Raw genomic sequence first — 115,343 nt, 5'->3', positions numbered from 1 at the left:
TTGCTGGTAAATTTGTTGAAGATTTAGAAAAACAACTTGAAAATAAAAAAATAAAAATTACAATAACTGCTAAAGCAAAAAATCAGTTAGCAGAACTAGGGTATGATAAAGCAATGGGTGCAAGACCACTTACTAGAGTTATTTCTGATAAAATTAAAAATGTATTAACAGATGAGATTTTATTTGGAAAACTTAAAAAAGGTGGTAATGTTAAGATAGATTTTGTTAAAGATGAGTTTAAATTTACATATACACCATTAGATAAGTAAATTTTATACATTAAAATTAATTATAAACTCTTTTTTAACTAAAAAAAAGTAAAATTTTGACTTATTTTACTTAAGGGATTAGTATGAAAAAAATTTTGTTAAGTTCAGTTGTTGCTGTTATGATTTTCACAGGATGTGGAGAAGAGAAAACTAGCGAACCAAAAACAGAAGTTGCACCTGCTGTTACTACTGAAAACAAAACTGCTGAAGAGAAACTTGTAGATCAAGTTAAACAATCAACTTCAGAGGTTGCTTCAAAAATATCTGAAGAATCAAAAAAAGTTGTTGATGCTAGTAAAGATGCAGTTGAAAGTGTAAAAGAAAAAGTTACTAAAACTACAGAAGATGTAGTTGAAAAAACACAAGAAGTAACTAAAGAGGTTGTTGATACTGCTAATAAAACAAAAGATAAAATTGAAGAGAGTATTAACACAATAGTTGCTGCTAAAACAAATACAAATGATTCTACTAACTTATTAGAAAAGGGTAAAGGTATTTATCTTAAATGTGCTGGCTGTCATGGTGCAAGTGCAGAAAAGCCAGCTTTAGGAAAATCTCAAGTTATAAAAGGTTGGGATAAAGATAAAATTGTTTCATCATTAAATGGGTATAAAGATGGAACTTATGGTGGTGTTATGAAAGGTGTTATGAAAAGTCAAGTATCTAACATGACACAAGAGGATATAGAAGCTGTTGCAGAATATATTGCAACATTCTAATCCTATTCTTATTTGATGATTGGGCTTATATTTTCCCAATCATCCATTAACTCTTTTTTCAATATAAATCTATCATTTTCATTTGCATTTTTATCATACTCTTTTGGTGTTACAACCATAAGTCCACCTTTTAATATACTTGTAAAAGTATTAGTCTCTATTTTAGTACCTGAAAAAATTGAAAATTTTAATTTAAAACCACTGATATCATAGAAGTTAGAGTTTTTTCTAATGATATTTGTGTATTTGTTATATATTAGACAATCTAATATAACTCTTGAAGCATCACTACTTAGATCCACTTTATTTATTTTCCCTATTTGAACATTTTTATAGTATATTGGTGAATCAACTGCTGCACTAGTTGCATGTAATGATTCTACTTTAAAAATTTTGCCTTTATTTGAATCTGCAATATCAGAAATTGAATCATATCCATTAAATAAAGTTTGAACTTTTTTACCATCACCTTTTACAACACCAATATTAACTGCAAAAACTGCTGATGAAAGGTTTTTAACCTCTTGCAGTGAGATTTTGGATTTTTTTAAATAGTATTTATTGCCTTGTTTTGCAAACTCTTCATAGTTTTTATTGATTTGTACTTTTAAAACTATTTTTTGATTTTTACTTAATGAAATATCAATTACTTTTCCTATATCTATCCCTTTGTAAACTAGTTTTGAGGATTGTTCTATTATGCCATCTATATTATCAAACACTATATTTATAGTATTTGTTGAGTTTTTCATTGTATCAAGAGATTCATATATTTGATACCCATTTATCTCTTTTCTTGAACTATTATCAAGTGAAATTGAGCCATATAGTAAGGAAGAGATATCTCCAATTTCAAATAAAATACCATTTAAACTAGCATCAACTTTTACAGGACTTTTTTTATAAAATTTAGAGTGTTTAGTTATATATTTTTTGTATTTATTATAAATAAACAGTTCAGCTTTTGAATAATGTTCTTCAAAATCTATTTTATTTACAAATCCAATCTCATAGTTTTGGTAGTATATTGGCATATCCTCTTCTAATCTAAAATTGTTTTCAAAAGCAGTTTTTAGAGTAAAACCTTTATTTCTCATTTTCTTTATTTTATATGCCTCTTGATGACTTTTTAAAATTTTAAATCTATTTTTTGTGAGTTTTGATTTTTTTTCATCTTTTATAACTGCTATTGCACCTTTTAATAAAGGGTTTATCCCTGAATAGTTCACATTTAGATTTAAATTCTTTATATCAATAAGTTTTGAACTCATATCATAAAATAAACTGTCATTTGTGATGATTTTTTTGTATTTACCATATATTTGGATTTTTATAATCACTTCATTAAAGTTTTTAGATAAAGAGATATTGTTTATCTTTCCTATCTCTATATCTTTGTAATATATTTTTGATTTATTAGTAATTGAACCTAAACTTTCAGCTTTTAGTGTTAGTTCAAGGTCATCTGCATTTATTTGGCTATTTAGTAGTTTTTTATCTTTGAAATATGTTTTATATTCACCTTTTTTATAGTTTAAAGTAATATATTTACCTGTAAATACTGTTCCTATATTTTTAATTCCATCAAGTGAAATCTCTGCTGAGTTTATTTCAAACTCACTATTATTAGTTAATAGATATTTATATTTTTTATAAATAAAAGCTTGGGCATTTACACTGTTTGTATTTAAAGATATATTTGAAACTTTACCTATAGTAATCCCTTTATACATAATTGGTGTATCTTCACCTATATCTTCAGCATCTAAGAACTCTATATTTATAATCACTTTTTCTTCTAGATTATCATCACTTGTATATAAAAGATATTGTTTATCATCAGTGATTTTTTTTGCATCTAAATCAGAGGTTGTTACATTTATACCTCCAACTAGTGCAGAATATAAAGAACTAACTTTTAAATTAAAGCCTCCTGCTCCAAAATTTACTTTTACAGCATCATTTAGTATAAAAGAAGAGCTTTCATTTACTAAGTTTTCATATTTTTTGTATATGTGTGCTTTCATATATACATTGTTTTCATATAACTCTTTTGATACTATCTCTCCAACTTGAATACTATTATAAAATAAAGGCATACCAATATTGGCTGAATCTCCGTCTCTTAGTAATAAAGTTACATAATATCCATCTTTAATATATTCAAAATTTGGTTGAGAATCTAAACCTGTAAATTCTGTTTGGGATTTCAGATCTTTATTTTTGTTGTATTTTGGCATAACTTCAATCTCATAACCAGAGATTAAAGTATCAAGGCCTGAAATTTTTGTAAGGGTTACTGTTGGTTTTTTTATCCAAAATTTAGAACCTTCCACTGCAACATAATCAGAGGCATCTTTTTTAACTAGGATATTTACTTCAACTCTTTCTAAATCTTTTATTACAATTTTTGTAACTTTTCCTAATTCTAAACCTCTATATTTTAAAGGTGTTATTCCCTCTTTTAAACCCTCGGCACTATTAAATACAACTTGTATATTTGTTCCTTTTTTACTATAACTTTCATAAAGTGTCCAAATCAATACAGATAATATAATAAGAGGTAAAATCCATATAAAAGATATAGATTTTCTTTTTTCAACTAAGGGTTCATTTATTTCAGTTTGCATTATTTTCCTTTTTATCCCAAATAATTCTAGTATCAAAACTGTTTGCAGCAATCATTGTCAAAATAACTACCAAAGTAAAAGATGTAGCTGCTAATCCACCTTTTATATTAAATATTTCACCAACTTGAACTATAGATGAGAGTAGGGCTACAACGTAAATATCTACCATAGACCATTTCCCTATAAATTCTATTGTATTAAAAATGTTTAATTTTAATTTATTATCCATATTATTGTTAACAAGTAAAGATAAAAAAATCAAAAACAATCCAATCAATTTTATTAAAGGAATAATTACACTAGCTACAAGTATAACAATAGCTATAAAATAATCCTTATAATTTAAAAAGCTAATAATCCCTTCTATTATAGTACTTTTATTATCAACTCCAAGCTGAGTAATATTCATAATAGGATATATCATAGCAGGTATATAAAGTAACATGGCTGATATAACCAAAGCGAAAGAGATTTGAAGTGAAAATTTTCTTCTTTTTGTAACTTTACAATGACATCTATCACAGATAAATTCATTTGAATTTTCTTTTTCAAATACTTTATGGCAATTTTTACAAGATATTAAAATCATATTAATCTTTAAATACTGTTTTTATTTCAAAATTTTTATTGGCCATAAAAAATAGAAATATATAAAATAAAATAAGATAAAATCCTATATCAAATCTTGCTGTTGATACCATACCTATAAGTTTGATGTAGGTTACAATAATACTTAAAATAAACACATCTATAAAGCCCCAACTTTTAAAAAATTGAAAAAGATTATAAACATAACGGTTTGGAAATATTTTAAATTTTGTATGATTATGTAAAAAAGAATAAATAATAATTACAAGACTGACAAGGGGAGATAAAATTATTGTAAAAAAAACAATAAGTGAAACAAAATAAAAATTTTGTTGAAAAAGTACAATAACTGTATCTATTAATGTTGCTTGTAAATCTCTTTCGTTTATTGAAAGTGAAATTAATGGATATATATTCAGAAGTATAAAAACTAAAAATGCTGAGATTGAGTAGTATAAAGCATTAAAATTGTGTTTTTTATATTGTGAAATTTTCATTTTACATCTAGGACATTTATATTTGTACTCTTTTTTAGTTTCATATAACTTTATAAAAAGCCCACAATATTCACATTCTATAATATTTTTTATATCAATATCTTTCATCTACCAACCATGAGAGTAATAATAGTTATTATAGAGTATATAGTATAAATAGTAAAATTCATGTAAAAAATGGTTTAAAATATAGTATATAAAAAAATATAGATTTCAAATTTACAAAAATAAAAATAGATATATAAATAAATATTATAATAATGCTATTTTTTACTAAAAGTATATAAATAGAGCTAAATTATAAGAAAATATAAAGTTAATAGTTGTAAAATTCCCCAAAAACTAGGAATAGCTATGATAAAGAAAATTGATATTGAAAGTGATGAGTTCCAAACAGAACTTGAACTTACAAAACAGTTTACTGATAAAGTTTGCGAAGAGTATAACTTTTTTTATAATCCTGAAGATGATGTAAATGAATCAATCCAAATGGGTTTAACAAGAAACAAAATGATATATGGGAAAAGATATTGTCCCTGTTTTATGGTTGTAGGTGAAACACAAGAGGAGAGAGATAAAGAGGACAATAGATTATGTCCATGTACTCCTGCTTTAGAAAAAGAGATACCTTCAATGGGACATTGTCACTGTGCAATATTTTGTACAGAAGATTATGTAAAATCAACAGAAAATGAAACAGTAACAGCGCAAGAGAATAATCATTCTCAAGGCTTAACTAAAGAGCAGTGTGAAGAACTTCTAAAACAACAAGAGGTAAATGCAAGTGAAGTTGAAGCTTTAATTGAAGCAAGAGAACTTGGTTTCGTAGATTTTCTTTTAGTTGATACTAGAGAATGGATGGAATGGGTTGGAGGAAGAATTAAAGGTACTGATTATTTAGTTCCTACAACATCTTTTTATCAATCACTAGAACAAATTCAAGATAAGAAAGATATACCAATTATACTTTACTGTCACAGTGGTAGTAGAAGTGCCTACTGTCAAAGAATACTTTTAAGTTCAGGATATAAACAAGTATTAAATTATGATTATGGAATTATGACATATCAAGGGGATATTATCTCAGGAGAAGAATAGGATTATTTCCTATTCTCCATTGTTTGTTCAAAACTATAAAAATCATCACTAAACTTTTTTAATAGTTGTAAAAGTGATATAAAAAATGTAACCATTGCAGGTCCAATAATCATACCCCAAAACCCAAATGTAGAAAGTCCGGCAACAATTGCAAAGAAAATCAATAATTCATTTACTTTTGTTGGTGTTTTTACTACCCTTTGGTTTATATATTTAATTATAATTGGTTTTATAAAAGTATCTGCAATAATTGATATTACTACAATAGAATAAACAGCGATTGCAATGGCATTTGTTGTACTACCTGCAAAGATTTCATAAATAGCTACAGGAAGCCACATAATCAATCCTCCTACTACTGGAACTAAAGAAGCAAAACCATAAAGAACCCCTAATAGTATTCCATCATAATTAAAAAATGAAACAAATACTCCAAAAAGAAATCCCTCTAAAATAGCAGTTGCTAAAATAGAATAAAGTACTACACTCATTACATTTGATGATTCATAAAATAAAGCATTTGAATCTTCACTTTTTAAAGGTAAGGCTTCTTTAAAATAGTGTGCTAAGTTGTTACTGTAGAATGTAAAGAAAAAGAAGAATACTAAAATCATAATCATATCAATAATAAATTTAGCAGAGTTTTTTCCTAAAAATGCACCTACAGAAAAAAGATTTTGTATAAACTCAGGAATATCAACTTTTTCTAATATTTTTATTAATTGTTCTTTAAAAAATATAAAATCATTAGGTATGTTTTCTACCCAGTGTCTAGCAACCTCAAACATCTCTATTAAAGCTTTTTGATCAATTTTATTAATTAATGTAGCAAAAGAGAAAATACAATATAACAAAGGAACAAAGAATATTGCTGTTAAAAGTATAGTCATTAGCATTGTAGATAGAAATGTACTTGAGATATGGTGTTTAAAATACACATTCAAAGAATTTGTTGCCACAGCTAAAAGTAGGGCAACAATTAAAGGTTTTAAAAATGGCTCAAATAGTTGTAACATAAAAAATATTGTTACAACAGTTAAGGCAATTAAAAAGTAGTGTGGTTTCAAAAAAGAGTTCCTTCATCTTCTAATTTAGAACTTCCAGGATATGAGAGTCTAAATAATTCATAGGTTTTAACCGATGCAACCCTACCTCTAGCTGTTCTTTCAATAAATCCATTAGCTAATAAATAAGGCTCAATAGCATCTTCAATTGTACCTTCATCTTCACTAAGAGCAGCAGCAATTGTAGAAAGTCCCATAGGTTTACCTTTATTTGATACTAAAAGTTCAAGAAGGTTTATATCCATTTCATCAAAACCAGAATCATTTACGCCAAGTTCATCAAGGGCATATTGACATCTTTTTAGATGAATAGTATTTTCGTTTTCAACTTCTGAGAAGTCTCTTACTCTTCTTAATAATCTAAGGGCAACCCTTGGAGTACCACGGCTTCTTTTTGAGATTTCAAGTGCTGCATCATCTTCACAAATTTTATTTAGTTTTACAGAAGCTATTTGAATGATTTTAGCTAACTCTTCATGGGTATAAAACTGCATTCTAAAGTGCATTCCAAATCTTTCCCTTAAAGGGTTTGATAACATACCAGCTCTTGTAGTTGCTCCAATTAAAGTAAATCTAGGTAGATCAATCTTCACAGTTTGTGCAGCAGGTCCAGAACCAATAATAATATCTAATCTGTAATCTTCCATTGCTGGATATAATATCTCTTCAACAGCAGGACTTAATCTATGTATCTCATCAATAAATAAAATATCTCCCTCTTCAAGGTTAGTTAAAATAGCAGCTAAATCTCCACTTTTTTCAATCATTGGACCAGCTGTAACTTTAATGTTTGAGTTCATCTCACTAGAGATTAAATATGATAAAGTAGTTTTCCCAAGTCCTGGAGGTCCATAAAATAAAATATGGTCTAAAGCTTCATTTCTTTTTTTAGAAGCTTCAATAAATACTTTTAGATTTTTTTTGATTTTCTCTTGTCCAATATAGTCATCCCAAGATGAAGGACGTAAATTAACCTCTGAATTCTCTTCTTCAAAAGAGATTTGTTCTACTTCAACAACTCTTTCCATTTTTAATACTCTTCATTTTTTGAAGGAAAAGTTCCATTTTGAACTTCACTTCTATATTGTTCCACAGATTCTTTAACAAGCTGGGCACCGTTTAAATAGTGTTTTACAAATTTTGGTTTAAACTCTTCAAAGAAACCTAACATATCAGACCAAACTAATACTTGACCATCTGTATCTTTTCCTGCTCCAATACCAATAGTAGGTATATTTACCTCTTGAGATATTTTTTTTGCTGCATCTGACATAACCCCTTCAATTACAAGGGAAAATGCTCCAGCTTTTTCAATAGCTTTTGCATCTTTTATTAGTTGTTCTATATCCTCATCAGTTTTACCTCTAACTTTGTATCCACCTTCACTTCTTACATATTGTGGCATTAAACCTATGTGTCCCATAACGGCAATAGAGTTTTTTGTTAGATGCTCGACGATAAAAGCTCTATCTTCTCCACCTTCAATTTTTATAGCAGCTGCATTTGTTTGGGCATAAACTTTTATTGCATTTTCTAAAGCTTGGTCTTTGTTTATGTAAGTACCAAAAGGCATATCTGTAATTACAAAAGCATCTTTTGCTCCATTGCAAACGGCATTTGTATGGTAAATCATCTGCTCTAAACTTGCAGATAAAGTGTCATTTTTCCCTGCAAAACTCATATTTAAGCTATCTCCAACTAAAATCATATCTGCAATTTCACTAAAAAGTTTAGCAAATAACGCATCATAAGCTGTAATAACTGTTAATTTTTTTGTGTTTTTAGCTTTTTTGATTTTTGTAATACTCATTTTTTCAAAATTATTTTTAATTATACTCATTAAAAAATTCCCTAATACTTTATAATTTTAGTAAATATTGTATCAAATTTATCCTTTTTATTGGAAAATTTTATTACAGATTAATATATTATGTTTTTATACTCATATCTATTCAAGATAAAATTAGATAAAATGAACAATAATTAAAAAATATTAGGATTTTATTTTGAAAAAATTAGTAGGTTATATTACATCTTCGATTCCAGATAATAATTTTACAATAGATTTAGCACTTAGTATGAAAGAAGCTGGAGTTGACACCTTAGAACTTGGAGTTCCTTTTTCTGATCCAGTGGCAGATGGTCCTGTTATTGAAAAAGCAAATCATATAGCATTAGAAAGTGGGTTTGGTTTAAATGATTTATTTGAAGTAAGTTCACAAATAGCTCCTAAAATGGATATGTTATGGATGGGATATATGAATCCATTTTTTCATTATGGTTTAGAAAACTTTTTAAAAAAAGCACAAGAATATGATGTAGGTGGGATGATTATTCCTGATTTACCTTTTGAAGAGTCACAATTAGTTAATTCTTTATTTGAGAAATATGATAAAGCAAATATCTCTTTTGTTGCACCAACACATAGTGAAGAGAGAATAAAAAAAGTTGTCGAAAATTCAAAAAAATTTATATATATGGTAGCTTATGCAGGTATCACAGGAAGTGGAAAAGCTGAAGATTTAAGTAATATAATATCTATGGTTAAAAAATATTCTGATACTCCTTTATATATTGGATTTGGAGTTGATGAAAATACTTGTAAAGAGAAATCTATAGGTGTTGATGGGGTTATTGTAGGTAGTGCATTTGTAAAACATCTTGTTGATGAAACCTTGTCAAATAATGAAAAAATTGCTAAGATTAGTTCTATAGCAAAAGAGATAAAAGAGAAAATAAACGAATAATTATGCATATATTAGAACACGATGTAGAGTTTGTAGAAGAAAACAGAGAATGCTCATATTTTGATGATGAAATATCTGATATAAGATATAGATATATTCATAAGTGCACTAAAGATGACTATCAAAATATGTTAGAGCATGGATGGAGACGTTTTGGTAAAATGCACTTTGTCCCTGAATGTAAAGATTGTACAAAATGTGTTTCTATGAGAATTGATGTTGCAAATTATAAATTCTCGAAATCGGAAAAAAGAGTTTTTAAGAAGAATCTTGATACTAAACTTTATATTCAGCCTCCTTCTTTAACTTTAGACCATTTAAGATTATATGATAAATATCATCATCATATGAATAAAAAGAAAAATTGGGTTTATAATCCCATTGAACCATCAGAGTATGATAGGTCTTATGTTCAAGGTAAAGATGAATATACAAAAGAGTTTTTGTATGTAAGAGATAACAAATTAATAGGAGTTGCTTTAGTTGATATTCTTTCAGAATCTATTTCTTCAATTTATTGTTATTATGACCATGATTATGAAGATTTATCAATTGGAAAATTCTCAATTTTAGCACAAATTAAAATTGCAAAAGAGTTAAATATTCCATATATATATTTAGGTTATTGGATAAAAGATCATTTTTCAATGGGATATAAAGAAGCTTATAATCCTTTTGAAGTTCTTGTTAATAGATCTAGCTTAAAAGAAGAAGCTATATGGGAAAAATATGATGAAAATAAAAAGTGAGTTAAAATGAAAAAACTATTATGCTCCTTGTTGTTTATTTCAACAATTGGATTTAGTGAGACTTTTGATGAGAGTCCTAAATATAGTGCTGATTGTTTAATTTTACAAGATGAAAATTCTATTATATGTAAATATGAACATGAAAGATTAGAGACAGATATTGAAATAAAAGTTCAATGGATTAATCCCCAAGGTGAAATTTCAAGGGAAAGAACTATTTTAATACCAGCAGGTCATGGGTCAGTATACGATTTTAGATATATCGAAGGTCGAATGAAAGGTGATTGGCAATTTAAAGTAATAGAGGGTGAGAACGAAATTGTTACAAACTTTAGTGTAGAATAGTTTTATTCTACACTAAAAGATATCTTGCTATTTGGTATGTTATAAAAGATAACACCCAAGCTGTTGCTGTTGTAAACACAAATAGATAAAATAGATATTTCCATCCACCAGCTTCTTTAGTAAATACCATTGATGCTGCTAAACAAGGTAAATAAATCATTACAAATACTATAAATGCCAATGCTGAAGCCATTGGTATATTATTTCTTATTTTTTCCAATAATCCTTGATTATTCTCATCTAATTCTTCACCTAAACCATATAAAATTCCTAAAGTAGAAACTACAATCTCTTTTGCTGCAAGTCCTGTTTCTAGGGCAACAGTCATTTTCCAGTCAAATCCTAAAGGTGCAAATAAAGGTTCAGAAAACTTACCAACTTTTCCTAAATAAGAGTTCTCAAGATTATATTGAGAGATTTTGTTTTGTAATTCATACCTTTCTTCTTCTGAACTTGCTAACTCAATTTTTTCACTCATCATCTCTTCATATTCAGGATATTTTGGATAATTTGAAGCAAACCAAATTAAAATAGAAGCTGCTAATATATATGTACCTGCTTTTTTCATATACATTAAAGCTTGATTCGAAACTGTATGCCAAATTAGTTTAAGTGAAGGTAATCTATATTTTGGCATCTCCATAACAAATGGTTCATCTTCACTTTTAAAAACTATTGCTTTTAAAACTTTTGCAGCTATAAGTCCTAATATTGCCCCAGAAATATATATAAGAAACAAAATATTTCCTGCATTTTTTTCTGAGAAGAATGCTCCTGTAAAAAGTACATATATAGGAAGTCTAGCTCCACATGACATAAATCCTATAATAAATAGAGTTAAAAGCCTATCTCTAGGGTTTTTAAGAGTTCTTGCAGCCATATAAGCAGGAACTGAGCATCCAAAACCTGTAACAAGAGGGATAAAAGATTTACCATGAAGTCCAAATTTATGGAAAAAACCATCTAAAAGAAAAGCAACTCTACTCATATATCCAGTAGTTTCAAGTAAAGCTATACCCAAAAATAGTATTACAATATTTGGTAAAAATAGAATAACTGCACCAACTCCGGCAATTGCACCATCGGCAATAACTGAAGAGAGTTGAGTATCTCCTAATATATATTTTGTTTTTTCAATTAATGAAGCAAAAAAAGCATCAATTAAATCCATTGGAATATTTCCAATTTCAAAAGTAAGTTGGAAAAGTCCCCACATAAGAAAAAGAAAAATTGGTAGACCTAAAAATTTATTAATTAGTATTGAATCTATCTTATCTGTGATTGTTAGGTGTTGTTCCTCAACTTTTTTTGTTTTAACTGTTTCAGTTACCGCACCTCTTGCAAAAGCGAATTTTTCATCTTCAAAGATTTCATTTAAGTCTTTAGTTCCATAATGTAAATATATATGTTCAAAAGATTCACTTAATAAAGGTTGTAGTTCAATCCATATTGGTTCATCATGAAATTTTAAAAAAGTATTCTTGTCCTCTTTTAAAAGTTTTATAGCAATCTCTCTATAGTGTATATCGCTTCTATATTTTTTTTCAAATAATAAAGCTTTTATATTTGCAATCTCTTCTTCAATTACATCTGAAAATATAAGTTTAGATTCAAATTTTGAAGACTCAAATTTTGTTACAAGTGCTTCAATAAGCTCTTCAATTCCTAATTTTGTTTTTGCAGATGTTTTTACACAAGGTTTTCCAATAATCTTACTTAATTGCTTCTCATCAATTGATATTCCCTCTTCTTGTGCTTCATCTGTCATATTTAAAGCAAGTACCATTTTCTTATCAAGTGCTAAGAGTTCATTTGTTAAATATAGATTTCTCTCTAAGTTTGTAGAGTCTAATACATTTAAAATAATATCATAATCATTTTTTTCTAAATAATTTTTTGTAACTTTTTCTTCAATTGTATATTCTGTTAAAGAGTAAGAACCCGGTAAATCAGTAATCTCAAATATATAATCTTTGTATTCAAAAATAATTTGGGTTTTTTCTACTGTTACTCCTGAAAAGTTTCCTACTTTCAATCTAGAGTTTGAAATAGAATTAATAAGCATTGATTTACCAACATTTGGTTGTCCAACCAATGCAATTTTTATTGATTTTTTTTCTTTAAAACTTAACATTCTATTTTTTCCACTTTTATTGTTTGAGCTTCAGATACTCTTATAGCAATTTTACTATTTTGGATTTTTATTTCTATTGTATTCTTTGAAAGAGTTTGTTCTATAATTGTAATAGTTGAACCTTTTACAATTCCAAAAGAACTAAATCTTGATTTTAGTAGTGGGTTAGAGTCAATTGCAACTATCTTACCACATTCTCCTTTTATTAATTCACTTAATAACATAAACTACCCTCTATTTATACTGATAATAATTATCGTATTCTATTGAAAGTTACCTTAAATTACGAAATTAATATATTAAATAGATAATTAATTTAAAAATGATAACAAAAATAGTTAAGATTCCATTATTTTAAGTAATTTTGATGATAATTTCGCAATAATATTGTAATAGTTTACATTAAGGTATATATATGGCGAATAGTGAAGAAGTAATTGATGAACTAAAAAGAATAGTAAAACAAAAAGGGCTTAAATATACAGAACAAAGAGAAATTGTTTTAAATATATTATTAGAAGCTAATGAACACTTAACTGCGGAAGAAGTATATAATTTAATAAAAGAAAAAAAACCAGATTCTAATATAGGTATAGCCACTGTATATAGAGCTTTAGGTTTTCTTGAAGATGTTAATTTAATCACTTCAATAACTTTTGGTACTGATGGTAAAAAATATGAAAGTAATTTTAAAGATCATCATGACCACTTAATCTGCACGCAATGTGGTAAAATTGTTGAGTTTATGGATGATGAAATAGAAAAAAGACAAGATAAAATAGCTAAAAAAAATAAATTTAGAGTAACTAGTCATTCAATGCAACTTTATGGAGTATGTGCATCTTGTCAAGAAAAGTAAAACCTTAGGTTTTACTTCTTTTTAAATATTAATACTCTGCATTGAAGGTATTTTATGAGATATATTTTTATATTAATATTTGTAGTAATTTTTTTAAATGCTTCAAATATCACTCCCATTCCTGATAAGATAAAGTTTGATTATAAAAAAGCATTATTAGGAAAAAAACTTTTTTTTGAAAATAAACTATCTATAAATAATACGATTTCTTGTGCTACCTGTCATGATTTAAAAAATGGCGGAGATGATGGATTAAAAACATCATTTGGAGTAGAAGGAAGATTAGGTGATGTAAATGCACCAACAGTATTAAATTCAGTATTTAATTTCTCTCAATTTTGGGATGGAAGAGCAAAAGATTTAAAAGAACAAGCTTCTGGTCCAATTGAAAACCCTATAGAAATGGCACATAACTTCGATGATTTAGTAAAAAATTTAAATGACACAGAATATAAAAAAGATTTTGAAATAATTTATGATGATGGAATAACAAAAGAAAATATAGTTGATGCAATTGCAGAGTTTGAAAAAACATTAATAACACCTAATTCAAGATTTGATAAGTTTTTAAAAGGTGATGAAAATGCAATTACCCAGTATGAAAAAGAGGGATATGAAATATTTAAAAATAAAGGTTGCATCGCTTGTCATCATGGTATAAATATTGGGGGAAACCATTACAATAAATTTGGAGCATTTTCTCATATTCAAAGTATAAATTTAGGGAGATACAATGTCACAAAAGATGAAGAGGATAAATACTATTTTAAAGTCCCAACTTTAAGAAACATTGAATTAACAGCTCCATATTTTCATGATGGTAGAGAAGAAGATTTGAAAGATGCTGTAAAAACAATGGCTTTTGTACAATTAGGCAGACCAATAACTAATGAAGAGATTAATAAAATAGTTGCCTTTTTAAAGACATTGACTGGTGATTTAGAGATTATAAAGTAGTATAAATGAACAAAGTTAGAGATTATTTTAGTTTTAAATTATTATTTTTTGCATTTATTCTTAGTTTTATATTTATATATCTATTAAAAATAGAAAAAACAAAAGAATCATATAATAAATACAAAAACTATATTGATACGATGATAATTACAAATTTAAAACTTGATAACTTTTTTTCTCAACGAGAAAAATTTTTTAATTTTGATATTATTGTAAAAGAGATATCAGTATTTAAAGATTCTTTAGTAAGTATTGATAAAAAAGAGATTAAAAACGAATTTGGAATAGAAATCTATAATGAGTTATATAAGATAAAAGATCAGTTTAACAAAAAAGAGATACTTATTGAAAAGTTTAAATCTTTTCATGCTTCAAGTTTGAATTCTGCACATTTTATTTATGATTTAAATCAATTTTTATTAAATGATGATTCTTTAGATGAAGAGTTAAAATTGGTTATAAACAGTACTCTTTTTATGATAATGCAAGAGTTTATAAATATTAATCATAATGAAAAAGCAATTTTAAATAATTTATCTAAAATTGAGAACTATACAAACGAGGTTGATAAGCCACAACTAAAACTTATGCTTAGTCATGTTAGAAATATTTTAAAAAATGTAAAAAAAATTGTTGAAATAAAAAACAATACAGAAAAATTGAATCTTGACAATAAATTAAAACAATTAAATAATAATTTGATTTCTAGATATAATGAAAAACTATTTTATCAATTAATTATCTCTATTTTCTTTTTTATAATAATATTAGTGTCTTTTATTATGATTTATCTAGAACATAGAAAATCTCAAAAAGTTAAAAAAGAATTGGCAGCATTTAAATATGCAGTTGAGAATAGTGATAATTCAATTATTTTAACTGATAAAGAGAAAAATATTTTATATGTTAATGATATTTTTGAAAAAACAACCGGTTATAAGAAAAGTGAAGCCTTTGGAAGTAAACCAGAGATACTAAAATCTGGTGAAACTCCACAAGAAACATATAACAAGTTAAATAAAAGTCTTGAGTTAGGTGAAAAATGGGAAGGTGAGTTTGTAAATAAGAAAAAAGATGGAACACTGTTTTATGAGAAAGCCTCAATTGTTCCTGTATTTTTAGATAATGAAATAGCAAATTTTCTTGCTATTAAACTTGATATTACAGAATACATCTTACAAAACGAAAGTTTAAAACTCTCTGCTGCAGTTTTTGATAATATTCAAGAGGGGATTTTAGTTTTTAATACAAATAAAGAGATTATAACTATCAATAAAGCTTTTGAATCTATGACTGGTTATAAAAAAGAGGAAATAATAGGACAAACATCTGATTTTATGCGTTCTGAATACCATGATGCATTATTTTTTAAAAAAATTGAAGATGAAGTACTTGAAAAAGGTTCATGGAAAGGTAAATTTACTTTTAAAAGAAAAGATGGGAACACAATACCATTTTGGACAAATGTTTCAACATTAAAAAATAAAAATGGGGATATAAGTAAATTTATTGCAGTTTGTACAAGTTTAAAAGATATTATTGAAACTCAGAAAAAAGCAGATTTTTTAGCATACCATGATAGTTTAACAAAATTACCAAATAGAGTAAAACTTGAAAATGATTTAAACTTTTCATTAAAATTAGCAAAAAGAAAAGAGCAACATCTTTATGTTTTATTTATAGATTTAGACAGATTTAAAATGATTAATGATTCTTTAGGTCATTCAATAGGGGATGAACTATTAAAAATAATTGCATCTAGAATTAAAAAAGTGTTAAGAGATTCAGATATCATATCTAGAATGGGTGGAGATGAATTTATAGTTGTATTAGATTCATCAAGAGATAAAAAATCTGCTAGTTATGTTTGTCAAAGAATTTTAAATGTAATAAAAGAATCAATTACAATAGAAAATAATATTTTAAATACAAGTGCTAGTATTGGTATAGCTATATATCCAGATGATGGAAATGATTTTACAACACTTATAAAAAATGCAGATACGGCTATGTATCATGCAAAAAATATGGGTAAAAACAACTATCAATATTATAATAAACAACTTTCACTAAATGTTAGTGAGTTACTTAAAATTGAACAGGCATTAAAAGAAGCAATTCCTAATAATGAATTATATTTAAACTATCAACCTCAATATGATTTGATTTCTAAAGAGATAATTGCATTTGAAGCTTTAGTAAGATGGGAAAATAAAGAGTTGGGATTTATCTCTCCTGCTAAATTTATACCAATAGCCGAAGATACTGGTTTGATAATAGAAATAGGAAAATTTATATTTGAAACAGCTTGTAAAGATTATGTAGAACTAAAAAAAGCAAATCAAAGATTAAAACATATTGCAATTAATATCTCATCTATTCAATTTAAAGATGAAAATTTTGTAAATGATATATTAGAAATAGTAAATAGATATAATATTCAACCTTCAGAAATAGAGCTTGAAGTTACTGAAAGATATATTATGGAGTATTCAAGAGATAATATAAATTCGATTCAAAAGTTTAGAGATTTAGGATTTAGATTCTCTATAGATGACTTTGGTACAGGTTACTCTTCTATGAGTTATCTAACTAAGTTTCCTATTGATGTAATTAAAGTTGATAAAGCGTTTATTGATGGAACTCCAGAAGATAACAACAATGTTCAAATATCAAAAGCAATTATAGCTCTTTCTAAAAGTTTAAATTATAAAGTAGTTGCAGAAGGGATTGAGTATTCAACTCAAGAGGATTTCTTATCTTCAATTAGTTGTGATTATGGACAAGGATATTTCTTTTCAAAACCTTTAAGCATAGAAAATGCTTTAAAGATTTTAAAGGGTTAAACTATTTTTTCTTATTGTCTGGCATATATTTAAAAAATAGATAAAGTATTGCAAGCATTGCAATAACCGTTGCAACAGATAAGAAATTTAATTCAACTTCAGCTGTTACACCTCTTTGATAATTTTTGGGCATAAACAAAAACATACTAGACAATAACATAAATGATGCAGTTATTATTGCAATTAGATGTGCAAAAATACTATGAAATTTTGTTATATAAAAGTCTTTTACCATCTTCCATGTTAAAAATGATGCTAATAAAACTATAATTAATACAATAATTTTTTCATATTCTGGTACCATAAGTCTCCTTTTATTTAGTATTATATTGTAATAAAATTATCTTAAAATACAGCAATACAATTTTTTTTAATAAAAAATTTGCTAATGTATATTGAATATACATATAAAATTTATACTATTGATTATAAAATGATACAATAAATTATGAAAACAGTAATATTTACAGATTTGGATGGAACTTTTTTAAATCATGATAATTATTCTTTTGCTGAGGCAGAAGAATCAATTGAGCTTTTAAAAAGTAAAAAGATTCCTATTGTGTTTACTACAAGTAAAACTAGAGTTGAGGTTGAAAAACTTCAAGAAAAAGTGGGAATTACCGAACCTTTTATTATAGAAAATGGTGCTGCAATATTTTTCCCAAAAAACTATCAAAACTTTAATCTATCTTTTTTAGACCAATTAGACGACTATTATCTTTATCAATTAGGTTTAACATATGGCAAAATTTTAGAGTTTTATAATAAGTATAAAAAAGAGTTTGGAATGTTAGGTTTTAGTGAAATGAGTATTGATGAGCTTATAAAATATACAGGACTTGACAAGCAAAGCGCTATTTTGTCTAAAAAAAGAGATTTTACCGAGCCTTTTTTAATTGAAGATGATTCACTGATTGAAAAATTACAAAATATAGCTTCAAATTATGACATTAAGATAACAAAAGGTGGACGTTTTTACCATCTAATTGGAAAATATCAAGATAAAGGTTTAGCTGTAAAAAAGGCAATAGAAATTTTTGAAGATTTGTATGGTGTAAAAATTGATTCAATTGGCTTAGGTGATGGTCAAAATGATATTGCAATGTTTGAAAATGTAAAAAAAGCAGTTATAATAAAAAATCATAAAAATGATTATGTAGAATATTTTGGAAATAATCAGCAAAAATCGACTTATCAAGGTTCGAAAGGCTGGAATGAGATGGTACTAAAAAATGTATAAAGAAGAATTAGAAAAAATATATTATAAGGCTTTAAAAAAAGTACAAGCAGATTCTATTATTCAAGATAATATCTCTTTAAAAAAAGATATATTAAAAGTTGTAGATGAAACTGTTAACTTAAAAAAAATAGATAATTTGTATATCTTTGGGGTTGGAAAAGCAGCATATGCAATGGCTAAAGAGTGTGAAAAGATTATTGGTGAAAAAATTTCAGGGGGAGTAGTTGTTTCTACTACAAAAGGGAAATTAAAACATCTAACACATTTTACTTCAACTCATCCAGAAGTAACTAAAAAAAGTGAAAAGGCTGCAAATCTTTTATTTGAAAAAAGTTCACAATTAAATAAAAATGATTATTTTATATTTTTATTATCAGGTGGTGCTTCTGCGATGATAGAAAAACCAATTGAGGGTTTATCTTTAGAAGATTTTATAAAAGGTTCATCTGCTTTATTAACTTCGGGTATTGATATAAAAGCATTAAATACTATAAGAAAATCTATTTCACAAATAAAAGGTGGAAAGTTAGCTAATAATTTTAAAGCTAAAGGGAAAGTCTTAGTTTTAAGTGATGTAATAGGTGATGATTTAAATATAATTGGCTCAGCTCCAATGAATAATGGAAAGTTTAAACATCATTTAGTTGGAAACAATAAAATTGCATTAAAAGAAGCAAAAAAATATTGTAAAAATTCATTTGAAAAAGTTGATATTATTACAACAACTTTAGCAAAAGACTCAGAAAAAGCATGTTCTTATATAAGTAAAAAAATCAAAGAATATGATAAAAAATATAAAAAATTTGTGCTTTTATTTGGGGGAGAAACTACAACTACAGTTAAATCAAAAAATGGATACGGAGGAAGAAATCAAGAACTTGCTTTAAGACTTTTTATAAATGATAGCATAGATAAAAATATTTCTATTTTAAGTGCTGGAAGTGATGGTATTGATGGTCGTTCAGATGCAACTGGAGCATTTGTAGATTTTGAACTTCATAAAAAAATTAAAAAATTAAATCTAAATCCAAATGAGTTTTTAGATAATAGTGATAGTAATACCTTCTTTAAAAAAGTGGGATATGATTTTGTCACAGGAATAACAGGCACAAATGTAATGGATTTTATTATAGTACTAAAAAAAGGAGAAGAGTAGAATGTCAGATTTTTTTCAAAATGGAGTTATAACAACACTTCAAAATGTTGGTAATAGAAGTTTAGAGGATATAGAAAAAGAACTTGAAGAGTTTAGCGAAAGAAGAAAAATGGTACTTCTTTTACCTGCATTATATTCAGAATTTGAAACTCCTGCTATGCATAAAATAATAGAAGAGTTAAAAGAGGTAAAATATCTTTATAAAATTATTTTAGGCCTAGATAAAGCTACAAAAGAACAATTTGAAGAGGTTAAAGAGCTTATGTCTGTGCTTCCTTGTAAAGTTGATGTTTTATGGAATGATGGTCCAAGAATAAAAGAACTTTATAAAGATATGACTGTTGAAGGATTCCCAGGTCTTGATACTCCGGGGAAAGGAAGAAACGTATGGACAATGATGGGTTATGGTTTAGCAGACAAAGATGCATATGCTTTTGCTTTACATGATTGTGATATTGTAAATTATAGTAGAGAAATACCTGCAAGATTATTTTATCCAATTGTACACCCTGCATTAGATTTTGAATTTAACAAAGGTTATTATTCAAGAGTAACAAATAAACTACATGGTAGAGCAACAAGATTACTATATACTCCGCTTATCAATTCTTTGGCAAAAGTTTATGGTTCAAATAGGTATTTAGAATATATGGAAAGTTTCAGATATGCCTTATCTGGTGAGTTTTCATTTATAAGATCACTTGGAAGAGGTATTGGTATCTCACCAACTTGGGGACTTGAAGTATCAACTTTAAGTGAGGTTTATAAAAATACTTCAAACAGAAGAATTTGTCAAACTCAGATTTTAGAATCATATGAACATAAACATCAAGAGTTGGGAAGTCAAGAAACAGGTGGTGGAATATATAAAATGGCGAATGATATTGCAAAAACTTTATTTAGAGTTTTAGCTCAAGAGGGCGTTGTTTTTTCACAAAGTTCTTTTAAAACACTACTTGCAACATATTTCCAAGAATCTAGATTTGAAATATCAAAATATAACGCACTTAGTAAACTAAATGGCTTAGAATATAACAGAGAAAAAGAGATAAAAGCAGTAGAAGCTTTCCAAGTTGCTATTAAAGAAGCTGCACAAGAGTTTTATGAAGACCCTATGGGTATCCCTTCATTATCTTCTTGGACAACTGTTAGATCTGTTATGTCTGACTTTTCATACAAATTTAACGAGTATGTTAGAAAGGATAATGAATAAATGAAACACATATCAGACCCAGATCATACAATAAATAAAAGGATTTATAAACTTTATCCCCCAGATATTGCCGAAAGAGCAGTTAATAGTATTATTGATTTAATATTTAAATATAAACAAAGAATTATTTCAAAAGAGTATCACTTAAGTGAGAAAGATATTATTCTTATCACTTATGGGGATCAAGTTAATAGACATCATGAAGCTTCAATTCAAACTTTAAAAGAGTTTATGGATAAACATTTAAAAGGTGTTATTAATTCAATTCATATATTACCTTTTTATCCATCTTCATCTGATGATGGGTTTTCAGTTGTAAGTTATAATGCAGTTGATCCACATATGGGATCATGGAGAGAAATTGAGAGTATTTCAGGGGATTACAGACTTATGGTTGATGGGGTTATTAATCATGTGTCGCAATTTTCTGATTGGTTTAAAGCTTATTTATCAGGAGATAAATATTTTCAAGATTATTTTATAGAAGTTGATCCCTCAATTGATTTAAGTGAAGTTACAAGACCAAGAGCAAGCCCTCTTTTAAGTGAATTTACAGATGACGAAGGAAGAATCAGACATATCTGGACAACTTTTAGTAAAGACCAAGTTGATTTAAATTATAAAAGTCACAGAGTATTAAGAAATGTACTTGACTGTCTTTTTTATTATATTGAAAAAGGGGCAACACTAATTAGACTGGATGCTATTGCTTTTATTTGGAAAGAGTTAGGCACACCTTGCGTACATTTACCACAAACTCATGAGTTAATACAACTTATGAGAGAGGTTCTACACGAAGTTGCACCTGAAGTAATCATTATTACTGAAACAAATGTTCCTCACCATGAAAATGTTTCTTATTTTGGTAGTGGGGATGATGAAGCACAAATGGTTTATAATTTCGCTTTACCACCATTGTTAGTTCATTCACTATTAAATGGTAATACTAAAACTTTAACTTCATGGGCTAAGACTTTAACTCTTCCAAGTGATAAAGTATGTTTCTTTAACTTTACAGCAAGTCATGATGGTATCGGGTTAAGACCTATAAAAGGTATTTTAGAAGATGAAGAAGTTGATTATTTAGTTAAAAGAGTAAAAGAGCATGGAGGATTAGTTTCATATAGAGCAGAGCCAGATGGAAGTAAATCTCCATATGAATTAAATTGTAGTTATATAGATGCTTTAACTCATCCTGATGAAGATGATAATACAAGATTTAAAAGAATGTTAGTTTCTCAAGCAACAGTATTGGTTATGCCAGGAGTACCAGGGATATATTTCCATTCTCTTGTGGGTTCTAGAAATTACCATGAAGGTGTTAAGCATTCAGGTATAAATAGAGCAATTAACAGAGAAAAATACAATATGGATTGGTTGGAAAATGAGATAACAACACAAGGAACTTTGGCAAAAAGAATGTTAGATTCATATAAAAGATTGATTTCTATTAGAATAAATGAAAAAGCATTTAACCCTTTTGGTAAATTTGAATTTTTAGATTTAGATGAAAGAGTTTTTGCCGTTGATCAACATTGTAAAGATGGTGTTGAGAGAATTTTAGCAATACATAATTTTTCAAATGAAACAGTATCGTGTACAATTCCAGATAATATTGAAGGTTCATTATGTGATATATTAACTTCAAATTGTACTATTTCAAATACTAAAGAATATAAAGAAACAAAAGAGATTACACTTGGGCCATATCAGATTATGTGGCTTAAAGGTAGACTTTAAAATTAAGGAGAAGTGAAAATGATAAAAAAATGTTTATTCCCAGCAGCAGGTTATGGCACAAGGTTTTTACCAGCAACAAAAGCAATGCCAAAAGAGATGTTACCAATTTTAACTAAACCATTAATTCAGTATGGTGTTGAAGAAGCTATGGAAGCAGGTTGTGATGTTATGTCAGTAATTACTGGACGTGGAAAAAGAGCAATCACAGACCATTTTGATATATCATATGAACTTGAACATCAGATTCAAGGTTCTTCAAAAGAGAAAATGTTAGCTGATATTAGAAATATTATTGATAAGTGTACCTTTACATATACTAGACAAAATGAGATGAAAGGTTTAGGTGATGCTATTTATAAAGGAAAAGTATTAGTTGGTGATAATAATCCTTTTGCTGTAATTTTAGCAGATGACCTATGTGTAAATCCAAAAGGTGATGGAATATTAACTCAAATGGTAAAACTATATGAAAAATATAAATGTTGTATTGTTGCTTGTATGGAAGTTCCAAAAGAGGATGTTCATAAATATGGTGTTATTGAAGGTAGACCTATGGAAGATGGAGTTTATATGGTTTCTAATATGGTTGAAAAGCCAGATAATGATAAAGCCCCTTCAAACCTAGCTGTTATTGGAAGATATATTTTAACTCCTGATATTTTTGAAGTGATAGAAAAAACTAAACCTGGTAAAAATGGGGAATTACAAATTACTGATTCCTTATGTGATCAAGCAAAAAAAGGTATGGTTTTAGCATATAAATTCAAAGGACAAAGGTTTGACTGTGGTTCTGTTGAAGGTTTTGTTGAAGCCACAAACTATTTTTATGATTTAGAGAAAAAAGCAGAAAAAAAATAATCAAAATGTAACTTTTATTCTTTATAATCAGTTAAATATAAAAAAGTGAAAAATTATGAGTACAAAAAACAATTTATGCGATTTCGTTCTGTTTGGTGGTCATGGAGATTTGGCGTTTAGGAAACTAATGCCAGCTCTTTATCACTTATGTAAAGATGGTTATTTAGCTGAAAAAAGTAGAATAATTACAGTTTCGAGAGGTTCTTTATCAAAGGATGAACATATCTCTTTAGTAAAAGAGAAACTAATTGAGTTTTTACCTTCAAATAGTTATACCCAAGAGGATTTTTCTAGATTTGAGAAAAAGCTTTTTTATGTAAGTGTTGATTTTTCTACTAATGAAGGGTATGAAAATTTACAAACACTATTAGATGAACATGCTGAAAGAGATAGGGTAAATTATCTTTCAACTTCTCCTAAATATTTTGCAGGAATTTGTCAATCTTTATCAAAGTGTAATCTTATTAAAGAGAATTCAAGAGTAGTTCTTGAAAAACCTTTAGGTAAAGATTTAAAATCCTCACAAGAGATAAATCAAAAAGTTCTAGAGTATTTTAATGAAGACCAAATATATAGAATTGACCATTATTTAGGAAAAGATACAGTTCAAAATATTATGGCCCTAAGATTTTCAAATAGACTATTTGTACATCTTTGGAGTTCTAATCATATTGACCATGTTCAAATCACTGTTGCTGAAAGTGTTGGTGCAGAGGGAAGATGGGGATACTATAATGAATATGGTGCAATGAGAGATATGATACAAAATCATCTTCTTCAACTTCTTTGTCTAATGGCGATGGAACCACCTTGTTCTTTAGATGCAAATGATATTAGAGATGAAAAAGTTAAAGTTTTAAAAACTTTAAGACCAATTTTACCTGCACAAATAGCTTCAAGAACTGTAAGAGGTCAATATACAGCAGGTTCATCTATGGGAGAATCAGTTCCTGGATATAATGATGGACAAGAAACTCAAAGTAATACAGAAACTTTTGCAGCAATTAGAGTAGATATAGATAACTGGAGATGGAATGGTGTTCCATTTTATATTAGAAGTGGAAAAAGGATGCAACAAAGAAATTCAGAAGTTGTAATTCAGTTTAAAACAATGCCTCACTCAATTTTTGCAGAAGATAATGCAAACTCAATTGTTGATAATAAATTAGTAATAAAACTTCAACCAGAAGAGAGTATTGAGCTTAGACTTATGAACAAAATTCCTGGTTTAAGTGAAACTATGAAACTTCAAGAGGTAAACTTAGAACTAAATGCACCCCATACAGATAAAAGAAAACCAGATGCATATGAAAGACTTATTTTAGATGTTATAAGAGCTAATCCAACACTTTTTATGAGACTAGATGAGGTAGAAGCTGCATGGAGATGGGCTGATCCTATTATTGAGAGTTGGGAAAACAATCTTGTTCCTATGAAGAAGTATACAGCAGGAACTGATGGTCCAACTGCATCAATTCAACTTATAGCACAAGATGGAAGAAGCTGGAACGATGAATAGTTTTAAATCTTTTCTTTCAAAGGAACAATTATTAGATGAATTAAGTTCTCATATAATTCAAATATTAGAAGAGGGGATTGAGGAAAATGGAACTGCTACACTTTTAGTTTCAGGGGGTAGCACTCCAAAACCTTTATTTCAAAAACTCTCAAATATGGATATTGCTTGGGAAAAAGTTACTGTAGCTTTAGTGGATGAAAGATGGATAGATAGTACAAATAAAGATAGCAATGAGCTTCTAGTAAAAGAAAACCTTTTACAAAATAAAGCTTCAAAAGCTAAATTTCTTGGAATGTATATAGAAAATAAAGATGTAAATGAAGCCCAAAATGAGGTTTCAAAAATATATAAAACTATTTATCCTTTTGATATTGTAGTTTTAGGTATGGGAAATGATTCCCACACAGCATCTCTTTTTCCTAATAATAAAAAGTTAGAAGAAGCATATAATTTAGAAAATGAAAATTTATGTATATCAATAGTTCCCGATACAGCGCCATACGATAGAATGAGTTTAACTTTAGGTGGAATTTTATCAGCAAAAAACATCATTCTTCATATAGAAGGAAAAGAGAAGTTAAAAGTATATGAAGAGACTTTAAGCTCAAATGATATTTATAAAAATCCAATTAGTGCTGTGTTAAACAATGAAAAATCCGAAGTGGAGGTTTATCACGCATGAACAATATAATAGAAAACGTAACAAACAATATAATAGAACGTTCTAAAACAAGTAGAGAAATATATTTAAATAGAATACAAATAGCAAAAGAGAGTGGAGCAAATAGAAAAAGTGTAAGTTGTAGCAATCTTGCCCATGCAATTGCACCTTTGAGTAAAGATGAAAAAAACTCTATGACTTCAACTCAAAATCCTAATATGGCAATAATTACAGCCTACAATGATATGCTTTCAGCCCATGAGCCATTTAGTGTTTATCCTTCACTATTAAAAAGAACACTTCTTCTTAATGGTGCAACAGCACAAGTTGCAGGAGGAGTTCCAGCTATGTGTGATGGAGTTACTCAATCACAGCCTGGAATGGAATTATCATTATTTAGTAGAGATAATATTGCTATGGGTACTGCTATTGGTCTTTCACACAATGTTTATGATGGTGCTTTTTATTTAGGTGTATGTGATAAGATTGTTCCAGGACTTTTAATAGGAGCTCTAACTTTTGGTCATTTACCTTCAATTTTTGTACCAGCTGGCCCAATGCCATCAGGTATTTCAAATGCACAAAAAGCAAAAATAAGACAAGAATATGCTTTAGGAAAAGTTGGCAAAGATAAACTTTTGGAAGCAGAGTCATCATCTTATCATAGTAGTGGAACTTGTACATTTTATGGTACAGCAAACTCAAATCAAATGTTGCTTGAGATGATGGGATTACAGCTACCAAATAGTTCATTTGTAAATACAAATACACCTTTAAGAGACGCTCTTACACAAGAAGCAGCAAACACACTTTTAAAACTTACAAAAGATAAACTAAGTATTGGTGAGATGGTTACAGAAAAGAGTTTTGTAAATGCCATAATTGGTCTTATGACAACAGGTGGTTCTAGTAATCATACAATCCATCTAATTGCCATGGCAAAAGCTGCAGGGATAGTTTTAACTTGGGAAGACTTTGATGCCCTTTCAAAAGTGATACCACTTTTATGTAAAATGTATCCAAACGGTAGTGCTGATGTAAACCACTTTAGAGATGCTGGTGGAATGAGTGTTGTTATATCTGAGTTATTAAATGAAGGATTAGTACACAATGATATTAATACTGTAGTTGGATTTGGTTTAGAAAACTTTATCGTAGAACCAAGTTTAGAAGATAAAAAATTAGTATTTAAAGAGGGTGCAAAAATATCAAGGGATATTGATGTAATCTCAAGTGTTAAAAAACCATTTTCAAGCGAGGGTGGACTTAAACTTCTAAAAGGAAATATTGGAAGAAGTGTTATAAAAACTTCTGCACTAAAAGAGACACAAATGTTTATAGAAGCTCCTGCTATAGTTTTTAACTCTCAAGAAGAACTTCAAAGTGAGTTTAAAGCGGGGAATCTAAATAAAGACTTTATAGCTGTTGTTAGATATCAAGGACCAAGTGCGAATGGGATGCCTGAACTTCACGGCTTAATGCCACCTCTTGGAGCTTTACAAGATAAAGGATTTAAAGTAGCTATTTTAACAGATGGACGTATGTCAGGTGCTTCAGGAAAAGTTCCTTCCGCTATTCATTTAACCCCTGAAGCAAAAAAAGGTGGAGTAATAGCAAAAATACAAACAGGTGATAAAATAAAATTTGATATAAATAATGGAGAAGTTTCATTATTGATTTCCAATGAAGAGTTAGAGAAAAGAGAAATATACACTCCTAATTTATTGGGAAATACTCACGGAATAGGAAGAGAACTGTTTAGTACCATTAGAGATAATGTAAATAGTGCAGAAGAGGGTGGTACAATTTTTGATTTAGTAGGAGAGGAGAGATCATGAATGCAAAAGATATAATGGGGATATCTCCTATTGTTCCAGTTATAGCAATAGATGATGAAAAAGATGCTTTACCTTTAGCAAAAGCACTGCAAGCAGGTGGTGTAAATATTATGGAAATCACCCTAAGAACAGAAGCAGGACTAAAAGCTATTAAACTTATATCTGAACAAATGCCTAGTATAAATGTAGGAGCTGGTACAGTATGTAATGAAGAGGAATTACTCCAAGCAAAAGAAGCAGGCTCAAAATTTGTATTTTCTCCTGGTATTTCACAAGAGTTAATTGATGCTTCATTAAAACATAATATAACACTTATCCCTGGAGTTGCAACAGCAAGTGAAGTTATGCTTGCTCAAAATAATAATATATTCTATTGTAAATTATTTCCTGCAACATTAAGTGGTGGTGTAGATATTTTAAAAGCATTTTCAGGACCCTTTGCAAAAATGAATTTTTGCCCTACAGGAGGGGTAAATTTAAATAATTTAAATGATTTTTTAATATTAAAAAATGTACTATGCGTAGGTGGAACTTGGTTTGTTCCTAAAGATGCAATTGAGAATAATGAATTTGATAAAATTACGCAGCTTTGTAAAGAAGCTATATCTAGTATTGGCATAGATTAAAAGAAGGGGAATAAATGTTATTTTTTGAACATAAGTTTGATGCAAAGCTTGGGAAAAAAGCCAAGCAAAATATTGATGAAGTTTTTACTGCAATGAAAAAAGAGAGAAGTTCTGGAAAAATTGGTTATTACAATTTACCAGAAAATGGATTTGATTTAGTAGATAAAGTTGAAGAATACAAAAAAAAGAATTCATTGTTAGCTGATGGTTCAATAAGAGATGTGGTTGTTATAGGAATAGGTGGCTCATCTTTAGGTACTAAAGCTGTTTATGATTTACTAAGAGATCAAGTAAAAACAAAAAAAAGATTATACTTTTTAGAAAATGTAGACCCTCTAGATATTACTAGAACATTAAAAAAGATTGATAAAGACAAAGCTCTTTTTATCGTTATCTCAAAATCAGGTTCAACTATTGAAACAACTTCAATATTTAAATATATTCTTGAAAAATATAAATTGTCATTTAAAAATAAAGAAGATAAAAAAAGATTTATAGCAATTACAGATGAGGGTTCTTCTTTATCAATGCTAGCTGATAAAAATGGAATTAAGCAATTTAATATTCCTTTAAATGTAGGTGGTAGATTTTCAGTTCTATCAGCTGTTGGAATTGTACCTTTATGTTTAGTTGATTTTGATGTAAAGAGTTTATTAAAAGGTGCAAAGGATTATGTGGATTCTTTTTTTGATAAAAAAGAAAATATGTTATTAGAAAAAGCTTTCTTTTATTCAAAATCAGCAAAAAACTTCCCTATAAATGTTATGTTCACATATTCAACTCTATTTACATATTTTAATCAATGGTATGTACAATTATGGGCAGAGTCTTTAGGAAAAATTGATAAACTTGGAAATAGTGTAGGACTTACGCCAATTCATTTAGTTGGTTCAGTTGATCAACACTCATTTTTACAATTAATTATTCAAGGACCAAAAAATAAAACAGTTACAGTTATAAAAATAGATGATTTTAAAAAACCAATAAAAATACCAAAAATTAGTTTAGATTATTTGGATAAAGTTGATTATATAAATGGTCACAAATTTAATAAACTTATTAATGAAGAGTGCAATGCTACATATGAAACAATTATTGATGAAAATATACCAGCTGATTCTATTGTTTTAGACAAAATATCATCTGAAAATGTAGGAGCACTAATTCTTTATTATGAATTATTAACTTCTGCTGTTGGACAGTTTTTAGAGATAAATACTTATGACCAACCAGGTGTAGAGTTTGGTAAAATTAAATTAGTTAAGAAGTTTACTAAATAGAAGGAAATATATAGATTATTAATCTTATTTTATAAATTAATATATAAAGATCATTTAATTAAGTCTAAATTAATAAATAATGTACCATTATTATATAAGTAATTTTTAAGGACAAATATATGGATAGAATTTTGGTTACATTTTTAATTATTATAGTTTCAATGATTGCTTTACTTGGAATAATAGAATGGTCTTCTCTTCAGGAAAATAATTTAAAAAACGATGCTGCTTCTACAGTTTCTTCTACTGTAAATACAATAAAGTAAATATAAAAATTCTAAAATAATCTAATTTTATTGATATCATGATCAGAAATTAGATTTTATAAAAAATAAATTCTTATATGTAGTATTTGTGTCAATACTAAATAATTAATAACAAAAAAATAGTTTTTGAAAATTAAAAATTATTTTGGATTTGGTGGGGTGTCCGGATTAAAGTTTACCTAATTTTGGTATATTTAAGATATTAAATTTAAATAACCCCTTATAAAACCCCTTAAATTAATTTCATTAAAGAATTATCAATCTAGAAATAAAATAAATTTAGTTATAATATGTTGGTTAGAAAATAATTTAGAATATGAGTTCGTATTCGATTTTATGTCAATTACACATTTAGGTATTTTCTAACCTCTCTTCTATAGGAAATAAGTATGTATAAAATTCAATTTAATTTATTAACTGATGAAGAATCTATAGCTAAAAATATGCATATACATGGCTTTAAATTAGTTGACTTAATTACAGGTAAAACTGATGACTTTTATGAGAAATTACTAATCCCTAAACATAGCTTTAAAAATAATGGGCATAGACTTGTTTATAAACCAAATTATAGAATAGAAGGCTTTCACAAAGATTTATTGATGCAGATAAATTATAATTCAGATGGTTTAGTTCATGAATGTTCACATGGATTTGTTAAAGGTAAAAGCATATTAACTAATGCTAATGCTCACTTAGATAAGAAGTATTTATTACAAATGGATATTAAATCATTCTTTTCTTCGGTTTCAAAAGAAAAAGTAAGATATGTTTTTGAAAAGCTTGGCTGTAATAATTATATTGCCGAGATATTCTCTGATGTATGTACAATTGATGGTTTTTTAGCTGAAGGACTAAATACAAGTCCAGCAATTGCAAATATTTATTTTTATCATATTGATGAAATATTAGTTAGATTAGCAGATAACTATTCTTGTATATATACAAGATATGCAGATGACTTAACCTTTTCATCTAATATAATTTTTGATTATAAGAAGTTAACTGAAGATATAGAAAAAGTTTTAAATAAAGAAGGATTAGAACTTAATAAGAATAAAACTCGTTTTAATAGACAAGGACAGGCTCAATATGTTACCGGATTAAGTATCTCAAACGATATTAGGCCAAGAATTCCTAAAAAAATAAAAAGAAGATTAAGACAAGAACTTTATTTTATAAAGAAATATGGTTTTGAAGAACATTTTGATTATAATGGAGAAAATCTAGATAAGGGATATAATAGATTAAATGGTTGGCTTCTTTATTCAAGAAGTGTTGAGCCTGAATACTTTAAAAAATTAAATTTTGAATATAAGAAGTTAAAATAAATTGGAAACATTAAATATTTACATTGATGAAACAAAGTTTGAAAAAGATGGGAAAAACTATTTGGCACTCTGTCTAGTGATAATAAAAAATGATGAAAATATTTCTGAAATAAAAGAGCACTTGGAAAAATTATATAGAGAATTATCTACTGATCAATTTTTAGGACATGATGAAGATGACAGATTATTCCATTTTACTGAAGATAGTATGGAGATTAAACCAAGATTAATTGAATTAATAAGAACTTTTCAAATAAAAGGTTACATTGCATATGATGTTTTAACTGATAGTACAGAGTTTAAAAAAACTTATTTGAAAATCTTTTTTAAACTTTTATTTCATAGAGTCAGTAAAAATAATAATTGTGATATTCATGTATTTTATGAAGAACAATCCGAAATAAAAGAACCTAATATTAAATCTATTATTGATAAGATTAAAATAGAATTCACTAATTTAAAATTATCTGTAACAAAAACTACAAAAAAAAATATATTAATTTGTCTACCTGATTATTTATTAGGAGTTTTTAGAGATACTACAAAAACCCCATTACAAGACTATATGAGAAGAAATTATTATAAACTAAATACTAAGGTTAGATTAATTCATGATATTGAAAAAGATATTTTTTATAGTACCAGAAATCCGTATACTTTTTAAAATTGCATAATAATTTAATAAGATAGTTAAAAAAACTATCTTATTATTTTACGTTAGCTCTGAATCCAAATATTCTCCAATATCCTCAACAACATAAGTATCTTCAATAATTTCATCTACTGAAGTCTCTCTTTTATCATCATCAATTGTAGATATTAATTTAGTATCTGTCTTTTCTAAAAAGTCTTTCATTTGTTCTAACATTGTATCTCCTTTTTCCATTCATTAATACTATCTTCATCCCAAACTGTAATTCTAGGACTTAACTTAATAGGTTTAGGAAACTTCTCTTCCTTAACCCACAACCAAATTGTACTTTTTGCTATACCTGTCATTTTCATAACTTCTGTTATTCTCAAAAAATTACTCATTATTAAGCTCCTTAAAGTTTATCTGTTTAAGGGAGGAATCCTTCGTCATCCTCAACTATCTGTATATTCTTTTTAAAAAAGAATCAAAAATCTTGAATAGGTATTGACTCTATTCTAAAATTCTCACTTCTTGAATATACTAACTCATCACCATCTAAAATCTCCATGATTTTGTCTCTATTATCAGCTCTAACAAATATGCTAAAGTCTTTATTTCTTACTTTCATTGTAAGTTCTTGTAATGTATATCTATGATAAAGCAGTCTATATAAAGATAATGGAGCTAATGTTCTACTAGAATTAAATCTAATAACTCTGTTCATTGAATACCAAGCATTTAAATACTTCTCTTTTTCAGTAAGTTTACTTTGTTTTGAAAGAGGTAAAGTCTTATTTATATACTTCATAATATAAGCACTTGCATTTCTAATTTTGGTTTCAATCTTGTTAGTTTTAGGATTAAACAATCTATTAAAAGCTTTTACAACTCTATTAACAATAGATTTAGGAATAAACATAAGTATATGAGTATGTGGTGTTCCATCTTTATGTGGCTCATTAACTCTATAATATATTCTTTCATCTTTTGAAAGTTCTTTTAAACTTCTATCATGTCTTAACTTTGCAAACATTTTAGTTAATTCTTTTGTAGCAGCTCTTGGAGTTACTCCATTGTACAAAGGATTATAAATAAGCTTTTGAGTAATCTTATTAGTTTTCATTTTATGATATTCACTTGGAAGTGTAATTGTCATAAAAATTGGAACTAATTTTTTAGACTCTGCATCATTAACTAAAGTGTTGATTCTATTTTGAATCTCTGCATAGTATCTATGTGCATTATGATTAGCTGACATTGTAATGTCTGCTAATGGAATATACTGCTCTGTAATCTTGTCATAAAGACAAGTTTTATCTAGATACTCTTTTTGTTTTTGTCTATGCATATTGACTATATGAAAGTCGTATTCACTTAAACCATAATATTTAATATCACTAAGATATTCTATCTCCTGATGATTTTCAGATATGTCCACAACTTTTTTATAAATAGTCAAGGGATGCTCAGAATCAGAGAAAAAATGCGTGCCGCACTTTTGTCTCTTCTCTTCGCAGTCCTTTAGCATTTCATCAAAGTTAAGCTCATCTATTGTAAAATCCATAAATATATCCTTCTAGGGGTATTCGTCTTTGGAAAGTCACGACCAAATAACTTTCCTTAGACAACTTTGTACTATATTGCACTAAGTGATATAGAACTTTTTGAATAAAGACTACAAGGAACTTCAATTAGTTGACCTTTTTTATCTTTATACTTAGACACACTATTAGCATCAATTTTTACATCATAAATCTCTGATTTAACAGCACCATTTTTAATGTTTCATCTACTATTAGCTGAAGACCAAAAACAGTTTCACCTTGTACGCCCGTTTCTTTGTTTACGAAAGGTACTCTTTCATAAGTGTTGTGCAGTTTACCTTTTACATAAAGTTGCATTTTTTCTCCTTTTTTGTTAAAATGTACCCATAAATTAAAAAAGGGTATATATTAAACTTTAGTAGTTACTAAATATGTACCTTTTAAAATATTTATGTGTACCCTAATATTAAAACAACTAAACTTAAAGTTTACTAAAGTCTAAAGAGGTGTATTATGAATGAAAATAATAATGTAGGTAGACCCAAAGAGGAAAACCCTAGAAATATCCAATTAAAAATTAAATTAACAGAAGAAGAAAATAAAACTTTAGAAGATTTAGCAGAAAAATTTAAAATGAATAAGTCTAGATTAGTAAGAAATTTACTTTTTGGCAATATTGAGGATTTGAAATTTTTAGATAAAATTAAATTTTTACCTTTAATTCAAAATGCACTTGCTTTTAAAGATAAATTACAAGGTTTTGATTATTGGGAAGAAATAAAATATGAAACTAAAGAAGATTATGAAAAAGCTATGAAAGAGAAAAAGGATTAGTTTTTATTTATAAAACTATAATAGTATAAGAATTGAGTTAATCCTATTTTGTATCTTTCTATATAAGTTTGGTCTGTAATTTTTTCTTGATATTTTCCATTTAAAATTCTAATACTTTTAGATTCTTTTGAATCAAATTTTATAAGAGCATAAAATTTATAAGTGTCATCAAATTCTTTTTTCTTTAAATCACACTGTTCATATGCAACACCGACTAAATAATTATCTACATTAGTATAAAAATCATGTTTTTTAGGTTCTTTTAACCAATGAACAACTTTTTTGCATTTGTATGGATTTGTATTAATATTTGATGTATCTATTACATCATGACTTAAAAGAGTTGTTGAAATTAAAATTATCATTATTAGATATTTCATATTTAAACCTTTATATATAATATAAAAGATTATAGTATCAATATAATTATATTTTACTTTGTATTATCTAAATAGTCAGCATACCATTCAATTAAATTTCTCATACTATCTTTATATGAGGCTCTATTATATGCATCTTTGATTTTATTTTTTTCTTTGTGTGCAAGTAAAGCTTCGATAACTTCTCCAGTAAATTTGTGTCCAGCTTCATGATTTGCATTTTCATATGCAATTGTTGAAAACATACTTCTAAAACTATGTGGTACAAATTCTTCTTTTGAATAACCCATTCTTCTAAGAGCAGATATCAAAGTATTATCACTCATAGGTCTATTCTTGTCTCTGAAACTTGGGAAAACATATTTACAATCTCCTGAAAACTGTTTTACTTCATTTAACAGTTCTATAACTTGATTAGGTAAAGGAAGTATAAATTCTGTTTTTGTTTTCATTTTATTTGCTGGAATAATCCATTCTTTTTTTTCAAAATCTATTTCACACCATTCCATATGTCTTATATTGTAACTTCTTACAAAAACATAAGGCATAATTTTTAAAGCCATCTTTGTAGTATAATCTCCTGAGTATTCATCAATAGCTAAAAGTAAACCTTTTATATCTTTTTCTTTTGTTAGAGTAGGGTAGTGTTTTTTTTCAACTTTTCCTATGATAGTATTTTGGTCTATATCTGTAATTATATTATGAGGGATATATTCTAAAACAACTGCATATTTAAAAATTTTGTTAAGTAGCATATATACTCTATTTGCAGTTTCATTTATTTGTCTATTTTTTAAATCTTGCAATATTTCAATAATATTTAATCTTTTAATATCTTCCATTGGAATATTTTTTATAAATGGATAAACATAGTTTTCTAATGCTTTTTCTAATTTTGTATGATAATTTTCTGATACTTGGTCTTTATAATATTCAAGCCATTTTTGAGAAATGATATAAAATGTATTAAGATTTTTTGTTTCTTTTTGAATCGCTACTAATTTTTTTTCTTTTTTTAATTCATTTATATCTATGCCATCTGCAATAAGTGTTTTTAATTCTTCTCGTATTTCTCTTGCTCTTGCTAGTGTAATAGTTGGGTAAGTGCCTATTGCATATTCTTTTTCTTTATTTAGATATCTATATTTTAATATCCATCTTTTACTTCCATTAGGTAAGATTAATAAATTTAATCCCCCTCCATCACTAAGTTTGTACTTCTTTTCTTTTGGTTTTGAATTGTTAATTTCTTTAACTGTTAGCGGTGTAGTAAGCCTTGCCATAAAAAACCCCTTATATATAGGGGGTTAATTTTTTTCTTTTTAGGGGTTTATAAAATAGACCCCTTAAATAACACCCTATAATTTTTAGATAGTTATAATTTTAATTATATTCTAATAGATTAATAAAGTCAATAGGAGTTTGATTTCATAGGAGTTTATTATAGTTTTTTGGATGGTTATATATTGTGTGATGGTGGAGGTGTCCGGGATTGAACCGGAGTCTTAAAACACCTACTACCAGCGTCTACATGCTTAGAAAGGTTGAAAAATTTCACTTAATTGCAACTCAACCTGCAAGGCAACAAATAAGCTAAGATTTAAAATGTCTCTAAAAAGGGCAATCAATCCTTTAAAGATAATCTATCTGGGTGAATCCACTATAATCTGTATAGATAGAATCTACAGAGTGAATCTCCGAGGCCTCAACCCGTTAGGGGAGTCCTAAAGTAAGTTAAACTTACGCAGCTTTTGCGTAAGCTGGAGCGTAATTTGTATTATTTGCGTCTAAAAAAAATGAGCCGCGTAACGGCATGCTCAGGCCGACATGCAACTGATCCTCAGTGCTCTAATCGATACCAAGTCACCCCCAAGTGAACTAGGAAGCGAATTATATCAAAACCCTAATTGTTTTGCAAGTATTTTTGATATTTTTTAACAATAATCACAAAAATAATTATAATAAATAAATATAGGCATACTAGTGTCTAAATTTTAACACTTCTTTACGAAAGTAATCATATAATTGTGAATATTTTTAATGGAGAATTTAATGGATAAAAAAGGTATTTTAATCATAGGTGCGGGTGGAGTAAGTAGAGTTGCTACTGTTAAGTGTGCTATGAATATTGATACATTTGAAAAAATTACTTTAGCTTCAAGAACATTATCAAAATGTGAAGCTATGGCAGAAGATATTAAAAAAAATCAAAATGTTGATATTGATGTAGCACAAGTTGATGCAGATAGTGTTGATGAACTTGTAGCTTTAATAGAAAAAGTTAATCCAAAAGTTGTTTTAAATGTAGCATTGCCATATCAAGATTTAACAATCATGGACGCTTGTACAAAAACTGGTGTTGATTATGTAGATACTGCAAATTATGAACATCCAGATGAAGCAAAATTTGAGTATAAAGAACAATGGGCTAGAGATGGTCAATTTAAAGATGCTGGAATAATGGGACTTTTAGGTTCAGGTTTTGACCCAGGTGTTACAGGTGTATTTTGTGCCTATGCACAACAAAATTTATTTGATGAAATTCATTATATAGATATTATGGATTGTAATGCAGGTGATCACGGTTACCCTTTTGCAACAAACTTTAATCCAGAAATTAACCTAAGAGAAGTGTCTGCAAATGGAAGATACTGGGAAGATGGAAAATGGATTGAAACAAAGCCTTTAGAGATAAGAGTTGAACATGATTATCCAGAAGTTGGAGTAAAACCATCTTATCTTTTATACCATGAAGAGTTAGAATCTCTATCTAAAAATATCAAAGGTTTAAAAAGAATCAGATTCTTTATGACTTTTGGAGATGCTTATATTCAACATATGAATTGTTTACAAAATGTTGGTATGTTAGGAATTGAACCTGTAATGCATAAAGGTGTAGAGATTATTCCTATTGAGTTTTTAACTACACTTTTACCAGACCCTGCAAGCTTAGGACCAAGAACTGTTGGTAAAACAAATATTGGTTGTATTATTGAAGGAATCAAAGATGGTAAAAAGAAAAAAGTTTACATCTACAATGTATGTGACCACCAAGAGTGTTTCAAAGAAACAGGAGCACAAGCTGTAAGTTATACTACAGGAGTTCCTGCGATGATTGGAACAAAAATGCTTTATAAAGGAATTTGGAAAGCAAAAGGTGTATTCAATATAGAAGAGTTTGATGCAAAACCTTTTATGGATGAGTTGATGACTCAAGGTTTACCTTGGAAAATTCTAGAATTAGAGTAAGATATTAAAAGCAACTCGTTGCTTTCTTTAGGGTTTGCTTCTTTAAAGAGGATTTATTCCTCTTGTCAAAAGAAGTTAAAATAGAAAAGGTTCCTTAAAAAATGGGAACCATTTTTTAAGGAGATTATTATGCAAAAATATATTTGTACTGTATGTGATTATATTTATGATCCAGCTTTAGGAGATGAAGATACTGGTATTGAGCCAGGAACTGCATTTGAAGATTTACCAGAAGATTGGGAATGTCCTGACTGTGGAGTTGGTAAAGAGGATTTTGAGCCATACAATGAAGACTAATATTGTAACAAGTATAAATGAACTTCCAAGTCCTGCTTTTGTATGTGAAGAGGAACTTCTTATTAAGAACCTTGAACTTCTAAAAAGAGTTCAAGATGAAGCAGATGTAAATATCCTTTTAGCACTAAAAGGTTTTGCTCTTTGGTCAACATTTGACTTATGTAGAAAATACTTAAAAGGGTGTTGTGCTAGTGGTTTACATGAAGCAATTTTAGCAAAAGAAGAGTTTGGACGAGAAGTTCATACTTTTTCACCTGCATTTAAAGACGAAGAGATTGATGAGATTATTGATATCTCAAATCATGTAGTGTTTAATTCTTTTACTCAATTTGATAGATATAAAGAAAAAGCTAAAGGAAAAACCTCTATAGGCCTTAGAGTTAATCCTGAGTATTCATCTGTTGAAGTAGATTTATATAATCCTTGCGGAGCATTTTCTAGATTAGGAATTACACGAAAAAACTTTCAAGAAGATAATCTTGAAGGTGTTGATGGACTTCATTTTCATGCTTTATGTGAACAAAATGTTGACGCTTTAGAGGGTGCTTTAAAAAATTTTGAAGAAAGATTTTCAGAGTTTCTTCCTCAAATGAAGTGGGTAAATTTTGGTGGAGGACATCATATTACTAGAAAAGATTATGATGTTGAAGGTCTTATAAAACTTTTAAAAGATTTTAAAAATAGATATCCCCATTTAGAAGTATATTTAGAGCCAGGTGAAGCAGTAGGTTGGCAGACAGGTTACCTTATGGCAACTGTCCTAGATATTGTTGAAAATGGAATGCAAATAGCCATTTTAGATAGTTCAGCAGAAGCTCATATGCCAGATACTTTAGCTATGCCATATAGAGCAGATATAAGAAATTCTGATTTACCAAATGTAAAAAAATATACATATAGGTTTGGTGGAAATACTTGTTTAGCTGGTGATATTATCGGAGATTATTCATTTGATGAGCCTTTAAAAGTAGGTGATAAAATTATTCTTGAAGATATGATACACTATACTATGGTTAAAACAACTACATTTAATGGAATTAAGTTACCATCAATTGTATTAAAAAAGAACAATGAGTGTTACCAAATTGTAAATAATTTTGGATATAATGAGTATAAATCTAGACTTTCTTAAAGGTAAATGATGGGTGAAGATAGACAAATAATTAATGAAGAGTTTAAAGACGAAGAAGAGATAGACACTCATGAGGACTTAAAACACAAATCAAACAATTATCAAAGAGAGAGAAAAATTCTCCAAGAAAAAGGTAAAAAAGTACAGATTTGGGTTAAAAAAGAGACTTTAGAGTATGAAAAAGAGTTAACTAGACTCCAAATTGAATTATTGAAATTTCAAAACCATGTCAAAGAAAAAGGCTTAAAAGTTTTAATGCTTTTTGAAGGTAGAGATGCAGCTGGTAAAGGTGGTACAATCAAAAGAATCACTGAGCACCTAAATCCAAGGGGAGCTCGAGTAGTAGCTTTAGAAAAACCAAGTGATGTTGAAAAGTCACAATGGTATTTTCAAAGATATACTAAACATTTGCCAAGTGCTGGAGAGATTGTTCTTTTTGACAGATCTTGGTACAACAGAGCAGGTGTTGAACCTGTTATGGGATTTTGTACTCCTGAAGAGCACCATGAATTTTTAAGAGAAGTGCCAGAGTTTGAAAATATGCTTGTAAAATCTGGAATTATTCTTTTAAAGTATTATTTCTCTGTATCAAAAAAAGAGCAAGCAAGAAGATTTAAGAAAAGAGAAGTTGATCCTTTAAAACAGTATAAACTTTCTCCTGTAGATAAAGAATCTCAAAAACTTTGGGATAAATATACTATAGCTAAATTTTCTATGTTGATGTCATCAAATACTGATTTGTCACCTTGGACAGTAATAAAAAGTGATAATAAAAAGAAAGCTAGAATAAATTGTATCAAACATATTTTATCGCAAGTAGATTATCCAAGTAAAGTTGATAGAAAAGATATTGAAATTGATAAGGATATTCTAATTAGTGGTACAGAAGAATTAGAAGTTATGGAACAAGAAAATAAATTTGCAAAGGCCTAATAAAAAATGAATTTAAGTGATTTTGAAAAGACAAGTTATAGTGGTTTATATATATCAAAAGCTGCCCATCCAGCTTTTGGAAAAAAATATATTGCTAGATTTCAATATGATAAAAAAAGATATGTAAAAGTTTTAGGATATACAAAAAAAGATAATCTTACAAAAAAAGCGGCACTTACTTTAATGCAAAAATTTAAAGATTCTATTGTAAATCAAAAAGAGGAAAAAGTATTATCTAAAACTAGAACTTTAGACAAAGCTTCTCTTGACAAATACCAAGAACTAATGGATGAAAACAAAGCCTTAAAAGCTATACTTGGAGATTTTAAAGATCTTGATCCACAAATTTTAAGAGATGGTATTCAAAAAATTTATGATTTAGAAGAATTAAAGCAATATCAAATTGAATTGATTAAATTGCAAAACTATTTAGAAGCTGAAAATAAAAGAATGATTATTCTTTTTGAAGGTAGAGATGCTTCTGGAAAAGGTGGAGCGATTAGACGAATCACAAGATATATGAACAACAAACACTATAGAGTTGTTGCTTTAGGTAAACCAACAGATACTCAAAAAAACCAATGGTTTTTCCAAAGATATATCCAACATTTCCCAACTGGTGGAGAGATGGTATTATTTGATAGATCTTGGTACAACAGAGCTATGGTTGAACCTATTTTTGGATTTTGTACAAAAGAAGAGTATGAAATTTTTATGGAAGATGTAGTTAATTTTGAGCAAGATTTAGTAAGACAAGGTATGATTCTTATTAAACTATATTTCTCTGTATCTAAAGATGAGCAAAAAAGAAGATTTGATAGAAGAATCAACGACCCTCTAAGACAATGGAAATTTTCAGAAGTTGATATGCAAGCTCAAGACTTGTGGTCAGAATTTTCTGAAAAAAAATATGAGATGCTTAGACGAACTTCATCTAGAGCTGCACCTTGGCATGTTGTAAGAAGTGATGATAAACATTTAGCAAGACTTGAAGCTATGAAAATTATTTTAAATTCTGTTGATTATGATGGACGAAATTATGCTTTAGATTTTGAACCAAATGAAAACATAAATATTTCGGTTCAAAAAGAGTTAATGCAGATGAGAAAATCTGCAAACTACTAATATACTATTACCAAGGAGTTGAAGTATTATCTTCATTCTTGGTTTTAACTCTTTTCAATAAAACTGGAGTTTTATCTTTTTGTAATTGTTCTAACCATTTTTTCTCTTCTAAATCAGAGATTTCATTTTCTTTTATCTCTTGATTTTTTATTTCTTGTTTTTCATTTTGATTATCTTTATTTTGTTGATTGTTCTTTTTGTTTTCAGAGTTTTCTTCTTCTTTATTTTTTTGCTGATTTTTTGATTCTTCTTGTTCTTTGTCCTGTTGTTGTTTATCTTGCTTTTGTTTATTTTCTTGTTCTTTATTTTTATCTTGATTATTTTCTTTATTCTTTTGCTTCTTATCTTTATCTTTGTCTTGATTATTTTGTTGCTTATTATCTTTATTTTGTTGTTTATTATCTTTGTTTTTTAAAAGTTTTTCAACAATCTCTAGGTTTTCTCTTGTTTGTTTATCTTCTTTTATTTTCAATGCATTTTCATACATTTTTTTTGCATTTTGCAAATCTTGTAGTTTTACATAAGTATTGCCAAGATTGTGAAGTTTTCTAAACTCTAAATCTTTATTTGAACTAACTACATTTTTATAAGCATCTTGGGCTTTTTTATACTCTTTATTTTTGTAGTATGAGTTTGCAAGATTATAATTTGCTTCAGGTGTTTTAGCAATTTTTTTATACTCTAAAGAGGCTTCTTTGTATTTTCCTTCATTATAATATTCATCAGCTTTTTCAATATTTTCAAAATCAAACTCTAATGCTTTTAAATTATTTGTACTAAATATAAATAATACTCCAAGTAAAATTAGTTGAGTAGATTTTCTTTTTAAACTTGGTAAAGATGAAAAAGCTATCAATAGTAAAAAAATACTAGCAGCCAATGGGTAATAAAATAGTTCAGTATAAGTTTTGAATTTTTTTGATTCTAATTCTTTTTTTGATGATTTGGCATCAATATCTTTTAGAATTTGTTCAATATCTTCATTTGAATTAGAATATTGAATATATCCGCCATTTGTATTTAAACTAAGATTTTTTATATTTTCATTTAATGAAACAGTTACAATATTACCATCTTTTTTAGTCATAAAGTCTCCATTTTCCAGCTTAATTGGTGCAGCTTTGTTTGTAGCGGTTGCGATTGTGTAGATATTTATTTTATTTTCATTTGCATATTCAATCTCTTTTTCATAGGAATCATTATTTCCTCCATCTGTAAGGATAATCAAATTTTTATTTTCATAACCTTTTAATAGTTTGTTTGTAGTTTCAAGTGTAGAAAATATATTTGAACCATTGTCAAAATTTATTCCTGGATTTAAATTCTCAACTAAAATTTTTAATGAATTAAAATCTTGTGTTACAGGTGAAAGTATAAAAGAAGATTTTGCAAAAAGTATTACTGCAATTGCATTTTTCTTTGATAAATCTATTAGATTAAGAAGTTTTTGTTTAGCAAAAACAAGTCTATTTGGGTAAAGATCTGTTGCTAACATAGATTTTGATACATCTATTGCTACAACTATACTTGCTACCTCTTGTTTAAAGCTTTGTACTTTTTCATTTGCCACAGGTCTAGCTAAAGCTATAATCATCAAAATCAATGAAATAAACAAAAGAATATTTCTTGTTGTTTTGTTCATATAGGTGTTTTTTATAGATAATTTTTCTATAACTTCTTTTGAAAAATATTTCTGAAATGTGTCTTTATTTGTAAGAATTAAGAACATCAACAAAAAAACTGGAATTAACATTAAAAATAGTACATTATGGTATAGAAATTGCAATGTGTTTTACTCTCTTATTTTGTATAATGGGTATTTTATTAAAATTAAGATAAAATCACGACTAAAATTAAAAAAATCGGAGTAAAGTTAATGGAATTTAACGCAAAAAGAGTTGATGAGGCAAATGCCGTTATTACTTCAACAGTATCTGCAGATACAGTAGAAAAAAACATAGAAAAAATTGCTAAACAAGCTGCTAAGACACTTGATGTTCAAGGTTTTAGAAAAGGTAAAGTACCTGTAGCTGTTGTTAAGCAAAGATATGGAAGCAAACTAAGAGAAGATGCAGAGAGTGATGCTTTAAGAGCTGTTTTAAGTGATGGTTTAAAAGAACTTGATATTAAAAATGAAGATTTAGTTGGTGAGCCAGGTATTTCTAAATTTGATAAAAAAGATGATGGTTCTATCGAAGTAGAGATTAAAGTTGCTTGCAAACCAGCAGTTGAATTAGGTGATTATAAAGCATTATTACCAGAAGTTGAAGAGAAAAAAGCTGATGCTAAAGAGATTGATGAGAGAATAGAAAATATTGCTAAACAATCTGCACCATTAGAAAAAATTAAAAGAAAAAGAATGGTTAGAGAAGGTGACTTCGCTGTAATCGATTTTGAAGGATTTGTTGACGGTGTTGCTTTTGAAGGTGGAAAAGCAGAGCAATATACACTAGAAATTGGTTCTGGTTCTTTTATTCCAGGATTTGAAGATCAAGTAATTGGTATGAAGTATGAAGAAGAGAAAGATGTTGTTGTAACTTTCCCAGCAGAATACCAATCAAAAGACCTTGCAGGAAAAGAAGCTACTTTTAAAGTAAAACTTCATGAGATTCAAGAAAAAGCTGCTCCAGAAATCAATGATGATTTAGCTAAAAAAATGTTACCAGGTGAAGAAGAAGCTACACTTGATACATTAAAAGAGAAAATTGAAGAGCAATTAACTGCTGAAGCTAAAGGTGTTTACTACAGAGATGAGTTAAAACCAGCTTATTTAGATAAACTAGTAAGTGAGTTAAATTTTGCATTACCAGCAGCTGTAGTTGACCAAGAGATTAACTTTGCATTAAACAACAAAGTAAGAACAATGTCAGAAGATGAGATTAAAGAATTACAAGAAGATGCATCAAAAGTTGAAGCTATTAGAGATGAATTAAAAGCTGATGCAGAAAAATCTGTAAAAGCTACATTTATTGTAGATGCTTTAGCAAAAGCAGAAGGTGTAGAGGTAAATGACCAAGAAGTTACTCAAGTAATTTATTATGAAGCGATGCAAACTGGTCAAAATCCACAAGAGGTATTAAAAAAATATCAAGAAGCTGGATACTTACCTGCTATTAAAATGTCAATGATTGAAGATAAAGTAATTACTAAATTATTAGACGAAAAATTAGGAAAATAAATCTTAGGATAAAAAATGAGTTATATACCATATGTAGTTGAAAAAAGCGGAAGAGGGGAAAGAAGTTACGACATCTATTCTAGACTTCTAAAAGATAGAATTATTATGTTAAGTGGAGAAGTAAATGATGCAGTGGCATCATCTATAGTTGCTCAGTTATTGTTTTTAGAGGCTGAAGATCCAGATAAAGACATCTATTTATATATCAACTCTCCAGGTGGAGTAATTACAAGTGGTATGTCAATTTATGATACAATGAATTATATTAAACCAGATGTTTGTACTATTTGTATAGGTCAAGCAGCTTCAATGGGTGCATTTTTATTATCTTCTGGAGTAAAAGGTAAGAGATACTCTTTACCACACTCAAGAATTATGATTCACCAACCATTAGGTGGAGCACAAGGACAAGCTACTGATATTCAAATTCAGGCAAAAGAGATTCAAAGAATGAAAGATACTTTAAATCATATTTTATCTGAGCAAACAGGACAACCTTTAGAAGTTATTGAAAAAGATACAGATAGAGATAACTTTATGAGTGCAGATCAAGCTTGCACTTACGGTTTAATTGATGAAGTTATAACAAGCCATAAATAAAGAGAAAAATGATTAGAGAAGTAATAACATATCCAAATAAACTACTTAGAACTAAATCTAAGGATGTAGAGAAGTTTGATGAAGAGCTTCACACACTATTAGATGATATGTATGAAACTATGATAAACCAAAATGGAGTTGGACTTGCTGCAATTCAAGTTGCAATTCCATTAAATGTGTTAGTTATAAATCTTCCAAATGAAGAGGATATACAGGATAAAGCTGATTTAATTGAAGCAATTAATCCTGTAATCACTCATAAAGATGGAGTTCAAGTTTTTATTGAAGGGTGTCTTAGTGTACCAGGTTTTAACGAAGAGGTAAAAAGAGCACAACATATTATAGTTGAGTATTATAATAGATTTGGTGAAAAACAAACTATGGAGTGTGAAGATTTTTTAGCTGTTGCATGGCAACATGAAATGGAACATCTAGAAGGACACTTATTTATAGAAAACTTATCTATTATAAAAAGAAAAAAATTTGAAAAAGAGTGGAAGAAGAAGTTAAAAAACAATAACTAATTCTTCTTTTCTCTTTCCCCTTCCTTCCTTTTAAATTAATTTGTATAAATCAAAAAAATAAATAAAATCATTATATTAATACAACTTAATATATAATATAAAAAATTATATAAAGTAATGATATGAAAATTATAAAATCTGCAACTTTAAATGAATTAGAAGCTAGTGAAGTTTTTGTTGAAGCAACTTTTACAAAAGGTCTACCAAGTTTTACTATTGTTGGCATGGTTTCAACAGCTATAAATGAATCAAAAGATAGAGTAAAGTCTGCATTACTTACAAATGAATATAAATTTCCACCTAAAAAAGTAACAGTAAATTTAGCTCCAAGTGAGATTAAGAAAACTGGTACTCACTTTGATTTATCAATTGCTTTGTTAATATCACTTTATGAAGAAAAAATAAAAGATTTAGAGCAGTTTCATGTGTTTGGGGAGTTATCCTTAAATGGTATTATTAAAGATAGTATCTCTATTTTTCCTATTATTCTATCACTAACTAAAAAAAATATGATACAAAATGTTTTAGTTTGTGAAGAGAGTGCCAAAAAGATATCAAAAATACCAAATATAAAAATCTATAGTGTAAAAAATTTATTAGAAGCAATTGATTTTTTTAAAAGTGAAGATAAGAGTAGATTTTTATACAAAAAACAATCCCTAGAATACAATAGATTAAAAATCAAAGAGAAAGAATACTATTTTGTAACAGAATATGAACAAGATTTTTTAGATATAAAAGGGCAAGAATATGCCAAAAGAGCAGCACTAATAAGTGCAGCAGGAAATCATAATATTATATTAGAAGGAAGTCCTGGTTGTGGTAAAACTATGATATCAAGGCGTTTACCTTTTATAATGCCACCTATGAGCTTAGAGGAGATATTAGAGGTTGCCAAGCTTGAAGCTTTGAATCTAAAAGAACCATCTTTTAAACCCTTAAGAGTACAACGTTCTCCCCACTGTACTAGTACAAAAGCATCAATATTAGGTGGAAACAGTTTAGGTGAGGTTGCTTTGGCTAACAATGGTTTGCTTTTTTTTGATGAGTTACCTCATTTTAGTCAATCTATATTAGAAGCCCTAAGAGAACCTTTACAAGACCATAAATTGCTTGTAAGTCGTTCTAACTCAAAAATTATATATGATACAAAATTTTTATTTGTAGCTGCTATGAATCCTTGTCCTTGTGGTAATCTTTTATTAAAAGATAACAATTGTAGATGCAATGAGTTAGAGATAAAAAGATATAAATCAAAATTATCAGAGCCTTTTTTAGACAGAATTGATTTATATGTAATAATGAATGAGTCAAATATAAATGACAAAAGCTCAATAAATTCAAGAAAAATGCACAACGATGTAATCGAAGCTTTTAAGATACAAAAATTAAGGGGACAAAAAGAGCTAAATGGAAAATTATCAGATGAAGAGATAAAAAAGTATTGTGTTTTAGATGAAAACTCAAATGAAGTTTTAGAAAAAGCATCAATAAACTTTAATCTATCATTTAGAAGTATAAATAAAATATTAAAGGTATCAAGAACAATTGCTGATTTAGATAGTTCAGAAAATATAAAATATAAGCATTTACTTGAGGCTTTAAGTTATAGAAGAAGATAAGTAGTTATATTTTGATATAATAGCTTTTTAAAATAATTAGAAGGAAATTGATGAGTAAATGTGGATATGTATCAGTTGTAGGTAGACCAAATGCAGGTAAGAGTTCTTTATTAAATTGGTTAGTAGGTGAAAAAATTGCTATGGTCTCACACAAAGCAAATGCAACAAGAAAAAGATCAAATATAATTGTTATGCATAATGATGACCAAATTGTATTTGTAGATACACCAGGACTTCACGAAACAGAAAAACTTTTAAATCAGTTTATGTTAGATGAGGCATTAAAAGCTATTGGTGATTGTGATTTGATTTTATTTTTAGCACCAGTTACTGATAAACTTACACATTATGAAGATTTTTTAGAAAAAAACAAAAAAAATACAAAACATATTTTACTTTTAACAAAAATAGATAATGTTACAAACAATGAGGTTTTAGAAAAGATAAATGAATATGAAAAATATTCACAAAATTATGAAGCGATTATTCCTGTATCAATTAAAAAACAAACAAAACATTCAGATATTTTAGATGATGTTGTAAAGCATTTACCTGAGCATCCTTATCTTTATGACCCAGAGATTATGACAACTGAGCATTTAAGAGACATCTTTAAAGAGTTTATTAGAGAATCAATATTTGAAAATATAAGTGATGAAATTCCTTATGAAACAGATGTATTGATAAATAAGGTTGAAGAAAAAAAGGACATAGACGTAATAAAAGCCACTATTATTGTTCAAAAAGGTACTCAAAAAGGTATGATAATAGGAAAAGGTGCAACTGCTATTAAAAGAATAGGGAAAGATGCCAGACTTAAAATAGAAAAATTAACAGGTAGAAAGTGTTATTTAGAACTATTTGTATCTATCAAAAAAGGCTGGACTAAAAATAAACAAGGTCTAAAAGAGTTAGGTTACGACATAACTTTTTAATTAATAATAAAAAAATACATTTATTTAAACCTTTTAAAATATAATTAATAATAAAATACCTTATTAGTAAAAAATAAGGTGTTTATTATAGAACTATTAGAGATAAATTCCACAGAAAAAATATTAGAACATCAAGTAAAAAACTTTTTACTTACAAATTTAAAGTTAAAAGGTATAGAGTTTTCTAGAAAAACTAGATATATATACTCTTATGTTGAATCTTTATGTTTATACCAAGTTATAGTTTTTGAAGATGATATTCCAGAATTTTTATTTTTTAAAAGTTCAAAAAACAATGAAATATATCTTTATAAAGATTATGCAGTTGTTTACAAAGACATGCAGTTTTATTATTGTCAAAGATTGGAAAATACGATAACTATAAATGAAGTAATTGATTTCTTACAAAAAAGTTTAAATCTAAATAATGTATATGTTATAGAAGATGTAAAAATTGATAAGAATAAAAAACTAGATTTTCATAAACCAATTAAATCAAATATTTTAAAATATTTTTTAGTCTATTTTCTTATTTTACTATCTGTTTTTTATTTTTATGAATTTAATACTTATAATAAGAGTTTTGAATTAAAAGATATAATCTCTAATACAAAAAACATAAAAGATGAGATTAAATTTACAAGTATTAGTAAAGTTGTTGAAGAATTGTTTGATCAAGCTAATAAAAACAAAGTACATATTATGTCTGTAGTTTTAAAAGATTCAAAATTGGGTTTAAAGTTGGAATCAGATACAAAAGATGCTATATATAGTTTTTTTAATAATATAAAAAAAGATAGTTTAGAAGATATTACTTTTGATACTGAAAGTAAAAGGTTTATTGGTAATGTCACTATTAAGATCCATAGAAGATAAGTTTGAATCTTTATCTTTAAGATTAAAAATAGAGATATTTCTTTTCCCCTTAATTATTATACTATTGTTAAGTTATCTTTTTTATGACACAAATAATGAGTCTACAACAATTGTAAAACTTGATAAAAAGATAATTGATGTTAAAATGAAAGATTCTTATATCAAGCTATTAAAACAAATAGAAGAGTTTTCATTAAAGAATAATATTACAATTAATTTTATAAAAAGAGATTATCGAAATATAAAATTGTCACTTATATCAAATCCTAAAAATTTATTTTTATTCCTTGACTTTATCGAAAGATTTAATAATTTTTCAAAAATTGAGACTATGAGTCTGTCTGAAAACAAATTATCTTTAGATATAAGTTTTAAAAAGTTTTATCAAAAGAAACCTTATACAGCCCTAACAAGTAAAAATTTAAAGATAAAAAAACAAAATAGTTTTGTACTAAAAGCTATAGTTGGTAATGAAGTTCTTATAAATAATATATGGATAAAAAAAGATGATTTTATAGAAGGGTATAAATTAGTCGACATATTTAAAAATAAAGTATTTTTAAAAAATGATAATGAGAAAATTTTTCTAAAGTTGCACAAAGATGAAAAAATTTGATTTTATTATCGATTATAGTTTTTTAGCTAATTACAATATTGATACGTTAAAAGAAAATCTTATTATTCCTTTAAAAAAAGAGGGAATATATTTTGATTGTCTGTATTGTGATGAATCTGTAAGGGAGTAAAAGAAAAGTTAGCACTATTTCAAAAGGCGTTTTTTTAATTTAAGCCCTATATATCGTCTTTGTAGCAGTTGTAGGGCTGTGAAATTAAAAAAGTAAGTGCCTCTCTTTTTTCCCAAATCTTCCTTTTATTCATTTTTTATATAAAAATCTTGGAAATTAATCATCTCATATTAATAGCATACTTGCGTTAGAATCGTTAGTTGTAAGTAAAATGTAGTATGGAAAGGATTAGGAAAAAAAATCGTTTATTTTTAAGTTATGATTGGTTGTAAAGTTGTTGTAATGTACCCTTACTAATATACCCAATGTATATAATTATTTGCTAATAAAATGTAACTAGGGTATATTTATTTATAATATATATTTATTTAAATTCGTCTGGAACATGAGGTATAGAAACCACTTTATTGTTTTTTATAGGAAACAATACACTTTTTGTTGAACCATCAAATCCAACATATACATAAATGTATTGTTCTATATGTTCACCATTTATTTGACTAGTTGTAATCCTATAAGGTTTTGTATGCATTTTTTTTGCAAGAATTTCTTTTGAATCACCAATTTTAACACTTCTCACATCGTTCCATTTAAAACTTTTACCTGCACATGCAGATAATAAAATTGCTATTAGCAATAATATCACTACTTTTATATTTTTCATCTTGCTATCCTTATCTTTGAATACTTAATACTTTTATTCCCATTACTTTAAATGGTAGCTGGTTTTCTTGTGGATTGAATATCTCTTTTTCATATTTTTGATTGTCACTTATAATTAGAATACTTCCATCTATTTTAAATTGAAGTCTTTTTATAAGTATTTGTCCACCATACTGAATAGCATAAATACCATTAGTACCAAAAGTAATATTTTCATCTATTAAGACATAGTCGCCATGTCTTAAAGTTGGCTCCATACTGTCTCCATCCACTTGTATGCCTTTTACCTTATTTGTATTTATAGGTGTTCTAAAAAAACTTTTATCCAGGGAAATAGTATCAACTGTTTCTATAACATAATTATATATACCTTCTCCAGCTCCAGCTCTTACATTTAATAGATCTATTTGGTAGTTGTTACTACTTGGTTCATATTTAGGTTTAGGTTCTGCAACTAGACTATTATTTTCACTACTTTCATTTTCTAAAAGTATTTTTCCTGTACCAGTTAATAGCCAATTAGAGTTAATATTAAACATATTTGTTAATTTTGATACAAATTCCATTGAAGGTTTTGTCTTATTTTTTTCATATCTCGCTAAAGATTGAGCGGCTAAATCTAATTTTTCAGAAAATTTTGATTGATTATAACCTAAGTATTCTCGGGCTTTTACAAGTCTTTCACCAAAGTTCATATTTAATTCCTTAACAAATTTGTTTATTAAAGCTTGACAATCTAAACATATTTGATTATAATTTCACAAGCTAACGAAGCAGTTAGGAAATTATAACGAAAAAGATTAAAAAATCAAGAAGGTTATAGTTTTTTGTTTTGTTGGTGTGTTATTTAAAAACTCAGCTTGGAGTCACTTATACGAATAGAGTCTAGATTGATGCTATGTGCCAAGTAATAATAAAAATCCTTAAATCATTAAGTAGTAGGACTGTGACAATATAATGATTAGGTTGGTAAGTACAGTGTACCAAAACAAGAAACCACTGGAATAAAGTATTTATTCTTAAGTCCTTTATTGTCTAAAACTGGAATGTCATTTCTCCTTGGCTACAGTGATTGCATGCGAACAAACTAAACTTAAAGGTAATAGAGGGCTTAACTTTAAATATAGAAAGGATAGTTATGAAAAAAAGTGAAAAAGCATTGATAAAAAAATGGAATAAAGCTTTAAAAAAAGGTAAGGAACCTAAATTTAAAAGCCTCTATGAAAGATTAGTTTTTGCTTTCCATTTCAAGAGTCATTGTTAACAGACTCTTTATCTTTTATGTCTGCAGGATGATCTTTGTCATATCTTGCATACATTTTGTCATCACAAAGTCTATTAAATTTGTCAATTTGTTCTGGCGTTAGTTCAAGGATTTCAAATAATGATTCAAATGATTCACTTATTAGTTTAGCTTGAATTTTCATCATATGTATGACTTCTTCTTTACTTATATTGCTCATATTTAAGTCCTTTTTGCTGTTTTTTGAATTGAGTACTCAATACTAGCAAACAAGGGCTTAACTGTGGATAACTAAAGTAATTATAAAAGGGAAATAAAATGATTGTTAGATGTGGTAATTGGGATTTAAATACAGAGAAAAAAACTATGTATGGACATATATATTTTTTGGCTAGACAAAGAGAAGTTAGGAGGTTAGGATGAGTGGGGTAGTAAATAAAAACTTCATAAAGATAAAAGCTAAAAATCTTAGAACTGAGAAAATTGAAGAGATGACTGAAATATTCAATAGGTTTCAAAAAAGAGGATTTGCGGTAACAGCGTATGCGAAAGCTTATGGTGTAGGTCATGCAATTGTATCGCAGGTTCTTGATGGTGCATTTATTGGAAGTAAAAATAACAAAAGTGGACCAACTAGAAAAATAATAGCTCAACTTAAAGTTGATGGAGTGTGGATAGGTTCACTTCCATGGGAGAACTAGGATGGAATATACAATTAAAGATTTAGTAGAGATATTAGATATAAAACCTAATAACATTTTAAAAGCTCTAAAAAAAACGCCTTACACTCTTAAAAAGGTTGAAGGCTCAGCAAAGCCTGTAAAACACTATAATCTTGAAGACTTGCCACAAAGGTATAAAGAAAAAATCAAACCAAAAAAAAATGAACCTGATACTAACATTTCAAAAGCGAAACTTTCAAACAAGTATCTTTTAGCATCGCCTGAGAAAAAAAGAGCTGCTATTCTTAGATGTAGGCTCATTGAGTTTTATATGAAAAGGTCAAATGAACTATCAGCTGCAAGATGGCTTGATGAAGTGATATCAAATGACATACAGTTTGATGAGATACTTCCAATAACACAAAAACAGCTGTTTGATTGGCTTAAAAAATTTAATGATGCTAGAGCAAAAGGAATAAATGTAGTAGAGGCTTTTATTGATAAAAGAGGAGCAAAAAAGGGTGTAAAAGCTTTAAGTGACAAACAAAAGGAAGCTGCACAAAGATACTTTTTGAAAACCTCAAGACCACGTATATCTGAGATATATAGAAATATGTGTTTTATGTTTGGTGACAGTATGCCAAGTAGAGACACTTTGTATGCCTATTTTGAGGAATGGAAGAGAAAAAACCCATTGCTTTTTGAGTTTTCAAAGTCTCCTGATAGTGCTAAGAATAAGTATTTAGTTGCATATGGTGATGAGAGTGCAAAAGCTAAGTATAAAAACCACTATTGGGAACTAGATTCAACTCCAGCTGATGTTATTTGTGATGATGGTAAGAGATATAGTGTGATAGCTGCTATTGATGTATTTAGTAGAAGAGCTGTATTTCATGTGTGTGAGAGTTCATCTGCATATTCCATTTCTCAGTTACTTAGAAAAGCAATATTAAAGCTTGGTATTCCTGAAAATGTAGTGATTGACAATGGTCGTGACTATACTTCAAACCACTTTGAAACTATATGTTTAAACTTAGGTATTAATATGAATATTGTACCACCTTTTAGTGGTGAGTGTAAGCCGTTTGTAGAAAGGTTGTTTGGAACTTTATCAAGAGAGCTTTTTGAGCAAATACCAGGATATATTGGTCACGATGTAGCTCAAAGAAAAGAGCTTCAAGCTAGACAGTCTTTTGCAGACAAAATAAGAGCTCAAGAAAAATGGAGAGAACAACAAAAATTAAAAACTGAGGAGGAAAAGAAACTTTGGAGTGATGCATGGAAAATCAAAAAAGAAAATATAGGACTTGAATTATCAGTTCTTACAAGCCCTGATGAACTTCAAATGTGGATAGATAACTGGACTGATAAAATGTATGAACAAAGAGTTCACTCTACATTGAAAACTAAACCTATTTTAAAATGGAATAGGGACACTACACCAGTTCAAAGTATACCTGATGAGAGAATGCTTTGTATGCTTCTTGGAGAATCAATCACAAGAAAAGTTGGTAAAAGAGGGATTGCTTATGATGGATGTGATTATGTTGCTTTAGAGTTAGTTGAACTTACAGGACATTATGTTTATGTGATGGCATCGCAAGATTTGGGTGTGATTTATGTGTTTGATGAGAATATGCAGTTTATTTGTATAGCTGAAGATAGATCAGTCTTAGGACAAGATAGATATCTAGTCCGGAAAGCTAAGAAAAAATCTCAAGCTCTTATGAAACAAATGGACAAAATAGTAAAAGAAGCACAATCAATAAATGATCCAACAATCCTAGATAGGATTGAAGCAGTAAGTGATGAGATAAAAGGTAAGACCACAGCAGTAACAAAGAGAACCAATACCGTTGATGCACTTTTAAGAGAATCACCAAAAATCGAAGCAAAAGACAAAGAAGAGTTGGAAAAATCAAACAGATATGACTTTAAAAATAAAGATGAGGATGGAAAACCACAAAAGGTTTTACCAAGTGGTAGACCAGCATTTACAAGTTTTGTGGAAAGGTTTATTTGGGATTTAGAAAATAATATGGTTGATGAATCTACAAATAATCTAGCGAATGAATATCCAGAACTATGGGAAATGGCAAAGAAACAAGCAAAGGTTGGATAGACAAGTGAAGGGTTTACCTCTTTCACTTGTTGTTCGAGTCTTTGGCAGAGACTTAAAACTAACATAGGAGTAATAATGAAAGAGGATTTTATAGAAACAAAGAATTATAACAAAATGTATGAGGGTTTTCAAAATTTGAAAAGATTGCCTAGAACTGCTCCCAAGATGGGTTTGGGTTTTGGGAATTTTGGTTTAGGAAAAACATTTTCTCTTGAAAAGATTGCAGCATTGGAAAATGCAGTTTTATTAAGAGCAGTTCAGACATGGACTAAAAGTTCACTTTTGGCTGAGCTTTGTATGGAGTTGAATTTAGATGCATCTGGACAAGCCGCAACAAAATATAAAAGAGTTAAAGAATCTTTGATAGCTGAACCTCAGATAATAATAATTGATGAGATTGATGCCTTATTAAAATCAACCAAATATGAGGTTCTTGAGACCTTAAGAGACTTACATGATGAGACAGGAATAGTGTTATTTTTAGTAGGTATGGAAGAGGCAAATAGAAAGCTAAAAAAGCATAGACACTTTTATTCAAGGATTGTTTCTTTTGTAGAGTTTCAATCCATTTGTTTTGATGATATAGAAAAGCTAACAAAACTTAGCGAGATAACTATTGAAGATGATTTGATTGAGTATTTTTATCACAAGACACCAAATCTAAGACAAGTAAAAGTTCAACTTATAAGGCTTGAGCAATTTTGCAAGATGAATAGTATCAAAAGTGTAAATCAAAAAATATTTAAATCAAGTGGAGCAGAATATGGGGACAACAAATAATAGAGTTGAATACAAAAAGAAAATAAGTATTAGACAAAAGATGTGGAACTATATGAGAAGGAGTAGAAGTTTTAGGCTAGGGGATGTGTTGATTATCTGTGAACCATCACTTTTGTACTTGCAAAAATACCTAGCTACTTTGTTAAATGCTGGTTATATAAAGCTTGTAAGCAAAAAGAAACCATTAACTGACAGGGTTTATGTACTTGTTAAAAATACAGGAGTTCTTGCTCCTGTTGCTGATGATTTCGGATTATTTGATTATAACACTAGAGAAGAGATAAGAACAAAAAATTCAAAAACAAAAGCAAAACAGCAAAATTATGTACCTGAAGTTATTGTAAAACTTTTAAAGGTTTTACAAAATGAAGATGAAGTGACTAGAGCTTATTTAATAGAAAAATCTGAAACGACAATTGCTGGCTTGACAAAATGGTGGAAAAGACTTCAAAAGTTTGGAGTGATAGATTCTACACCAATAATGGCAGATAAATCTAACATGAAAAAGTGGAGAGCTGATCGTATAGGAAACTATAAAAGGGATTCTAAAAGAAGACGGTTTTATAAGGTTGATAAAAAAAGAGCAGCATATATACTAAAAGAGATTCAAGAAAATGGTGCATATACAAAGTTAGATACGGAAATGAGGCACTTATGGATAAAGCCTTAGAAATATTAAGACAGCAAATTAATGAGAAGTCAATCGGCAAAGTTGCAAAAGAGTTGGGTGTCTCTAAAGCTACTATTAGCTTGGTAAAAAGAGGAAAGTATCCAAATCCATACAAAATATATGCAAAGGTCAGAGAAACTTATGGGGAGTTGCAAACGGAAATTATAGGTGTAGAAAATACAAAAAGTATTGATGAATTAGGAAAGGAGTTAGGATGTATTTAGATGATGTGCAAGTGATGGTTGCTGTAATTGTTCTCGTGATGTTAGGAGTTGTATTTAACGAAATAGTACGTTGGTTAGTAACTAAACCTAATAGTAAAAAAATAGGTTTTGACAATAAGCTGGAGAGGGTTAAGAAATGAGTGATGCAATTAGTATAAAAAAGATAAATCAAAAAGACAAACCTCTTTTTGTGCTAAAAGTTGGAACGGTTGGGATACAAGTAAATAGAGCCAAAGCTGAGTTTATATGTAGGCTTTTAGCTACTTATTTGGGTCTCGAAGTTGTTGAGAGTAGATTGAAAAGGTTAGATGATGAGTGAGAAGGAGATTAAACCTAATGCTGAATATGTGGAGCCCAAACAGTTGAACCTTGCTTGTAAAAGAATGTATGAGAGGTGGGCTAGTTTATATGGAAGTGAAAAATGAGTTTTCATAGAGTCTTCACCCTTGGGGTGAAGATTTTATTGAGTACTCAACAATTTAATTTAAGGAGATTTATATGTCAAAAAGAACAATTGAGGTATCAGAGTCAGAGTATGCAGCTTTGATGATGAGTAGGAGATTAATGAAAGTAGTTGAAGGTGCAAAAGAAACACCAAAAATAAAAGAGTTAACAAAGAGACTTGAAAAATTAAAAGGTAGAAAAAAAGAGTTACATCATTTTCTATCATTTTTAACTAATCATGACAATCATGATGTACATATTCATAGTTATTCAAACCAAAAAATACCAAAAGGTGAGAGTGTTGATGACATTCATGAAGCATCTGCACGTGGTGTTGAGTTTAAAGGTCAATTAAGTACAGAGGGTATGAGAGCATTAGCTGAATATTTATTTGAGATTACAAATGAAGATATAGAAACAGCTGAAGAGATGCTAGAGGCACATAAAAGAGTTAGTGGTTATACAGGTGGTGTAATAAACTTAAATTTAGGAGGTAATTAATGGCAAAACTCGACGAAAAAGGTTGGTGGATAAAAAAGAACGGTGAATCCGTTCATCCAGAGAGGGTAAAAATAGAAGATAAACTCAAAGATGAGATGATTGATTCTATTTTAGGTAAAGCAGCTGGTGTTACAGAGGTAATTAAAAAGTTTAAAGAAGATGCTTATGATGAAGTAGATTCATATTTTGAACTGTTACTTGATAAATACGGGGTTGAAACTAAAAAAGGTGTAAAAGGTTTTACTCTTGAGAACTTCTCTGGAACGGCAAAAATCCAAGTTGCAACAGCTGATAACATCATCTTTGATGAAAAGCTTCAAATAGCTAAGAAAAAGATTGATGAGTATTTACATGAGATAACACAGGACTCAAATCCTGATATTCAACAGTTAATTTCAAAAGCTTTTGAAGTGGATAAAAAAGGTGAGGTAAATCCTAGAAAAATTTTAGCTCTTAGAAGTTATGACATCACTCATCCAAAATGGTTAGAGGCTATGGCAATAATTGCAGAGTCAGTTGAAATTGTAGCTTCTAAACAGTACATAAGATTTTATACAAGAGAAAATCAAAGAGAAAACTATAAGCAAGTATCTTTAGATATCGCAGGAGTTTGATATGAGAGTAGCAGTAGTAATCGGACACAGTGAAAACAGCCAAGGAGCTAGAAATAGCTCTTATGGTGTAAGTGAGTTTGAGTTTAATAGAAAGTTAGCTCATGATATTGAACATAACTTTAGTGAATACAACTTGATAGATGAGATTGTAGTTGTATATCGTGAAAATGGATATGCAGCTCTTCCAAAAGAGATAAATGAGCTAGAACCTGACTTGATAGTAAGTTTACATTGTAATGCTTTTAATACAGAGGCCTCTGGTTGTGAGATGCTTTATTATCATAAGAGCTCAAAAGGAAAAGAGGTATCAAGAATTTTTCAAAATCATTTAGTTCAAAGGCTAGATAATAAAGATAGAGGTATCAAACAAAAGACCAGCGAGGATAGAGGTGGATATTTACTTAAAAATACAGTTGCACCATGCATCATATGTGAGCCTTTCTTTATAGACAATGATGAAGATTATCTAAGAGCTAGTGAATGTTTCCATGATGGGGATTTGACTAAGTGGTTTTGTGAGGCTATTGATATGTCATTGAAGTATTTAAAAGGTGCATAAAATGCTAGAGCAACTTCTAAAAATACTTGAAGGTGATTGTGAAAAGTTTAAACTAAAGTTTGAAGATAAGAAATATAAGCTTACTTTGGATGATAGTAAGACTTTTACAGGAACTGATGTAGATATGGTTTTAAATGATGCTGTTGATTGGTTGGATAATCAAGAGTATATAGAGGAGAACTAATATGGAAACTGGAACAAAGGTAAAACTAAAAAAAGGTTTTAATCATGGGATTATTACTTTTGAAGAAGGTGATATCTTAAAAGTTGCTAACTATATTCATAAGTTTTGCATTTATTTAAAGCATGACAATGTGATTGATTTAGTAAGAATTGCTTATGAAGAAATGGATGAATATTTTGAAGTTCTTGATGATAACTATGAGAAGCTTTTTAGTGAGTGTTTATCTAGAGATTGGAGTGTATCTTTAATATGGCAAAGAATGACAAATTGGAGTGTTGAAATATATACAGGTTATGAAGTCAATTACAATAAAAAATTTTTTACATCAGGGCATATTCATAGAGCTGAAGCAACCAAAGAAGCATTAAGGTTTTTAGATGGTTTAAGTGCTAGTGGAGTTATTCCAGATCTAGTCATTATTGATGATATGAGGAAAGATAATGAGTAAAATTAATTTTAAAGAATTTGACAAGCCAGAGCTTCTTGAGGTCTTAGAACTTTTTATGAGCTTAAATTTACTTCCATCTTTGGAAAGCCATTTAATTAGAACGATGAACAATAATCATTTTAATAGGATTACAGATGAAAGAAATAAAATTGTAATAAAGCTTCAAAAACTTTTTGACAAAAAAAGAAAGAGTAAACAAGATAAAGCCCAAGAACAAAAGCTTTACAATCAACTTTTATCAAAAGACAAAGTAAGAGAAAAAAGACTTAAAAAAATGCTTGACTTAGAAATAGTTTCACAAGAAGAGTATAACAATTTAACAATATTAAATAAGTAGTTTCATAGAGCAGCTGTTTAGCTGTTCTATTGAGATTAGTTGAAAGGTAATTAATGTTTGGAGATACAACAAAAGAAGATATAGAAGCAATGGAAGCGTATATAGCTGACAATTGCAAGAGGATAGATAAGCTCAATGCAGATAATGCTGAAAAATATGAAAGAATCAAAGAGCTACAGTCTAACTGTGAACATGATTTTGAGCTTATAGCTGTTTATGCTGGAGCTGTGTTTGAATGCAAAAAATGTGGAATAGTAAAGGGTGGATGATGAAACAATTAATTGAAATTCCTGCAAAGTTTTTAAAGTCAGGTGATTTAATATTTGATTTTAAACATAGAGATTTACAGAAAGTAGAATATGTATTCCACGAAGCCAAAAATGGAGAAAACTGTAAAAATACTATGGCTCCTGTTCATAGTATTCATGTAGATTATGGAGAGGAAGCAATGAGTGCTGACAATTTTAAGCCTGAAACAATATTAATGATTTTAATTGATACTGACAAACTGGAGGTTGTAGAACCTGAATATATAGGATATAGATAATGGAATTAACCCCACAGACAGGTGATAATAAAATGGATGAAGCATATCAGAGGATGGTTGCACATATAAGTAGTTTTGATGAGTTTCCACAGTTCTATGACTACTTTTTAAAGCAGCTAAAAACAGACAATCAAGAGCTGTTAAATAAATGGCTTCTAAAAGTCTTATTTGTAGAACTAAAGAGAAAGCATCCCTTTGATGAAATGATTGAGATGCTTGAAACTAAAGAGCCTGTAAAGGCACAAACAATAAAAAAGCAACTTGAAGATAACTTGAATACAGTTAAGGCTAGATATGGAGGTAATAGATGAGTTTTAATTTTTTAGATGGGGTGGTTTTATCTCCTGATGATTTTAATATGGATGAGAATGTAGCTTTTATAGATGATTTTTTATATTCTAATTCTGTGACATTGATTTACTCTCCACCAAAGCAAGGTAAGACTTGGCTGGGATATGGGCTATCAACTACTATTGCAAAACATGAGTCTGTTAAAGAGGTAATATATCTTGATATGGATAACTCTTTAAATACTCTGAAAGATAGAGCTGTAAACCAAACTCTTATAACAAATCCTAAAATAGAATATGTGAGTAACTCAAAGCTTAGATGTACTCCAATGGAGCATTTAAGAGAGATATCGAAAGAGGCTACTGTAGGAAACTTTGAGGGAATAGTTTTTTTTCTTGAGACTACAAAAGACTATGTGGATACTGACTCAAAGAGTCAATCTGAAGAGTTCATGAAGATAGTTATGAAGATGAGAGATGCAGGAGCTACTATTATTATCATGCATCATGCTACAAAGTCAGGTTCTACCATATCAGGGGTTCAAGTGTTTATAAACTCTCCTGACAATGTATATGAGCTTGTACAAAAAGCAAGAGATAAAAATAATCTTCACTTTATGCTAACAGTAACCCATGCAAGAAGTTTAGTAAAAGATGTTGGATTGTCTGTAAATACAAAATCTTTGAAACTTGAAAAGCTTGATGAAGTGTATTCTACTATGTCAACCTACGAGGAAGAGTTTGTAAGAAAAACAAAATCTGTTCTTGAAAAAGCAAAAGATGGAATGATGCAAACTGAATTACTCAAAGCAGTAGGACATGAAAAAACAGATAAAACTGCAAGAGATACACTTGAAAAATATGTGGATAAGTTTTGGTCTAAACACCAAGAGAAAAAAGGTAGACCTGTAACTTATAAATTAATATCTTGAAACCACTACAACCACTACAACAACCACAAATAAAGCCCTAAAGGGTGGGAGTTGTAACAGTTGTAAAGGTTACAACAAATCTTAAAAGGACTATTATGACACCAAAACAGAAAGAATACAAACAAAATCTAATCACTAAAATACAGATAAATAAAGGTAATGTATTTAATAATGAAGATGAGAGAAAAGAGTTTATGCAAAGCAGATTTGCAGCTGAAAGTTTAAAAGATATGAGTATAGACCAGCTAAAACTTTTGTTAGATTTTTGCTATAGAAAAGTAAGTGATATACCTATGCTAAAACGTGATAAAGATAGAGTAACTTTAATAACTGATGCACAAAAAAAGAAGATAAGAGTTTTATGGAAAGAAAAAGCTAGAGACAAGAGTGAAGAGGCTTTGATGAAACTAGCTTGTAAGATAGCTGGATATAAAGCTTCTAGGATAGATGCTTTTAAAACAGATGAAGCTCAAAGTATTATTTTAGCTTTAGAATATATGGGATAAGGAATAAATATGTTAAATAAATGCTTAATTAAAAATTTTGGTCATGTACTACTTTCTTCTTGCATTTTTATTGCTTTGGTAACGTCTATAAATGCTTTAATAATTATATTAAAACAACAAGAAGAGTTAAAAAATCTAAGAGAGGATAGGAAACTTTTAATTAAAGATATTAATTATTTACAAGATAAGTTGAAAAGCCTTGGCTATGATGTTATTTGGAAATAACTTTAAATAAATAATCCTATAAAAAATCTACACGCTTAATTCACAAGCAAAGGCTATAAATCTTCTTATAGCCTAATTAATCACAAAATGTAATACTATTATAAATTAATGACTTATTGAAATATAAAATAATATTATCTTGCATATTGCAATTAAATTTGATATACTTTCAAAAAAGAAATGAAAGGGGATAGAAGTGTCTGCAATTACTAATCTTGACTTATTTGAAGAGTTTTTTAAGTTTATAAAAAAAGATGATACTGATTTAGAAGCTGTAATCAAAGAGTTTGGTGGCACTACTTACTATATACCTTCTTATAAAACAACTCTTAGAAATGAAGAAATTTTAAAGGAGTATAAAAAATGTGTTGGAGAAATAGGTCTAACAAAAAAATTATCAAAAAAATATAACTTAACAGAAAGGCAAATTCAGGATATAACAAAAGAAGCTAGACAAGCTTCTAGCTTATTTTAACTTCTTTAGTTCTTTTTGTAATTCTTCATAATATTTGATTTTTAATTTATTTACATCTTTAACAAAAGTTGCTGTCTCATCAGGAAAAGGAAAGGCTATTTTATTTTCAGCAATCAATTTTCTAAATTCTAAAATACTAACATCATACGTATTTATAATTTTAAATACCTCTTCTAAATTTAGTATATTAAGTTTAGATTCTATTTCTAAAAGTTCTTCAGTTCTTGAATTATAAACTAAATTATCTTCATGGAATTGCAACTTATACTTTTCATCAATAAATTCTATATTTGTTCCAGCAATTTCTTTCATTCCAATAATATTAAATAAAATATGTACTTTGTAAAAATACTTTGATGAAATCATACTTATGTCTACAAGTAGCTTTTGCCTAAACTCTAAGTTTTTAATCTCTAAATTATGTTTATTGTTTTCTTTCATTACCCAATAAGAAACTAAACCACCAATAGATGCACCACCTAAACCACTTAATGCACTTATAATACTTGAGTCCATGTATAGCCTTTTTTATTTTGATTATATCAAAAACTCTTCAATATAGTCTTCTACTAGCTCTAATAACTCATCTTCTACTCCAGCATATACTTTTCCCTCTGCATCAACAGGCATAAATGGACGTGCTACTATCGTAACTTTCTTATTTCTTCCTGCTTTATCTGTTCCAAATTGATGTGTTAGTGGGTATTGAAAACTATTTGACACAGCATTTAGTCCAACTATAGCTGAATCTTTTGTGGCTTTTGAATATAAGCTTCCTTGCAAATTCCCTGAAGAATACAGTATCTTCTCTGGGTGTGGATCTGTTTTTCTTGCTTTAATAGGACTCCAAGGTTTACCATCTGGAGACATCTGTTTTTCAAAACTATTTAAAACTATATTTTCAAGATGATTTGACAACTCACCCATAAGTGGCTGTGTGTTCTCAATCTTTTCTTGTATGTTGATAAGTTTTGCTTGTAGGTCGTCAAGTCCTGTAGTGTTTATTTGCATAATATCTCCTAATATGTTATAATTTTTATATAAAAGTAGGCAAGTAAGTAAGTTTCAGCGGTAGAACGGGTGAGGATTTACATTTTCGGGTGTAAATCACATCGGGTCCCGGGTTCGATTCCCGGCTACTTGCCTATTTTATCTTTTTTGCATCTTTTAAAACGTTGTATTTAAGACTTCCAACATCATCATAAACTTGACCTGAATAAATATCATTATAAATATATTTTTTCGACTCATAATCAATTTTTATTACTAATTTGCTTTTCCCTTTATCTATATCATAAATTAATAATATATCTCCATCATCATAAATCTCATCTGGAATATGTATCTTAGTGTGTAGTTCTTTTATTTGATCTATTGTTAAAACATTTTTAGGATTTTGTGCATTAGAGTTATCTGCACCCTTTGCTCTTAGATTTCTTATAGTTCCTGTATCAGCAAGTATTAAATCACTTTTTGGAGGGGTCTTATCTAAGTATTTTTCTAAACCTTTAACCATCGTTAAAAAACCCAAATATACGGATTGGTGGTTTTTAATACTTTTATCTAAACTATCATCTACAAATTTATCCCACTCTTGTTTGCTAGGTCTTAAACTTAGCATATCACTTTTATAATTTTCTTTTATAGTCTCCTCAAAAGGGCATAAAACCTTTTTGTTTTTTGCAAAAGCTTTTTGCTGACATCTTAAGGCTTGTACCTTTTGGAAGTATAGATTGTCAAGTTTATATTTATGTTCTGCTATATCGTATGCAAATTCATCTGAAGCGATATCCTCTAGTTTACCTTCTGTTATGCTCCAGCCTTGCTTTTTCATTTCCCTTTTACTAACAGCTTGTTTTCTACACTTGCAGTTAAAATCATTTGGTGGTGAGTTTAGAACCCAGAACTCATCATCTTTATGTTTTATGATTCCATGTAAAGCTCTATGTGAATCTCTAGTATTTTCTAATAAGGCTGAAACATATCTTCTATAAACAGACAAAGGTAACTTATCCATTTGTTGCTCTCTAGCTACATTGTAAGCAGTTCTCATGTTAGTTTCATAGATGGTTCTTAGTCTACTTGAACCTATATTTATAGTTTTGACCTCTCCTGTACTAGGATTAACTATATCTTTTAATCCCCACCAACCTTTTTTTTCTAAGGTTGGTTGGATGTTTTTTTGAAACTCATCGAAACCTGTACCATTTTTCATAGCTTTTAAAAGTGCTTGGTGTACATCTGTTAATAAATCTAAACTTGTCATTTTAGCTACTGTAAAAGCTTTGTGGTGTGCCTCTTTGCTAACATCTGTATAATCAAAGCTTAGTTTATACCCTTTGTTTTTTAGGTACTCAACAGCCTCTTTTGGTTCTAGATTAAAATCAAATCTAACCATTTGGGTTCTCATCCTCTATCTCAGCTACACCTTGTATGCTTGAGTTTGTCATATACTTTACTAGGTTGTCATATAGATCATTTGTATTTATGTTCTTTGATAAACTTAAAAGTTTCTTTTGCACTTCATCATAAGACCTACTATTTTCAACTATTTCTAAAATTTGCTTTTGAAATGTTAGTGGATTTGAGGTATCTATATTTTGAGTTTGATAGTCTAACTCATCTTGAGGTAAAGCTTTACTAAAACTCATCTTATGGTTTTGTATCATAGCTTGTTCTTGAGGTGGTGCTGCATCTTCTACTTCTATGTTATAGGTTTTTTCTATATACTCTTTTTTAGGTCTATATCCCATATCAGCTATAACTTTGTCTCTATCAACTAACTCTTTGTTTGGATCATCTTTATCTTTTAATTTTGCTTGGATATCATCGTTTAGATAGTTTCCTTCTTTAAATAGTTTTACAACTTGTCTGATGACTTTATTTACAATGTTTTCATCAGCTCTAGCTAAATCTTCTCTAATCTCATTGTGTACATTAGCTGCAGCGTGTGAACCACCTTTTACATTTCCTGTAAGATTTCCTCCAGTTAGTAGTTCTCTTATTTGGTCATCTATATACTCAATAAGCTCTTTGAAGTTTCCTGATTTCTCAGCTGTTTTTAAATCAATCTCATCATCTATATCAATGGTTGCACCATCCCCACCTAGCATATTATAAATCTCATCTGCTAGTTCATCTTTGTTGCCTTCTGTTTTAGCAATAACCCAAGGTGTACCAAATCTTTCTAATAGTTCTACCCAAAATTCCATCGAAGCGTTTTTAAACTCTATTAACCAAAATAATGGATTGTATAAAGGTTGTCCATATGGTTTATCTGGTTTTGCTTCATATACTCCATGTACTGCTTTATATATTGGGATATCTTGTGGTATTCCATATGGTGCATATTTTAAAACTCTATCTTTTAGTAAGAACTCTCTATAGTATCTCTCAATTAGTTCTGGATAATAGATACCATCTTTCTCTTTCCAAACTAACTCAAATACTCCAAAGCCTTGAAAAGGGATATCCAGTATTGAGTTTATAACATCGTAGTTGAAGGTCTCTTCTAGATTCTCTTTTATTATATCATCATCACAAGTTATCAAAATCTCTTTTTTTAGGGTTGCAGATTTTCTTCTTGCTTTTGCAGCAATAACTGTTGAGTCTCTATTTATCTTATCTATTTCATATTGATTTAGCCATGAACTTTGAACTGGAAGCTCTATTAGTGAATCTACTAGAGATTTAACTTTTGAGCTAAATTTGAAGTTTGTTCTTTTGTCATTTTTTACTTCGTTTTTACTTGCAGATATTGGTTTGCCATTTTTATCAACTATCATCTTCTACCTCTTCTTGTAGTGTTTCTTTTAGGTCTTTGGTGCCTTCTATTATTGCCTCTTACGTTTGTTCTTTTGTTTGAACCTTTTTTTAGTTTTTTGATTTTACTTAGATCATATACACCTGTAAAAGCATCGTGTAGGTCATCAAAGTCTGATTCTGGGAAGTCATCCATTTCATTCCAAAGTTCTTGATGCTCTCCTACAAAGATTACATCTTCATCATTTATAGGAAACTCCATTTCACCCATACGATCTTCTTTATTATCAGTATGATGGGTAAATTTTAATTGAGGTATTTTTATACCTTTTAGCCATGCTTCACTTTTAAACCAGTCTCTATAGAAGTGAAAGCCTCCATTTTTATCCCCACCTAAAAGGTTTATTTTTATACTTTTTACTATCTCAAGCATTTTTAAAACTGCTGCACGACCTTTTAATCTTTTATGCATAGAGTAAAATATATAAAGTTTTTGGGTTTCATCACTAACTCCACCAATCACAACTGCAAAGTAATCTCCATCACTACTATCCCCTTTAACATCTACAAAGCCATAGACTCTATCTAGTTTAGGCATTTGGGTATGTGATATCTTTTTAAATTTGCTTGAGTCAAACTTTTGGTTCTCACTATTTGGGTTGTTTTGTTGCTCTTTTTGAAAGGCTCTATTGTTTTGAGCTCTTTTTCTCATAAGTGATTCTAAGGTTACAGCTGCCCAAAGTAATACAGCACCTTCATCCATCTTTGATTTGTGTTCTAAATAATAGTTATGTGAGGCTTCTATACCTTCATATTTGTGTATTCTTGAAAACTCTTCCCACATATCCATATTCTCAGGATATGACTCTAAGGCTCTAAATTTTACAGGATGCCAAAACTCTAGTTTTAGTTTTCTAGCCAATACAGAGTCTCTATGTAGAATAGTTCCTATATATAATATATCCATGCTATCATCAACTGACCCTAAGTTATCAATAGCTTCATCTAGCCACTCTTCTAGTTTGTCTCTTTGTTTTCTACTTCTTACATTTGTATCATTTTCTAAATCATCTATTATGGCTAAATCAGGTCTAAACACTCCATGCTTAACACCCCTTACTCTTTTTCCTGATCCATAAGCTCTTATTTTGATATTGTTCTTTGTGACTATGTTTCCTATTTTCCAAACAAGTCCAACACCTGTTGCTTCTGGAAAATCTGCTTTTAATCTTTCATTTTCTTCTAGTTCTGCTTTGATAGACTCTACTAAAGTCTCTGCTAGTTCTATTGCATCTGAAAAAATAGTTATGAAGTTTTTATAACCATTTACCACACACCAGATAGGAAAAACAATAGATACATCTGTAGATTTACCAAATCCCCTTGGAGCTGCTATTGCAAACTTCATCCCGTAAGGTTTGTATTTGTCTATAATTCTTTTGTAACACTCTTCTAGGTGCTCTTGAAGCTTTGATTTACCCTCTAAGCTATAGTAGTGAGGGAAATAAGTCTCTCTAAAATAGTGAAAGTCTTTTGATTGCTTATCTTTTCTTTGCTTCTTTTTTTTTGGATCTAAAATGTTAGTAACTTTGATTTGCTGTTTTAATCCAGCTGCAAAGTCATTTACCCATGATCTATATTCTAATCTTGAAAGTTTTAAGGCACTATATTGAGATTTGCCTTCATCTATTGCCTCTTCATAGGTACTATTTAGTAAACCTACAAGCTCACTTTTTTCAAATAGAGACATCTATCAAATCCTCTTGGATAGAGTAAACTACATCTATAACTTTTTCCATAGTCTCTTTATCAAGTACCTCTTTTAAAGATAAAAGGATATGTTGCACTACATGTTTTATAAGTCCTAACTTGTAAGCTTCAGGGTCTTCTTGCCTTGCTACTTTCCCCATCTTTGAAAAACTATCTCCAAGTGAGGCTATAGCTTGAGTCTTTTTCTCAGCTGGTAATTGCTCATTTTCTCTGATATCTTTTAAAGAGTCCATCATATACTGCATAAAAAGAGAGTACATATTCTCTTTGTTTTCTTCTGTATCTTTGATATGTTTAGCAGCTCTTAGGGTAAGCCAATCAAATCCAAGAGATTTATCTTTTGTTTTATAGTTATCTACAGTTTTAACTCCAACTTCTAAAGTCTCAGCTATTCTCTCTCTTGAGTAATTTGCATCTACAAAAAGACCACGTGCTGCAATTCTATTAATATCTGCTTTGCTTAGTTTTTTTTCACTCATTATCTAAACCCTCTAGTTCTTACTTTTTTTCTAGGTCTATGTCTAAAAGCATAGTTTGAAGATACAACAGGTGTAGAGGTATCAGTTCTTTCTTCTGTGATAAGTTTTCCTACGCTCATCTTGTAAAGCTTAGATTCGTTTTCTTTTCTTAGCTCTTTATCCTCATCACTTAGTAGTCTATTTTTTGCTCTTAGTTCATATATAGTTTCTTGAACTATAATCTTTTTTAAAAGCTTAGTTGGATTTAATGGTAAGATTATGTAAGACTCAATAAAAGATATGGCATCGTTAATAGAATCATCAATAACATCTTGATCTATTTCTCCAGTTGCATTTAGGTCAGATAATTCTAATAATTGTTGTTGGCTTATATCTTTTAGTAAATCTACATTTGTAATCAATTTAAATCCTTTAGCTATGGTGTTTAAAACCTGTTTAAAAACTCTTTTCTCTTTTTATTCGATAGATTAGTCGAATTTATAAATAAAAGCCCCTAGAGGCTTTTATTTTGATTTTTAATTATTCTGAGAATTTCAGTTTAATTAATGCCCCTGGTCTTGCACAATAAGGAATCATCTTAACCTCAGTGTCAAAACTCCAACCTTTTCCACCTTGCATCTTCTCTGGAGCTGATGCAAAATATAATTGTGGAGCTGCTTTAAATGCATCAGTATGATCTGCTCTTCCATAAACAGCTTCAAATACTTTTGTAGATAATGGGATAACTACTGCTTCACCTTCAGATACAAATGGATGTGTATTTCCATCTTCATCTGTCCAAGATGCTCTAAATGGAATATATCTTTTAGAGTTGTAAACCAAAATTCTTTTTCCATCTTCATCTAGCCATTTAGCTTCTCCACTATCTTTAAATTCATTGTTAGCTTTTGCAACTGCTGCTAATCTTGTAATAAATACAGGTGAAGCAAGAATCTCATAAGGTACTTCCATACCTAATTCTTCAACTAAAGCATCATCAATTTTGTCTAGTGTTTCAACATGATCCACACTTTTATACTCAATTGGATCATCTGTTGTAGTAAACTCAAACAATACAACTCCATCTCCATCAATCACTTTTCCAAATAATGCACCAATAGACATATACTCAATTGTTGTTGCGTAATCATCTAAATGCTCTTTCATAAGTTCTTTGATTCTTTTTGAAACTGCTTCAACTTTTGCTTCACCTTCTAATGATTCAAACTCATTCATCTCATGGGCTAAAATCTCAGCTGTTAAACCAAATCTTGGAAGTTCAATAGTAAGCTCATATACATCTTTTGTATCTCTTCTTAATCTGTCTGCATTTTTTGCTAATGATTTAAGAACAATAGAACCACCTCTTTTAATTTTAAGTTTGGCAGTATTTCCAAGAATACCTTTTGCATTTTTTTTGAAATATTTATCAAAAACATAAGTTCCTGACACCTTAATTTGCATAATCGCTTTTAACATAGTTGTAAGCGTCCATAATTTCATAATATTTACGAAAGTCATTTATTTCTCCTTTTTTTATTTAACAAATAGTTTGTTTTTAAACATTATAGGTCTTAAAAATTCATCAAAACCTTGTAAATATTTACCTTTTGCTGATGCAGTCACTACAACAGTGGTTTTAGATGTTGTTGTAATATCATTGTATAAAATACCATTTGCATCCCAATCACCTAAGTTTTCCCAATCTGCTAAAGTACTTGGAAGGTTTGCGTTCCCATCTGCTGTTGATTTATATGTTTTACCTTCATAGTAAACGATATCATCCGTATCAGCACTTGTATCAAAGGTAGCAGGTTTAACATCCCATGTTAATCCACCATCTAAACTTCTAAGTAAAGTTCCAAGCTTTAAAGCTTCACCATCTGCTAATGTTGGAACAGTTACAGTTCCTACTACAGTTATAGTATTTCCAATAAATACATCACTTTGTCTAATCTTTGTAATATTTGCTACATTTGCACCTGTGTATTGTTTCATGAGTTAAATCCTCCTAATGCTAATACATCATATTTGTCATCTTGACCACCACCATTGTTTGAACCTGCAAAATGCTCACCATCATTTCCAAATGGATTACTTGGTTTAGCAGCTGCTAAAAGTTTTGTAAGTTCTTCAGGATTTGCTTTACCTAAAGCAATTAAAGAATCTTTTTGTTCTTTACTTACTTTGTTAGCTGTAATTGCTGCATCAACTTCAGCTTCCACTTTTTCATCTTTTAGTTTTTGATTTTCATCTTTTAGAGTTTCGTTCTCTTGTTCTAACTCTTCTTGAGTTTTTTTCATCTCTTCAATCTCCTTTGTATTTGATTTGTTGTTTGCTTTGATTTCGCCAAGGTCTTCAAAAAATGGTCTGTTTGTTAAAGCAGCACTATGTAAAGTCCAACCAATATTGTTTCCTGTTTCTTCATCAATAGTATTTGGACTTAATACAGGACTAATATATTTGTACTTTTTTGATTCAATTAACTCTTTACCACTTTCTAACCACTCAACTTTTGCTTGTAGCTTTTCATCTACAACTTCTAGTTCTTTTATCCAACCATAGGCTTCTCCTGTTCCTTGATAAAGTGTTGCATGATCTAAATCAATAACAACATCTAAACTTGAGTTATCAAAGTTAGTTTTGATTTGTTTTAAATCTTCAACAGTTAAATCAAACTCACCATGAATATGACCTTTCCAATGACCTACAACAGCAATAGTGATTGTATTTGTAGATTCATCTTTATTAAATGCTAGTACGGCACCAGCAGCACTACATATAAGTAACTTTTTCAATTTCTTCTCCTTTTTAAATTTCAGCTGTAAATACTTGAGTAAATACTGTTAGATAACCTTTTTGTGTAACTGCATCAAATATCTTTTGTTTTTTACCCCAAGTTATTGGTTCACTATCATCAAAGCTTTTTAGGTTTAAAGCTGTTTTTATATTTTTAAATAAGTCATATAGTTCATAGTGTTTGTTTGATCTATTTGTTTCATTATTTGAATATGAAAGATGAGCTATATATAAATAAAACTCATGATTTTCTTTGAGTCTTCCTTCAGGAGTTGAACCTGTATAATCCACAAAAACTATAGGAACTTTATTTAAGTCTATATTTACTTGTTGAGGATTTGCAAATTCTCCAAAGTATTTTTGAGTATTTATATTTGCATCTTTTAAAGCTTGAATAACACCCTTTTCAAAATTTTGCATCTTTTCTTTAACCTTATAAATTTAATGATAGGTATTTTAGGACTTTAGTAAGTAGTTAATCTAGCGAAGTTTTTCTAGGAAAAATTGCAATGAAAGACTTCTCTTTCTTACTTCGTATCTATTATTTTAAAATTCTGTGTTTTAAAAAAAAGATTATGCAGTTACTGTATTAGTCAAAATAGGAGTTTAATATGCAATTACCTTTATACGCAACTAAAGAGTGGTGGGAAAATAGAGACAAAGCTATAAAAGAAGAATGCAACGGTTGTGGTTCGGATTTGGATTTATCAGGGAAACTTGTACCAAATACACTTTATGGTTTGGATATCTCTAAAAAGTGTTGCTGTCCCCACGACCATGGATATATTCATGGTGTAACTTGGCTTGATAAAATCTTTACTGATGTGATGTTTTTATACAACATGACAGCAGTTGTTTTAAATGCTGGGATGAATAGCAAATGGTACTCAAAAGATAAACTCTTGGTTATTCCTAGACTTTTAAGAGCTACTAAATATTTTATTGCAGTAGTTGAAGCTGGTGACAGATCATTTAAAGATGGTAAAGAGACAGTATCTAATGAAAAAATAATAACTTTTAAAGGAGAGTTTAGATGAAGAAAATAGTTTTAATGCTCATTGCTGGTTTTATTTCTGTATTAATATTTACAGGATGTGCCACTTCTGCAGGGCAATTTCTTTGGGACAATAGAGTTCCTGTTTATAAGGTTGTTGTAAAAGGTGTTGATAGTTATTACACAAAAAAAGAGATTGAAGAAAAAAGGTTGGATAAGATAGCTGAGCTTATTGAATATGCTTACAGTGTGGAGCAATCAACGGGTAAGGTAATAAATGGTGCTATTACAGAATAGCTAAAAACAAGATTTTTTTGATATGTAGGTTTTAGGCATGGAAGTTATAACAGCATTTTTTACAAAGTATATGTGGGTGATTCTTTATGTGAGTATTTTATCTTTTGCAGGTGGAATTACTTCATACATAAGAAAAAGCAAAGCAGGACTTATAGATAGGTTTTCTTTGAGCGAATTTATAGGAGATATGTTTATAGCTGCTTTTGTGGGAGTTGTAACTTATCTTATTTGTAAAGGTGTTGGTTTGAATGAACTTGTGACTGCAGGGGTAATTGGAATAACTTCCCATATGGGTACTAAAGCGATAGTTTTTATAGAAGCTTTTATTCCAAAAGTGGCGAATAAATATTTTAAAATTGAAAAATAAGGAGACAAAAAAATGGCAAATGAAAAGATAGCAAGACTTAGTTCTGCAACAATTAGTTTTTTACCACTTGGTGAAACAGAGGCAATCATCTTAGGATATCAACAAAGTGTAAATCTAGCTAGAAGTTCTGAAAAAAAAGAGCTACTAAGCAACGATGAAAATGTAGAGGAATCTGTAGTTGAAATTGATACTAAAGCTACATATGAGTTTACAACTGAGATTGGAGATTTAAATTTAACAAATCTTGCACTTGCTTTTAAAGGTCTAGTAGAAGAAATTACTTACGAAGCTGGAGATATTTTTCCTACAGGAAAAACTATTAGAGCAAAAGATGAAGCAGCTGCTATTGGTGAGCTAATTTTGGATGATACAGGAACTAAGATCCACATTGCGACTGAAGATATTACAGCAGGTGCTTTTGATGTAGCAAAATGTGCAAATAGAACATATCCTGCAACAGTTAAAAAGCTAAAGCCTGAAGCTAAGAAAAACAACTTTGGGAAAATTATCGTAGATGGTGTGAACTTAGCAACAGATAAAGCACAGATTTTAGTGATTCCTTCTATTAACTTAAGTTTTGATGGAGACTTCGCAATTTCTGGAAGTGATTTTGCAAAAATCTCTTTAAAAGGTAAATGTCTTAAAAAAGACGGTGAAAATCTATTTGAACTATATGATGCATAAAAAATAAAAAAGGGAAAAAATGAAAACAAAATTTACTGTAACTGTACATATTGATGAGAAAGCTTATGAAGTAATTTATTCTTTTGCGACACCTGAGCAAAAAAAAGAACTGGAAGCTTTAGATAAAGCAGACGCTGAAGCAGTTGAAAATTACAAGAAATTGAATGATAAGTTAGAGATGCTTGAAGATAGAAAGTCTACAAACGCAGAGTTGATTCCTCTTTTAGAAGGTCCAGAAAAGTTAGAAGTTTTAAAAGAGCAAAGAATTCTTTTATCTGAAATAGAAAAATTAACTCCTAAGGTACAAAAAGCAGCAGCTGTTGAACTAAATAATAAAGCAGATGAAAAAAGATTTGAATATCTAATTAGTGGAAAAGATAAAGATAAATTACAAGCTGATGCAAAGAAAAACAACTTCCCTATGCAAGTTGTTATGACAGATATTTTAAAAGCACTTGCAGAGTCTAAAGAAAAAAAGTAGCGAAGCTGGTTGCATATGTAGAGAATGCAGAATTTTCTACAATGCAAGATTTTAAGCTAAGTGAAGATGAACAAATAGTTGTAGATATCTTCTATACATCTATGAAAGTAGTACCTACATTTACAGGAATGATCTATGAGGTAGATACAACAGTAGTAGAAAAAACTTGTAAAGAGCTGGACGTGGACTATATGTTTACACTAAAAGCTTGTAAAAGGCTGTTATTAATAGAAAATAAAAAGTTAAATGATAAGTAAGGGTTTGTTGTGGATAAGAATATAAACATAAAGATAACTACTAAAGCAGACAGTAAAGCTATAAATACTGTTGCTGATAGAGTTAAAACTTTAGGTAATAATTCTAGAACTACTGCAAACTCTGTAAGAGGGCTGGATAACTCTGTAGGCTCTTTTGTAAAGAGAAACAACTCCCTAAAAAATACTGCAAAAGAGTTTGATAATATAGGTAACAGTGTTAGAAAAACTGCAAAAGACTTTGATAACTTAGATAACAAAACCAAAACAAGCTCATCTTCAATGGCTGGCTTTTCAAATACAATTTCAAGTGTACAGTCTAAATTAGTAAAATTTGCAGCAGTTGCAGTACCTATTTTAGCAGTTGCAAAAGCAAGTAAAGAACTTTATATACAAGGAATAAATTATAATAAAACAGCCGAAAATCTTTCAAGTGGACTTTCAACTTTAGCTGTTGTTACTTCTGAAAACATTGACAGCACAGGAAAGTATTTATCTATACAAGAAAAGTATGCACTAGCAAATAGAGAAGCTACTAAAAGTATTGAAGAACTTACTAAAATTAATGCTTCTACTCCTCATACTTTAGATCAAACAGTAGAAATTTATAAAGCTATGTATGCATCAATGAAAAATGTAGGTGTATCAAATAAAGAAATGATTGATTTAACTCAAAAATTATCAGTTACAGCAGGAAGTGCTGGAGTTGAGTTTAATCAGTTATTAGCAGGTGTGGATGGACTTGCAACTGGTACTGTAATGTCAAACAGTGAACTAGGAAGATTATTGGGCTCTTTAGGGCTAACAAATGAAACACTAAAAAAATCTTCAAATATATATGAAACTATAAATAGCAAATTAAAGGATGTACAACCATTAGAAACATATGATACTGCTGTTTCTAACTTATCAAATAATTTTAATATTCTTGCTGGAGCTTCTGTGGAACCTTTTTTTGATGATGTAAAAAAAGGTATAAATAGTACAAGTAGTTTACTAGCAAAATTAACTGTACAAGTAAATGAGTTTTACGACAATTTTAAAGATATAGATGAGTTAACAACTATTAATCAGTTAAACAAAAGAGTAATTGATGTTTATAGTCAAATTGAAGAAAAAACAAAATCATTAGAAGAAACTAGCCTTTTTGAAAAAATGTTTGGAAAAGGTGGGGATGGAAAAATAAAAGCTGAAATAAGAGCTCTAAATCTTGAGTTAATAGCTTTAAATAAACAATATGAAAACACAATAACAAAAGAAGAAACTAATAAAAAAAGAATATTAGTTGCTAAAAAAAATGTAAATGAAGTAGATACTTCTGCAGAAATTGCAAAAAAGATAAAACAACAAGAAATCGCATATAATAGCTTTATTCAAACAACAGGAACTGCATACGAAAAGTGGTTAAATTCAACCAATCAAAAAATGGTATCTTTAGCTCAAAGTGGAACTCTAACTGCACAGCAACTACAAACTGCATTTGACTTTATGAAAAACGATTTTAATGGATTAAATTTAGCTGATATTGAAACAGATATTAAACAACAGATTGAAGCTCAAAAAATAGCTATGGAAAATAAAATTCCAGTACAACAAGCTCTACTGCATCTTAAAAATCAAGAGTTATTGATGAGTGGGCAAATAACTGCAAAGCAATATACTGAGAATGAATCAAAGATAAACAATATAAAAGCCTTAACAAAAGAATTAGATAATCTTAAAAGTTTTGAAAATGGTTTTAATTTTGAAATAAATTTTGATGTTGCCGGACTTGACGGAACTGCAAAGTCAATTATGAGTATATCAGATGCATTTTCCCAATTAGGCAAAAACAATAAAACTTGGGAAACATATAATGATGGTTTAACTGCTGCTCAAAAAAATAGTAAAAAGTATGCAAAAGACCAAACTAAGTATTTTAGTAATCAAATTGATGGATATTCTGCTATGGCAGGAGCTGCTGCTGGAATGTTTGAAGAACAATCAACTGGATACAAAGTACTTACTGCTTTACAAGTTGGACTACAAATAGCAAATCAAGCAGTAGCATTAAGTGAAATGTTTAAAGCAGAAGCTTCAACAGTTGCTGCTACAGCTGGAGTTGCAGCTTCTACAGCAAATACAAGTGCAAAAATGACAGAAGCTGGTGCAAATGCTACCGTAGCTGTTACAAACGCTGGAGGTGGAGATCCTTATACAGCTATTGCTAGAGTAGGAGCAATGATTGCATTAATGGCTAGTGTAATGACTATGTTTAATGGTAGTAGTACAGCTGGTGGTGCTAGTGGTGGAGGTAGCATATCTGTTTCTGATATTGCACAAACACAAAGAAAGCAGATGGAAGCAGATTATAAAATCGTTACCGATAGACTAGATAGACAAATATCTCTACTAGAAGCAATTGAAAAAAATGGTAGCGCAGCTCAATTAAAAATTATATCTTCTTATGTGTCTTTCGAGAGAGATTTCAAGTTTGCAATAAACGACATATTCGCAGATTCTAGTGAGCTTGGTGGATTGATGGCTGAATTATTTCAAATGGTACAACCTTTCTATAATCGAGATGAAGATTTTGAGCCTTATGATGGGTTGAATATCGTTAGATACTTAGATGACTATCAGGAGACAGTAAATAATGTGGCTACTCGATTCCCTTATTTTGGTAATCAACTACAAAATTTTATAGATCAGTTCCGAAATGATTTACAAAACGTAGTTAATGAATATGCTGTAACAATTGTTTCTTCTATACAAGAACTATCAGATCAGTCTGAGGATTTACAAGATATGTATGATTCAATAACAGGAAATATGTATTATGAAACTCAAAGACTGGCTGAAGCCTATAAAGAAGTTGATAGATTAAGAGGTAGTTCATCTCTATCTTCATATATTACTCAAAATATTGAAGAGATTGAAAAACTTCGACCAATGTTGACAATGAATGTAAATGATCTTTTTAGAGCTGGAGATTTAGATTTATTAATTGACGAAGCATATAATGCTACTGATGTGTTTTCTCTATTGTTGAGCAACAATGTAGAAGACATGGCAGCACAAATAGAAGTTACAAAAGAGTTAGGACGACTAACTAATCAAACTTTCTCAAATGGCGTTGCAGACGTGATTGATTATATTGAACAAATTGAACTAGTATCTGATGCTATGGCAAATAGTAGAAAAAATACAAAAACATATCAAGATGACCTTAAAACAGATATCCAACTAGCACGTGATTTAGCTTCTGCTATAGATATAACTTATCTTGCAAAAGATATGGAAGAATTAAACTCTTTATTTATTGCTCTTAAAAACTCGACTTATGGTTTAACAGATGCAGGATTAGAACTTTTACAAGCTAATAAATCTCTAATAGAAGATTATACAGACATAATAAAAGAGATAGATAATATTACAAATCCTAAGACTCTAACTTTAGACTCTATTACTGTAAAAGATGCTTCTTTAGATACAGCAGAAGATATCTTAGAACAATTAAAAGAAGCAAAACAAGCTGAGATAGATAGAATAACAGAAGAAAACAATAATAGAAAGACAGAGTTACAAGAAAGACAAAAACAACTACAAGAAGAGCAAAAAACTGCACAAAATCTTGTAAAAGCTTTTGAAAATACAACTAAGTCTTTAAACAGTACTTATAGAGATATAATGGGCTTAACTGAAAATGCAGATAGCTTTACAGTTGCAGAATATAATAGACTTTACAAAGAGATAAAAGATGGTATTGAGAATAAAGCAGATGTATCTTCTTTAACTAGCGATTTTAGTAAATATGCAACTTCTTATGCAGAATACATAAAAACAGACAGTAAAACTGCAGAAGAGTATGAAAGAAGACTTAAAACACTTGCAAATGAAGTAAAAGACTTAGCTGGTAAAAGTGAATCTGCAACATTAAATGATCTAAATAAAAGTTTGGAGTCTTCTACTTTAGTTTTAAACAGTATAGATAGTCAAATAGCTGCTTTAGATGAAAATCTTCAGAGTAGTATAAATAGCGTAAATAGTACATATATACAACAAATGCAACTGTTAAAAAGTGCCTTAGAAAATAGCTTTAAGAATAATACTAGTAGTAAACCAAGTTCTGTAAGTGAAGCTTTTAAAGAAGTTTTAGGACGTACACCAGATGTGAATTCATCAGGGTACAGCTATTGGAAGAATGCTCTATTAAATGATCCAAATATTACTGAAGATAATTTAGCTGTATCTATTGCAAGAGGAGCTAATAACTTTAAAGATATCTCAAAATCTTTGAGCTGGTTAGCTGCTAACAATGTGGAATATGGGAAAAATTTAATTGATAATAGATATGCCGATGGTTCAATAAATAATCGTGAAGCAAATCAGTTATTAGATAATTATGGTATTCCTGATTATGATTTTGATGCACTTTGGGATTTAGATTATCCAACTTTCAAAAGACTAACAGCAAGTAATATAGTTCCTTTCGCAGATGGGGGAGTGGTTCAAGGTGGTCGTGGTGGTGTAATCGGTCATATAGGAGAAAAAGATTACAGCGAACTTATTATTCCTTTAGATGGGCGTGACTTTTTTGGTTTAGAAGAACTAAAAGATTTAATAAGAGGTCAAAATGAGGTAATACAAGACAATATCTCAAGAACAACAATTATAAATACAACTTCTTATATAAAAGAAGAAAAAGCACAAAAAGAAAATGATGTTCTAGAGAAAATTGTTGCAGAGCTTAGAAGACTAAATATTATCTCTTCTAAACATGCGGAAGCTACTAAAAAAGTTCTTAAAACACAAAAACAAAATTTATTAAAAGATTTACAAGAAGGAGCATAAATATGATAGGACATACTCTACAACAAATAACTCCTCTTACTACAAATGTACCTAAAACAGATTATGAAGCATATAATCCAGAAAAAGTATATGCAAAAGCTGAAATATGTACAGTAGAAGAGGATGGAAAAAATTACTATTGCACACTAAATGACATACAAGGGCTTACTCCTAAAGCTAATTTAGAAATCTGGGATAGTGAACCTATGAACTATCTTCGAATGTTTGACTATACAAATTCAGGCAAAACTACAAATCCTGAAAGTATAGAAGTTACTTTTAAAGCTATAAATATAGATGCAATAAGTTTTTTTGGTCTTGTTGCAAAAGAAGTAGAAATTTCTATGATAGATAATGATACAAATGCACAAATATATACAAAAACTTTTGATCTAGTAGAAGATGAGTTAGAAGATTTTGCAGACTATTTGTTTTCAGAGCAAGAACTACAAGAAAAATTGTCTTCAATAATCCCAAGTGAAACTTTGGATAATGTTATTGCAGCAATGACTCAAGAGCAAATAGTAGATAGATTTACTGCTACTCCTCCAATTTATTACGACACTACAGTTACTATAAAAATAAAAAACCCAGGATCTATAGCTGAGTGTGCTTTTTGCACTGTAGGTATGCAAAGAGATTTAGGCTTTACAGTAAGAAATTCTCTATCTCAAAATAAGTCCTCTATAAATATAGATGATAGAGATCGTTTCGGGAATATAAACTTTAAAAATGCACTTGCCTTTAACACCATAACAGCAGAGGTTTACACAGATATGGATTTCAATATTCTAGATAAAAAACTATCTAAAATACAAGGAAAACCTTTCGTGTTTATTCCTGCACGAGGTATCTATGCTACAAATATTTTAGGGATATATACAGAATTAGACACACCTGTAGATCCAGAAGATACTTCTTATACATTAGAAATTAAATCGTTAATAAGGGATTATCAAAATGATTAATCAAATACAAACAGTAATAACAGCTTTATCAACTTTTCCTGATAGACCGAATTATGAAAGTGCAAGAAAATACTCAAAAGCCGTTGCAATATGGCTTAAAGAAAATAAAGAATTGTCAGAAAAATTAGCAATTTTTATTCCAGAACTAAATAATGCAATTGAACAAATAAATAAAAATACATCTAGCATAAATGAAATATCTCTAATACTAAACGGATTAGCAAACTATAAAGGAGATTGGACATCTTTAGATGAGCAAGGTAATGCAAAGGTTTATAGCATTGCTCAGTCTGTTACTCATAACGGTGTAAATTATATCTCTAAAGTAGATAATAATATAGATATGCCACCAAGTGCAAATTGGCAAAGAATTACAATAGATAATACAATCGCTGAAACAACAAGAAGCTTTGAAGAGAATGAAGAGTTTATTATTAACTTTTCTATCCCTCGAGACAATCCTGAAGTAGTAGTAAAAAAAGAAGTTATTGACAAAGGACTTATAAACACAACAATGAATGTCGATGGTAATAATTATAGCTTTAAAGACTATAGCTTAGATACTACATTAACACCAAGTGGAGCAACTGGAAATATAACTTTAACTTTAGAAAGTGGTAATTTTGCAACAGAGCATATCGGAATGATTGTCTCGGGCAATGGCGGAAGTGCTGTAATAACTGCTACAGATGGAAGTGCATCTGTTATTGTAAATTTTACAGACACTACTGCTATAGCAAGTGGAGATTGGAGTTTAAAAGCTTTAAAAAGTAGTTTAATTGGAGTTGAAATAAATCGAACTGATATTTTTGGAAATGGATCGCAAAAAAATATAATAAATATGGAGTATTCTGCTAATAGATTTATTACCTATGCTCTTAGCAATGGCGATATAGTTACATCATATGTGTCCGGAGGTACTTATTTTCTGCAAATTATTGATGCTATATCAGAAGAAATGAAATTTTCAACTAGCTTAGGTACAGGGTATATCCCATGTGCAGTTTTTGAAAACGAAGTAGGTAATATAATATTGCTTGAAAGCACCGCGGCATCACAAATTACAGTTACTAGAACAGTATTTACAAAAGAAGCTGAATTAGTAACTGCTAGAACTTCGATTGCTACTGCTGTATATACTACACGTTCATCATTTAAGGATTTTCACTATGATAAAGAATATAATAAATTTTATTTTTATATAGAGTCATATAACTCATCTTATGTATTTGCAGATAGATTACATTGTTTTAGCGGAGCATCAGGTTATGAAGAACTATACACTGCTGTAGCAATTCCGGCAACAACAAATAAAGGAAATAAAGGAATTACTATAACATCATTGAATAATATTGCATATGTTGCTCTGTGGCAACCTAATTCAGCTGGTACGTCTTATAGTTTAACAATATCAAAAGTTACAAGCACAGGAACGAAAACTGCAAGTACGTTACTATCTGCACAAACAGTGTATAACTCAAATAGTCAATGCATGATACCTTATGGTAATTCTTTGTTGTTATTTAGTGCAACTAATGATGGGCCAGATTCATTGAATTATTATGAAATTAGTACAGATTTAGTACTAACAACACCAAGGACTATTGTTAAAGTATATGCAACTCTTTCATATTCAACATTTAAATATGCGATATTAGACTCACATACAGGATATGTTTATTTAATCTTCCAAAACGGTTATATAGTTTGGGATTATCTAACATCCTCAATAATAGTAGATGAAACATTATTTACAGGAGTTACTACAGCTAGTGTTTTTATTGAAGCAGGTGCATTTCCGAATGGAGATATATTTGCAAGTATTTATGATTCTGGAATACCTAATCATAAAATTGTAAGATTTGACACTGGAACTACATCTTTTACTCCAACAAATAAACATTTAGTGGCAATCGCAGACTCTACAGTAAATACTAATTTTTTTACAAATTTCAATTCTATGACTATATCTGAAACATTAAATGGGCAAGTAACTAATTACTTTTTCTCTTTTGATGAAAAGAATACTTGGTGCATTTTTATTGGGGGAGTGATAAGAAATATAGCAAGAGACAATAATGGAGTTTGGGAATACAATTCAGACATTACCTACGAAAACGAAACTTGGACTAGTGCAAGTGAAAATAAAATGTTTGTAGCTTTAGAAGAGGCTATGAGTATAGTAGCTAATCATATGAGTGGTTCTGAGATAGAAGCTCTAACAGAATACCCAGAGCCTAAAGTAAAATTTAACTTTGGAATGGCTTTATATACAAATAATGTAGATGAGACACCTATTTCAGATGGTCTTGTAAGTATTAACTATGACGCTAATTCAAGGTGGGAAAAAGTTCCAGATGCAGAATATACTTATTCAATGCTAGATTTAGAAAACTTAAGATTTAAAGCTTTAACAGCTAATAATTTAAAGATAAGGATTATGTAGATGAAAAGAACACAATTAGAAATAGCAAAATTAGTAAAACTTCAAGAAGTAAGTAAAAAGTATAAAGATATTCTTAATTCAAAACCAAAAGTCTTTGTTAAGTCACTAAACATCTATGTAGATGGAGGGAGGGAGAATAAAGACGATTTTAAGTCAAAGTGGGAACTGATGCAAGAAAATGAGACCACAACAGTAAAAGATGCAGAGAACGACTTTCATCCAAATATAACAAAAACACAGATGAAAGATATTTGGGCTGCCATAGTAATCAATGGAGAGGCTGTACTAAATGAAAAATGGATTAAAGAGAAGAGTATAAATCAAATTTTTATAGAAAATTATAAAAGTGAAGATGAAGCAATCGCAGCAGTTAAAGCAATAGAAATTTAATAAGCTACAGCCACCTTCCCCAAGTTGACTGCATAAGAATTTTAACTAAAAAATGCATTTTTTCTAAAAAAAGTGACGTTTTTTCACAAAGGATAATTATGCGAAGAACAACATTAAAATCCCCTTTTGGCTGGATTGGTGGAAAGTCTAAACTTTCAAAAGATATTATAGATCTTATTCCAGATGATCATAAGATTTATATTGAAGTATTTGGTGGAGCTGCAAGTGTACTATTTGGAAAAGAAAAAAGTAAGCTTGAGGTCTTAAATGATATTAATTCAGAATTAATAAATTTGCATAGAGCAATAAGAAATAATCCAGAAACTTTATCTTTTTATTTAAACCAAATGTTAGTGGCACGAGAGATTTTTGAAGATATCAGAAAAAGAAGATGGAAGCCTAGAAATAAAATAGAAGCAGCTGCTTTTTATATCTATCAATTGACTCATAGTTTTGGTTCCAAAGCTGAGAGTTTTGCAATGAATGCAAAATCTGGAAGAAAACCAAAAGATTTATATAAATCATATAATAAATGGTCTACACGGTTAAAAGGTGTTACTATTGAAAATAGATCTTTTCAAAAGTTGATACCTCTATATGATAAAGAAGATGCATTCTTTTATCTAGATCCTCCTTATGTTTCAAGTGAACATTGTTATAAAAATACAGGTGGATTTGGAATAAAAGAGCATGAAGAGCTTGCAGAACTATTATCTAACATAAAAGGTAGATTTTTACTCTCTTATAATGATAATGTTGTAGTAAGAGAATTGTATAAAGGGTTTAACATAAGAACTACTAAAGAGATTAATTATACTCTTGGGGCTAATAGGCACAAAGTTGAGAAAAAGGTTAAGGAGGTGTTTATTAGTAATTATTAGGATAAGCCTGAGTAAGGCTTATCTACATTATTCAAAGTTTTCAGGAATTAGATAATTATTATCAAAAAAAACATGAATATCTTTATTTATACTTACAATATTAGCATAATAAATGCTACTAAATACACAATAACCAAATTTACTCAATATACTCAAATCATAATTATATTCATTTGAAGTTGACTCACCTAAAACTTTTGAAAATGAATAAGGATCTTTATATTTACCAAGCATAAAATTTGTATAGAATTTTGCGATAAGAAAAAAGCCTGTATATGAAATTTCTTTACCTGCTTTTAAATAAAATGTTTTTTCTTTTTTTGATAATTGCTGATTTTCTCTTATATATTTATATATATGTACATAAATAGAGATTTTTTCTTGTTCTTCATCATAAATTGAAGCAGACAATATATTATAAAAATCGTTTTCATTAGCTTTGATTAATTCAATCTCATATTTAATTTGTTCTTCGGATACATTACCCTTTAAAAGTTCATTATAAAAGTTTTTTATATTTTCATTTCTTTTTTTTTCAAAGAGTTTAATTCCATTGTTAATTGAATTTTGAATTAATGTAGTTATAGGTTCAATATCCATCAATGTTTTGGTAGTATTTTTTATAATCTCTTCCATGTTTTATCCTTATTTTGCCATAATAAAAAATGATTAATTATAACGAAATAATAAATAAATTAAAAGATATCTTATCAAACGAATTAGGCAACAAAAAAATATTTGATAAAGATGTAGCAAAAGCTTTAGATATAAACTATGATAGTTTTAGAAAAGCAAAAGCTAGAGGCTCAATACCATACTATGAAATCATGAGCTTCTTAGCTAAAAGAAATATCTCAATAAATTGGTTTTTCTTTAATCAACTACCTGAGAGCCTTGTAGAACAAACATCAAACTATATAATACTTAAGTATCAAAGAAGTGTCATAACTTCAGCAGGTGGTGGAGCTATTAACTATCAAGAAGACTTTGAACAATTAATAATAGACAAGAAGCTCTTAGACTATATAAATACAAACTATAAATATACTGATGTGTTAAAAGTTCTTGGTGACAGTATGGAACCAGATATCAAAGATAAAAGTTTAATATTTGTTGATAAAATGTTATCAAGTGTGAAAAATGGAAATATTTATGTAGTAAATACTCCAGATGGTACCTTTATTAAAAAGGTTAATATAGATAATGATAAAGTATATTTAAAATCAAATAACCAAGCTTATGAGACTATTGTATTAAATATTGAAGATATAACTATAGTTGGAAGAGTTTGTGGAGTGTTTAAAAGGATTTAATATTGATGAATGAAAAATATCAAATAACTCATTTAATAAAATTTGGTAAAAAAAAATATATGGAACAGTTGCTTGAAAAAGGAACAATATATATGAATAGACTTTCATATTATAGAGAAAATTCAAATGAAGAAATAGGGGATAGGTTCGAAGGGGCTATTTATAATTGTCCTATATCAAAAACAAAAACTTTTATTAATGAAAAATATTTTAGAAATGATTTAGTAGATGGATCATCTAAGGTGTTAAATTTGAATCAAAATCCTTTTTTATATTGTATGTATGGAAACTTTGTAAAAGAAAAAAAACAATTTAAGAATGTTTTAGAGATAGATGATAAAAATATCAAGTTTGGTGATAGTATTGTAATTATCGATAATCCTCAGGAGTTTATGAATAGGATTTTAAATAGGTGTCCTAAATTAACTTATCATAAAATTAGATATATTAATGAAAATGAATATCTAGGGAAAATGGATTATTTTACTAAATATGAGAAATATAAGCATCAACAAGAATTTAGATTAGCTTATTTAGATGAAGAAAGTGATAAAAAAGATTTTACTTTTGATATAGGTTCAATTAGTGATATTGCAAGTATAGAATATTTTAAATAATTTGCTTTTAAAATGTAAGCGTGTGGAGACCATGAAAAACCTATTTTACAGCGTACTAACATTTCATTAGCAAATTACACACATTTCAAAAGCCGTTTTACAAGTGGATTAATATTGGTTGCAGGACCAACAGGAAGTGGTAAAAGTACAACACTCTATTCTATATTAAATGAATTAAATCAAGAAAATAAAAAAATTATCACTGTAGAAGACCCCGTTGAATACAAAATAAAACATATACAGCAAGTCGAGATTAATGAATCTTTAGGAATAGATTTTAAAACTATACTTAGAAATATACTAAGACAAGACCCTGATATTATTCTTATAGGAGAGATTAGAGATAAAACCTCATTAGATTTAGCTTTACAAGCCTCTTTAACAGGACATTTAGTTTTTGCTTCAATTCATGCAAATGATACTTTGGAGACTATTACAAGATTAAAAGATTTAGAAGCAAATGAATATTTACTCTGTTCATCTTTAAAATATATATATTCACAAAGATTAGTGTTGAAAATTTGTAAAGAGTGTAATAACAAAGGTTGTAAAAAGTGTAACTTTACAGGCTTTTATGGAAGATGTACTATTGCTGAAATATTAAAAGTTGAAAAAGATATATTTTCTTATATTTTAGATAATAAAGATATTGAAACTTATTTAAAAAAAATAGATTTTAAATCAATGCTTGATGATGGAAAAGAAAAAGTAAAAGAGAATATCATAACTTTAGATGAAGTCTATAAGGCAATAAATGTTTAATCAAAAATATAAGATTACTTATCAAGAAGAGGGCGAAATAAAAGTAAAAAATGTTTTAGAAAATGTATTACATAGTGATACTTTACCAAAAAATATAATCTCAATAAAAAAATCAAGTTTTAGTTTTAGTTTAACTTCTAGCATAAGTGAAAAAGATATAAAAAACAGATTATATGAATTAAATCTAATGTTATCCTCAAATATACTTTTAGATGAAGCTTTGAATATTTTAATTAAAAATGAAAAAAAAGAGCTTATGAAAAGTTTTTTAATAGACCTAAAAGAGGTTTTTTGTAGTTTTGGCGATATAAATATATATTTAAAAAAATATAAAATTAATCCATTGGTAAAATCTTTATTTAAAATAATCCAAGAGAGTGGGAATAGTGTATCTAATATAGATTTTTTAAGTTATACAATAAAAGAAAACTATGAGATAAAAAAAGAGTTTTTCAAAACAATGCTTTATCCTATAATATTACTAATTACGTTTATATTAGCTCTTATAGGTATATTCAATTTTGTAGTACCGAATTTTGAATCTATATTGCTAAATTCAAATATAGAATTATCTTTTGCTACTAAAGCTCTTTTTCTATTAAGGGATATTTTTGCTAAAAATATTTTAGAGTTTTTTCTTATCTCTATTTTGCTTGTATATATATTTTATAAAATTTATTCAGAAAACAGAATATTAAGAAAAACAGTTGATAAGATTTTACTTTTTAATAGTTTATATGAAGTGAAACAATTACATCTATTTTTTGTGGTTTTTGAAATTTTATTAAAAAACAATTTTGACTTAATTTATTCCATAAATAAAGCAAAAATTTTAATAAAGAATCAAATTCTTTTAGATAGAATTACTCAAATAGAATATCTATTAAAAAAAGGGAAAAGTGTTAGGTTTTCTTTTGAGTCATCAAAGTTGTTTGATGATGTTATATTAAGTTTAATTGAAACTGGTGAAGTTACAAATACTTTACCTAAAGTAATTGGTGAAATAAAAAATATTTACAAAAAAAGATTTGATGATAATTTAAAAGTTTTTTCACTTTTAATAGAACCACTTTTTTTTATAATCATAATGGCACTTATTTTATGGCTAGTTTTTGCTATATTTGTTCCATTATGGGATATGAACGATATGATTAAGGTTTAATGAGGATAATTAATGAGTACAGAAAAAGATTTTGAAAACTCTGTAAAAAATATATTAGAGTATGTTGGTGAAGATGTTAATAGAGAAGGTCTTGTAAAAACTCCAAGCAGAGTTAGAAAAGCTTTTGAGTTTATGTGTGGTGGTTATAAGCAAGATCCAAAAGAGATTATTAATTCTGCTTTATTTACTAGTTCAAATGATGAAATGGTAGTTATAAAAGATATTGAATTTTATTCAATGTGTGAACATCATATGTTACCAATAATAGGAAAAGCACATATTGCTTATATTCCTGATGGAAAAGTTGTAGGTTTATCTAAAATTCCTAGAGTTGTGGATGTATTTGCTAGAAGATTACAAATTCAAGAGCAAATGACTGAGCAAATTTGTGATGCACTTCATGAAGCTTTAAATCCAAAAGGTGTTGCTGTAATGATTGATGCAAGACATATGTGTATGGAGATGAGAGGTGTTGAAAAAATTTGTTCGACAACTGTAACTTCTGCTCTTAGAGGATTATTTAAAAAAGAGAAAAAAACTAAAGATGAGTTTCTTTCTATAGTAGCTCAATCACTACATAAATAAAATAAAAAATGTTTACTAAATAGTAGAAATAGGTAAGCTTATAGTAAAAACAGCTCCTGTATAGCTTTTACTATTATAAGTAAACATTTTATTATCTACCCAGATTTTACCACCCATATGTTTTGTAATCATCTCTTGTGACATATATAGCCCCATACCTGTACCTACACTTTGATGTTTTGTAGTAAAGTAAGGTTCAAATACTTTGTTCAAAATTTTAGTAGGAATTCCACCAGCTGTGTCTTTTATTTGAATAATTAGATTATATTCATTAGTATATGCTTCTATAAATATAACTCTATTTGTAACTTTGTTTTTATTAAAACTATCTTTTGAATTATTAAAAATATTAAGCATAACTTGTAAAAGAGCATTACTATAGTTATATATTTTAAATTCTTTTATATCTGTATCAAATTTAATAGAATCTTTTTCAAAACTATTTCCTATAATTTGTAAACTTTTATCAAAAATCTCATTTATAGAGAAGTGAGTCTTTTTTTGATCAGGTTTAAAAAAACCTCTAAAGTCTTCAATTGTTTTAGATAAATACTGGGCCGAATTATTAATAATTTCCATTGTATTATCAATATCTTTATATGAAGTTTGCCCTAAATCATTTTGTAGTCTTAATGCAGTTGAAACAGTTGATATTGAAGATAAAGGTTGTCTCCATTGGTGGGAAATATTTTGTAGTATTTCATCCATTGCTGACATTTTTAATTCTTGCATTAAGAGTTTATGCTGTTCTTTTTCTCCAGTTACATCTATAGCTGTTGTAATAAGTGTTTTTTTGTTATTTATAGTTCTAAAAGGAGATGTTTTAAAATTTAAAGTTATTTTATCTCCATTTTTTTTAAGAATCTCAAACTCACCATTATCTTGTGTTTTATTTCTTAAATAAAGTAATTTAATAGATTTCTTTATTAATTTAGTATTACTCCCAAATATTTTAGTTGTAATTTTTTCGATGCTATTTATATCTTCAAGTGTATATTCAGTTAGTTGTTTAAAACTTTTATTTATAAGTAATACTCTACCATCCTCATTAGACACTATAATTGCAATAGGAGTTTTATCAAGTAACTCCTCTAAATTTTCAAGATTTTCTCTATAATTTTTTAATATGAATATAGTAAAAATAAATATTATAGGAGTGGTTAAAGTTAAATATATCCATTCTTTATTTTCTAATAAATTATTTTGAAATTCATTATTTGTAAATAAAAATTCTATAATTGTGTCAAAAGCGATAAAAAAAATAAATGTAAATATAAAATATATTAATGATAAAAAAAATGCAAATTTTTTGTCTTTCAAATTCTAACCTTTAGTTAGAATAATTATATCATTTATTAAGTTAACATAATAATAAATCCATTAATATAGTCTTTTATATATTAATCTATATTTATAAATTTATTTATAAATATAGATTGTATCTGCTTTATTTGTATCTATTTTTAAATCACTCTCTTCTTTTATTTTTTCATTTGAAATGATAAAAAAAGGAAGATTACTTAATCTTGAAAACCTAAGTGGAATTCCTACTCTTTTTTCTAAATGCATTGCTCCTACAAAAACTAAAAGTTTATCTTTAGAAGTTTTAATAACATCTTTTGAGAGTTTTGCAACATTTTGTGCCATATATGTATCCCAAGCTACTTGAACTCTATACATTCTATCTTCACATGGCTCATCACTTTTTTGTTTTAATTTTTTACAGTGTTTCATGTATGGCATAATAAGTTGTCTATGTGCACTTACATTTAAATCTAGAGAGTTATAAAAACTTTTTTCTTCTTTACTCATTTTATCAAACTCTTTTAAAGAGATTTTTTTTCTGCTTTCTTTAGTAAGATTAATTCCATACAATCTTCCACCATTTGCTTTAACTGTTTCATATAGTGGTTCAACATATTCCCATTTGTATCTTGTAAACTTATCCCAATGTCGTCTCTCTTTTAACCTTATTCCATCTAATTTCCCATCTGTATAATCCTTAAGTATCTTATTGTGCTGAGGAGTAAACCATTCATTTGCAAGATTTAGATTATAACCTTCTTGATCAAGTTCTTTTAGAAGTTTTTCAAAAAAATTATGAGTCTTTTTATTGTTATGGTGATCTCCAACAAAAATAATTGGATAATTCTTAATTTCATTTACTAACTCTTTTATATCAACATATTTAGCTTGTTTTAATGAATATATTGCTTCTTTTTTTTCTAAATCATATGTTAGGGTAGGGCTTAGATTTTGATTTGTACAACCTACAAATGAGAAGATTATAAAAATAAAAAATAGTAAAACTCTTAACATTATATTTCCTTTCTTTTGTGTAACTATTGTAAGGTTATCTTACAATAGTTTTTGCTTAAAACTTATAACGTAATCCTATATAAGCAACTCTTCTTTTTAGATAATATGGGTCATTATTATCAAATTCTTCATCTGTAATATTATCTACACCTAGTTTAAGAGATAAATTTTTTGTTATCTCTTTACTAATTTGAGCATTATAGATTGTATACCCAGATGCTTTATTTGTATTTTCTGCATCACTGTATTGTTCCCCGGTGTAATTTGCACTTATATAAGATGATACTCCCCATCCAAATTCAGAACTAAGACCTATATTGAAGGTATGTTCAGGTTTATATGTTAAATCTTTAGATATTTGTTTGTTTTCTGTTTTTATATATGTATAATTTACATTTAAAGTATGGTTACTGTTGATATCATAATCAACACCTAATTCAAAACCTTTTGTTCCAACTTTATCTACATTTACATATCTAACATTACCATTTGATCCCTCAGTATTAATCATATCTTCAACATCTGTTTTAAAAATTGCTGATTTAAAAGTTAAGTTTTCTCCATAAAACTCATATGCCAATTCATAACTTTTAGAAGTTTCTGCTTTTAAGTCATCATTACCATATGGAGCCATGTGTGAACCTGTACCAAAACCATCTGAACCTTTTGTTACTGACGGAGCTTTAAAGCCTTCTCCATAACTAGCTTTTAATCTTTGATATTCATCTATTTTATATACAAAACCAAAAGTGGGAGAAAATTCACTTCCATATTTTTTATTATCATCATATCTCCCTCCAAAAGAAAGTGTAAAATCTCCTAACTCTATTTCATCTTGAATATAATATGCATTTGCTCTTGCGTCAAATGCATATTGTGTTAATCCTGTTTGGCGGATTCTATCATAAGAATTTTTTGAAGTTTCTGCACCAAGTATTATATAATTATTTTCAATCATAGAAATTTTTGCCTCACCTTTCAATGAGTCACTTTCTAGTTTGTGTGTATATTTTGCAAACATACTATCAGCTTTTGCATCTTGATTTGATTTTGAGTAATCTATATTGAAAGAGATATCCTTAAAAAACTTTTCATAACCAAAACTATATATGTCTCTATCTAAGTCATATGTTATTGTGTCATCAAAATCTTTTCTTTGTTCTTCACCTTTTATATAAGTTGCATATACAGCTTGAGTATTATCGATCTCATATTTTAATTTTGCAATTCCATCTTTAGTTTCTATGCCTTCAATAAAGGTTGCCTTGTTTGTTGGAGTACCAAAAGCAGTTGTACCAACACCTCCTGTTGCATCTCTTTCATTTTTACTAGCCCCTATAAATATATTAAGCTTATCTGAAATATTTGCCCCAATACTTATATTTGTTTTTTGTTCATCACCTCCATTCTCAGCAGATGAAAAACCTTTTTGAAGATTAATTTCTCCATATAATTTTTTATTATTTTTTTTTGTAATAATATTAATTACACCACCAATAGCTTGAGAGCCATAAATAGAACTTTTAGGACCTTTCATTACTTCAATTCTTTCTATCATATCAATAGGTACCCAAGAATATTGAAAATCACTATGACCAATATAATCATCAGTCGGAGCTATTTTTTTGCCATCGACTAAAATAAGAGAGTAAGTTGTATCTAATCCTCTTATTGAAATGCTTTCTCTTCCTCCCATCATAGCGCCAGCTGCAGATTTTATTACGCCAGGAGTTTTAATCAACACATCTTTGATGTTTGTGGCATTTGTTTTTTTGATATCTTCTTCTGTTATTATGGTAATAATTTCAGATAAATCTTTAACTGACTTTTCTGATTTTGCGGTTACTGTTACATTATTTAATTCTTCTAAAGCTAATAAATTAGAGTTGATTATAACTAATGTAGATATTGTAAACATACTTATTTTATGCATGTGTATTCCTTTAATTATGTGCGTATTTAAAATATATTATATATTAAATAATAATGAATATCAATATTAGATTTTATAAATTGGAATATTTTTTTCATAAATTGGAATATTAAAGTAAATACTACAAACCTAAAGAGGTTTGTATATTTATGAAGTGGTTATTAGTATATCTTTTTGTAATTTTTTTGAGTATACAAACTCACTTTCAACTGCAAAGATATCAAATATATTATCATGGTTTAAAGTCTCTTTTGTTTCACCAAAATATTTTATCTCTCCGTTTTTCATCATTACAATTTCATCGGAGTAAAGATAGGCTTGGTTAATATCATGAAGTATTGAACATACTCCTATTTTCAAATCCTTTTGTAACTCTTTTGTTAAATCTAAAATCTTATATTGGTAATATATATCCAAGTTTAAAGTTGGCTCATCCAAGAAGAGAAATTTCTCTTTCTCATTACTTGCATAGAGTTGTACAACAACCCTTGCAAACTGTATTTTCTGTCTCTCTCCACCTGAGAGTCCTTGATAATCTTTATCTTTAAGAGGTTCAAGATTTAACTTATCTACTATATAGCTTATTATCTCTTTTTTCTCTTTTGAACTTAGCATGTAGGCATATAAGCCCATCTCTACAATCTCTATAGCCTTGAAGCTATATGGGAAAAAGAAAGATTGATTTAAAACTGACCTTTTTAGTGCAAGCTCTTTATCACTATATTTATTTATTGAGATATCATTTAAATAGACTCCTCCTTTTTGAATATCAAGATTTCTATTTATGCTTTTGATTAGTGTTGATTTCCCACATCCATTGGGACCTACTATTGATAAAAAACTATTTGGTTTTATAACAAGATTTATATCTTTTAATATATCTCTTTTTTGAATTGAAAAACTTAAATTTTCTATTTTATACACTCTTTACCCCTTAGCTTATAGCACTTTGTCTATTTTTAATTAGTAGCCACAAGAAGAAAGGAGCACCTAAAAGTGAAGTTATTATTCCTATTGGAAGTTCAGCAGGAGAGATAATAATCCTTGCTAAAGAGTCAGCCCATAAAAGAATAAAGGCTCCCAATATTGCACTAAGTGGTAGATAAAATTTATGGTTTGAACCTACAATTAGCCTTGCAATATGGGGAACTACAAGTCCAACAAAGCCAATAATTCCACAAAAAGCAACACTTGTACCAATTGCTAAAGATACAAATAGTATAAGTTGTTTTTTTAATTTTTCTGCATTTACTCCTGAGTTTTTTGCTTCATCTTCACCTAAAAGCATTAGGTTTAGTTCAACCTTTTTTCTAATAGCAAATATATATGTAGCTACAACTATTGGAAGCATTGTTAAAATAACTTTCATATCTCCATTTGCTAAGCTCCCCATAGTCCAAAAAGTAAAACTTTTAAGCTCCTCTTCTGTACTTACATAAGTAAACAGTCCCACTAAAGCTCCAAGCATAGCATTTATAGCAATCCCTGCTAAAAGCATAACTGTAACGGCAACTTTATTGTAAATAGTTGCTAGTTTATAAATAGCAAAAATAGTTATAACACTACCTAGAAAAGCACTTAAAGGAAGGGAAAGGTATGATAAAAAACCACTATACAGAAGTGTTGGCAAAAAGCTTCCTAGAAGCATAAAGATAACAACTCCAGCAGAAGCTCCAGCAGATACACCTATAATAGAAGGATCTGCTAAGGGGTTTTTAAATAGTGTTTGCATCATAGCCCCAGAGATACCAAATGCTACCCCTACAAGTACTCCTAAAGCAACCCTTGGAACCCTAATATCCATTAGAACTTGATAATAGATTTTATTGTTTTCAGGCTCTAAAAGAGTAGTTAGTATCTCAGAAAAAGAGATACTAAAAGCTCCAATAGTTATATTTAAAACTGTGGAAATCAAGAGTAATACAAAGCATATTTTTATAGCTGATTTTTTTAGTCCAGTCATCTAACAACTTATTTACAATATGATAATTGATTTTTATTGAACATACAAGATAAGTCTTGTAGTGCTTTATCTACTCTTACGGTAAAGCCAGAGATTAATAGCATATCCATAGAGTAGATTTGTTTGTTTTTACCAGCATTTGTAGAAGATACAATACTCTCATCTATCCCACTATCTCCCGCATGATTAGTTTTAATGATAACATCAGGGTTCATTTTTAAAATTGATTCTGCTGAGATTTTACTATACTGTTCAAACTCAACTACATTTTTCCCTCCAGCTAGTTCTATCATAACTCCTGGTTTTGTTTTAGGACCTGCTGCCATTAGTGTACCCTCTCCCCTAGAGAATACAAAGAGTACTTTTGGTTCTTTTTTAGCTTTTATCTCCTCTTTTATTTTAGAGATATTTGTCTCTATTCTTGAGATAATTTTATCTGCTTTTTTATTCTCTTTTAAAATCTCACCAATCTGTTTAATTTTATTTTTTGCAGACTCTATAGATGGATTATCATCAATAATATAAGTTTTTATACCATATTTTGGAAGTTCCACAACAATTTTTTTAGGCTTTGCTTGGCTACTTATAATTGCAACTTCAGGTTTAAGAGACAAAATTCCTTCTTGAGGAAGACTTAGCCAATATCCAACATTTGGAAGTTTAGATACAGCATCTTTAGGATAAACACTTGATAAATCAACACCAATTAAATCATCTGCATGGCCAAGAGCTACTACAGTTTCTGTTATACTTCCTCCTACGCTAACAATCTTTGAAGCGTAAGAGGTGCTTATACTTAATAGTAAAGCTAGTGATAGTTTAGTTAGTTTATGCATGTTCTTTTAAGCCTTCTTCATGGGTTAGAGAGTGGGCTTTACCTTTCATTGTTCTTTGTTTTTCAATTTTTTTATTTGTTTTATCTAGTTTATAAGCAGCTCCAAATCCAAGTACAATATTTCCATCATATGGTGTTAGTTTGTAGATTCTTGAATCTGTCATCTTTCTTACAAGAGCTCCTTGGTCTCCAAGTCTTTTCTCAAAAAGAGTTGCGATTTTCTCAAACCTATCATCTTCAGGTTCAAACTTTTCAGCTTTTGCATTAAAATAGAGTCTTCTTCTTCCATATATATGCGCTGTATTACTCTCATCTTCAATAAAAAGTATATGCGCCTTTCCTGTATTGTACATATTGTGTGAGTGTTTTACTGCTGTACTTATAAATACATAAAAGTTCCCCTCTTCATCTTCTACAAATGGTGAATAACTTGCAAAAGGTTCTCCATCTTTATCAACAGTTGATAAGATTACACTTTTAATATTATTTAAAAATATATCAAGCTCTTTTTGAGCTTTTTCTTTATTTATTACCATCGCTTTTTCATTTTTCATTTTTATCCTTTTAGTGGCAAATTTTGAAAATTATAATTTAATTAAGAGTGAATATCAATATTAATTAATATAAAATAGAATTTTTTTTTCACAAAATGGAATTTTTTTGAATATCTTTGGGAGAGCAGTTGAATTTCTGTGAAAATGCATATGAAAAACTTCCTTGATTTGTATAACCAACCATTGAAGAAACCTCTTTTATTGAGTAGCTATCCTCTTTTAAATATTCAATAGCTTTTTTAAGCCTGATATCTTTTAGATATTCGTGAATTGTTTTATTAAAAAGCTCTTTGAAACCTTTTTTTAGCTTTGTCTGATTAAGAGCAACTCTTTTTGATAATATATCTATTGTAATCTTTTCATCAAATGAGTTTTGTATTATATTCTCAACCTTTTTAACTCTTTTTATATCCTCTTCATTTAAGCCAACTAATTTTAGTTTATCCCTTTTTTGTACTTCTTCAAGAACATAAAGTATTATTTGCATTGCCTTATTCTTTAAGTATATTTTATCAAGACCACTTTTATACTCCCTGTTAAATAGCTCACTAAATTTATCTTCTAGATTAGGTTCATATATCTTTTTATTAAAGGTATTTTTGAATATATCTGAGAAAAATCCATTTTCATTTAGGTACTTATCATGTAGAGTTATGCAGATGTATTTTAGGTGCTCTCCTTGCTTGTTTAGCAAAGATTCTTCGACATTTTTTTCATACTCAATGCTAATTTCATTTCTTTCATATACTCTTTTTTCATTTGTAAGGTGATTGAGTTTTTCTAACTTTCCTTGAATAATTATCCTTATCTGAAGATGTTTACTTTTAGATTTTAGCTTTTGAATATGGGATTGTTTTATTTTATTGTCAACAATATTTAAATAAATATCCTCTTCAACCATTGCATTTACAATTTTAAGGTCAATAAATTGGTTGTTTATAGTACCTACTTGTTTTATAAAGGATTTGCTTTCCTCCTTATTTGCTATGATTTTTCCCGTATTAAATACTTCCGATCTTTTTAGTTTAGTCATGTTAACTCTTTGATAATAATTATTAAAATTGATTCTATAGAAATTTACCTTTATATATTTTTAATATATATAAATTTCATTTTAAATATAACTTTTTTTGATATTTAACTATGAAATTAGCTTTTAAATAGCTTAAAATTTAACTTTTTAAAAATTGTTTGTTAACTCTTTATTTTGAATATAAAATTTTTATATTAGAATTTTTTAAAAATTTAAGAGATGCAATGGAAAAAATCGATTTAAAATATATATGGAAACTGCTCTTACAAAAGAGAAAACCTCTTATTTGGGGACAAGTTATAACAGTGATAACTATACTTATTAGTGTACCAATACCTTTGATGCTTCCAGCATTAGTTGATGAAGTTCTTTTAGATAAGCCTGCTTTTTTTGTCTCAACTATTGATAGGTTTTTTGGTAGTGGAAATACCTTTTACTATATTGTTATTGTTGCATTGATGGTGATTTGCTTAAGATTTTTTTATTACCTTTTCTCAATTTTAATCACTAAAATATTTACTAGTATCTCAAAGTTTGTAACCTTTAAAATAAGAGAAGAGTTAATATTACATCTAAAAGATGTCTCTATGAATGAGTATGAAAGTATTGGAAGTGGAGCAGTTGCAGCAAATCTGATAACTGATGTTAACACTTTAGATAATTTTATTATGACAGGGGTTAGTAAGCTTGTAACCTCTGTTTTGACCCTTATTGCTGTTGCTTTTGTAATTATAAGTATTCATCCCATCTTAGGTTTATTAATAATTATAATTCAACCTTTAATAATGTTTTTATCAAGGAAAATTGCAAGAAGAGTGGGGAGATTAAAAAAAGAGGAGAATGAAGCAATAGAAAAGTTCCAAGATAATATATCTGAGTCTTTGGAACTTTTTGGGCAGATAAAAGCAAGCAATAAGGAGGACTCTTTTTTTAATAGTTCTATAAAAAAGGCAAAAAATATTCAAATATGCTCAAATAATTTTGGTTATAAAAGTGTTGCTTATGAGAAGTTCTCTTTTACACTTTTTTTAATAATTTTTGAAATATTAAGGGCTTCAGGCTTGGTAATGGTTGCCTATAGTGATCTGTCTATTGGTATGATGCTTGCAATGTTTGGATATATTTGGTTTATAATGAGCCCAGTCCAAGAAATACTCTCATTTCAATACTCTTATACAACTTCAATGGCTGCAATAAAGAGAATAAATAAAGTACTACAACTTACAAAAGAGCCAAATGGTTTTCAGCAACTTGAAAAAAAAGAGAAAGGTGTAGATATCGAAGTAAAAGAACTATATTTTTCTTATAATAAAAATAAAGAGTTATTAAAAAATATCTCTTTAAGTATAAAGTCTGGGCAAAAGGTTGCACTTATTGGAGCTAGTGGAAGTGGTAAAACAACACTTGCACAAGTGATTTCAGGTTTTTATACTAAAAATAGTGGTGAGATAACATACAATTCAATAAGTATTGACACATTAAATAAAAAGAGTCTAAGAGAGAGACTTTTTTTAGTGTTACAGATGCCAATACTATTTAATAACACCCTAAGATTTAATATCACAATGGGAGATGAAACTATAAGTGATGAGACTATTTACAAAGCTTTAGAGATTGCACAATTGAAAAACAATGTTTTAAGTATGAGTGAAAAACTTGATACTATTGTTGGTAAAAATGGTATTAGGTTAAGTGGAGGACAAAGGCAGAGATTGTCTATTGCTAGGATGATTATAGCAAATCCATCAATAGTGATTTTTGATGAGTCAACTTCTGCTTTAGATGTTCATACTGAAGCTAAACTTTTTAATGAATTACAAGATTTTTTAAAAGAAAAAACAGTAATTACTATTGCCCATAGATTAAGTACCGTTAAAAATGCAGATATGATATATGTATTAAATGAGGGCGAAATTGTACAAAAGGGGACTCCAAAAGAGCTTGAAGAAGAGCAGGGGCATTATTTGGAGTTTATAAAGAACCAATTGGTTTAAATTTAAAAGAAAGGATGTATTATGATAAAAGAGAAAATAGATGAGCTTTTAGGTTTAAATCCTGAGCTTACTACAGTTGAGATAGCAAAAGAGTTAGGGGTAAATGAATATATTGTTCTTCAAAATATTGATGAGAGTTTAGCAAAAGCTATTGATGGAAAATATTTTGATGATGTAATTGAGGATATTTCAAAGTGGGGTAAGATTTTAATGATAAAGATTACACCATCTTTTGTAATAGAGATAAAAGATAATATGCCAACGGGAACTTATGGACATGGTTATTATAATTTTGATTCTAAAGATTCCTCTATATCTGGCCATTTAAAAGTTGATGATATAGATAAAATCATTTTTGTATCAAAAAAACACAGGGGAATGTTATCTTTAAGTGTTGTTTTTTATGACTCAAAAGGTGAACATATTTTTAAAGTATTTGTATCAAGAGATGAAAATAGGGAGTTAATCTCTTCTCAAGTTGAGATGTTCAATAAATTAAAAAACAGATTTTAATTTTATAAAAGGATTACTTTAGCAAGCATTAGGAAGCTAAAGAATCCTACTATATCTGTTACAGTTGTAAGTAGAACTGTACTTCCTATAGCTGGGTCTACATCCATTTTTTTAAGAAGTAAGGGAATTGAAGCTCCAAAAAAACCTGCACTAAACAGGTTTATAATCATTGATAATGCAATTACTAAGCCTAATAAGGCTGTGCTAAACCAAAGCCAGGCTATAATACCAATAACAATTGCAAAAATAAAACCATTTGCAAGGGATATGAAAACTTCTTTTTTTATGGCATCTTTACTATTATCAAAGTCAATTTCACCAAGGGCCAATTGTCTAACCATAACCGCAAGTGTTTGTGTCCCTGCATTTCCACCCATAGATGCAACAATTGGCATTAAAATAGCTAAAGCAACATAAGCTTCAATTGTTTTATCAAAAAGTCCAATTACAAGTGAAGCCAAAATTGCAGTTGCAAGATTTAAGAAAAGCCAAAAGGCTCTTTTTTTAGCTGTAGTTAGAAGATTGTCTTCATGCTCAAAATCATCATCAACACCAGCTAATTGATACATTTGTTCTGTTGCATTCTCTTCAATTACGTCTAAAATATCATCACTTGTAATTCGACCTACTAGTACCTCATGGTATCCCACAACAGGTATAACGTTTAAGTCATACTTTTCAACAAGTTTTGCAACTTCATCAATATGATCTTTATCATGAACAACAAAAGGTTTAAATTTTATCTCATCATGTTCTTCTAATAACTCTTCGTAAGTTTTATTAAAATCGAAGATAATTAAATCTTCTAAAAGAATAGAAGCTATAAGTTTTTTATCTTCGTTTATTACATAAACTTGATGGATATTTTCAAGTTCATCTGACTCTTTTCCTTGTCTTAATCTATTAATTGAATCTTGAATAGTTTCATTTAATTTTGCAGAAAAAAGTTCAGTTTGCATATATGAACCAGCTTCATCTTCATGATATCTCTTTAGCCAGTTAATCTCATGTTTATCTTCTTCTTCAAGACTTTCTATAATCTCATTAGCTTTTTCTTCATTAAACTCTTCGATTTCTTGAATGATATCTGTAGCATCATCTGAATCAAGTTCATCAACTACATCTGATAATCTTTGTGAGCTTAGATGTTCATATACATCATCCCTTAGATTGTCAGGAAGTTCAAGAATAACTTCCCCTAGAATTTCATCTGGTATCTCTTTTAATACATAAAAGAAATCATCTTCTGATTCATTTTCTATTTTTTTTAAAGAGTATGCTATATCACTTGGGTGTAGCTCATTTAGATTTTCTAAAAGCTCATGGGGATTTTTTATAGCATTCTCTATAGGCATTAAATCTCTTTAGGAGTTAAAGTACTTGTGGAAGCCATTCTATCAAGTTTTGTAGCTTCTTTTCTATTTTCATCAGCAACAACTGCGTTAAGTTTTTCCATAGTGATTTTTGCATTTGCAACAAATGTACGTTTTGCCTTACCTTTTAATACAATTTTTTCAGGTTTTTTTATAATTCTTAATGGATCTAAAGCTCTACCATTTCTATAAACACCAAGGTGTAAGTGGGGACCAGAACTTAATCCTGTGCTTCCAACATAACCAATTAATTCACCTCTTTTTACCCATCTTCCTCTTTTTATACCACTTCTAAATCTACTTTGGTGTGCATATAATGTTTTGTATCCATTTGGGTGTCTTATAATGATGGTATTTCCATATCCACCTCTTCTTCCTACAAACTCAACTCTTCCTTCACCTGCAGCATAAATCTTTCTACCCCTTGGTGCAGCAAAATCAGTACCTAGGTGAGCTCTATATCTTTTTAAAACTGGATGCCATCTTTTTTTTGTAAATTTACTTGAAATTCTTGAATATGAAACTGGTATTTTAAAAAAGTAAATTTTTGTAAAAGCTTTTCCTGTCTGATCGTAATATTTGTCATTATCATCATTTTTAAATCTATAATACTTTTTCCCTGAAACCTCTATCATTGCAGATTTTATTTCAGGTTGACCAAAAGGTTTACCTAATAACTCTTTTTGAGTATACTCAATAGCAACAAAATCACCTTTTTGCATTCTTCTAAAATTAACTGAGGCTTTAAATATTGATTTTAAATGAGCTGCTAATGCAGCATTTCCTGTAGCTTGTTGTAGTTCATTTGATACAGATGTCATAATTGGTATAGCTATTGTTTCTGTATATTCTCTATAACTGATTGGTAAAGTTTGAAACTTATATGTATTGTCTATATCTTTGTATACATGAAGTTGTATCTCTTCAGATATAGGAATTAACACCTGATTAAGGGTACCATCATCATTTTCCATCAAGTAAAAATACCTATCAGCTGTTATCTCTGAACATAACTCTTTATCCTCTTTTTCTAAATCAAAATATAAACTTTGAGGAATTGAATATTTATCTAAAAAAGTTAAAAATGTTTCACCCATTGGCCATTTAGCCTCTTTAACTTCAGTAGAAAACAGTGATGTAATTATAAAAAAAAACGCAAAAATTATTTTAAACATAGACCTTCTTTATTAAAAAATTAGTAGCTTTATTATACAATTGCTCAACTAAATAAAATATAAATGTTTAAGGGTTTTTTCGTGAAAAAAACATTACTGTTTCTAATATTAATTATAAATACACTTACCGCTGACTTAGTTGATGTATACAGAACCGAGGGCCTTGATGCCGTTAAGGAAGAGCTTGAAAAAGAGCTTATGAAAAAAGAGTATTGGCAAAAATACTTAGCAGATAAAAGAGTTGACTATGGCTATTATGAATCTAGGAAATATTTAATTTTAACTCAAAAAAGAAGAAAAGAGATTACTCTATTTGAAGTTAATAGAAATAGCTATAATGTACTTTTTAAAGAAGATGTTATTGTTGGTGAAAAAGATGGAGATAAAGAAGATGAAGGGGATTTAAAAACTCCTATAGGTGTATATGATTTAACAGATAAGTTAACAAAACTTGACCAATTTTATGGTCCTTTAGCTTTAGTTACTTCTTATCCAAACACTTTTGATAAAGTAAGAGATAAAAAAGGTTCAGGAATTTGGATTCATGGTATGCCTTTAAATGAAGAGAGGGAAAGTTTTACAAAAGGATGTATTGCTTTAGATAATACAAGATTAGAAGAGCTTGATAAAAGTATTGATTATGATAAATCTATTTTATTAATTAGTGATTTAGCTCCACGAAAAGCTTCTAGAAATGAAATAAGTATTATTTTATCTTCAATATATAAATGGAGAGATGCTTGGAAAAAATCAGACTTAGATGAGTACCTAAGATTTTATTCTGACTCATTTAAAAGACATGATGGAATGGATATAGAAAAATTTAGAAAGTATAAAGAAAGAATTTTTTCAAAAAATGAGAAAAAAACTATTTTATTTACAAATATAAATATTGTACCTTATCCAAATGCTTTAAATAAGAGTATGTTTAAAGTAATTATGGATGAAGATTATAAAACAAAATACTACACTTTTGTAGGGAAAAAAGAGCTTTATATTGAAGTAAAAGATAATCAAATAAAAATCTTAGCTGAGGGTTAAAATTAAGCTTAAGAGCTTTTTGGATATAATCGCAAAACTTTAACAACCATATTTAAGGCGAAAAATGCAAAAAGAAGAGATGAATCTTGAAGAGATAGCACTTGCTCACTCTTTAACACTTGAAGAATTAGAAAATATCAAAGAAATTTTAGGAAGAGATCCAAATTATGTAGAGATTGGGATCTTTTCTGCAATGTGGTCAGAACATTGTTCTTACAAATCAAGTAAAAAGTATTTAAACGGTTTCCCAACAAAAGCTCCTTGGGTAATCCAAGGTCCAGGTGAAAATGCAGGAGTTATCGACATTGGCGATGGTTATGCAGCTGTATTTAAAATGGAATCACACAATCACCCATCTTTTATTGAACCTTACCAAGGTGCAGCAACAGGTGTTGGTGGAATTATGAGAGATGTATTTACAATGGGTGCTAGACCTGTTGCTTCAATGAACTTAATTCAATTTGCAGGAATTGAAGGTGATAGTGAAACTGCTCAAAAACATAGATTTCTTTTAAGAGGTGTTGTAGCAGGTATCGGTGGTTATGGAAACTGCATGGGTGTTCCAACTATTGGTGGTCAAACTAACTTTGAAGAGTGTTATGCAGGAAATAACCTTGTAAATGCATTTAACTTAGGAATTGCAAAAGCTGATGAAATTTTCTATGGAAAAGCTGAAGGTGTTGGAAATCCAGTTATGTATGTTGGTTCAAAAACTGGTAGAGATGGATTAGGTGGAGCCGTTATGAGTTCTGCTTCATTTGATGAGGATTCTGAATCAAAAAGACCAACTGTACAAGTTGGAGATCCATTTACTGAAAAACTACTTTTAGAAGCTTGTTTAGAACTATTTAAAGAAGATTTAATTATTGGTATTCAAGATATGGGTGCTGCTGGACTTACTTCATCATCTTTTGAGATGGCAGGAAGAAGTGATTCTGGTATGATTATGCACTTAGATAAAATCCCAGCAAGAGAAGAGGGTATGACTCCTTATGATTTCATGTTATCTGAATCTCAAGAGAGAATGCTTATTTGTGCTAAAAAAGGTAGTGAGCAAAAAATTATTGATATCTTTGAAAAATGGGAATTAGATGTTGCAGTTGTTGGTGAAGTAACAAATACAGGAAATATGGAACTGTTCTGGCACGGAGATAAAGTTGCTGATATTCCTGTTCAACCTGTTTCTGAGGAAGCACCTATATTAGATAGACCAGTTGCAAAACCAGCTTATTTAGAAGATATTGAAACAGTTGATATGAGTAAAGAGGTTTCAAATCAAGAAGCATTTGATGCACTTTTCTCTGATATGGAAGTTGTTGATAAATCATGGGTTTATGACCAATACGATTCAATGGTACAAACAAATACAGTAAAAGGTCCTGGAAAACTTGATGGTTCAGTAATTAGAATCAAAGAAACAGGGAAAGCTTTAGCTATGAGTGCTGATTGTAATACAAGACAATGTTATATTAACCCTGAGTTAGGAGCTGCTGCAGCTGTTATGGAATCAGGAAGAAATGTAGCTATGACAGGTGCTGTTCCTAAAGCTATTACAGATTGTCTTAACTTTGGTAACCCTCAAAATCCAGAAGTGATGTGGCAATTTGCCCAAGCTTGTGAAGGTATTAAATCAGCTTGTAAAGAGTTAAATACACCTGTTATTGGTGGAAATGTATCTTTATACAATGAAACAAATGGTGTTGGTGTTTTCCCAACTCCTGCTATTGCTATGGTTGGTGTAAATGATGATGCAAATAAAGTATTACCTTCATCATTCCAAGAAGAGGGTAATGTAGTTTATATTTTAGGTGATACTAAATCAGAGTTTGGTGGATCTTTATATCTTAAAAAACTTTATGGAAAAGTTGCAGGAGTACACCCTGAAGTTAGTTTTGAAAAAGAATTAAATCTTTGGAATAGTGTAATTGAAGCAAATAAACAAGGGCTACTAAAAGCTGCTAAGGATGTTAATGTTGGTGGTTTAGCTATTGCATTAGCAAAAATGGCTGTTGTTGGAAACAAAGGTGTTGAAGCTAATATATCTTTAGAAAATGAAAAAGATATTTTCTCTGAAACATTAAGTAGAGCAATTGTTGAAGTAACTCCTGAAAACTGTGATGCTTTTGAAAGACTTTGTGATAATAGAAAAATTGCCTTTACTAAACTTGGTTTAGTTGGTGGAGGAAAAATCTCTGTTAATGAAGTATATGTTGAGTTAGATAAAGCAAAAGATATCTATTTTAACAAATTTAAACAAGTTATTGAACAAGATTTATAAGAAGAGTTGAGGTTTAACCTCGACTCTCTATAATCGAATCTGCAAGTTTTGCAAACTCCATTTGTGTAATCTTTAAAGTTCTACTTTTTAGAGTCTCTATTGATAAACTATTTTCTATCATAATTCTAGCAGCATTAGTATAATCGTTTCTATTTTTTATTAGATAAATTATTTGATGAATCTGTTCATTTAAATTTAGCTCTTCAGCACTATTATAACTCATCGTCATAACCTTGTTTATATCCATGAGAATTGTCATAATCATCGTCATAAACATCATCATATTCACTATAATCATAATCATCATAATCCACAGTGAAAACTTTTGGATAACCTAACTTTTGAAGTTCTGAATCAATATTTTCTTCAGAAATTCTATTTTTAACTCTTTTCATGATATAGTCGATATCTTCTTCTTTTATATCATTTGCTCTTAATTCATATATAATAGATTCCATTTCCCTTTTCCTAATTTACAAAATCTATTTTTTTAAAATTAACAAATCTGCTAATTTAACAACATCGTCTAATGTAAGTCTAGCTGTCCTAGAAACAACATCTTGTAATTTTAAGTTATTACTTAAAATCAAATTTATAGCCCCATTGAAATCACGTCGATTTTTTATAAAAGTTGTAATTTCATAAACAAGTTTGTTAATAGGGTCTTCAACTTTATATTTATTTAACATCTCATCATAATAAGATGCCATATCTTACTCCTATAAATAAGACAATAAACATTAGTAGTTTTTGGGAAAGTTTTGATGTTAAAAAAGTTTTAACATTTATACTTCTTTTAACTCTGTACTAAGTTTAATCTGTTAGTATAAATGTACTCTTCAAATGAGTACAACATACTCCTGAAAACTATATATTATGCACGGCCAAATGCTTACAAGTTTTCAGGAAACCTCTTATTTTGTATTAAAATTATAAAACAAAATAAAAATATTTTTCCTAAAATAAATCTTAAAATTTATTTATACGCTTTAAAGCCCTTAATTTAGGTACTTACAGCTAAAAATAAAAATATATTTTTCAATTTTTTAAAATAAAATTTTTGAAAAAAAGCTAAAAAAATTTAAATTTTTGGACTTAGCTGGTCTTTTAGTGTAGCCAAGTCTCCTAAAACCCATACATCAGTTATTTTATCTTCATTAAATCTAAAGAATGATGCACCATTATATTTTATTCTTTTATTTGTTGGTTCGAAATCAAATATTTTACCTCTGTGGGTACCATTATATACTGCTCTTACTGCAACTATTCCATTCTCTTCAATTATAGTTTCAATACCATGGTATAAATTTGGAATACCAGTTAAGATATTAGTCATATAATTTTCAAACTCTTTTTTACCTTTTGTTTCAATGTTTAGTGAACCTCTAAATGTTATCTCATCATCAAAAAGTACATCAATCAATTCTTTATTTTGTTTATTCCACAACTCTTCATAATATTTTTTAACTAAATCTTTATTACTAATTTTTTTCATCACTTCTTTCTTCTATATATAAACTTTTTAACATATACAACATTGATTTAACAGACTTTATTGAAGCTGTTTCCTCCACAGTATGATAACCTGTAGTTGGTATTTGTAATGTTGTACCTTGAATCTTACCTTTAGATTCCTTTATGATTCTTCCAAGCTCTGTACTACCTAATGATAATAAAGGCTTTTCATTTTCATACAATATTTTATTCTTTTCTTGTATATAAGTATCTTTACAAGAAAAATTAATATTGTTTTTATGGCAAAAATTCTTAAGAATTTTCAATAAAGGTGACCTAAACCTTGCATTTGCATCTCTATTTCTTAATACAATCTCCTGTAAAGAAGCTTCTTCTCTAGTATTATATGGACTTGTATCCAATACTAATAGTTCAGATGTGCTAACATCATTTTTTCTAAACCAATCTAATACGAATCTCCAACTTCTTCCTGCTTCTTCTTGCGCAGTAAAAAAAGCTGTACCTTGAAATCCATGTTGATAAAGATATATGATAATTGCTGCTGATAAAACGTTATCTAATTGTGCTGAAATAAGTTCATCACTAATCTCTAATTTATCAACAAATGCAATTGGTGTACCTGGTAAAAGGTGTTCAAGATTATCAATTTTAAACATTAAGTTATTGATTTTCTCATTCATATAAACTTTACTAATCTTACCTATCCCTAAATAACTTCCTGACCAAGGCTCATAGGCTTGAACAGGCTGATTTAGAAATCTTGATGAGATTTGTTGATATGTTTGTTCAGATACAGAGTTCCCTTTTAAGTCAATTCTATTTTTTGTTTGAAATGCTGCAAACTGAAACTCACTAGGACCTGTACAAACTAAACCATGTCTATCTATGTGTGCACTTAATATTCCATTTGTTGGTTGTTTACCTTGTGCAACTAAAAGTCCATCATAATAATATGTATCAATACCTAATTCATCTAATTCTCTTTTTAAATATAGAAAAAAAGAGTGTTCATATCCTATTACAGATGGAACTCTTATAAGTTGTTTTAATGTGTCTAAAAAGTCTGTAAATCCATCAATATTTTCAATCAATTCAGAAGATTTTTTAACAGACAATTTTTTAAATTTCATCTCTTTCCTCGAAAATTAATATGTAGAATAAGGTATTAACTTATTCTACTGGTTGTTTACTTTCTTCTTCTTCAACTTTTGAGTTGCAGTTATAAAGTTTTTCATCACAAGTTGCAACACACTCTTCAACATTTGAAGTAGTTTCTTCACAAATAACTAGACATTCATCGTATGCTTTTTCGCACGCAGCATATTTATCTTCAATAGTTTGTGTCTCTTCTGCTTGCATTAAAGAACAAACAATAAATAATGGAAGAATTAATTTTTTTAACATTTAAATACTCTCCTAAAAAAAGTATGATTTAATGTACTTATGTACAACATAATTGAAAACATTTTAATGCACGGCCAAATGCTTATATAGGTTTTCTCTGAAACATTTTAAGGTATGTTCCTTATTCTACTTCGGAATTATAAATCAAAAAAAAAGAAATAAACTGAAAATAAACTTAAGCTGCTTTTACTCCATCAAAAAGTGGCTTTTTTAGGACTAAATTTTAAGAAAAAAAATTAACTTTTTTGCATTTTATTTTTTCAAAAAGGGCTGTTTTTTATAAAAAAATTGAAAAATTATAAAAAAACGCCATTTTTGAGATAATAAATTGCAGGATATGCACTTACAACTATTAAATATAAAGAAAGGAAAATTATTGAGTATTTGTAATATTTTTTTGTATCAATTTGTGTTTTTAAAACAAGATTGATAATCCCAATAATAAAACCAAAAAAAGTTCCTAAAAACAATAAAGCATAAAGTAAATACCCAACATAATGATACTCTTTTTGTAACATACAAAAAGGGCAATGGTGTGTTGGAAGTTCATATATATAGGTTCCAAAAAACAGTATCAAACTAATTATTGCCAAAATTAGAAAAATTAAATTGAAAATGATATAGAAGTAATCATTTTTTAATAAATAAAAGATTAATAAAAATACAAAGCATAGATAAAAGCCTATAAGTATAAGGTTTCCATATTCAAAGAATACAGAAGATAAATATGAACCTTCACTATTTGAATATAAAGTACCACAACAGCTAACTAATTTATCTACATCAATCGAACTAAACATTGTGATTTCTAAAACTATTTCAAATAAGAGTAAAAAATAGATAAAAAGATAAAAACCAAATTTTAATTTAGTATATTTAAGATTTGTAGTTTTTAAATCAAAATTATGGATAACTAACCAAAATCCAAAGAAATAGATATTGATTAGTTTAAATAAAAGAAGATATATACCATAACTAGTAGCATCTACAACTCCTGCTGCGCACATAGCTCCTGTAAGTACGTTAGAAATTTTATCAAGGGTAAAAATAAAAAATATAAAAAGCAATATTTTAACAAATAGTATATATTTGATAATTGTCGCTGTTAAAAAGCTTTGTGTTTCTAGTTGATATTGTTTTTTTGAGCTTGAATCTATATCCCAATTAAAAAATATCTTTATACTTAAAAGAAAACTTACTGTTCCAAATAGTAAAAATATAGAATTTAGAATAATTATAGTTAAAACTTCAGGGGATAATATCACTTTATAATCTCTCCATTTGCAAGCTCTATAACTCTATTTACAAAATCTAATTCAAAAAAAAGTGGGTCATGAGTAGCTACTATTATTGTTTTATCATCACTTTTTAACTCTTTTAAAATTGAGATAAAGTGTTCAGATAACTCTTTATCTAAGTTAGCTGTTGGTTCATCAGCTATTATGATTTTTGGATTATTTATTTGACTTCTAGCTATTGCAACTCTTTGTTGCTCTCCACCTGATAGGTTTTTAACTATTGCATCTTTTTTATGCTCGATTTTAAATCTTTTCATAACTTTTTCTAAAAGTTCTGAGGCCTCTTCTTCGCTTGGATTTTGTGGAATTAAAGGAAGTAAGATATTCTCTTTTACACTTAAAGTTGGGATTAGATTATATTTTTGAAAAATAAAACCTATATCTTCTCTTCTATACATTGATGCAAAACTATCAGGTAGCTTAGAAACTCTCTTCTCATCAACAATTACTTCACCTGAGGTTGGTTTTGACAAAGAAGCAATCAGTGAAAGAATAGTACTTTTACCACTTCCACTTGCACCTTTTAAAACAACTAATTCACCTTGTTTTATTGAGAGATTTATATTTTTTACTGCTCGAACTATATTGTTTTTGTTTATCTCAAAATCTTTTGTAATATTTTTTAATTCAATCATTATCTTATCACTTTATCTGTTTCTATAGTTGCACTTCTCCAAGAAGGAACAATTGTAGCTGCAATATATATTGGAACACTTAGGAAAAATACTAAAAATAAAGTATTGAAATCTAATACAAAAGGTAACTCAAAAGAGGTTTTAAGTTGAGAATAACCTGTAAAAATCTCTTTTAGTAAAGGAGCATTTAGTATATATACAAATCCAAAAGCAATAAATATACCCAATACATATGCCATAAAAGAGATAATAAAGCTTTCATAAAACTTCTCTTTTAAAACATCTTCCACTTTCCAGCCAATTGCTTTTAATACCCCAATCTCTTTTTTCTCTTCAGAGGTAAGACCACTAGCTTTGTCATAAATAATTATAAAAAAAGTAAAAATTGAGACAATAAATAGCGCTAAAAACAATCCACCTTTGTAGTCAAAGATGTTTTGATAACTTATCTCTAACTCTTTATTGGTTATTACTCTAGTATCTGGAAAAAGTAGTTTTATTTTAGATGCAATAGTAAATATCTCTTCAGGGTTGGCAACTTTTACAACTATATCTGTAGCTTTATTTTCAGGCATTCCAAATATTTCTAAAGCCAACTCTTTTGGTAAAACTATTGTGTCATTTGATTCTAACTCTAGATTGTCTTGAAAAACTCCTGCAATATTAACTTTTTTAAATTTCCCATCAGGTTTTATAAAATTAAAATACTCTTCATAGTAGTTATCACTTAGTATTTTTTCTACGCCCTTTCCTATAATCATAGAAGAGTTTTCTTGAAGCTGTGAAAAATCGACATCTTTAACAAGTTTGTTTAAAGAGTTTTTATATTGGTTTTCAAATTCATCTATTCCAATTACTGAAAAATTTACGCCAGCATTTTCAAAATAGTAGTATCCCCAAACTCTAGCAACTGCATCTGAAACCCCTGCTATATTTAAAATCTCATCTATTGCATCAGCATCTATATCGTAATGTCTTCCTGCTTTTATCTTTTGTACAGTTATTTGAGGTAGAGATTTTAGTGTTGTGTTTAGTTCATATTTAATTGAATTTGAAATAAAAAAAACTGAACATAATAAAGCAGTTAAAAAGGTAAAAACAAAAAGTATGAATATGTTTTTAAATTTTTGTCTAAGAATAGAGTTGATAGCATATTCTATAAGATAGATATTTATTTTATTTTTCATTTAAAATCTTTGAAGGTGTATTTTTTAAAATATGTGAGTATGAATAAACAAATGTAGTAGGGAAATACTCTTTTAACTGTGGATCCTCTTTTAATATATTAAAAGTATCACTTAATGTCCTATGCCGTATATACATAGCTTCTGTTGAAATTGCTAAATCAGGAAGTTCTAAAATAGAAACTAAGCTATTTTTATCTTTAATATCTTTGTTATTTAAAGTTTTATTTACAGATAAATATGCAACTTCCACAAAAGTAAAAAGAAGCAGTAAACAAAGTGTAGAAAATAGATAAAGAGTTTTTTTATTCATCTAGTTTATATATTTCCTCTTCTTTTAGTTTATCAAATTCAATTATCATTTTACCACTATGGTCAGTTTTAAAGGTTTTGGCATCTTCAAGTTTCTCAAAAGGTATTAGTTCGTGTCCCATTGGACCATAAACATCTGAACCAATTACATAATAAGCTTTTGCACCATCAATTGCTTCTTGTGTATAATAATCTGTTACAAGAATTTGTTTAATATTATCTTTATTTACCATATGATTATTTGAGCTAATCCATCTTTTTGGGTCAAAATAAAACTTCATCAAATCTTTCACCCCATCAAAAGAAAATTTATGTTCATGATTTCCATGTGAATAGATTATTTGTGCTGCCCATCTTGGATATTTGGCTACAAACATTCCACATACTGGACACTTCTCATCCTCTTCTACTACAACTCTATTTTTTATAGAATCTAAATCTCCAAATCTTTTCACATCCCATAAGTACATTGCCACAGTTTGAAGTTGTGATTCTTTTAATTTTTTACATAGATTATTGTTTGTTATATCTGCTTTTAATTCATTTATTTCCAAGTAATCAGTAGGGTCTATATCTTGTGAGCATCTTTTTTCAAATATTTTTTTACCCTTTGGGTATATCTTTTTTATATTTATTGTTTTTTGTTTTTTATAATCATCTTTCAGTGCTTTTTGACTTAATTTTACGGCTTCATTAAAACTAATAATTTTTCCACCATATTGTTTTATAAAATCTTTTGCATTTTCTTTAGATTTAAAAGCTATTTTACTCTTACTTGCCAATAAAGGTTTAACCTCACTTCCAATTACGAAATAAGCTTTTGTTGCATCAATATATTTTTCAGAAGCCCAATCTATAACTTGTACATTGTTCAAATCAATTCCATACTCTTCATTGTCTTTTACAAGAAAAGTTAAAGAAGCATATTGTCTTTTTCTTCCATTATTTAAAGTTGATATAAAAGAGGTTTTATAGTTTTCTTTTAAACTAAAACCTGAAATAGGGCACCAATATTTTTCATCACCACTTTGGAAATATTTTACATCATTTGTTTCTTTAACTATAAGTGGATTTGCATATAAGTAGAAAGATATAAATAATAAAAGTAAGAGTATTTTTTTCATTAATGTCCTTTATTTTAAGTTTAAATATTAACAAGTAAGTGTTAATTTTTAGTTAATCTAAAATAAAAAATTAACATTAATTTAACTCTTTAATTATAATATTCTTCTAAATTAAAATAAGGGAAGAATATGAAAAAAATAGCTATGTTTTTATTTTCTATACTTGCTATTTGCATAACATTAAATGCAAGTGATATAAAAAAACCAAAAATGGCATACCAAGCTGTACCTGCTCAAAAAGCTACATTAGTACAAAAGGGTGACGAAAAAAGTTACTGTCCAATATGTGGTATGACTTTACCAATGTTTTATAAAACAAACCATGCAGCAAAAGCAGGGGATACTCACAAACAATATTGTTCAATCCATTGTATGGTTGAAGATATTGAATTAAATGGTGCAAAACTAACAGATATGAGTGTTGTAGATAATAAATCATTAAAATTTATTAGTGTAAAAGATGCTTTTTATGTTTTAGGAAGTTCTAAGCCTGGAACTATGACAATGACTAGTAAATATGCTTTTGAAAATAAAGCTGATGCCCAAGCTTTTCAAAAAGAAAATGGTGGAGAGCTTAAATCATTTGATGAAATCTATGCAATAGTTGCAAAGGGTTTAGAAAAAGAGAAAGCTATGATTGCAGCAAAACAAGTAAAAATGGAAAAAATGGGTGAAAAAATTTATGCTAAAATGTGTAAAAAAACAGATATGACTTTTGATTCAACTGCAAAAGCTAAAGCTTATGTTGAAAAAAATCAATTATGTGGAAATTTAAAAGGTAAAAAGCTACAAGCTGTAGGTATATATCTATCTAGAAGATAAAAGAGGTTTTTAACCTCTTTTAAAATACATGAACTCTGTTTCTTCCAGATTCTTTGGCTTCATATAAAGCTTTATCAGCATTTTTTAATACATCATCAAACTCTTGTTCTTTGTTTCTAAAGCTGCTAACTCCCATAGAAATAGTAATTTTTTTTACTTTTGTAAAATTGAAGTTTTCCACCTCTTTTCTAATCTTCTCAGAAATAGATTGAGCTATTGCTATATTGTTTGTATCTAAAATTAATACAAACTCTTCACCTCCCCATCTAGCAAATAAATCGTCTGTTCTAACTTTACTTGAGATTAAAGCTGCTAACTCTTTTAATACAGAATCTCCAATATCATGCCCATAGGTGTCGTTTATTGATTTAAATTTATCAATATCTATTATTGCTACACAATACTCTTTAGATGAAAAGTTTTTATTTATTCTTTCAAATAAACCAGCTCTATTTAATACTTTGGTTAAGGTATCAAAAAAAGCTTTTTTATGAAGGTTTTTATTGCTACTACTTAGTTTGCTGTTTTGTTCTCTTAAGTTTTCTAACAAGATATTAAAAAATCTTGCTACAATACCAACTTCTGTATCTCTCTCTTCATAAACTTTCTTTTGAACATTTCCAGTTTTCATAATACCTATAATACTCTCAATAGTTTCAACCCAAGGAAGTCTTGCATTATGTTCACTTGTATTTAAACCTAAAACTTCATGTTTCTTTCTAACTCTTAAAAGATTTAATTTATAAAGAAGTAAAAAAAGTGCTAACCCTAAAACAAAAGAGAAAATAAAAGCGCTAAGTACACCAATAGTTTGAATTGTAATAAAATCAAGTCTTGACATACCATCAGCTGGTATTGCAAAAATACCAACTGCAATTGTTCCCCATGCTCCTGCAAATCCATGGATACTAACAGCACTTAAAGGATCATCAATTTTTAATTTTTTTGTTAAAAATTGGTCTGAAAAGTGCATTACAAAAGTTGATATAAAACCTACAAAAGCTGATTCGTAAAGGTTTAATGAGTTACATCCAGCTGTAATACCAACTAGCCCAGCTATAATACCAAAACTTAAAATCTCAACTTCAAGTTTTTCTTTAAATACCAAAGATATAAACCAAGCTCCAATACCACCCATTACAGCTGAGATTAGAGTATTCATTAATATAGAAGTAACTTGAAACTCAAAAGCTAAAAGACTTCCTGCGTTGAAACCAAACCAAGCAAAAAATAACATAAATACACCAAACACTATAAAGTTATGATTTGAAGGTGCAAAATATTTTACTTTTCCATTTTTAAATTTACCAAGTCTTGGACCTAAAACAATAGTTCCCGCAAGACCAACCCAAGCTCCAAGTGAGTGAACAACAGTAGAACCAGCAAAATCTACAAAACCTAATTGAGCTAGCCAACCATTTTCATTCCATGCCCAGTGACCAACAATAGGATAAATAAAAGCAGTAACTAAAATAGCTACAACAATATAACCGTTAAACTTGATTCTTTCTGCTACTGCCCCTGAAATAATAGTTATAGCAGTTGCTGCAAACATAGCTTGGAAAAAGAAAATTGCATTTAATTCTAAGTTACTTCCATCTATTAAGAATTTGTCAGTTCCAATTAGACCAAAAGAATCTGTACCAAACATAAGACCGAATCCGATTAGCCAAAAAACTACAATACTAAAAATAGTATCTATTAAGTTTTTCATGGCAACATTGATGGTATTTTTAGTTCTTACAGTTCCTGTTTCAATTAAAGAGAAACCAAATTGCATAAGAAAAACTAAAAATGAACTGATTAAAATCCATAATAAATTAATGTCACTCATTCTTAAATTCCAAAAATAATTTTTATATAGTAACATACAAACTGTACAGAAATAATAGATTTCTTATATATAAAATAGACAATTTTTTGAACAAGAGAATACTAATCAATATTTTAGTATAATCCCAAAAAAATTAGATTGTAGAGGATTTA

General features: G+C 28.6%; 130 protein-coding genes and 1 other RNA gene (1 of these 131 cut by a window edge). 77 read left to right on the top strand and 54 right to left on the bottom strand.

From position 1 onward, the window contains the following. Positions 1–269, top strand: partial view of an ATP-dependent Clp protease ATP-binding subunit ClpA gene (gene clpA, locus ACKU3H_RS16075; protein ID WP_320034884.1) — the end only. Its footprint begins 1,954 nt before the window's first position; 269 of the gene's 2,223 nt are visible here — the last part of the coding sequence; its start codon lies beyond the left edge, outside the window; it ends in the stop codon at positions 267–269. Positions 270–352: 83 nt separating this feature from the next. After that, positions 353–988: a c-type cytochrome gene (locus ACKU3H_RS16070; RefSeq protein ID WP_320034883.1), complete on the top strand. Its 636-nt coding sequence runs from the start codon at positions 353–355 to the stop codon at positions 986–988. Between the two features lie 8 nt (positions 989–996). Here ACKU3H_RS16070 and ACKU3H_RS16065 read toward each other — a convergent pair whose 3' ends face one another. Genes ACKU3H_RS16065 through ACKU3H_RS16055 form a run of 3 tightly spaced genes read right to left on the bottom strand, consistent with a single transcriptional unit; the run spans position 997 to position 4,811 of the window. Continuing rightward, positions 997–3,618: an MlaD family protein gene (locus ACKU3H_RS16065; RefSeq protein ID WP_320034882.1), complete on the bottom strand. Its 2,622-nt coding sequence runs from the start codon at positions 3,616–3,618 to the stop codon at positions 997–999. Next, positions 3,608–4,207, bottom strand: a complete 600-nt coding sequence (locus tag ACKU3H_RS16060; protein WP_320034881.1) for a paraquat-inducible protein A — start codon at positions 4,205–4,207, stop codon at positions 3,608–3,610. The genes ACKU3H_RS16065 and ACKU3H_RS16060 overlap by 11 nt, the downstream gene beginning before the upstream one ends. 1 nt (position 4,208) lies before the next feature. Continuing rightward, positions 4,209–4,811, bottom strand: coding sequence for a paraquat-inducible protein A (locus ACKU3H_RS16055; RefSeq protein WP_320034880.1), 603 nt, complete (start codon positions 4,809–4,811; stop codon positions 4,209–4,211). Between the two features lie 246 nt (positions 4,812–5,057). On the opposite strand from ACKU3H_RS16055, the gene ACKU3H_RS16050 reads away from it, so the two are divergent. Then, positions 5,058–5,801 carry a ferredoxin-thioredoxin reductase catalytic domain-containing protein gene (locus ACKU3H_RS16050; protein ID WP_320034879.1) on the top strand — a complete coding sequence of 248 codons (744 nt, stop codon included), beginning with the start codon at positions 5,058–5,060 and terminating at the stop codon, positions 5,799–5,801. A 2-nt stretch (positions 5,802–5,803) separates the two neighbouring features. On the opposite strand, the gene ACKU3H_RS16045 is transcribed toward ACKU3H_RS16050, so the two are convergent. From ACKU3H_RS16045 to panB, 3 genes are read right to left on the bottom strand one after another with little or no spacing between them, the layout of a single operon-like run. Beyond that, a complete protein-coding gene (locus ACKU3H_RS16045; protein WP_320034878.1) occupies positions 5,804–6,868 on the bottom strand; it encodes an AI-2E family transporter in 1,065 nt (354 codons plus the stop codon). Further along, the gene (gene ruvB, locus ACKU3H_RS16040) at positions 6,865–7,893 is read right to left on the bottom strand and encodes a Holliday junction branch migration DNA helicase RuvB (protein ID WP_320034877.1); all 1,029 of its coding nucleotides are present in this window, start codon (positions 7,891–7,893) and stop codon (positions 6,865–6,867) included. The genes ACKU3H_RS16045 and ruvB overlap by 4 nt, the downstream gene beginning before the upstream one ends. 2 nt (positions 7,894–7,895) lie before the next feature. After that, the gene (gene panB, locus ACKU3H_RS16035) at positions 7,896–8,705 is read right to left on the bottom strand and encodes a 3-methyl-2-oxobutanoate hydroxymethyltransferase (protein ID WP_320034876.1); all 810 of its coding nucleotides are present in this window, start codon (positions 8,703–8,705) and stop codon (positions 7,896–7,898) included. A gap of 166 nt (positions 8,706–8,871) precedes the next feature. Between panB and trpA the strand changes: the two genes are divergently transcribed. From trpA to ACKU3H_RS16020, 3 genes are read left to right on the top strand one after another with little or no spacing between them, the layout of a single operon-like run. Then, positions 8,872–9,612: a tryptophan synthase subunit alpha gene (gene trpA / locus ACKU3H_RS16030; RefSeq protein ID WP_320034875.1), complete on the top strand. Its 741-nt coding sequence runs from the start codon at positions 8,872–8,874 to the stop codon at positions 9,610–9,612. Between the two features lie 2 nt (positions 9,613–9,614). Next, positions 9,615–10,361 (top strand): arginyltransferase, encoded by a 747-nt coding sequence (locus ACKU3H_RS16025; RefSeq protein WP_320034874.1) that lies wholly within the window; start codon positions 9,615–9,617, stop codon positions 10,359–10,361. A 6-nt stretch (positions 10,362–10,367) separates the two neighbouring features. Continuing rightward, complete coding sequence (locus ACKU3H_RS16020) at positions 10,368–10,706, top strand: hypothetical protein (protein WP_320034873.1); 339 nt, start codon at positions 10,368–10,370, stop codon at positions 10,704–10,706. A 7-nt stretch (positions 10,707–10,713) separates the two neighbouring features. On the opposite strand, the gene feoB is transcribed toward ACKU3H_RS16020, so the two are convergent. After that, positions 10,714–12,840 (bottom strand): ferrous iron transport protein B, encoded by a 2,127-nt coding sequence (feoB, locus tag ACKU3H_RS16015; protein ID WP_320034872.1) that lies wholly within the window; start codon positions 12,838–12,840, stop codon positions 10,714–10,716. Then, positions 12,834–13,064 (bottom strand): FeoA family protein, encoded by a 231-nt coding sequence (locus ACKU3H_RS16010; protein WP_320034871.1) that lies wholly within the window; start codon positions 13,062–13,064, stop codon positions 12,834–12,836. Before ACKU3H_RS16010 ends, feoB begins: the two co-directional genes overlap by 7 nt. Before the next feature lie 191 nt (positions 13,065–13,255). Between ACKU3H_RS16010 and ACKU3H_RS16005 the strand changes: the two genes are divergently transcribed. From ACKU3H_RS16005 to ACKU3H_RS15995, 3 genes are read left to right on the top strand one after another with little or no spacing between them, the layout of a single operon-like run. Continuing rightward, positions 13,256–13,699: a Fur family transcriptional regulator gene (locus ACKU3H_RS16005; protein ID WP_320034870.1), complete on the top strand. Its 444-nt coding sequence runs from the start codon at positions 13,256–13,258 to the stop codon at positions 13,697–13,699. Between the two features lie 54 nt (positions 13,700–13,753). Next, on the top strand, positions 13,754–14,656 hold the full coding sequence (locus ACKU3H_RS16000) for a cytochrome-c peroxidase (protein ID WP_320034869.1): 903 nt from the start codon (positions 13,754–13,756) through the stop codon (positions 14,654–14,656). Positions 14,657–14,661: 5 nt separating this feature from the next. Beyond that, positions 14,662–17,502 carry an EAL domain-containing protein gene (locus ACKU3H_RS15995; protein ID WP_320034868.1) on the top strand — a complete coding sequence of 947 codons (2,841 nt, stop codon included), beginning with the start codon at positions 14,662–14,664 and terminating at the stop codon, positions 17,500–17,502. Between the two features lies 1 nt (position 17,503). On the opposite strand, the gene ACKU3H_RS15990 is transcribed toward ACKU3H_RS15995, so the two are convergent. Next, the gene (locus ACKU3H_RS15990; RefSeq protein WP_320034867.1) at positions 17,504–17,806 is read right to left on the bottom strand and encodes a hypothetical protein; all 303 of its coding nucleotides are present in this window, start codon (positions 17,804–17,806) and stop codon (positions 17,504–17,506) included. A 144-nt stretch (positions 17,807–17,950) separates the two neighbouring features. Here ACKU3H_RS15990 and ACKU3H_RS15985 point away from each other — a divergent pair, with 144 nt between their 5' ends. The 13 genes from ACKU3H_RS15985 (at position 17,951) to ACKU3H_RS15925 (ending at position 31,897) form a co-directional block, all read left to right on the top strand. Further along, positions 17,951–18,745 carry an HAD-IIB family hydrolase gene (locus ACKU3H_RS15985; protein WP_320034866.1) on the top strand — a complete coding sequence of 265 codons (795 nt, stop codon included), beginning with the start codon at positions 17,951–17,953 and terminating at the stop codon, positions 18,743–18,745. Continuing rightward, on the top strand, positions 18,738–19,901 hold the full coding sequence (locus ACKU3H_RS15980) for a DUF4147 domain-containing protein (protein WP_320034865.1): 1,164 nt from the start codon (positions 18,738–18,740) through the stop codon (positions 19,899–19,901). Before ACKU3H_RS15985 ends, ACKU3H_RS15980 begins: the two co-directional genes overlap by 8 nt. Position 19,902: 1 nt before the next feature. Beyond that, on the top strand, positions 19,903–21,114 hold the full coding sequence (locus tag ACKU3H_RS15975; protein ID WP_320034864.1) for a glycosyl transferase: 1,212 nt from the start codon (positions 19,903–19,905) through the stop codon (positions 21,112–21,114). Further along, positions 21,115–22,854 carry an alpha-amylase family glycosyl hydrolase gene (locus tag ACKU3H_RS15970; RefSeq protein ID WP_320034863.1) on the top strand — a complete coding sequence of 580 codons (1,740 nt, stop codon included), beginning with the start codon at positions 21,115–21,117 and terminating at the stop codon, positions 22,852–22,854. An 18-nt stretch (positions 22,855–22,872) separates the two neighbouring features. After that, positions 22,873–23,712, top strand: coding sequence for a UTP--glucose-1-phosphate uridylyltransferase GalU (galU, locus tag ACKU3H_RS15965; RefSeq protein WP_320034862.1), 840 nt, complete (start codon positions 22,873–22,875; stop codon positions 23,710–23,712). A gap of 55 nt (positions 23,713–23,767) precedes the next feature. Next, complete coding sequence (zwf, locus tag ACKU3H_RS15960) at positions 23,768–25,231, top strand: glucose-6-phosphate dehydrogenase (protein WP_320034861.1); 1,464 nt, start codon at positions 23,768–23,770, stop codon at positions 25,229–25,231. Next, complete coding sequence (gene pgl / locus ACKU3H_RS15955; RefSeq protein WP_320034860.1) at positions 25,224–25,913, top strand: 6-phosphogluconolactonase; 690 nt, start codon at positions 25,224–25,226, stop codon at positions 25,911–25,913. Before zwf ends, pgl begins: the two co-directional genes overlap by 8 nt. Continuing rightward, positions 25,910–27,730 (top strand): phosphogluconate dehydratase, encoded by a 1,821-nt coding sequence (gene edd / locus ACKU3H_RS15950; protein ID WP_320034859.1) that lies wholly within the window; start codon positions 25,910–25,912, stop codon positions 27,728–27,730. Before pgl ends, edd begins: the two co-directional genes overlap by 4 nt. Beyond that, entirely contained in the window at positions 27,727–28,356 is a 630-nt protein-coding gene (gene eda, locus ACKU3H_RS15945) for a bifunctional 4-hydroxy-2-oxoglutarate aldolase/2-dehydro-3-deoxy-phosphogluconate aldolase (protein ID WP_320034858.1), read from the top strand. The genes edd and eda overlap by 4 nt, the downstream gene beginning before the upstream one ends. Positions 28,357–28,370: 14 nt before the next feature. After that, positions 28,371–29,636: a glucose-6-phosphate isomerase gene (locus ACKU3H_RS15940; RefSeq protein ID WP_320034857.1), complete on the top strand. Its 1,266-nt coding sequence runs from the start codon at positions 28,371–28,373 to the stop codon at positions 29,634–29,636. A gap of 119 nt (positions 29,637–29,755) precedes the next feature. Next, positions 29,756–29,902, top strand: coding sequence for a hypothetical protein (locus ACKU3H_RS15935; RefSeq protein ID WP_320034856.1), 147 nt, complete (start codon positions 29,756–29,758; stop codon positions 29,900–29,902). Positions 29,903–30,291: 389 nt separating this feature from the next. Then, a complete protein-coding gene (locus ACKU3H_RS15930) occupies positions 30,292–31,233 on the top strand; it encodes a reverse transcriptase family protein (RefSeq protein ID WP_320034855.1) in 942 nt (313 codons plus the stop codon). A gap of 1 nt (position 31,234) precedes the next feature. Continuing rightward, positions 31,235–31,897, top strand: coding sequence for a hypothetical protein (locus ACKU3H_RS15925; protein WP_320034854.1), 663 nt, complete (start codon positions 31,235–31,237; stop codon positions 31,895–31,897). A 48-nt stretch (positions 31,898–31,945) separates the two neighbouring features. On the opposite strand, the gene ACKU3H_RS15920 is transcribed toward ACKU3H_RS15925, so the two are convergent. The 4 genes from ACKU3H_RS15920 to ACKU3H_RS15905 all read right to left on the bottom strand — a co-directional run bounded on the left by ACKU3H_RS15920 (position 31,946) and on the right by ACKU3H_RS15905 (position 33,768). Further along, complete coding sequence (locus tag ACKU3H_RS15920; RefSeq protein WP_320034853.1) at positions 31,946–32,101, bottom strand: hypothetical protein; 156 nt, start codon at positions 32,099–32,101, stop codon at positions 31,946–31,948. After that, positions 32,095–32,268 (bottom strand): AlpA family phage regulatory protein, encoded by a 174-nt coding sequence (locus ACKU3H_RS15915; RefSeq protein WP_320034852.1) that lies wholly within the window; start codon positions 32,266–32,268, stop codon positions 32,095–32,097. Before ACKU3H_RS15915 ends, ACKU3H_RS15920 begins: the two co-directional genes overlap by 7 nt. 83 nt (positions 32,269–32,351) lie before the next feature. Then, positions 32,352–33,431 (bottom strand): replication endonuclease, encoded by a 1,080-nt coding sequence (locus tag ACKU3H_RS15910; protein ID WP_320034851.1) that lies wholly within the window; start codon positions 33,429–33,431, stop codon positions 32,352–32,354. A gap of 178 nt (positions 33,432–33,609) precedes the next feature. After that, positions 33,610–33,768: a hypothetical protein gene (locus tag ACKU3H_RS15905; protein WP_320034850.1), complete on the bottom strand. Its 159-nt coding sequence runs from the start codon at positions 33,766–33,768 to the stop codon at positions 33,610–33,612. A 156-nt stretch (positions 33,769–33,924) separates the two neighbouring features. Between ACKU3H_RS15905 and ACKU3H_RS15900 the strand changes: the two genes are divergently transcribed. Then, a complete protein-coding gene (locus tag ACKU3H_RS15900) occupies positions 33,925–34,245 on the top strand; it encodes a hypothetical protein (protein ID WP_320034849.1) in 321 nt (106 codons plus the stop codon). Here the strand turns inward: ACKU3H_RS15900 and ACKU3H_RS15895 are convergent. The 3 genes from ACKU3H_RS15895 to ssrA all read right to left on the bottom strand — a co-directional run bounded on the left by ACKU3H_RS15895 (position 34,242) and on the right by ssrA (position 36,496). Then, the gene (locus ACKU3H_RS15895) at positions 34,242–34,625 is read right to left on the bottom strand and encodes a hypothetical protein (protein WP_320034848.1); all 384 of its coding nucleotides are present in this window, start codon (positions 34,623–34,625) and stop codon (positions 34,242–34,244) included. The two genes, ACKU3H_RS15900 and ACKU3H_RS15895, sit on opposite strands and share 4 nt — an antisense overlap. 53 nt (positions 34,626–34,678) lie before the next feature. Continuing rightward, positions 34,679–35,908 (bottom strand): integrase arm-type DNA-binding domain-containing protein, encoded by a 1,230-nt coding sequence (locus ACKU3H_RS15890; RefSeq protein WP_320034847.1) that lies wholly within the window; start codon positions 35,906–35,908, stop codon positions 34,679–34,681. 191 nt (positions 35,909–36,099) lie between these two features. Continuing rightward, positions 36,100–36,496, bottom strand: a transfer-messenger RNA (tmRNA) gene (gene ssrA / locus ACKU3H_RS15885). Between the two features lie 181 nt (positions 36,497–36,677). Between ssrA and ACKU3H_RS15880 the strand changes: the two genes are divergently transcribed. The 5 genes from ACKU3H_RS15880 to ppk2 (ACKU3H_RS15860) all read left to right on the top strand — a co-directional run bounded on the left by ACKU3H_RS15880 (position 36,678) and on the right by ppk2 (ACKU3H_RS15860) (position 41,361). Beyond that, positions 36,678–37,874 carry a saccharopine dehydrogenase family protein gene (locus ACKU3H_RS15880; RefSeq protein ID WP_320034846.1) on the top strand — a complete coding sequence of 399 codons (1,197 nt, stop codon included), beginning with the start codon at positions 36,678–36,680 and terminating at the stop codon, positions 37,872–37,874. A 129-nt stretch (positions 37,875–38,003) separates the two neighbouring features. After that, a complete protein-coding gene (rd, locus tag ACKU3H_RS15875; RefSeq protein WP_320034845.1) occupies positions 38,004–38,171 on the top strand; it encodes a rubredoxin in 168 nt (55 codons plus the stop codon). Next, positions 38,161–39,303 (top strand): carboxynorspermidine decarboxylase, encoded by a 1,143-nt coding sequence (nspC, locus tag ACKU3H_RS15870; RefSeq protein WP_320034844.1) that lies wholly within the window; start codon positions 38,161–38,163, stop codon positions 39,301–39,303. The genes rd and nspC overlap by 11 nt, the downstream gene beginning before the upstream one ends. A gap of 9 nt (positions 39,304–39,312) precedes the next feature. Next, on the top strand, positions 39,313–40,236 hold the full coding sequence (gene ppk2 / locus ACKU3H_RS15865) for a polyphosphate kinase 2 (protein WP_320034843.1): 924 nt from the start codon (positions 39,313–39,315) through the stop codon (positions 40,234–40,236). Between the two features lie 6 nt (positions 40,237–40,242). Next, positions 40,243–41,361: a polyphosphate kinase 2 gene (ppk2, locus tag ACKU3H_RS15860; RefSeq protein ID WP_320034842.1), complete on the top strand. Its 1,119-nt coding sequence runs from the start codon at positions 40,243–40,245 to the stop codon at positions 41,359–41,361. A 7-nt stretch (positions 41,362–41,368) separates the two neighbouring features. Here ppk2 (ACKU3H_RS15860) and ACKU3H_RS15855 read toward each other — a convergent pair whose 3' ends face one another. Beyond that, positions 41,369–43,147: a VWA domain-containing protein gene (locus ACKU3H_RS15855; protein ID WP_320034841.1), complete on the bottom strand. Its 1,779-nt coding sequence runs from the start codon at positions 43,145–43,147 to the stop codon at positions 41,369–41,371. 90 nt (positions 43,148–43,237) lie between these two features. On the opposite strand from ACKU3H_RS15855, the gene tig reads away from it, so the two are divergent. From tig to ACKU3H_RS15820, 7 genes are all read left to right on the top strand, one after another. Further along, positions 43,238–44,539 (top strand): trigger factor, encoded by a 1,302-nt coding sequence (tig, locus tag ACKU3H_RS15850; protein WP_320034840.1) that lies wholly within the window; start codon positions 43,238–43,240, stop codon positions 44,537–44,539. A 15-nt stretch (positions 44,540–44,554) separates the two neighbouring features. Beyond that, entirely contained in the window at positions 44,555–45,139 is a 585-nt protein-coding gene (gene clpP, locus ACKU3H_RS15845) for an ATP-dependent Clp endopeptidase proteolytic subunit ClpP (protein ID WP_320034839.1), read from the top strand. Positions 45,140–45,147: 8 nt separating this feature from the next. Further along, positions 45,148–45,663: a peptide deformylase gene (gene def / locus ACKU3H_RS15840; RefSeq protein WP_320034838.1), complete on the top strand. Its 516-nt coding sequence runs from the start codon at positions 45,148–45,150 to the stop codon at positions 45,661–45,663. A gap of 122 nt (positions 45,664–45,785) precedes the next feature. Beyond that, positions 45,786–47,285 (top strand): YifB family Mg chelatase-like AAA ATPase, encoded by a 1,500-nt coding sequence (locus tag ACKU3H_RS15835; RefSeq protein ID WP_320034837.1) that lies wholly within the window; start codon positions 45,786–45,788, stop codon positions 47,283–47,285. Between the two features lie 50 nt (positions 47,286–47,335). Further along, positions 47,336–48,220 (top strand): GTPase Era, encoded by an 885-nt coding sequence (gene era, locus ACKU3H_RS15830; RefSeq protein WP_320034836.1) that lies wholly within the window; start codon positions 47,336–47,338, stop codon positions 48,218–48,220. Between the two features lie 78 nt (positions 48,221–48,298). Further along, entirely contained in the window at positions 48,299–49,096 is a 798-nt protein-coding gene (locus ACKU3H_RS15825) for a hypothetical protein (RefSeq protein ID WP_320034835.1), read from the top strand. After that, complete coding sequence (locus ACKU3H_RS15820) at positions 49,068–49,712, top strand: hypothetical protein (protein ID WP_320034834.1); 645 nt, start codon at positions 49,068–49,070, stop codon at positions 49,710–49,712. The genes ACKU3H_RS15825 and ACKU3H_RS15820 overlap by 29 nt, the downstream gene beginning before the upstream one ends. Before the next feature lie 494 nt (positions 49,713–50,206). Here the strand turns inward: ACKU3H_RS15820 and ACKU3H_RS15815 are convergent, their stop codons facing one another. Together ACKU3H_RS15815 and ACKU3H_RS15810 are read right to left on the bottom strand one after the other, a co-directional pair. Then, on the bottom strand, positions 50,207–50,479 hold the full coding sequence (locus ACKU3H_RS15815; protein ID WP_320034833.1) for a hypothetical protein: 273 nt from the start codon (positions 50,477–50,479) through the stop codon (positions 50,207–50,209). Positions 50,480–50,516: 37 nt separating this feature from the next. After that, the gene (locus ACKU3H_RS15810; protein ID WP_320034832.1) at positions 50,517–51,200 is read right to left on the bottom strand and encodes a S24 family peptidase; all 684 of its coding nucleotides are present in this window, start codon (positions 51,198–51,200) and stop codon (positions 50,517–50,519) included. 443 nt (positions 51,201–51,643) lie between these two features. Here ACKU3H_RS15810 and ACKU3H_RS15805 point away from each other — a divergent pair, with 443 nt between their 5' ends. Beyond that, positions 51,644–51,769 (top strand): hypothetical protein, encoded by a 126-nt coding sequence (locus ACKU3H_RS15805; RefSeq protein ID WP_320034831.1) that lies wholly within the window; start codon positions 51,644–51,646, stop codon positions 51,767–51,769. Here the strand turns inward: ACKU3H_RS15805 and ACKU3H_RS15800 are convergent. Beyond that, positions 51,753–51,968, bottom strand: coding sequence for a hypothetical protein (locus ACKU3H_RS15800; protein ID WP_320034830.1), 216 nt, complete (start codon positions 51,966–51,968; stop codon positions 51,753–51,755). The genes ACKU3H_RS15805 and ACKU3H_RS15800 overlap by 17 nt on opposite strands. A gap of 199 nt (positions 51,969–52,167) precedes the next feature. Between ACKU3H_RS15800 and ACKU3H_RS15795 the strand changes: the two genes are divergently transcribed. The 20 genes from ACKU3H_RS15795 (at position 52,168) to ACKU3H_RS15700 (ending at position 62,268) form a co-directional block, all read left to right on the top strand. Then, a complete protein-coding gene (locus ACKU3H_RS15795; protein WP_320034829.1) occupies positions 52,168–52,449 on the top strand; it encodes a hypothetical protein in 282 nt (93 codons plus the stop codon). A gap of 1 nt (position 52,450) precedes the next feature. Continuing rightward, positions 52,451–54,532: a DDE-type integrase/transposase/recombinase gene (locus ACKU3H_RS15790; RefSeq protein ID WP_320034828.1), complete on the top strand. Its 2,082-nt coding sequence runs from the start codon at positions 52,451–52,453 to the stop codon at positions 54,530–54,532. Between the two features lie 75 nt (positions 54,533–54,607). After that, on the top strand, positions 54,608–55,312 hold the full coding sequence (locus ACKU3H_RS15785) for an AAA family ATPase (RefSeq protein WP_320034827.1): 705 nt from the start codon (positions 54,608–54,610) through the stop codon (positions 55,310–55,312). Further along, positions 55,296–55,982, top strand: a complete 687-nt coding sequence (locus tag ACKU3H_RS15780; RefSeq protein WP_320034826.1) for a hypothetical protein — start codon at positions 55,296–55,298, stop codon at positions 55,980–55,982. The genes ACKU3H_RS15785 and ACKU3H_RS15780 overlap by 17 nt, the downstream gene beginning before the upstream one ends. Next, positions 55,967–56,206, top strand: a complete 240-nt coding sequence (locus tag ACKU3H_RS15775) for a hypothetical protein (RefSeq protein WP_320034825.1) — start codon at positions 55,967–55,969, stop codon at positions 56,204–56,206. Before ACKU3H_RS15780 ends, ACKU3H_RS15775 begins: the two co-directional genes overlap by 16 nt. After that, positions 56,197–56,346, top strand: coding sequence for a hypothetical protein (locus tag ACKU3H_RS15770; protein WP_320034824.1), 150 nt, complete (start codon positions 56,197–56,199; stop codon positions 56,344–56,346). The genes ACKU3H_RS15775 and ACKU3H_RS15770 overlap by 10 nt, the downstream gene beginning before the upstream one ends. Then, entirely contained in the window at positions 56,343–56,525 is a 183-nt protein-coding gene (locus tag ACKU3H_RS15765) for a hypothetical protein (protein ID WP_320034823.1), read from the top strand. Before ACKU3H_RS15770 ends, ACKU3H_RS15765 begins: the two co-directional genes overlap by 4 nt. A gap of 179 nt (positions 56,526–56,704) precedes the next feature. Next, the gene (locus tag ACKU3H_RS15760; RefSeq protein ID WP_320034822.1) at positions 56,705–57,151 is read left to right on the top strand and encodes a hypothetical protein; all 447 of its coding nucleotides are present in this window, start codon (positions 56,705–56,707) and stop codon (positions 57,149–57,151) included. Continuing rightward, the gene (locus ACKU3H_RS15755; RefSeq protein WP_320034821.1) at positions 57,151–57,765 is read left to right on the top strand and encodes a DUF3164 family protein; all 615 of its coding nucleotides are present in this window, start codon (positions 57,151–57,153) and stop codon (positions 57,763–57,765) included. Before ACKU3H_RS15760 ends, ACKU3H_RS15755 begins: the two co-directional genes overlap by 1 nt. Before the next feature lies 1 nt (position 57,766). Next, positions 57,767–58,324, top strand: coding sequence for an N-acetylmuramoyl-L-alanine amidase (locus ACKU3H_RS15750; RefSeq protein ID WP_320034820.1), 558 nt, complete (start codon positions 57,767–57,769; stop codon positions 58,322–58,324). A 1-nt stretch (position 58,325) separates the two neighbouring features. Next, positions 58,326–58,508, top strand: a complete 183-nt coding sequence (locus ACKU3H_RS15745) for a hypothetical protein (protein WP_320034819.1) — start codon at positions 58,326–58,328, stop codon at positions 58,506–58,508. A 1-nt stretch (position 58,509) separates the two neighbouring features. Further along, positions 58,510–58,956 (top strand): hypothetical protein, encoded by a 447-nt coding sequence (locus ACKU3H_RS15740; RefSeq protein WP_320034818.1) that lies wholly within the window; start codon positions 58,510–58,512, stop codon positions 58,954–58,956. Further along, a complete protein-coding gene (locus ACKU3H_RS15735) occupies positions 58,949–59,293 on the top strand; it encodes a hypothetical protein (protein WP_320034817.1) in 345 nt (114 codons plus the stop codon). The genes ACKU3H_RS15740 and ACKU3H_RS15735 overlap by 8 nt, the downstream gene beginning before the upstream one ends. A gap of 53 nt (positions 59,294–59,346) precedes the next feature. Continuing rightward, a complete protein-coding gene (locus tag ACKU3H_RS15730; RefSeq protein WP_320034816.1) occupies positions 59,347–59,562 on the top strand; it encodes a hypothetical protein in 216 nt (71 codons plus the stop codon). Beyond that, a complete protein-coding gene (locus ACKU3H_RS15725; RefSeq protein ID WP_320034815.1) occupies positions 59,562–59,840 on the top strand; it encodes a hypothetical protein in 279 nt (92 codons plus the stop codon). Before ACKU3H_RS15730 ends, ACKU3H_RS15725 begins: the two co-directional genes overlap by 1 nt. Continuing rightward, a complete protein-coding gene (locus ACKU3H_RS15720; protein ID WP_320034814.1) occupies positions 59,840–60,151 on the top strand; it encodes a hypothetical protein in 312 nt (103 codons plus the stop codon). Before ACKU3H_RS15725 ends, ACKU3H_RS15720 begins: the two co-directional genes overlap by 1 nt. Then, positions 60,148–61,062 (top strand): helicase DnaB, encoded by a 915-nt coding sequence (locus tag ACKU3H_RS15715; protein ID WP_320034813.1) that lies wholly within the window; start codon positions 60,148–60,150, stop codon positions 61,060–61,062. Before ACKU3H_RS15720 ends, ACKU3H_RS15715 begins: the two co-directional genes overlap by 4 nt. Positions 61,063–61,157: 95 nt before the next feature. Continuing rightward, positions 61,158–61,568: a phage protein GemA/Gp16 family protein gene (locus tag ACKU3H_RS15710; protein WP_320034812.1), complete on the top strand. Its 411-nt coding sequence runs from the start codon at positions 61,158–61,160 to the stop codon at positions 61,566–61,568. Between the two features lie 9 nt (positions 61,569–61,577). Then, entirely contained in the window at positions 61,578–61,793 is a 216-nt protein-coding gene (locus ACKU3H_RS15705; RefSeq protein WP_320034811.1) for a hypothetical protein, read from the top strand. 196 nt (positions 61,794–61,989) lie between these two features. Then, positions 61,990–62,268, top strand: coding sequence for a Mor transcription activator family protein (locus ACKU3H_RS15700; protein ID WP_320034810.1), 279 nt, complete (start codon positions 61,990–61,992; stop codon positions 62,266–62,268). Here ACKU3H_RS15700 and ACKU3H_RS15695 read toward each other — a convergent pair. The 11 genes from ACKU3H_RS15695 to ACKU3H_RS15645 all read right to left on the bottom strand — a co-directional run bounded on the left by ACKU3H_RS15695 (position 62,260) and on the right by ACKU3H_RS15645 (position 71,477). Next, positions 62,260–62,784: a hypothetical protein gene (locus ACKU3H_RS15695; RefSeq protein ID WP_320034809.1), complete on the bottom strand. Its 525-nt coding sequence runs from the start codon at positions 62,782–62,784 to the stop codon at positions 62,260–62,262. The two genes, ACKU3H_RS15700 and ACKU3H_RS15695, sit on opposite strands and share 9 nt — an antisense overlap. 21 nt (positions 62,785–62,805) lie before the next feature. Further along, a complete protein-coding gene (locus ACKU3H_RS15690; protein ID WP_320034808.1) occupies positions 62,806–63,279 on the bottom strand; it encodes a phage virion morphogenesis protein in 474 nt (157 codons plus the stop codon). A 133-nt stretch (positions 63,280–63,412) separates the two neighbouring features. Next, entirely contained in the window at positions 63,413–64,666 is a 1,254-nt protein-coding gene (locus tag ACKU3H_RS15685) for a phage minor head protein (protein WP_320034807.1), read from the bottom strand. Then, positions 64,659–66,053 (bottom strand): DUF935 family protein, encoded by a 1,395-nt coding sequence (locus ACKU3H_RS15680; RefSeq protein WP_320034806.1) that lies wholly within the window; start codon positions 66,051–66,053, stop codon positions 64,659–64,661. The genes ACKU3H_RS15685 and ACKU3H_RS15680 overlap by 8 nt, the downstream gene beginning before the upstream one ends. After that, entirely contained in the window at positions 66,050–67,780 is a 1,731-nt protein-coding gene (locus ACKU3H_RS15675) for a hypothetical protein (RefSeq protein ID WP_320034805.1), read from the bottom strand. The genes ACKU3H_RS15680 and ACKU3H_RS15675 overlap by 4 nt, the downstream gene beginning before the upstream one ends. Then, a complete protein-coding gene (locus tag ACKU3H_RS15670) occupies positions 67,767–68,279 on the bottom strand; it encodes a DUF1804 family protein (protein ID WP_320034804.1) in 513 nt (170 codons plus the stop codon). The genes ACKU3H_RS15675 and ACKU3H_RS15670 overlap by 14 nt, the downstream gene beginning before the upstream one ends. Then, a complete protein-coding gene (locus ACKU3H_RS15665; RefSeq protein WP_320034803.1) occupies positions 68,279–68,680 on the bottom strand; it encodes a phage protein Gp36 family protein in 402 nt (133 codons plus the stop codon). The genes ACKU3H_RS15670 and ACKU3H_RS15665 overlap by 1 nt, the downstream gene beginning before the upstream one ends. Positions 68,681–68,798: 118 nt before the next feature. Continuing rightward, complete coding sequence (locus ACKU3H_RS15660) at positions 68,799–69,779, bottom strand: major capsid protein (RefSeq protein ID WP_320034802.1); 981 nt, start codon at positions 69,777–69,779, stop codon at positions 68,799–68,801. Between the two features lie 15 nt (positions 69,780–69,794). Then, positions 69,795–70,256 carry a hypothetical protein gene (locus ACKU3H_RS15655; protein ID WP_320034801.1) on the bottom strand — a complete coding sequence of 154 codons (462 nt, stop codon included), beginning with the start codon at positions 70,254–70,256 and terminating at the stop codon, positions 69,795–69,797. After that, entirely contained in the window at positions 70,253–71,056 is an 804-nt protein-coding gene (locus ACKU3H_RS15650; protein WP_320034800.1) for a phage protease, read from the bottom strand. The genes ACKU3H_RS15655 and ACKU3H_RS15650 overlap by 4 nt, the downstream gene beginning before the upstream one ends. 13 nt (positions 71,057–71,069) lie before the next feature. Continuing rightward, complete coding sequence (locus ACKU3H_RS15645) at positions 71,070–71,477, bottom strand: hypothetical protein (protein ID WP_320034799.1); 408 nt, start codon at positions 71,475–71,477, stop codon at positions 71,070–71,072. A 191-nt stretch (positions 71,478–71,668) separates the two neighbouring features. Between ACKU3H_RS15645 and ACKU3H_RS15640 the strand changes: the two genes are divergently transcribed. From ACKU3H_RS15640 to ACKU3H_RS15590, 11 genes are all read left to right on the top strand, one after another. Next, the gene (locus ACKU3H_RS15640) at positions 71,669–72,094 is read left to right on the top strand and encodes a hypothetical protein (RefSeq protein WP_320034798.1); all 426 of its coding nucleotides are present in this window, start codon (positions 71,669–71,671) and stop codon (positions 72,092–72,094) included. Next, positions 72,091–72,348, top strand: coding sequence for a hypothetical protein (locus tag ACKU3H_RS15635; protein WP_320034797.1), 258 nt, complete (start codon positions 72,091–72,093; stop codon positions 72,346–72,348). The genes ACKU3H_RS15640 and ACKU3H_RS15635 overlap by 4 nt, the downstream gene beginning before the upstream one ends. 37 nt (positions 72,349–72,385) lie before the next feature. Further along, positions 72,386–72,715, top strand: coding sequence for a phage holin family protein (locus ACKU3H_RS15630; RefSeq protein WP_320034796.1), 330 nt, complete (start codon positions 72,386–72,388; stop codon positions 72,713–72,715). A 12-nt stretch (positions 72,716–72,727) separates the two neighbouring features. Continuing rightward, positions 72,728–73,399: a hypothetical protein gene (locus tag ACKU3H_RS15625; protein ID WP_320034795.1), complete on the top strand. Its 672-nt coding sequence runs from the start codon at positions 72,728–72,730 to the stop codon at positions 73,397–73,399. Between the two features lie 19 nt (positions 73,400–73,418). After that, complete coding sequence (locus ACKU3H_RS15620; protein ID WP_320034794.1) at positions 73,419–73,880, top strand: hypothetical protein; 462 nt, start codon at positions 73,419–73,421, stop codon at positions 73,878–73,880. A gap of 41 nt (positions 73,881–73,921) precedes the next feature. Then, positions 73,922–74,137: a hypothetical protein gene (locus ACKU3H_RS15615; RefSeq protein ID WP_320034793.1), complete on the top strand. Its 216-nt coding sequence runs from the start codon at positions 73,922–73,924 to the stop codon at positions 74,135–74,137. A 9-nt stretch (positions 74,138–74,146) separates the two neighbouring features. Further along, positions 74,147–78,967, top strand: a complete 4,821-nt coding sequence (locus ACKU3H_RS15610; protein ID WP_320034792.1) for a hypothetical protein — start codon at positions 74,147–74,149, stop codon at positions 78,965–78,967. A gap of 2 nt (positions 78,968–78,969) precedes the next feature. Beyond that, positions 78,970–79,935, top strand: a complete 966-nt coding sequence (locus ACKU3H_RS15605; RefSeq protein ID WP_320034791.1) for a hypothetical protein — start codon at positions 78,970–78,972, stop codon at positions 79,933–79,935. After that, on the top strand, positions 79,928–82,381 hold the full coding sequence (locus ACKU3H_RS15600; RefSeq protein WP_320034790.1) for a hypothetical protein: 2,454 nt from the start codon (positions 79,928–79,930) through the stop codon (positions 82,379–82,381). The genes ACKU3H_RS15605 and ACKU3H_RS15600 overlap by 8 nt, the downstream gene beginning before the upstream one ends. Next, positions 82,382–82,771 (top strand): hypothetical protein, encoded by a 390-nt coding sequence (locus tag ACKU3H_RS15595; RefSeq protein WP_320034789.1) that lies wholly within the window; start codon positions 82,382–82,384, stop codon positions 82,769–82,771. 98 nt (positions 82,772–82,869) lie between these two features. Further along, complete coding sequence (locus ACKU3H_RS15590; protein WP_320034788.1) at positions 82,870–83,652, top strand: DNA adenine methylase; 783 nt, start codon at positions 82,870–82,872, stop codon at positions 83,650–83,652. Between the two features lie 27 nt (positions 83,653–83,679). Here the strand turns inward: ACKU3H_RS15590 and ACKU3H_RS15585 are convergent, their stop codons facing one another. Then, entirely contained in the window at positions 83,680–84,288 is a 609-nt protein-coding gene (locus ACKU3H_RS15585) for a hypothetical protein (RefSeq protein ID WP_320034787.1), read from the bottom strand. 29 nt (positions 84,289–84,317) lie between these two features. Between ACKU3H_RS15585 and ACKU3H_RS15580 the strand changes: the two genes are divergently transcribed. From ACKU3H_RS15580 to folE, 5 genes are all read left to right on the top strand, one after another. Further along, complete coding sequence (locus ACKU3H_RS15580; protein ID WP_320034786.1) at positions 84,318–84,965, top strand: S24 family peptidase; 648 nt, start codon at positions 84,318–84,320, stop codon at positions 84,963–84,965. A gap of 5 nt (positions 84,966–84,970) precedes the next feature. Next, positions 84,971–85,582, top strand: a complete 612-nt coding sequence (locus ACKU3H_RS15575) for a hypothetical protein (protein ID WP_320034785.1) — start codon at positions 84,971–84,973, stop codon at positions 85,580–85,582. 114 nt (positions 85,583–85,696) lie between these two features. Continuing rightward, positions 85,697–86,344, top strand: coding sequence for an ATPase, T2SS/T4P/T4SS family (locus tag ACKU3H_RS15570; RefSeq protein WP_320034784.1), 648 nt, complete (start codon positions 85,697–85,699; stop codon positions 86,342–86,344). Then, positions 86,337–87,506: a type II secretion system F family protein gene (locus ACKU3H_RS15565; RefSeq protein ID WP_320034783.1), complete on the top strand. Its 1,170-nt coding sequence runs from the start codon at positions 86,337–86,339 to the stop codon at positions 87,504–87,506. The genes ACKU3H_RS15570 and ACKU3H_RS15565 overlap by 8 nt, the downstream gene beginning before the upstream one ends. Positions 87,507–87,518: 12 nt before the next feature. Next, positions 87,519–88,091 (top strand): GTP cyclohydrolase I FolE, encoded by a 573-nt coding sequence (gene folE, locus ACKU3H_RS15560; protein WP_320034782.1) that lies wholly within the window; start codon positions 87,519–87,521, stop codon positions 88,089–88,091. A 15-nt stretch (positions 88,092–88,106) separates the two neighbouring features. On the opposite strand, the gene ACKU3H_RS15555 is transcribed toward folE, so the two are convergent. The 8 genes from ACKU3H_RS15555 to ACKU3H_RS15520 all read right to left on the bottom strand — a co-directional run bounded on the left by ACKU3H_RS15555 (position 88,107) and on the right by ACKU3H_RS15520 (position 96,728). Then, positions 88,107–89,411, bottom strand: a complete 1,305-nt coding sequence (locus ACKU3H_RS15555) for a PAS domain-containing sensor histidine kinase (RefSeq protein ID WP_320034781.1) — start codon at positions 89,409–89,411, stop codon at positions 88,107–88,109. 99 nt (positions 89,412–89,510) lie between these two features. Then, positions 89,511–90,410 (bottom strand): ChaN family lipoprotein, encoded by a 900-nt coding sequence (locus tag ACKU3H_RS15550; protein ID WP_320034780.1) that lies wholly within the window; start codon positions 90,408–90,410, stop codon positions 89,511–89,513. A gap of 55 nt (positions 90,411–90,465) precedes the next feature. After that, on the bottom strand, positions 90,466–92,343 hold the full coding sequence (locus ACKU3H_RS15545) for a TonB-dependent receptor (RefSeq protein ID WP_320034779.1): 1,878 nt from the start codon (positions 92,341–92,343) through the stop codon (positions 90,466–90,468). A 147-nt stretch (positions 92,344–92,490) separates the two neighbouring features. After that, positions 92,491–93,267, bottom strand: a complete 777-nt coding sequence (locus ACKU3H_RS15540; protein ID WP_320034778.1) for an ABC transporter ATP-binding protein — start codon at positions 93,265–93,267, stop codon at positions 92,491–92,493. A 10-nt stretch (positions 93,268–93,277) separates the two neighbouring features. Then, positions 93,278–94,306, bottom strand: a complete 1,029-nt coding sequence (locus ACKU3H_RS15535; RefSeq protein WP_320034777.1) for an iron ABC transporter permease — start codon at positions 94,304–94,306, stop codon at positions 93,278–93,280. Positions 94,307–94,314: 8 nt separating this feature from the next. After that, positions 94,315–95,142 (bottom strand): ABC transporter substrate-binding protein, encoded by an 828-nt coding sequence (locus tag ACKU3H_RS15530; protein WP_320034776.1) that lies wholly within the window; start codon positions 95,140–95,142, stop codon positions 94,315–94,317. Then, on the bottom strand, positions 95,135–95,695 hold the full coding sequence (locus ACKU3H_RS15525; RefSeq protein ID WP_320034775.1) for a pyridoxamine 5'-phosphate oxidase family protein: 561 nt from the start codon (positions 95,693–95,695) through the stop codon (positions 95,135–95,137). Before ACKU3H_RS15525 ends, ACKU3H_RS15530 begins: the two co-directional genes overlap by 8 nt. A gap of 88 nt (positions 95,696–95,783) precedes the next feature. Then, entirely contained in the window at positions 95,784–96,728 is a 945-nt protein-coding gene (locus ACKU3H_RS15520) for an AraC family transcriptional regulator (RefSeq protein ID WP_320034774.1), read from the bottom strand. A gap of 224 nt (positions 96,729–96,952) precedes the next feature. On the opposite strand from ACKU3H_RS15520, the gene ACKU3H_RS15515 reads away from it, so the two are divergent. Both ACKU3H_RS15515 and hutX read left to right on the top strand, forming a co-directional pair. Next, positions 96,953–98,722 carry an ABC transporter ATP-binding protein gene (locus ACKU3H_RS15515; RefSeq protein WP_320034773.1) on the top strand — a complete coding sequence of 590 codons (1,770 nt, stop codon included), beginning with the start codon at positions 96,953–96,955 and terminating at the stop codon, positions 98,720–98,722. Positions 98,723–98,743: 21 nt separating this feature from the next. Further along, positions 98,744–99,235 carry a heme utilization cystosolic carrier protein HutX gene (hutX, locus tag ACKU3H_RS15510; protein WP_320034772.1) on the top strand — a complete coding sequence of 164 codons (492 nt, stop codon included), beginning with the start codon at positions 98,744–98,746 and terminating at the stop codon, positions 99,233–99,235. Between the two features lie 2 nt (positions 99,236–99,237). Here the strand turns inward: hutX and mgtE are convergent, their stop codons facing one another. Continuing rightward, positions 99,238–100,590, bottom strand: coding sequence for a magnesium transporter (gene mgtE, locus ACKU3H_RS15505; RefSeq protein WP_320034771.1), 1,353 nt, complete (start codon positions 100,588–100,590; stop codon positions 99,238–99,240). Then, a complete protein-coding gene (locus ACKU3H_RS15500; protein ID WP_320034770.1) occupies positions 100,590–101,783 on the bottom strand; it encodes a peptidoglycan DD-metalloendopeptidase family protein in 1,194 nt (397 codons plus the stop codon). Before ACKU3H_RS15500 ends, mgtE begins: the two co-directional genes overlap by 1 nt. A gap of 81 nt (positions 101,784–101,864) precedes the next feature. Between ACKU3H_RS15500 and ACKU3H_RS15495 the strand changes: the two genes are divergently transcribed. After that, on the top strand, positions 101,865–102,824 hold the full coding sequence (locus ACKU3H_RS15495; protein WP_320034769.1) for a L,D-transpeptidase family protein: 960 nt from the start codon (positions 101,865–101,867) through the stop codon (positions 102,822–102,824). A 64-nt stretch (positions 102,825–102,888) separates the two neighbouring features. Beyond that, positions 102,889–105,102, top strand: coding sequence for a phosphoribosylformylglycinamidine synthase subunit PurL (purL, locus tag ACKU3H_RS15490; RefSeq protein WP_320034768.1), 2,214 nt, complete (start codon positions 102,889–102,891; stop codon positions 105,100–105,102). A 13-nt stretch (positions 105,103–105,115) separates the two neighbouring features. Here the strand turns inward: purL and ACKU3H_RS15485 are convergent, their stop codons facing one another. The 11 genes from ACKU3H_RS15485 to ACKU3H_RS15435 all read right to left on the bottom strand — a co-directional run bounded on the left by ACKU3H_RS15485 (position 105,116) and on the right by ACKU3H_RS15435 (position 112,535). Next, a complete protein-coding gene (locus ACKU3H_RS15485) occupies positions 105,116–105,325 on the bottom strand; it encodes a hypothetical protein (protein ID WP_320034767.1) in 210 nt (69 codons plus the stop codon). Beyond that, entirely contained in the window at positions 105,315–105,560 is a 246-nt protein-coding gene (locus ACKU3H_RS15480) for a hypothetical protein (protein WP_320034766.1), read from the bottom strand. The genes ACKU3H_RS15485 and ACKU3H_RS15480 overlap by 11 nt, the downstream gene beginning before the upstream one ends. A gap of 24 nt (positions 105,561–105,584) precedes the next feature. Further along, positions 105,585–105,812 (bottom strand): hypothetical protein, encoded by a 228-nt coding sequence (locus tag ACKU3H_RS15475; protein WP_320034765.1) that lies wholly within the window; start codon positions 105,810–105,812, stop codon positions 105,585–105,587. A gap of 371 nt (positions 105,813–106,183) precedes the next feature. Beyond that, complete coding sequence (locus tag ACKU3H_RS15470) at positions 106,184–106,597, bottom strand: ester cyclase (RefSeq protein WP_320034764.1); 414 nt, start codon at positions 106,595–106,597, stop codon at positions 106,184–106,186. Further along, complete coding sequence (locus ACKU3H_RS15465; protein WP_320034763.1) at positions 106,584–107,708, bottom strand: peptidase M42; 1,125 nt, start codon at positions 107,706–107,708, stop codon at positions 106,584–106,586. Before ACKU3H_RS15465 ends, ACKU3H_RS15470 begins: the two co-directional genes overlap by 14 nt. Positions 107,709–107,748: 40 nt before the next feature. Then, positions 107,749–107,982, bottom strand: a complete 234-nt coding sequence (locus tag ACKU3H_RS15460) for a hypothetical protein (RefSeq protein ID WP_320034762.1) — start codon at positions 107,980–107,982, stop codon at positions 107,749–107,751. Positions 107,983–108,278: 296 nt separating this feature from the next. Beyond that, positions 108,279–109,247: a hypothetical protein gene (locus tag ACKU3H_RS15455; protein ID WP_320034761.1), complete on the bottom strand. Its 969-nt coding sequence runs from the start codon at positions 109,245–109,247 to the stop codon at positions 108,279–108,281. Next, entirely contained in the window at positions 109,244–109,915 is a 672-nt protein-coding gene (locus ACKU3H_RS15450) for an ABC transporter ATP-binding protein (protein WP_320034760.1), read from the bottom strand. The genes ACKU3H_RS15455 and ACKU3H_RS15450 overlap by 4 nt, the downstream gene beginning before the upstream one ends. Then, a complete protein-coding gene (locus ACKU3H_RS15445) occupies positions 109,915–111,102 on the bottom strand; it encodes an FtsX-like permease family protein (RefSeq protein WP_320034759.1) in 1,188 nt (395 codons plus the stop codon). Before ACKU3H_RS15445 ends, ACKU3H_RS15450 begins: the two co-directional genes overlap by 1 nt. Beyond that, the gene (locus tag ACKU3H_RS15440; RefSeq protein WP_320034758.1) at positions 111,092–111,412 is read right to left on the bottom strand and encodes a hypothetical protein; all 321 of its coding nucleotides are present in this window, start codon (positions 111,410–111,412) and stop codon (positions 111,092–111,094) included. The genes ACKU3H_RS15445 and ACKU3H_RS15440 overlap by 11 nt, the downstream gene beginning before the upstream one ends. Further along, positions 111,405–112,535: a nitrous oxide reductase accessory protein NosL gene (locus ACKU3H_RS15435; RefSeq protein WP_320034757.1), complete on the bottom strand. Its 1,131-nt coding sequence runs from the start codon at positions 112,533–112,535 to the stop codon at positions 111,405–111,407. Before ACKU3H_RS15435 ends, ACKU3H_RS15440 begins: the two co-directional genes overlap by 8 nt. A gap of 129 nt (positions 112,536–112,664) precedes the next feature. Here ACKU3H_RS15435 and ACKU3H_RS15430 point away from each other — a divergent pair, with 129 nt between their 5' ends. Continuing rightward, positions 112,665–113,357 carry a nitrous oxide reductase accessory protein NosL gene (locus tag ACKU3H_RS15430; RefSeq protein ID WP_320034756.1) on the top strand — a complete coding sequence of 231 codons (693 nt, stop codon included), beginning with the start codon at positions 112,665–112,667 and terminating at the stop codon, positions 113,355–113,357. 19 nt (positions 113,358–113,376) lie between these two features. Here ACKU3H_RS15430 and amt read toward each other — a convergent pair whose 3' ends face one another. Continuing rightward, entirely contained in the window at positions 113,377–115,191 is a 1,815-nt protein-coding gene (gene amt, locus ACKU3H_RS15425; RefSeq protein WP_320034755.1) for an ammonium transporter, read from the bottom strand. Between the last annotated feature and the right edge of the window lie 152 nt (positions 115,192–115,343).

The sequence above is a fragment of the Halarcobacter sp. genome, assembly GCF_963675975.1.
GTDB lineage: Bacteria > Campylobacterota > Campylobacteria > Campylobacterales > Arcobacteraceae > Halarcobacter.
This window is presented reverse-complemented; position numbering and strand designations above follow the sequence as displayed.

Excerpts from the sequence above, each read along its gene's own strand:
- ACKU3H_RS15690 (WP_320034808.1), bottom strand. The coding sequence starts at position 63,279 with ATGCAAATAAACACTACAGGACTTGACGACCTACAAGCAAAACTTATC.
- ACKU3H_RS15445 (WP_320034759.1), bottom strand. The coding sequence starts at position 111,102 with ATGAAAAATAAAATAAATATCTATCTTATAGAATATGCTATCAACTCT.
- ACKU3H_RS15435 (WP_320034757.1), bottom strand. The coding sequence starts at position 112,535 with ATGAAAAAAATACTCTTACTTTTATTATTTATATCTTTCTACTTATAT.
- ACKU3H_RS15575 (WP_320034785.1), top strand. The coding sequence starts at position 84,971 with ATGAATGAAAAATATCAAATAACTCATTTAATAAAATTTGGTAAAAAA.
- ACKU3H_RS15770 (WP_320034824.1), top strand. The coding sequence starts at position 56,197 with ATGTATTTAGATGATGTGCAAGTGATGGTTGCTGTAATTGTTCTCGTG.
- hutX (WP_320034772.1), top strand. The coding sequence starts at position 98,744 with ATGATAAAAGAGAAAATAGATGAGCTTTTAGGTTTAAATCCTGAGCTT.
- ACKU3H_RS15695 (WP_320034809.1), bottom strand. The coding sequence starts at position 62,784 with ATGGACTCAAGTATTATAAGTGCATTAAGTGGTTTAGGTGGTGCATCT.
- ACKU3H_RS15805 (WP_320034831.1), top strand. The coding sequence starts at position 51,644 with ATGAAAAAAAGTGAAAAAGCATTGATAAAAAAATGGAATAAAGCTTTA.
- ppk2 (WP_320034842.1), top strand. The coding sequence starts at position 40,243 with ATGAATTTAAGTGATTTTGAAAAGACAAGTTATAGTGGTTTATATATA.
- ACKU3H_RS15810 (WP_320034832.1), bottom strand. The coding sequence starts at position 51,200 with ATGAACTTTGGTGAAAGACTTGTAAAAGCCCGAGAATACTTAGGTTAT.
- ACKU3H_RS15525 (WP_320034775.1), bottom strand. The coding sequence starts at position 95,695 with ATGAAAAATGAAAAAGCGATGGTAATAAATAAAGAAAAAGCTCAAAAA.
- ACKU3H_RS15620 (WP_320034794.1), top strand. The coding sequence starts at position 73,419 with ATGAAAACAAAATTTACTGTAACTGTACATATTGATGAGAAAGCTTAT.
- ACKU3H_RS15645 (WP_320034799.1), bottom strand. The coding sequence starts at position 71,477 with ATGCAAAATTTTGAAAAGGGTGTTATTCAAGCTTTAAAAGATGCAAAT.
- ACKU3H_RS15740 (WP_320034818.1), top strand. The coding sequence starts at position 58,510 with ATGGAAACTGGAACAAAGGTAAAACTAAAAAAAGGTTTTAATCATGGG.
- ACKU3H_RS15720 (WP_320034814.1), top strand. The coding sequence starts at position 59,840 with ATGGAATTAACCCCACAGACAGGTGATAATAAAATGGATGAAGCATAT.
- clpP (WP_320034839.1), top strand. The coding sequence starts at position 44,555 with ATGAGTTATATACCATATGTAGTTGAAAAAAGCGGAAGAGGGGAAAGA.
- ACKU3H_RS15675 (WP_320034805.1), bottom strand. The coding sequence starts at position 67,780 with ATGTCTCTATTTGAAAAAAGTGAGCTTGTAGGTTTACTAAATAGTACC.
- feoB (WP_320034872.1), bottom strand. The coding sequence starts at position 12,840 with ATGTTAAGTTTTAAAGAAAAAAAATCAATAAAAATTGCATTGGTTGGA.
- ACKU3H_RS15460 (WP_320034762.1), bottom strand. The coding sequence starts at position 107,982 with ATGTTAAAAAAATTAATTCTTCCATTATTTATTGTTTGTTCTTTAATG.
- ACKU3H_RS15440 (WP_320034758.1), bottom strand. The coding sequence starts at position 111,412 with ATGAATAAAAAAACTCTTTATCTATTTTCTACACTTTGTTTACTGCTT.
- amt (WP_320034755.1), bottom strand. The coding sequence starts at position 115,191 with ATGAGTGACATTAATTTATTATGGATTTTAATCAGTTCATTTTTAGTT.
- ACKU3H_RS15600 (WP_320034790.1), top strand. The coding sequence starts at position 79,928 with ATGATTAATCAAATACAAACAGTAATAACAGCTTTATCAACTTTTCCT.
- ACKU3H_RS16010 (WP_320034871.1), bottom strand. The coding sequence starts at position 13,064 with ATGTTATTAAGTGAATTAATAAAAGGAGAATGTGGTAAGATAGTTGCA.
- ACKU3H_RS15450 (WP_320034760.1), bottom strand. The coding sequence starts at position 109,915 with ATGATTGAATTAAAAAATATTACAAAAGATTTTGAGATAAACAAAAAC.
- ACKU3H_RS15520 (WP_320034774.1), bottom strand. The coding sequence starts at position 96,728 with ATGACTAAACTAAAAAGATCGGAAGTATTTAATACGGGAAAAATCATA.
- ACKU3H_RS15835 (WP_320034837.1), top strand. The coding sequence starts at position 45,786 with ATGAAAATTATAAAATCTGCAACTTTAAATGAATTAGAAGCTAGTGAA.
- tig (WP_320034840.1), top strand. The coding sequence starts at position 43,238 with ATGGAATTTAACGCAAAAAGAGTTGATGAGGCAAATGCCGTTATTACT.
- ACKU3H_RS15985 (WP_320034866.1), top strand. The coding sequence starts at position 17,951 with ATGAAAACAGTAATATTTACAGATTTGGATGGAACTTTTTTAAATCAT.
- ACKU3H_RS15890 (WP_320034847.1), bottom strand. The coding sequence starts at position 35,908 with ATGGCAAGGCTTACTACACCGCTAACAGTTAAAGAAATTAACAATTCA.
- ACKU3H_RS15990 (WP_320034867.1), bottom strand. The coding sequence starts at position 17,806 with ATGGTACCAGAATATGAAAAAATTATTGTATTAATTATAGTTTTATTA.
- pgl (WP_320034860.1), top strand. The coding sequence starts at position 25,224 with ATGAATAGTTTTAAATCTTTTCTTTCAAAGGAACAATTATTAGATGAA.
- ACKU3H_RS15530 (WP_320034776.1), bottom strand. The coding sequence starts at position 95,142 with ATGCATAAACTAACTAAACTATCACTAGCTTTACTATTAAGTATAAGC.
- ACKU3H_RS15900 (WP_320034849.1), top strand. The coding sequence starts at position 33,925 with ATGAATGAAAATAATAATGTAGGTAGACCCAAAGAGGAAAACCCTAGA.
- ACKU3H_RS15565 (WP_320034783.1), top strand. The coding sequence starts at position 86,337 with ATGTTTAATCAAAAATATAAGATTACTTATCAAGAAGAGGGCGAAATA.
- ACKU3H_RS15895 (WP_320034848.1), bottom strand. The coding sequence starts at position 34,625 with ATGAAATATCTAATAATGATAATTTTAATTTCAACAACTCTTTTAAGT.
- eda (WP_320034858.1), top strand. The coding sequence starts at position 27,727 with ATGAATGCAAAAGATATAATGGGGATATCTCCTATTGTTCCAGTTATA.
- ACKU3H_RS15635 (WP_320034797.1), top strand. The coding sequence starts at position 72,091 with ATGAAGAAAATAGTTTTAATGCTCATTGCTGGTTTTATTTCTGTATTA.
- ACKU3H_RS15670 (WP_320034804.1), bottom strand. The coding sequence starts at position 68,279 with ATGAGTGAAAAAAAACTAAGCAAAGCAGATATTAATAGAATTGCAGCA.
- ACKU3H_RS16055 (WP_320034880.1), bottom strand. The coding sequence starts at position 4,811 with ATGAAAGATATTGATATAAAAAATATTATAGAATGTGAATATTGTGGG.
- ACKU3H_RS15625 (WP_320034795.1), top strand. The coding sequence starts at position 72,728 with ATGGCAAATGAAAAGATAGCAAGACTTAGTTCTGCAACAATTAGTTTT.
- mgtE (WP_320034771.1), bottom strand. The coding sequence starts at position 100,590 with ATGCCTATAGAGAATGCTATAAAAAATCCCCATGAGCTTTTAGAAAAT.
- ACKU3H_RS15800 (WP_320034830.1), bottom strand. The coding sequence starts at position 51,968 with ATGAGCAATATAAGTAAAGAAGAAGTCATACATATGATGAAAATTCAA.
- ACKU3H_RS16000 (WP_320034869.1), top strand. The coding sequence starts at position 13,754 with ATGAGATATATTTTTATATTAATATTTGTAGTAATTTTTTTAAATGCT.
- ACKU3H_RS15715 (WP_320034813.1), top strand. The coding sequence starts at position 60,148 with ATGAGTTTTAATTTTTTAGATGGGGTGGTTTTATCTCCTGATGATTTT.
- ACKU3H_RS15480 (WP_320034766.1), bottom strand. The coding sequence starts at position 105,560 with ATGGAATCTATTATATATGAATTAAGAGCAAATGATATAAAAGAAGAA.
- ACKU3H_RS15910 (WP_320034851.1), bottom strand. The coding sequence starts at position 33,431 with ATGGATTTTACAATAGATGAGCTTAACTTTGATGAAATGCTAAAGGAC.
- ACKU3H_RS15660 (WP_320034802.1), bottom strand. The coding sequence starts at position 69,779 with ATGACTTTCGTAAATATTATGAAATTATGGACGCTTACAACTATGTTA.
- folE (WP_320034782.1), top strand. The coding sequence starts at position 87,519 with ATGAGTACAGAAAAAGATTTTGAAAACTCTGTAAAAAATATATTAGAG.
- ACKU3H_RS15680 (WP_320034806.1), bottom strand. The coding sequence starts at position 66,053 with ATGATAGTTGATAAAAATGGCAAACCAATATCTGCAAGTAAAAACGAA.
- ACKU3H_RS15580 (WP_320034786.1), top strand. The coding sequence starts at position 84,318 with ATGATTAATTATAACGAAATAATAAATAAATTAAAAGATATCTTATCA.
- ruvB (WP_320034877.1), bottom strand. The coding sequence starts at position 7,893 with ATGGAAAGAGTTGTTGAAGTAGAACAAATCTCTTTTGAAGAAGAGAAT.
- ACKU3H_RS15760 (WP_320034822.1), top strand. The coding sequence starts at position 56,705 with ATGTCAAAAAGAACAATTGAGGTATCAGAGTCAGAGTATGCAGCTTTG.
- ACKU3H_RS15785 (WP_320034827.1), top strand. The coding sequence starts at position 54,608 with ATGAAAGAGGATTTTATAGAAACAAAGAATTATAACAAAATGTATGAG.
- ACKU3H_RS15735 (WP_320034817.1), top strand. The coding sequence starts at position 58,949 with ATGAGTAAAATTAATTTTAAAGAATTTGACAAGCCAGAGCTTCTTGAG.
- ACKU3H_RS15605 (WP_320034791.1), top strand. The coding sequence starts at position 78,970 with ATGATAGGACATACTCTACAACAAATAACTCCTCTTACTACAAATGTA.
- ACKU3H_RS15630 (WP_320034796.1), top strand. The coding sequence starts at position 72,386 with ATGGAAGTTATAACAGCATTTTTTACAAAGTATATGTGGGTGATTCTT.
- ACKU3H_RS15685 (WP_320034807.1), bottom strand. The coding sequence starts at position 64,666 with ATGGTTAGATTTGATTTTAATCTAGAACCAAAAGAGGCTGTTGAGTAC.
- ACKU3H_RS15775 (WP_320034825.1), top strand. The coding sequence starts at position 55,967 with ATGGATAAAGCCTTAGAAATATTAAGACAGCAAATTAATGAGAAGTCA.
- ACKU3H_RS15500 (WP_320034770.1), bottom strand. The coding sequence starts at position 101,783 with ATGTTTAAAATAATTTTTGCGTTTTTTTTTATAATTACATCACTGTTT.
- ACKU3H_RS16020 (WP_320034873.1), top strand. The coding sequence starts at position 10,368 with ATGAAAAAACTATTATGCTCCTTGTTGTTTATTTCAACAATTGGATTT.
- ACKU3H_RS15755 (WP_320034821.1), top strand. The coding sequence starts at position 57,151 with ATGGCAAAACTCGACGAAAAAGGTTGGTGGATAAAAAAGAACGGTGAA.
- ACKU3H_RS16050 (WP_320034879.1), top strand. The coding sequence starts at position 5,058 with ATGATAAAGAAAATTGATATTGAAAGTGATGAGTTCCAAACAGAACTT.
- ACKU3H_RS15795 (WP_320034829.1), top strand. The coding sequence starts at position 52,168 with ATGAGTGGGGTAGTAAATAAAAACTTCATAAAGATAAAAGCTAAAAAT.
- ACKU3H_RS15940 (WP_320034857.1), top strand. The coding sequence starts at position 28,371 with ATGTTATTTTTTGAACATAAGTTTGATGCAAAGCTTGGGAAAAAAGCC.
- nspC (WP_320034844.1), top strand. The coding sequence starts at position 38,161 with ATGAAGACTAATATTGTAACAAGTATAAATGAACTTCCAAGTCCTGCT.
- ACKU3H_RS16070 (WP_320034883.1), top strand. The coding sequence starts at position 353 with ATGAAAAAAATTTTGTTAAGTTCAGTTGTTGCTGTTATGATTTTCACA.
- ACKU3H_RS16060 (WP_320034881.1), bottom strand. The coding sequence starts at position 4,207 with ATGATTTTAATATCTTGTAAAAATTGCCATAAAGTATTTGAAAAAGAA.
- ACKU3H_RS15750 (WP_320034820.1), top strand. The coding sequence starts at position 57,767 with ATGAGAGTAGCAGTAGTAATCGGACACAGTGAAAACAGCCAAGGAGCT.
- zwf (WP_320034861.1), top strand. The coding sequence starts at position 23,768 with ATGAGTACAAAAAACAATTTATGCGATTTCGTTCTGTTTGGTGGTCAT.
- ACKU3H_RS15655 (WP_320034801.1), bottom strand. The coding sequence starts at position 70,256 with ATGAAACAATACACAGGTGCAAATGTAGCAAATATTACAAAGATTAGA.
- ACKU3H_RS15470 (WP_320034764.1), bottom strand. The coding sequence starts at position 106,597 with ATGAAAAAAATTAGTAATAAAGATTTAGTTAAAAAATATTATGAAGAG.
- ACKU3H_RS15790 (WP_320034828.1), top strand. The coding sequence starts at position 52,451 with ATGGAATATACAATTAAAGATTTAGTAGAGATATTAGATATAAAACCT.
- rd (WP_320034845.1), top strand. The coding sequence starts at position 38,004 with ATGCAAAAATATATTTGTACTGTATGTGATTATATTTATGATCCAGCT.
- ACKU3H_RS15935 (WP_320034856.1), top strand. The coding sequence starts at position 29,756 with ATGGATAGAATTTTGGTTACATTTTTAATTATTATAGTTTCAATGATT.
- ACKU3H_RS15765 (WP_320034823.1), top strand. The coding sequence starts at position 56,343 with ATGAGTGATGCAATTAGTATAAAAAAGATAAATCAAAAAGACAAACCT.
- ACKU3H_RS15545 (WP_320034779.1), bottom strand. The coding sequence starts at position 92,343 with ATGCATAAAATAAGTATGTTTACAATATCTACATTAGTTATAATCAAC.
- ACKU3H_RS15465 (WP_320034763.1), bottom strand. The coding sequence starts at position 107,708 with ATGAAATTTAAAAAATTGTCTGTTAAAAAATCTTCTGAATTGATTGAA.
- ACKU3H_RS15640 (WP_320034798.1), top strand. The coding sequence starts at position 71,669 with ATGCAATTACCTTTATACGCAACTAAAGAGTGGTGGGAAAATAGAGAC.
- ACKU3H_RS15615 (WP_320034793.1), top strand. The coding sequence starts at position 73,922 with ATGCAAGATTTTAAGCTAAGTGAAGATGAACAAATAGTTGTAGATATC.
- ACKU3H_RS15970 (WP_320034863.1), top strand. The coding sequence starts at position 21,115 with ATGAAACACATATCAGACCCAGATCATACAATAAATAAAAGGATTTAT.
- edd (WP_320034859.1), top strand. The coding sequence starts at position 25,910 with ATGAACAATATAATAGAAAACGTAACAAACAATATAATAGAACGTTCT.
- ACKU3H_RS15430 (WP_320034756.1), top strand. The coding sequence starts at position 112,665 with ATGAAAAAAATAGCTATGTTTTTATTTTCTATACTTGCTATTTGCATA.
- ACKU3H_RS15905 (WP_320034850.1), bottom strand. The coding sequence starts at position 33,768 with ATGCAACTTTATGTAAAAGGTAAACTGCACAACACTTATGAAAGAGTA.
- ppk2 (WP_320034843.1), top strand. The coding sequence starts at position 39,313 with ATGGGTGAAGATAGACAAATAATTAATGAAGAGTTTAAAGACGAAGAA.
- ACKU3H_RS15590 (WP_320034788.1), top strand. The coding sequence starts at position 82,870 with ATGCGAAGAACAACATTAAAATCCCCTTTTGGCTGGATTGGTGGAAAG.
- ACKU3H_RS15780 (WP_320034826.1), top strand. The coding sequence starts at position 55,296 with ATGGGGACAACAAATAATAGAGTTGAATACAAAAAGAAAATAAGTATT.
- ACKU3H_RS15730 (WP_320034816.1), top strand. The coding sequence starts at position 59,347 with ATGTTTGGAGATACAACAAAAGAAGATATAGAAGCAATGGAAGCGTAT.
- ACKU3H_RS15475 (WP_320034765.1), bottom strand. The coding sequence starts at position 105,812 with ATGGCATCTTATTATGATGAGATGTTAAATAAATATAAAGTTGAAGAC.
- ACKU3H_RS15745 (WP_320034819.1), top strand. The coding sequence starts at position 58,326 with ATGCTAGAGCAACTTCTAAAAATACTTGAAGGTGATTGTGAAAAGTTT.
- ACKU3H_RS15880 (WP_320034846.1), top strand. The coding sequence starts at position 36,678 with ATGGATAAAAAAGGTATTTTAATCATAGGTGCGGGTGGAGTAAGTAGA.
- ACKU3H_RS16005 (WP_320034870.1), top strand. The coding sequence starts at position 13,256 with ATGGCGAATAGTGAAGAAGTAATTGATGAACTAAAAAGAATAGTAAAA.
- ACKU3H_RS15725 (WP_320034815.1), top strand. The coding sequence starts at position 59,562 with ATGAAACAATTAATTGAAATTCCTGCAAAGTTTTTAAAGTCAGGTGAT.
- ACKU3H_RS15930 (WP_320034855.1), top strand. The coding sequence starts at position 30,292 with ATGTATAAAATTCAATTTAATTTATTAACTGATGAAGAATCTATAGCT.
- ACKU3H_RS16065 (WP_320034882.1), bottom strand. The coding sequence starts at position 3,618 with ATGCAAACTGAAATAAATGAACCCTTAGTTGAAAAAAGAAAATCTATA.
- ACKU3H_RS15820 (WP_320034834.1), top strand. The coding sequence starts at position 49,068 with ATGTCACTATTAAGATCCATAGAAGATAAGTTTGAATCTTTATCTTTA.
- ACKU3H_RS15995 (WP_320034868.1), top strand. The coding sequence starts at position 14,662 with ATGAACAAAGTTAGAGATTATTTTAGTTTTAAATTATTATTTTTTGCA.
- galU (WP_320034862.1), top strand. The coding sequence starts at position 22,873 with ATGATAAAAAAATGTTTATTCCCAGCAGCAGGTTATGGCACAAGGTTT.
- ACKU3H_RS15710 (WP_320034812.1), top strand. The coding sequence starts at position 61,158 with ATGACACCAAAACAGAAAGAATACAAACAAAATCTAATCACTAAAATA.
- ACKU3H_RS15515 (WP_320034773.1), top strand. The coding sequence starts at position 96,953 with ATGGAAAAAATCGATTTAAAATATATATGGAAACTGCTCTTACAAAAG.
- ACKU3H_RS15980 (WP_320034865.1), top strand. The coding sequence starts at position 18,738 with ATGTATAAAGAAGAATTAGAAAAAATATATTATAAGGCTTTAAAAAAA.
- ACKU3H_RS15705 (WP_320034811.1), top strand. The coding sequence starts at position 61,578 with ATGTTAAATAAATGCTTAATTAAAAATTTTGGTCATGTACTACTTTCT.
- ACKU3H_RS15975 (WP_320034864.1), top strand. The coding sequence starts at position 19,903 with ATGTCAGATTTTTTTCAAAATGGAGTTATAACAACACTTCAAAATGTT.
- ACKU3H_RS15595 (WP_320034789.1), top strand. The coding sequence starts at position 82,382 with ATGAAAAGAACACAATTAGAAATAGCAAAATTAGTAAAACTTCAAGAA.
- ACKU3H_RS15920 (WP_320034853.1), bottom strand. The coding sequence starts at position 32,101 with ATGTTAGAACAAATGAAAGACTTTTTAGAAAAGACAGATACTAAATTA.
- purL (WP_320034768.1), top strand. The coding sequence starts at position 102,889 with ATGCAAAAAGAAGAGATGAATCTTGAAGAGATAGCACTTGCTCACTCT.
- ACKU3H_RS15485 (WP_320034767.1), bottom strand. The coding sequence starts at position 105,325 with ATGAGTTATAATAGTGCTGAAGAGCTAAATTTAAATGAACAGATTCAT.
- panB (WP_320034876.1), bottom strand. The coding sequence starts at position 8,705 with ATGAGTATAATTAAAAATAATTTTGAAAAAATGAGTATTACAAAAATC.
- ACKU3H_RS15585 (WP_320034787.1), bottom strand. The coding sequence starts at position 84,288 with ATGGAAGAGATTATAAAAAATACTACCAAAACATTGATGGATATTGAA.
- ACKU3H_RS15915 (WP_320034852.1), bottom strand. The coding sequence starts at position 32,268 with ATGAGTAATTTTTTGAGAATAACAGAAGTTATGAAAATGACAGGTATA.
- ACKU3H_RS15535 (WP_320034777.1), bottom strand. The coding sequence starts at position 94,306 with ATGACTGGACTAAAAAAATCAGCTATAAAAATATGCTTTGTATTACTC.
- ACKU3H_RS15550 (WP_320034780.1), bottom strand. The coding sequence starts at position 90,410 with ATGTTAAGAGTTTTACTATTTTTTATTTTTATAATCTTCTCATTTGTA.
- ACKU3H_RS16025 (WP_320034874.1), top strand. The coding sequence starts at position 9,615 with ATGCATATATTAGAACACGATGTAGAGTTTGTAGAAGAAAACAGAGAA.
- def (WP_320034838.1), top strand. The coding sequence starts at position 45,148 with ATGATTAGAGAAGTAATAACATATCCAAATAAACTACTTAGAACTAAA.
- era (WP_320034836.1), top strand. The coding sequence starts at position 47,336 with ATGAGTAAATGTGGATATGTATCAGTTGTAGGTAGACCAAATGCAGGT.